Raw genomic sequence first — 104,869 nt, 5'->3', positions numbered from 1 at the left:
TTCTCCGGATGGCGGCGCTGGAACTTCGCGCTCGAAGGCATCACCAGCTTCAGCACCGTGCCGCTGCGCGTGTGGACCTACATCGGCCTCGCATTCGCCGCCCTCTCGTTCATCTACGGCACGTTCATCGTCATGCGCACGCTGCTGTTCGGCAACCCCGTGCACGGCTACGCGTCGCTGATCTCCGTGATGCTGTTCGTCGGCGGCATCCAGCTGATCGGCATCGGCGTGATCGGCGAATACCTCGGCCGCATCTATCACGAGTCGAAACAACGCCCGGTCTATCTCGTGCGGCGGCGCTATCACGCGCAGCGGGACGCCGCCGCGCATCCGGCATCGAAGCTGCTGCAGTTCCCGCTCAAGCGCACGCATGCGGCCCGCCGCCGGACGGCGCTGCCCGCGGCCGCCGGCCACGGTGCGCGGAAAGCGTCCGCCAAGTAACCACGCACACGACGCATGGATCTCCCCCGGCAATCGATACGATCGGCAGACCATCCCGTCCGCGCGTGGCTGACACCCCGGCGCGTCGTTGCGTACAGTGCGGTCGCGCTCGCATGCTACGCGCTGTTCCTCGCGATCTGGGTAGCCGTCGTCCGTCACGCGCCCGCCACCGCGCTGTCGCGCCCGGGCCCCGACTACGCGGTGTTCTGGTCGGCGTCGTACGTGATGCTGCACGGCTCGCCGTGGCAAGCGTACGATTTGCCGACCTTCTCGCGGCTGGCGGCGGAACTGTTCCCGCAGTTCCGCCGCGAAGACCTCGTCGCGTGGCTGTACCCGCCCACCAACCTGCTGCTCGTGACGCCGCTGGCGCTGCTGCCTTATGCAATCGGCTATCCGCTGTTCGTCGCGTTCGGCGTCGCCGTGTTCGGTTTTGCCGCCTCGCGCGTAGCGGGCCTCGGCGCGATCCCCGGTGCGTCGCGCGTCGGCGGGTTCGCGCTGGTCGCCGCCCCGTGCGTGTTCGTCACCGGGATGTTCGGGCAGAACGCGTTCCTGACCGCGTCGTGCGCGGCACTGGCCGTCTGCTGGGCGGACCGTCGGCCGATATGGGCCGGCCTCTGCATCGGCCTGCTGTCGGCCAAGCCGCAACTGGCGCTGCTGTTCCCGTTCGTGCTGGTCGCCACCCGCGCATGGCGCACGATCGCGTGGGCCGCGCTCGCCACCACCGCGTTCGTCGCGTTGAGCGTCCTGGTCTGCGGCGTCGAGTCGCTACGCCTGTTCGTCGCGGGCACCGCGCTCGCGCGGTCGCTCCTTCTCGAGCAAGGCGTGGTGTTCTGGCTCGCGTCGCCGGCGCCGTTCGCCGCGTTCCGCCTCGCGGGCCTGCCGCCTGGCCTCGCGTATGCCGCGCAAGCGTGCATCGCGGCGCTGGCGATCGCGGCCGCCTGCCTCGTGTGGACCCGCTCGCGCGACATTCGCTTGCGCGCGGCGGTGCTGGCGGTCGCGACGCTCGCGGCCAACCCGTACGTATGGCACTACGAGCTCGCCTGGCTCGGCATCGCGATCGCGTGCATGCTGGCGATCGGCTGGCAGGACGGCTGGCTGCGCGGCGAGCAGACCGCGATCGCGCTCATGTGGCTGCTGCCGATCGTCGAATACCTGAACCCGTGGCTGCAATGGCCGCAGATCGGCCCGGCCGTGACACTGTTCGCGCTGCTCGTGCTGCTGCGCCGGGCCGGCGCGGGACCCGGCGCTTACAACGCGAGCCGCGGCGGCACGTAGACGCCGTAGTACGGCCCGACGCCGGTCGCGACGCCCGTCATCTTCACGCCGGCGACGAAGTGGCCCTGGATGTACTTGTACGTCCCGCCCAGCGACACATCGATACGGAACGCAGCGAACGCGACGATCGGTACGGTGGTGCTGCTCGACGTCTGCGTGACGACCGGGAGCACCACCGTCGTGCCGACCGGCACCGACGTGTAGAGCGTCGCCTTCACACCGGTCGCGAGATTGATGCTGTCGCCAATGTTGAGCGTCGTCGGATTGCCGGTCACCATCAGGCCGCCCATCGTCGTCGTGTCGCTCGCAGTCGACTGGAACGACGTCCACTGGCCGCCCATGCACAGCAGGCCGTAGGTCTGGCCGTTCGTGATCGAGAATTCATACGGCTGCCCCGTCAGCGGATTGATCAGCGGCTGGTTGGTCGCCGCGTTCCAGTACTGGTTGTACACGCACTGGTCGATCGCGATCGGAAACAGCCCGCCGGCCGCGACCCCGCCCGGCGCTGCCAGCACCGCCACGGCGGTCGCGCTGCCGGATGCATCCGGTATCCCCAACAGCCCGCCGAGCAGCAGCGGAATCGAGCCGCCGTTCACGCCGGGCGCACGCGACACGGTCACCTGCACCGCCGGCACGTCGTACTGGCCGGGCGTGATGGTCGTCGGCTGCATCGATGCGGGGCTGCGCGTGACGTTCCAGTACCCGGTGGTCACCGTGCCGGTCGATAGCGCCGCACCGGCCGCCGAGTTCTGCGCGATCACGCCGTTCGCCGCCGGCGCGGCCTGCGACCAGTTCAACGCGCCGCCGCTCGGCGACATCATCGCGTCGGCCCCCGCGAGCGCCGCCGCATCGGCCGCGTTCTGCAACTGGTTCTTCACCGTGGCCACCCACGCGATGTCGATCGCCAGTGCGCCGAACGACAGCAGCGGAATCAGGAACAGCAGGAAGAACAGCGCAACCGAGCCGCGCTGCCGCGCGCGGCCGGCGGGTTGCGTTGCGGTCACTTCATTCATAGAGCATCACCGAGGTCGCCGAGACCGTCACCGGGCCGGTGAGCGCGCTGAACGCGGAACCCAGCACGAGCCCCGTGTATGTGTAGGTCACCGTCACCGTCAGCGCAGTGCCTGACGTCGTGCCGTTTGCCTGCGTCACGGTCACCGCCGGTGTCGTCGCGGTACCGCCGGTGATCAGGCTGTTCTGCATGTAGGTCTGCGCGACGTTGGCGATCTGCGTCGTGGTCAGCATCGGCACGCGCAGCACGACGCCGGCGCGCGCGGCCTCGCGGCTCGCGTTCGTGATGACGGCCTTGTCGCACAGGATCAGGCTCGTGTCGATGATACCGATCAGCACCATCAGCAGGAACGGCAGCATCAGCACGAACTCGAGGGACACGACGCCGCGCGCGTGGCGCACGCCCGTCGCCCCGCGTGTCATTTTGCGGCCCCCGCACCCGGCGGTGCGACGCCCGGCTCCAGCGCCGCGCCCGACAGCGGCGGCGCGCCACCGGCCACCCCGGCGCCCCCGCGCGACGCCAGCCGCGCGCGCACCGCCTGGTAGAAGCGCAGGTTGTCGGCCACCGCCGATGCCGGCAAGTCCGCGGAGAGCAGCTTCTTCGCCGAATCGGTGTTGCCGAGCACGCCGTACGCGAACGCGAGGTTCTGGCGTGCCTGCCACGGCGCGGACGGCAGCCCGGCGACGTCGAGCAGCACGTTCACGCCTTCGCGCGGCCGGTTGCTCAGTACGAGCGACAGCCCGAGGTCGACGCGCAGCCCCTGCGCGTCCGGGTGCGCGCGCAGCGCCTCGCGATATACGACCTGCGCATCCGCATGACGCCCCTGCAGGTCGAGCACGGTGCCGAGCCCTTCCGCCGCAAGCGGATGGTTCGGTTGCGCGGCCAGCAGGGCGCGATAGCGCTGCGCGGCTTCGTCGAGGCGGCGCTGCCGCAACGCGACGCGCGCAAGCCCGAGCTGCGGGCCGAGCTCCGCGGGTGCCTGCTGCTGCGCTGCGTCGTAGAGGATCCGCGCGCGCTCCAGGTCGCCCGCGCGGTAGTTGACGTCGCCGAGCCCCAGGCGTGCCGCAAGCGAATCCGGATGCTTCGCGAGCACCTTCTCGTACAGCGTCGACGCGAGTTCGACGTTGCCGCCGGCGAGCGCGCTGTCCGCAATGCGTAGCTCGGCCTGCGGGTCGTCGCTCTTGTGCGACAGCACCGGCCGCGTCTGGATGCCAGGCCCACCGCAGCCGCCGGCCAGCACCGGCAGCACGGCCGCGAGCGCGAGCGCGCGTACGACGGATCGTGTCATCTGAATACCTCGAGCAGGCGAATCGCCGCCGGGCCCGCCGCGATCAGGCAGACCGTCGGCAGGATGAACAGCATCATCGGCAGCGTGATCTTCGGCGCAAGCTTCGCTGCCCGTTCCTCGAGCGCGACGATCTGCTCGGTGCGCTCGGTGCGCGACAGGGTGCGCAGCGCCTGCGTGATCGGCGTGCCGAACCGCTGCGACTGCGTCAGCGTCGTCGCAAGCGAACGGGCCGACGTGAAATCGACGCGCGCCGCGAAATGCGCGAGCGTCGCGGACACGTCGCCGCTCAGCGTGAGCTCGTCCGCACACACGGTCAGCTCGTCGGCAAGCGGCGGGCAGATGCGCGACAGTTCGTGTGCGACGCGCCGGATGCCCGACGCGAGGCTATTGCCGGCCATCGTGCAGATCACCAGCAGGTCGAGCGCGTCCGGAAAGCACGCGGCGATGATCCGCCGCCGCCGCCGGATCATCACGCCGAGCACGTATTCCGGCACGATCACGCCGATCACGAACGCGGCAATCATCGCCAGCGCGCGGATCACGAAGTATTCGCCGAAGCGCGGAATCAGCGGGCTGAACACGATCGCGCCGCACGCGAACAGCACGCCGCAACTCAGCTTGGTCCCGATCATCGACGACACCGCGCGGCGCTCGCGAAAGCCCGCCCGCGCCAGCTGCAGGCCGAGCTTCACGCGCTGCATCGGGTCGAGCACCGGCAGCCGTTCGCCCAGCTGCGCGAGCCGGCGCGACAGGTCCAGGCGGACGCCGCCCGGCTGCAGCCACCCCGCCGCCAGTGCCGGCGGGTGCTGCCCGGCAGCCTGCCGTACGCGTGCGGCGATCCGCTGGCGGGTGCCGCCGCCGGGCGTGCCGAGCGCCACCGCGACACAGGCGAGCAACAACAGCAACTCGAGGCCGCGGGCGGCCAGTATCGACATCGTCATCGCGCGGTATCCAGTTTCGAGATCTTGCGGATCACCAGCAGGCCGACCGTCAGCAACCCGGCCGCGATCGTCAGCATCGTGTGCCCTGCGTGCGTCTTGAACAGCAGCATCACGTAGTCGCGGTTCACGAGGAACAGCGCACCGATCATCACGAACGGCACCGCCGAAATGATGTTCGTCGTGATACGCCCTTCGGCGGTCAGTGCGCGGGTCTTCAGGCGGATGTCGCGGCGCGTGCGGATAATGCTCGACAGCTCGTCGAGCGTTTCGCCGAGGCTGCCGCCGGTCTCGCGCTGCAGCAGCAGGTAGACGGTGAAGAACGAGAAGTCCGCGATCATCAGCCGGTCCGCCGCCTGCGTCAGCACGTCCTTGAGATCCGCGCCGACGCGCAGGCTGTCGCCCATCGAGCGGAACGTCGCGCGCACCGGCTCGGCCGCGCCGTCGCCGACCATGCTGATCGCCTGCGTGACCGGAATCCCCGCGCGCACGGCCCGCACGATCACGTCGATCGCGTCCGGGAACGCTTCGAGAAAACGGATCCGGAAGCGTTCCACCAGCGCACGGTAGCTGGTGCGCATCGCGACCAGCGGCAACCCGGCGTAGATCAGCGGGCGCAGGAAGCCCGGCGGCCCGATCAGCTTCACCGCGACGATCGCCGCGATCGCGCCGGCAATCGTGCTCACGACGACGATCCTCACGCCGCCCTTGCCGCCGACCGCGCGCACACGCGTCACGCGGCGCTGCAGCCACGCGCGCAGGCGGCCTTGCCGGCGCTCGAGGTTGAACAGCGCGACGCCGGGCATGGCGGACGCGTGGCGGTCGCGCCCGGCGAGCGACGGCGAGAGCCGGCGCATCCGCGCGCGGATGCGCTGGGCCGGCGTGTGGCTCGCGCGATCGAACAGCGACGACAGCACGAGCCCGATCGCGAGGATCATCACGAACGCGCCGGCCGCGAACAGGTCGGCGGCCCTCATTGCCGAAACACGTCGGAGAGTGCATCCTCCACACCGTAATACGCGGCGCGCGCCGCGAATCCCGGCCGCAACGGCGATGCATCGAATACGCCCTTCACCGCATCGCGCGTCGTGTCGCCTTCCTGGCGGAACGCGAACAGGTCCTGCGTGATGACCACCTCGCCTTCCATCCCGACGATCTCCGTGATCCGCGTGACGCGCCGCACGCCATCGCGCATCCGCTCGATCTGCACGAACAGGTGCACGGCGCTCGCGATCTGGCGCCGGATCGACAGCAGCTGCAGGTTCGCGTTCGCCATCATGACCATGCTCTCGAGCCGGCTGATCGCATCGCGCGGCGAATTCGCGTGGATCGTCGTCATCGAGCCGTCGTGCCCCGTGTTCATCGCCTGCAGCACGTCGAACGCCTCAGGGCCGCGAATCTCGCCGAGGATGATGCGGTCGGGCCGCATGCGCAGCGCGTTGCGCACGAGATCGCGCTGCGAGATCCCGCCGAGGCCCTCGGTGTTCTCCGGCCGCGTCTCGAGGCTCACGACGTGCGGCTGCAGCAACTGCAGCTCGGCCGCATCCTCGATCGTCACGATCCGTTCGTGCTGCTCGATGTGCTGCGACAGCGCATTGAGCAGCGTCGTCTTGCCCGAGCCGGTGCCGCCCGAGATCACGATGTTCAGCCGGCACGCGCACGCGACCTTCAGCACCTGCAGCATCGGATGCGAGATGTTGCCCTGCTGCGCCATCCGCGCGAGCGTGATGTCGCGCTTCGCGAACTTGCGGATCGAGATCGACGGGCCGCGCATCGCGATCGGCGGCAGCACGACGTTCACGCGGCTGCCGTCGGCGAGGCGCGCATCGACCATCGGGCTGCTCTCGTCGACGCGCCGCCCCACCGCCGCCGCGATCCGCTGCGCGACGCTCGCCACGTGCGCGTTGTCGCGGAACTTCAGCGACGTGAGTTCGAGCCGGCCTGCGCGCTCGACGTAGACCTGGTCGGGCCCGTTGACGAGGATGTCGGTGACCGTGTCGTCGGCGAGCAGCGGCTCGATCGGCCCGACGCCGAACATGTCGTTCAGGATCGCATCGACGATCAGCACCTGCTCGCCGGCCGTGATCTTCAGGCGCTCGCGATCGACCGTGTGCGCGGCCACCTGCTCGACGCCCGCGCGCACTTCGTCGCGCGTCTTCATCAGCGCCGCCGACATGTTCATCGACGCGAAGACCGCGCTGCGGATCGCGTCGAACTTGCTCGACCGGATCAGCGCCTCGTGAGTATCCGCCGCCACGGGCGCGCGGGTGGGCATCGGCGCGGGCGCGGGTGTGTCCACCGGAGCCGAAGCCGGGGCCGGGGCCGCTGCGGGTTCGCGCGTCACGGCGGGCGTCGCGGCCGGCACGGGGTCCGTGGCCGGCGGCCGGTTGCGGGTACCGAACGTCACGATCCTTTCCTCCACTTGACGAACCGCGCGTACCACGGCTCGGCGACGACCATCGGTTCGCCGGTGATGCCGCTCGCGAGCTGCCGGATCTGGTCCAGAAAGCCGTTTCGCTTCGTGCCTTCGATCGGCTCGCCCAGGTTCTCGGCGACAGCAAGCGCCTGCGGCTCGTGCGGCAGTTCGTGCAGCTTCGCGCCGCCGAACGCCACCTCGAAATCGACCGGCTCGACGCGGCCCGCGACCGGTGCGAGCGGGTTGTTCAGCACCATCGACAGCAGCCGCTCGCCGGGCAGCTCCCGCACGAAGCGCGCGAGCCGTGCGGCTTCGTACGCGGCATGCACCGAGCGGTCGACCACCACATGGACGAGGTCGGACGCCACGAGCGCGTCCTCGAGCAGCTTGCCGGCGCCGTTCCCGACGTCGAACAGCACGTAGTGGAAGCGATCCTTCAGCATGTCGACCAGGCGCGCGACGGCCTCGTCGCCCACCGGCACGTCGGCGCCGTAGGCCAGCTCCGCAGACAGGACGTGCAACCGGTCGCCCTTCGTCACGAACATGCGCTCGAACAACGCGTCGTCGGGGCGCTGCCCCATGTTCAGCAATTCGATCAGGCCGTTGTTGCTCGTCAGCCCGAACATCGAGTTCGCGCCGCCGCCATGCAGGTTCAGGTCGACGTAGGCCACGCGGCGGCGCTTCTCGCCCGCCAGGAAGCGCGCGAGGTTCACGGTGATCGTGGTCGCGCCGACGCCGCCGCGGGCGCCGACGAAACTGACGACCTTGCCGGTGCGTGCCTGGACGACCGATTCCGTCGCCGTCAGCGCACGCCGCATCAGCTCGACGGTCAGCGGCTTGACGATGTAGTCCTGCACGCCGATGCCGAGCAGGTTGCGAAACAGCCCGACGTCGTTCTGCGTACCGATCGCGATGACGCGCACCGACGGGTCGCACACGTCGGCGAGCCGCATCAGGTCAGACACCGGCAGCACCGAATCCGACACGTCGATGACGAGTTGCCGCGGCGAACGCTCGTACTGCTGCAGCAGCCGGATCGCATCGTCGCAGGTGCCCGCCTGCAGGTGAGTGCGCGTGATCGACAGCTCCTGCGTGACACGTCGAATCACGTCCTCGCTTCCCGAATCGGATACGACCGCGACGAGATCGGCCGCTCCCGCGGATGCGGTGCGCCGGGTGCTCTGGCGATCGAGGAGGTTCATGGGCGGCATCGTGATGGCATCCGGGTGCGGTCAATGGCCGGACGAGCCGGTCGTCTGCGTCCTGCCGGGCGTCGGCTGCTTCACGCGATCCTCGACGTAGCGGCGCACCGCGTCGGCCGCGGCCTGCGCGTCCGCGCCGCCGTACGGCACGGGCGCGACGAGATCCTCCGGCCGCGCGAGCATCGCCGCGAGGTTCGAGTAGGTCGCACAGCCGAACGGCACACCGGGCCGCGCGAACCCCGCGTCGACGAGATGCGACGGCTGCATCAGCGTCGCGCAGTCGGGCGGCACCGCGTGCGCGCCGTCGAAGCCGATCGCCCGTGCATCGGGCAGGTTGACCGGCGGCGGCGCCGACAGGCAGCCGGCGAACACCAGCGGCAGCAGTGCGGCAACGGTCGATCGGGTTCCCATGCGCGCTCCTCCGGTTCAGTACACGAAGCCCGCGGCGCCGACGAGGCGCGGCGTGTCGCCCGACAGCAAGTCGAGCCCCAGGTTGCGCTGCACCGCGAACTCCAGGTCGCTGCTCGGCCGCGCGACGGTATCGATTGCCTGCTCGAGCTGGCCGGGCCCGGCCGGCTGCACGATGTACGGCGTGACAATCACGACCACCTCGGTCTTGTTGTCCTGGAAGTTCTTCGACGAAAACAGCCGGCCGATAATCGGCAGCCGGCCGAGCCCCGGAACCTGCGATACGGTGTCGGCCGTCTGGCTCTGCAGCAGCCCGCCGATCGCAAAGCTCTGCCCGCTCGACAGCTCGACCGTCGTCTCGACGCGGCGCACCGTGAGTGCCGGCACCTTGATGCTGCCCGTCGTCACGCTATTGCTCGCATCGACCTCGCTGACTTCCGGCCGCACCTTGAGGCTGATGCGGTTGTCGGTGAGCACGGTCGGCGTGAAGTCGAGCGACACGCCGAACGGCTTGTACTCGACCGTGATCACTCCCGTGTTGCCGGTTTGCGCAACCGGGATCGGAATCTCGCCGCCCGCGAGAAAGCTCGCCGTCTCGCCCGACATCGCGGTGAGGTTCGGTTCGGCGAGCATCGTGATCAGGCCCTCCTGGTCGAGCGCATCGAGCACGACGTCGATCGACCAGCGCCCCGCGCGGAACCCGCCGAGCACCGAGAATGCGCCCGTCGGCGACAGGTTGAACAGGCCGTTCGTCGGATCGAACAGCGTGCGCCCGTTGAGCAGCCCGCCGACGAAGTTGCCGGCGCCGCCCAGCGAGCTCCAGTTGATGCCGAGCTGCTGCGTGACGTTGCGGCTCACCTCGGTCACCCGTACGCGCAGGTTCACCTGGATCGGGCGCGACAGCGTGAGCCGGTTGACGATCTTTTCCTTGTCGTGCAGGTACGGCGTGAGCGACTGCATCACCGCATCCGCGTCGGCCGCGCTCGGCACCTTGCCCGACACCATCAGCGAGCCCGGCGCACCGGACACCGACAGCTTCAGCTGCGGAAAGCGGCTGTCGAGCACGCCCTGCAGCGACGCCGTGTCGACCTGCACGATCACCGTCTTGCGCAGGATCGGGCGATGGTTCGCGCCGAGCGCGATCAGCGTGGTCGTGCCCGCCTTCTTGCCGAACACGAACACGGTGCGCGGCGACGGAACCTGGATGTCCGCGATGGCCGGATCGGCAACGAACATCGCGGCCGCGGGCTCGGGCAGCGACAGCAGTTCCCCCTTGCCGGTCGCGATCGTCAGCGCCGCGCCCGCGTCCGGCGCCCGCGCGACCTGCGCGTACGCAACGCCGCAGGCCAGGCCCAGGAAAGCGATCCAACGAACCATGCGCACCATGCGTGTTCCCGTCAAATGCCGGCCGCCGGGCGGCCGGCCCGAATCGTCAATCCATCACTGCGCCGCCGCTGCCGGCGGCGGCACGGCCGCCTCCGCCGCGACATTGGCGCCACCCGTTGTCGCGGGCGTCGCGGGTATCGCCGGCCAGGCCGGCAGCCCGGACGGCAGCGGCGGCAGTCCCGGCGTGCCGGTACCGCCGCCACGCGATCCGTCATCGACCGACGAACCGCGATAGATCACGACCGCGTTGCTCCGCCACGCCGGCCGCGCGCCCCGATCCGGCGCGGCGGACGGCTCGCGTGCCGCCTCGCGGGCCGCGCGCGACACGTCGCCCGCCCACACGGGCTGCGTATCGGGCTCCTGCTCGTCACTGCCTGCCGGCTGCCGCCGGTCGCTCGTCGCAAAACTGCGCAGCGCGAGCGACAGCGAGCCGAGGCGGGTCGCCACCAGCACGACCTGCGCGGTGCGCGGTGCGACCTCGAGCGTGACCGTGCGTGCGCGGGCCGTCGCGTCCGGTGCGCTCGCAGGCGCCTTCGCGCGCTGGAATTCGGAGCCGACCGCGAGCACGTGCGCACGCCGCACCACCGTCTCGGCTTCGAACGTGCCGGGCGACGTCGCCGAGCCGCCGATCTGCTGCGTCAGCAGCACGTCGACGAAGTCGCCCGGCTGGATCAGCCCCGCGTTGCCCGACACGTCGTCGACCGGCACCGAGATCGCGCGCATGCCGGGTTGCAGCGCAGCCGCGAGAAAATCCGGCGCGCCGGCCGGAATCACGTTCTCGACGCGAATCGGTGCGCCCGCGCCGACGTGGTTGCGCAGCAGCGCGCCTTTCAGGTCCGCGCCCGGCTGCGACTCGACGAACGCGCCAGCCGGCACCTGCGCACGCGGCATGCGTTTCCACGCAAGATCGTTGTCGCGCAGCAGCAGCCCTTCCGGCAGATCGGCGGCGGCAACCCGCACACGCGCCTGATCCGTTTCGGCGGGCACCGATGGCGTCGACGCGGCGACGTACAGTTCGCGCAGGATGAACGCACCGATGCCGGCGGCAACGACGAGCACGGCCATTCTCAGCGGTTTGGGCATGGCAGCGTGCGTCCCCCCGGCTAGGTGAGCGAAACCGTGTGTGGAAACGACGCCCAGACGGCCAGCGTGCCGCCGAGCGCGAGCGCAACGCCGTACGGCACGCCGCGAGCGGCGACGGCGCCGACCGGCGGGCCGCGCCGCGGCCGCGAAGCCAGCAACGCGAGGCCGCACACGACACCGCCCGCGCCGACGCCCGTCAGCACCGGAAACGCCAGTGCCGGGCCGGCCCACAGGAATACCGCCGCTGCCAACTTGACGTCGCCTCCGCCGATCCAGCCCGCGTGGCGCATGCCGCCGAACAGCAGCAGCATCGCCGCGCCGGTCGCGACATGGCCGGCCAGTGGCGCAAGCCCGTCGCGTGCGAGCCCCGCCGCGACGAAATACAGCGCCGCGAACGCCAGCACCGCGCGATTGGACAGGCGCCGGTCGCGCAGATCCTGCGCGGCAAGCGCAGCCAGCAAGACCGTGGCCACCGACTGCACGAGAGTGAGCATGGGAGAGCCGTCCGTCGACACGCCCCGGCCGGACACGTTCTACCGCTGCGGATCCCGGTGTTCGTCGGTGGCGCGCGGGTTCAGGGGATCAGATCAAGCTCGTCACCTTGTTGATCAGCGTCGTAAACACGCTCGGCAAGCCGCCGCTGGTGCTGCTGAGGATCACGCCGACCGCCGCCAGTGCGACCACGACGATACCGGCCAGCACTGCGTATTCGAGCGAGCTGACGCCGCGTTCGTCACGCAGCAGGGACTTGACGTATTGCAGCATGGCAACCTCCGTGTAACGGGGTCGGTGACCGACCGTTGAACGCAAAAGACGCTCCGTTGCTCCGGTGGTTGCGCAGGACCTTCGCCCGTTGCAATGCATGCGCGCGACCCTGGCACGAAGTCGCCCGCATCCCCCGGAATGCTCTCGATCACTGCAACGCGCGGCGTGCAACGACGACTTCGATCGTTGCGTACGTGCATCCGTGGCCCGCCAATCCGGCACGTGCCAACCGCGCTGATTCGTCTAGGGTATAGACAATTTTTCAGGCGAATTCAAATTATTTGGCGTCGGAGTGCATTTATGGATTACCTCGCGCAGGGATGAAAGGCATACCGCTCATTTGCGGTCATTTTTTCTCGCGGCATTTCAAATGGTTCACGTACTGGAGCAGAGATACCGACTGTTTCGGTGCATGAATTACCGACGGGAAACTGAACCGTTTCCATTCGATTTACCGGCGTGCCGGGGCGCTTCATATGCGCCCGTTGCGCCACGCCCGACCGGCCGTCCCGGCAAACACGACGGGCTCGCATCACATTCCCCCGATTGCCCGGCCCCGTTTTCCGCCCTGATTCCGCAAGCGATCCCCGCGCGAATCCGCACTCGTCGCCATCACGATTTCTCAATCGGCGATTGCCTGATTCGGCATCCGGATTCAATCGACATGATTGGAATCCTGAATAAATTTCCTATGCATGTGAATGCGGCTCTCGTCCATATGGAACGGTGCGCCCGGCACCGCAACCCGCAAAGCGGCGATAAGCATAGTTCAAATCGTTGCTTGTCCGGCCCCGGCGCGTCATCGAGAATGCGCCGACGGGCTGAGGCCCGGCCTCGTTCCCCAACGTTCCGGATCCATCGATTCATGCTTCCACTGCGCCTGCTTCGATCGCTGCTGATCGCGTCCCTCATTGCGTTGCCGGCCGCCGCCGCGCACGCCGACAAACCCGCCACCATCCGCATCGGCGTCGCCCAGCAAGGCACCGGCGATCCGCCGACGTTCGGCGGATCGAGCGCCGCCACCGCGCAATTGCAGCAACTGGTCGAAAAGGAGTTTGCGGCCGACGGCATCAAGGTGCAGTGGCTGTTCTTCAAGGGCGCCGGGCCGGCCGTCAACGAGGCGATCGCCAACAAGGCGCTCGACTTCGCATACCAGGGCGACCTGCCCGCCGTGCTCGCACGGGCGAACGGGATCAAGACGCGCCTGCTGCTCGCCGCGAGCGTGCGCTCGGGCGTCAAGATCGCGGTGCCGCCCGACTCCGCCATCCGCTCGATCAAGGACCTGAAGGACCGCCGCGTGTCGATCTTCCGCGGCACGAACCTGCAGCTCGTCGCCGACAACGCGCTCGCGAAAAACGGCCTCGGCGAACGCGACCTGCGCGTGATCAATCTCGACTCCGCAAGTTCGCTCGCCGCACTCGCGTCGAAAGGCATCGACGCGTCGGTGGGCGACTACCAGCTGTACAAGCTGCGCGACGCGGGGCTCGCGAAGATCATCTACGAATCGCAGAACGACGGCCCGCAGCTCACGCGCCAGACCCACCTGCTCGTGCTCGACGATTTCGAGCGCGCGCATCCGGACATCGTGCAGCGCGTCGTCAACGCACTCGTGAAGGGTGCGCAATGGTCGTCCGACGAAGCGAACCGCGATGCGCTGTTCAAGCTGTGGGCGAAGAGCGGCGTGCCGGTTTCGTCCTGGCAGGCCGACTATGCGAACCAGCGCCTGAAGGATCGCCTGTCGCCGCTGATCGACCCGTTCCTCGTCGCGCGCTACAAGTCCGTCGCGCAGGATGCGCTCGCGCTGAAGCTGATCCGCCAGCCGGTCGACGTCAACGGCTGGTTCGAACCGAAGTACCTCGACAATGCGCTGCGTACGCTGAAGCTCGAAAGCTACTGGCAACGATACGACGCGGCCGGCAAGCCCCTTTCCTGACCCGGACCCGCCCCGATGAGCGACACCGCGTTTTCCATCCCGTCGTCCGAGCCTCACGCGCTCGCCGTGCCGCCGCATCGTGCGGCCGGCGTGAAACGGTGGGCGTGGCGGCTCGCACCGTGGCTGCTGCCCGCGCTGCTGTTCGCGCTGTGGCGTATCGGCAGCGCGCGCGGCTGGATCGCGCCGCAGATCCTCCCGCCGCCCGAACAGGTGTTCGACGCGCTCGCGGATCTCGCGACGAGCGGCGATCTCGTGCGCCACACGCTGATCAGCCTCCAGCGCGTGCTGGTCGGGTTCGCCGCCGGCACGCTGCTCGGTTTCGCGACCGGCGTCGCGATCGGCCTGTCGCGCACGCTGGAAGCCTACGTGCTGCCGAGCTTCAACGCGCTCGTGCAGATTCCGGTGCTCGGCTGGCTGCCGTTCCTGCTGCTGCTCGTCGGCGTCGGCGAACCGCTCAAGTACCTGCTGATCGCGCATGCGGCGCTCGTCCCCGTCACGCTGAGCACGTTGCAGGGGTTTCGCCAGGCACCGCCTGCGCTCGACGAAGTCGCCCGCGTGTTCGGCTACACGCGCCGGCAACGCATCGTGCACGTCGTGCTGCCCGCTGCGATCCCGACGCTCGCGACCGGCGTGCGGCTCGCGTTCACGAAGTCGTGGCTCGCGCTCGTCGTCGTCGAGCTCGTCGCCTCGTCCGAAGGGCTCGGCTACCTGATCGTCTACGGGCGGCAACTGTTCCAGCTCGATCTCGTGATGGCGGCCGTGATCGTCGTCGGCGCGGTCGGCCTGCTGATCAGCCGGCTGCTCGACGCGCTCGAAGCTCGCCTGCGCCGCGGCGTGCCGTCCGCGTTCCGCGGCTGACCCGCCCTGCCCGCGCCACCGAAGGAGGCTCGCCCGTGACGCATTTCCCCTCGCCGGACGCTCCACCGCCGGCCGCCACGGCCGCCCGCCGGCTGCCTGTGCCCGACTGGCGCGGCTTCGTCCTGCCGCTCGTCGCGTTCGCGCTGTGGTGGGCGATCGCTTCCGCGCATCTCGTGAACAGCGGGCTGCTGGTCGGCCCGGCCGACGTGTTGCGCACCGCATGGGCGCAGGCTACGAGCGGTGCGCTCGGCCGCGCGCTGTCCGCGTCGCTCGCACGCGAAGCCTGCGGCTTCGCGATCGGCGCGACGGGCGGGCTGCTGCTCGGCGCCGCGCTCGGGCTGTCGCGCGTCGCGGCGCGCATGGTCGGCCCGAGCTTCGACACGTTCAAGCAGATCTCGCTGTTCGCGTGGATTCCGCTGATTTCCGTGTGGTTCGGCCTCGGCGACGTCGCCAAGGTCGTGTTCCTGTCGCTCGCCGCGCTGCTGCCCGTCGCCGCGCACACCTGCGACGGCATTCATGCAGTGCCGCGCGCGTATGTCGACGTCGCCCGCGCGCTGCGCTACTCGCGGCTCCAGCTCGTCCGCTACGTGATCCTGCCGGCCGCGCTGCCGTCGATCTTCACCGGGCTGTATCTCGGCCTGATCTATTCGTGGCTCGCGACGCTCGGCGCGGAATACCTGCTCGTCGCCGGCAGCGGGATCGGCAACACGCTGATCGACGGCAGCGAGCAGTTCCGGATGGATCTCGTGCTGTTCGGGATCATCGTCGTCGGCGTGACCGGCTGGGCCCTGAACGCGATCGCGCGTGCGATCGAGCGCAAGGTACTGGCCCGGCGCGGCGACCTGCCGCGCTGATCGGCCCTTCCTTCACCGTCACCCCCTTCCTCGCACCGCCATGACGACCCTCGCCTCCGATTCGCTCGACATCCTCCACGTGAGCAAGCACTACGCGCAACGCGGCGCCGCGCTCGCCGTACTCGACGACGTGTCGCTGCACGTGCGCGCCGGCGAATTCGTGACGATCGTCGGCGCGAGCGGTTGCGGCAAGTCGACGCTGCTGCGGCTGATCGCCGGGCTCGACACCGACTACGCAGGCGAGATCCGCGCCGGCGCCGAGCGCGTGCGCGACACGTCGCTGCAGCGCGGGATCGTGTTCCAGGATCACCGGCTGTTCCCGTGGCTGACCGTCGCGCAGAACATCGAGGCCGCGCTGCGCAACGCGCCGCTCGACGCGGCCGCGAAGCGGCGCGCGGTCGCGGATCACATCGCACTCGTCGGGCTGAACGGTTTCGAGCATGCGTATCCGAACCAGTTGTCGGGCGGGATGGCGCAGCGCGTCGCGATCGCGCGCGGCCTCGTGAATCGCCCGCGCGTGCTGCTGCTCGACGAACCGTTCGGCGCGCTCGATGCGCAGACGCGTGCGCGGATGCAGAACGAACTGCTGCGCATCTGGGAACAGGAGCGCATCACGATGATCCTCGTCACGCACGACGTCGACGAAGCCGTGTATCTCGGCGACCGCGTCGTGACGATGGCGCCGCGCCCGGGCCGCATCGAACGCATCGTCGATGTCGCGCTGCCGCGCCCGCGCCGGCGCGATTCGCCGGAATTCGCGCGGTTGCGCGACACCGTGCTCGCCGGTTTCGACGACAACGCCCCACCGGGCGACGATCGCCCGGGCGGCAAGCGGATCGACACGCCGCGCCCGCACCGGATCGGCGAATGGCGGCTTGCGTGGTAGCACGCATGCGGCGCCGACCGGCTCAGCACGACGACGCATATCGATCGTCGCCGCGCACACGCTAAGGTTGTGACGATTCATCGGTTCCGGTTCCGCCCGGTCCCTGCTTGAATGGAGACTCGACCGACCCGACTCCAGGAGACTCCCGATGTCCGAAGTCCAGCACGCCGCTCACCCGTCTTCGCATGCTTCGCACGCCGCGCCGCGCACGGCTGCCGCGCCGCTCCAGCTTCGCCAGGTTGCCGGCCGGATCGGCGCCGAGATCGCCGGCGTGCGGCTGTCGGGCACGCTCGACGACGCGACGTTCGACGCGATCCAGGCTGCGCTGCTGCGCCACAAGGTGCTGTTCTTCCGCGGCCAGCATCATCTCGACGACACCGCGCAGGAAGCGTTCGCACGCCGCTTCGGCAATACCGTCGCCCACCCGACCGTGCCGTCCGTCGACGGCAGCGCGCACCTGCTCGAGCTCGATTCCGCACACGGCGCCCGCGCCAATTCGTGGCACACCGACGTGACCTTCGTCGATGCGTACCCGAAGATCTCGATCCTGCGCGGGGTCGTGATTCCGCCGTTCGGCGGCGATACCGTGTGGGCCAACACGGCCGCCGCGTATGCGAACCTTCCCGACCCGCTGCGCGCGCTCGCCGACACGCTGTGGGCGCTGCATACGAACGCGTACGACTACGCGTCGACGCACGTGCATGCCGACGATACGCAACTGAAGCGCTACCGCGAAGTGTTCACGTCGACCGTCTATGAAACCGAGCACCCGGTCGTGCGCGTCCATCCGGAAACCGGCGAACGCACGCTCGTGCTCGGGCATTTCGTGCAGCGGCTCAAGGGGCTGTCGGCGCAGGATTCCGCGCACCTGCTGCAGGTGTTCCACGAACACGTGACGCGCCTCGAGAACACCGTGCGCTGGAACTGGCAGGAAGGCGACGTCGCGATCTGGGACAACCGTGCGACGCAGCACTACGCGATCAACGACTACGGCGATGCGCGCCGCGTCGTGCGCCGCGCGACCGTGCACGGCGACGTGCCGGTCGGCATCGACGGCCGCCAGAGCGTCGTGTTGAAGGGGCCGGGCGCGACGTTGCAATAACGCCTGCGTCCCGTGGCGGCGCCGCTCCGTGCGCGCCGCCGCGCCTGCCCCGCTTTCCGCTACCGGACACCGATCATGCACTTCCCGCCACCGGACCGACGCATGCGCACGCAACGATGTCGGCCCTCCGCCCCGTTCACTTCCACCAGGAGCGTCGCATGAGCGCCCTACCCGAACCCGCCGCCCAGCCGGTCGACGTGATCCCGCTGTCTGCCCATATCGGCGCGGAAATACGCGGCGTCGATCTCACGCAACCGTTGACCACGCCGCAGATCTCGGCGATCCGCACCGCGCTGCTGAAATGGCGCGTCATCTTCTTCCGCGAGCAGTTCCTCACGCACGAGCAGCACGTCGCGTTCTCCGCGCAGTTCGGCGAGCCGACGGTCGGCCACCCGGTGTTCGGGCATGTCGACGGGCATCCGGCCGTCTATTCGGTCGCGAAACATCGCAAGGCGACGCGCTTCGAAGGCGAACCGGTGCGCCGGCCGTGGACCGGCTGGCACACCGACGTGACAGCCGCCGTGAACCCGCCGTGGGCGTCGATCCTGCGCGGCGTGACGATCCCGCCGTACGGCGGCGATACGCACTGGACAAACCTCGTGCGGGCGTACGAGACGCTGTCCGCGCCGCTGCGCGGCTTCGTCGACGGCCTGCGCGGCATTCATCGCTTCACGCCGCCGGCCGGCGCGCGTGCGACCGGTGCGTTCGACGAGGCGGTCGAACGCCGCCCGCTCGTGACCGAGCATCCGCTCGTGCGCGTGCATCCCGAGACCGGTGAACGCGCGCTGTACGTGAGCCCGAGCTTCCTGAAATCGATCGTCGGGCTGACGCCGCGCGAGAGCCAGGCTCTGCTCGAGCTGCTGTGGGAACACGTGACGCGGCCGGAATTCACGATCCGCTTCAAGTGGGAACCGCGCAGCATCGCGTTCTGGGACAACCGCGCGACCGCCCACCTCGCGCCCGTCGACATCTTCGATCTCGACTTCGACCGCCAGCTCTATCGCACGACGCTCACCGGCGATGTGCCGGCCGGCCCCGACGGCCGGCCATCGGTCGCGCTCGAAGGCTCGCCGGTCGAAGCCGCGGCGGCGGCCGCGCTCAACTGAACCGACCTGACGGTAGCCGGCGCGCACTGCATCGCGCCGGCCTTTCCCGTCACGGCACGCGGACGAAAGCACACGCGCGCCCGTCCGCGCGGCCCGTCCGTCAATCCAGCCAGACTCCGTCGAAGCGGTGCCCGCCGAGCAGCGAGAACGTCAGCCCGTGCACCCGTTTGGACACGGGCAGCGACACGATCGACGTCGCGATCGGCGTGAACGGCACCTGGTCCTTGAACACGACCTGCGCCTGTTCGTACAAGGCCGTGCGTTTCGCGACGTCCGCATTGGAACGTGCCGCGTCCACCAGCTTCTCGAAATCCTGATTGCACCACTTCGCGAGATTGCTGCCGTGCACCGCGTCGCAACCGAGCAGCGTGCCGAGCCAGTTGTCGGGATCGCCGTTGTCGCCCGACCAGCCGTACAGGATCGCGTCGTGCTGCCCGTCGTGCTTCGCGCGGCGGTTGTATTCGCCCCATTCGTAGCTGACGATCTTCGCGCGCACGCCGATCTTCGCCCAGTCCTGCTGGATCAGCTGCGCCATCAGCTGCGCGTTCGGGTTGTACGGGCGCTGCACGGGCATCGCCCACAGCGTCAGGTCGAAGCCGTTCGGGAAACCGGCCTGCGCAAGCAGCGCCTTCGCGGCCGCCGGATCGCGTGGCGCATCCTTCAGGCGCGGGTTGTACGACCATTGCGCGGGCGGCATCGGGTTCGTCGCGATCTTCGCGTCGCCGTTGAACACGGTCCTCACGATCGCCGACTTGTCGATCGCGATGTCGAGCGCACGCCGCACGTCGACGCGATCGAGCGGCGCATGCTGCGTGTTGTACGCGACGAAGCCGACGTTGAAGCCCATCCCCGAGAACAACGCCAGCTTCGGGTCGCGCCGCACCGTGTCGAGGTCGGCCGGCCGCGGAAACACCGATACCTGGCATTCGCCGGCCACCAGCTTCTGCAGGCGCGCGGCCGGATCGGGCGTGATCGCGAACACGAGGCGCGCGAGTTTCACGTCGTCCGGCTTCCAGTAGTCGGGATTCGCGTCGTAGCGGATCAGCGCGTCCTTCTGGTACGTGCGCAGCAGGAACGGCCCGGTGCCGACCGGGAACTGGTTGATGTCGGCCTCGCGATGGCGCGCCGCGAGTTGCGACGCGTACTCGGCCGACAGGATCGACGCGAACGCCATCGCAAGATTGCGCACGAACACGACGTCGGGCGTCTTCAGCACGAAGCGCACCGTGTAGTCGTCGACCTTGTCGATGCGCTCGACGTTGCGGTCGAAACCGAGATCGCTGAAATATGGAAAGCTGACCGGGTAGGCCTTGCGGAACGGATCCTCGGGATCGAGCATCCGGCGGAACGTGAACACGACGTCGTCGGCCTGGAACGGCCGCGTCGGCGTGAACCATGCGGTGGTCTGGAATTTCACGCCGCGCCGCAGGTGGAACGTGATCGTGCGCTGGTCGGGCGACACGTCCCAGCTCGTCGCGAGCGACGGTTCGAGATCGAGCGTGCCGCGCTTGAACTGCACGAGCCCGTTGTAGACCGTGTACGTGCTCGCGTCGAAATCGGTGCTCGTCGTGTGCTGGCCCGGATCGAAGCCGGCCGGGCTGCCTTCGGAGCAATACACGAGCGTCTTGCCGGCCGGCGCGGCGAACGCCTGCGTGGCCGCACCGGCGAGCAGCAGCGACGCCGCGATGCCGCGCAGTGCGGCACCGGCATGGGGCAGGCCACGGGCAGCACGCGCGGCCGATGAAACGAAAGCGTTCTTCATGGTGATGGAGAGAGGAGATGGCTGTCATGCAACTGACGACGGCCGATCTTCGCGCGTCGCTCGCCGAGCGCTTACCAATTAATTTCGCGTTGCTTATCGTCGTGGATGCATCCCGCTGCCCGTGCATGAAAACGTCCACGCGAGCGCCGGGCGCGCTTCTCTCGCCGCCGTCTTCCGGCCCCCTGCAGACTCGCCCGAAATGGCGCATCGTATTGGCTGGCCAACGCCGGCACGGGCGCGCCGGGACCCGCCCGGCGCCGCCGCGCCGCCGATTCCAGGAGGACACACGATGCCTGTCAGCTCCGAAACGTCTGCTCGCCCGGTGAAGACGCCGGGCCCCGATCACCCGATCACGGTCGAACTGCACCCGCGGCGCGTCGTGGTCAAGGCGGCCGGCAGGGTCGTCGCGGATACGCGCCGCGCGCTGGCGCTGCGTGAAGCCGCCTACCCGGCGGTGCTCTACATCCCGCGCGAGGACACCGACCTGACACTGCTGCAACGCACCAATCACGCGACGTACTGTCCGTACAAGGGCGACGCCGCCTACTACTCGATTCCGGTCGGCGGCGAGCGCGCGGTCAATGCCGTCTGGACCTACGAGGCGCCCTATCCGGCCGTCGATGCGATCCGCGGGCATCTCGCGTTCTATCCGGATCGCGTCGATTCGATCGAGGAAAGCCCGGCCGGCTCCGATTGAGCATCGCGGCAGCCGTTCGTCCGACGCCGGGCGCACGCCCGTGCGAAGCTGCGATTTCGCCGACGCGGCCCGCCACGCCGGCGGGATCCTGCGGGTGCTTGTGCTGATCACCGGCTCGAACGACGCCACCGAGTCCGCCGCTGATTTGCATATGCGCATTCGTTGGTTGGCCGCCAGCGCTCGCGGACGTATCGTCACGAGTCCGGCGCGGGCCGGCCCGTGGCGTGCAGCGCCCGCACCTGGCCCCGCCCTGCGCCGACCGCGCGCCTTTCGCGCGCGGCCCGCTCCTTCGCACGCAGGACGCCTCGATGAACGACACACCGCACGCAGACGTTGAACCGACACCGGCGAACCCGCATCGCCGCCAATGGCTGCAAGGCGCGGCCGCCGGCCTGGCCGGGCTCGCGCTCGGCCCGCTCGCGGGCCTGCCTGCGCACGCGCAGGACAGCGGCACACGGCTGCGCATCGGCTTCCAGAAATACGGCAACTTCGTCGTGCTCAAGGCACGCGGCACGCTGGAGAAGCGGCTCGCGAGCCAGGGCGTCACGGTGCAATGGCTCGAATTTCCGGCCGGCCCGCAATTGCTCGAGGGCCTGAACGCCGGCGCGATCGACGTCGGCACGGTCGGCGAGACGCCGCCGATCTTCGCGCAGGCGGGCGGCGTCGATTTCGTCTACATCGGCAACGAGCCGCCCGCGCCGCAGGGCGAGGCGATCGTCGTGCTGCCCGATTCGCCGATCCGCAGCGTCGCGCAGCTGCGCGGCAAGAAGGTCGCGTTCAACAAGGGTTCGAATGTCCACTTCCTGCTCGTGAAGGCGCTCGAGCACGCGGGCCTCACGTATGCCGACATCCAGCCGATCTACCTGACGCCCGCCGACGCGCGCGCCGCGTTCGTGCAGCGCAGCGTCGATGCGTGGGTGATCTGGGATCCGTACCTGGCCGCCGCCGAGCGGCAGATCGGCGCGCGCGTGATCGCGAACGGCGAAGGGCTCGTGCGCAATACGCAGTACTACCTCGCCGCGCGCAAATACGCGGCCGCTCACCCGCAGGTGCTGCGCGCGCTGCTCGACGAAGTCGACGCGGTCGACCGCTGGGCACGCGACCATGTGCCGGAAGTTGCCACGCAACTGTCGCCGCTCGTCGGCCTCGACGCGCCGACGCTCGAAGTCGCGCTCAAGCGCGCCGGCTACGGTGTGCAGCCGATCAGCGACGCGACGCTCGCGTATCAGCAGAACATCGCCGACACGTTCAGCACGCTGAAGCTGATTCCGGGCAAATTGTCGGTGGCCAGCGCACGCTGACGCGCACCGCTGCCGCCGCGCGCGGTGCGGTACGCGTGAATCAGCGAACGTGTGCCGCGCCGATGCGCCGCCATTCGTCGTAGTCGGTGACTAGGCCCGCTTCGTCGATCGCGATATCGGCCGCATACGTGCCGCTTTCGTAGCGGTACACGTGCTCCGCCGTGCGTGTATACCGTTGCTCGCCACGCACGAATTCCAAATCCGGAAAGCGCAGCCACGCGGTACGGATCACGGCCGCCTCACCGACGGCAAGCCCGAGCCGACGGATCGGCAGCGTATTCGTCGACGGGCTGAAACCGAGATCGAGGTCGGTCGCGCCAGCGAGCGCCGGTACGTCGATGCCATCGATCGTCCATCGCCCCGCGTCGCACGCGATATCCCGCTGCCGCGGCGGCAGCGTGCCGCCCCACTGCGTGATGCGCGCCGAGCGCGTGAGCCAGTCGGCGCTGCATGCGATCGCGTAATCGATGCGAAACGGCGAACCGTCGATTGCCCCCGACACCACCCCCGACAGGTCGACTCCCGTTCGCGACTCGACGAGCCTGCACCATTCGGCCGCCTGCCACGTCCGCACGACCTGCCATGCGACGCAGTGCGTGCGCACCGCTTCATCCTGTTGCGTCATGTCGTCGTCTCCGGTCGATCGCACGGAAGCCGATTGTCGCCCATCGCACCGGCGAACACACGCGGCTTCGGCATCCGATGGTCAGTATCGGTTCATCACGCACCTTCGGGCGGCCCTGCTTTGGTACCATCCGTCGATCGGCATCAACCGGAACCGGACAAGGGGCGCGACTTCATGGATTTGCTGGCGACGATGCGCATCTACGTCAGGGTCGTCGAGCGCGGCACGATGTCCGGCGCGGCGCGGGATCTCGACATGGGCCAGCCGGCCGTCAGCGAGCGCATCGAGCGACTCGAGAAGCATCTCGGCACACGGCTCCTGTTGCGCAGTGCGCGCACCCTCACATGCACGGAAGAAGGCCGCATCTTCTACGAACGCAGCAAGGAACTGCTCGAAGCGGCCGACGATGCGGTCGCATCGGTCTCGAAGACGGAACATGCACTCGACGGCACGATCCGGCTCGCGGCGCCGCAATGCTTCGGCGAGGTCGTGCTGCCGGGCGTGCTGATGCATGTCCGCACCGCGTATCCGAACTTGCACATCGATCTGGTCTTGAACGACGACATCGTCGATCCGGTCACGGAAGGCGTCGACATCTCGATCCGCGTCGGGCAGCTCGGCGACGGCGGGTTCGTCGCGCACCCGGTCGGCGCGGTCGGCCGCCGGCTCGTCGCCGCGCCGTCGTATCTCGAGCGGCACGGCCCGATCGACACGGCGGCCGATCTCGCGAACCATCCGTTCATCCGCGTGAAGGGCGTCTTCGCCAGCGAACGGCTGCCGCTGCAGTGCGAAGGCGACGCGCTCGAATACGCGCGCATCCGCACGATCATGACGACGAGCCACTGGCGCCCGATGTTCGACACGATCGTGGCCGGCGGCGGCATCGGCGTGGTCCAGCAGCCGGCCTGCGCCGATGCGCTCGCGGCCGGCACGCTCGTCGAGCTCCTGCCGCGGCACGTGATTCCCGACTTCGCGCTCAACGTGCTCGTGCACGCGCAGCGGCCGCTGCCGCCGCGCGTACGGGCCGTCGTCGACGTGCTGAAGCAGGACATCCCGCCGCTGCTGGCCCGCCCTGCCCGATAACGGCGGCAACCGCCGCGCCGGTCACGCCTGCAGCGACTTCCCCGGCTCCTTCACATGGGCGTCGACTTCCATCTGGTAGAAGCGCGCGCTGACGAAGCCGAACAGCGTCCAGCCCAGGAACACGCACAGGCCGCCGAGCATCAGCGCCTGCTCGCCCGAGCTGAACAGTGCATAGAAGCTGTACGCGGTGGCCGCCATCGCGATCACGTTCGTCAGCAGCGCCTTCGCCGGCGGCACTTTCGCGACCTTCTGGATCGTGATCAGCGCGGCCATCGACATCACGTAGGGCACGAGGTTCGTGACGACCGCCAGATCGACGATCTTCTGGAACTGGCTGCTCAGCTCCGGGCTGATCGTCATCAGCGCCAGCGCGACCTGCGCGACCAGCAGGATCACCATCCCGACGATCGGCGTGCCGGTGCGCGTCGCACGTGCGAACACCGGCAGGAAGTAGCCGACGTCGGCCGAACTCTTGAACACCTGCGCGACCGTGAACTGCCAGCCGAGCAGCGAGCCGATGCACGCGATCACCATCAGCGCGGTGACGATCGTGCCGACCGTCGGCGTGAACATCGTCGCGAACGCGATGCCGAACGGCGCGTTCGACTTCGCGAGGATCGCGTTGGGCACGATCCCCGCGATCACGTTGGTCGACACGATGTAGAAGATCGCCGACGCGATCGTGCCGCCGAGCACGGCGATCGGCACGTTGCGCTCCGGATTCTCGACGGCGTCCGAGTTCGCGCACGCCGATTCGAGCCCGAGGAACGCCCACAGCGTCACCGCGATCGAGCTGCCGACGGCCGGCCCGAACGGCAGGTCGTTCGGGTTCCACGCGGCGCCCCAGGTCGCGCCGCTGAACCAGAACCAGCCGATCAGCGACACGACGACGACCGGAATGATCACGCCCCACACCGTCACCGCGCCGATCCGGCCGGTGATGCGCGAGCCGCCGAAGTTCGCGACGGTCGTCAGCACGAGCAGGAAGATCGTCCACAGGCCGGTTTGCAGCGGCGACAGCGTCGCGTCGAACAGCACGGTGCCGTAGCCGACCGCCGTGACGCCGATCGCGACGTTGGCGATCACGAGCGACAGCCCGTACGTGTAGTTCGCCATGTAGTTGCCGGCCTTGCCGAACGCATATTCCGCGTAGCCGCCCATCCCGCCCGGCTTGCGGCTCAGCATCCCGCAGCGCGCGAACGCATAGGCGAGCGCGAGCGAGCCGCCGGCCGTGACGATCCACGACAGCAGCGAGATCGTGCCGACCTGCGCGAGCTTCGACGGCAGCAGGATGATGCCGGAGCCCATCATGTTGACCGCCGTGAGGATGGTCAGCTGCCAGACGTTCATCCGGTTCTTCGGCGCGGCCGCGGTGGCCGCGCCGGACATGCGCGCTGCGTTTTCCATGATGTCGATCCTTCGATGTGAGGCCGCCGCACGGCCGGTCGCTCGTTCAGGCCGTCAGGCAGTACACGCGATACGTGCCGTCCTCGACTTCCACGCCGTGCGTGTCGTGCGCGAAGCCCGGGAAGCGCCGGTCGTACGCTTCGAGCGCCTTCAGGTAGCCGAGCACCGGGCCGCCGGCCGGCCCCGCGTTTTCGCCGGGCATCAGCAGCGGAATGCCCGGCGGATACGGCACGACGCCGGTGGCGACCGTGCGCCCGGCCAGCGCCTCGAGCGTGACCTGCTCGACACGGCCCCGCACCAGATGCTCGTACGCCCGCACCGGGCTCATCTCCGGCTTCGGCAGGATCGAGAATGCTTCCGACATCAGCCGCGTCGTGCCGAGTTGCTCCATCGCCGCGAACATCGTGTCGGCCAGGTCTTTCAGCCCCATGCCCGCATAGCGCGAACCATGCGCCTTCGCGAGCGACGGAATCGCCATGTCGAGCGGCAGGTTCGCGTCGTAGTCGCGCTTGAAGTCGCACAGCGCGCTGACGAGCGAGCCCCACTTGCCCTTCGTGATGCCGATCGAGAACAGGAACAGGATCGTGAAGTCGGTCGTCTTCTCGACGACGATCCCGCGTGCATCGAGATACGCGGTCACGACGCTCGCCGGAATGCCGACCGGCATCAGGCCGCCGGCCGGCGCGACGCCCGGCGTGACGATCGACACCTTGATCGGATCGAGCATGCAGTAGCCATCCTCGATATTGCCGAAGCCGTGCCATTGCGCGCCGGGGCGCAGCACCCAGCATGACGGGTCGCTCGCGAGCAGCTCGGGCGGCGCATCGTGGAACGGCAGCGTGCGGCCCGTGCGCGTCTCGAGCACGGTGTCGGGCTGCCAGCATTCGAAGAACCAGTCGCCCTTCGCGCCGAACTCGCTGTTCATCCGCGCGATCATCTGCCGGAACGCGACGGCCTCCTCGATCGACTCGTGCGTGAGCGCCGCGCCGCCGGGGCCGTCCATCATCGCGGCCGCGACGTCGTTCGACGCGATGATCGCGTAGTTCGGCGACGTCGACGCGTGCATCATGAACGTTTCGTTAAACTGACCATGCGGAATCGGGTTGCGGCCGTCGCGCACGTGGATGTACGACGCCTGCGACAGTGCGGTCAGCAGCTTGTGCGTCGACTGCGTCGCGAACACCGTCGGGCGGTCCGCACGATGATCGCGCGGGTCGCCGTGCATCGCATGGCGGTCGCGGTAGATCGGATTGAAACGCGCGTAGCCGTACCAGGCTTCGTCGAAATGCAGCCGGTCGACGCTTGCGCCGAGCAGTTCCTCGACGCGCGCGACGTTGTAGCACAGGCCGTCGTACGTCGAGTTGGTGACGATCGCATGCTTCGGCTGGCGGTCGGCGAGCCCGGCCGCGAGCGGGTTCGACGCGATCGCCTCGCGGATCGCCGCCTGCGTGAGACGCTCCGACGCGATCGGCCCGATGATCCCGTAGCGGTTGCGCGTCGGCACGAGGTAGGTCGGGATCGCGCCCGACATCGTCATCGCGTGTTCGGCCGACTTGTGGCAGTTGCGGTCGCACAGCGCGATCTGGTCGCGGCTCACGCTCGCCATCAGGATGATCCGGTTCGACGTCGACGAGCCGTTCGTCACGTGATACGTGCGATGCGCACCGAACACGCGTGCTGCGTAGCGCTCGCTTTCGCCGATCGGGCCCGAGTGGTCGAGCAGCGAGCCGAGCTCGCCGACCGAGATCGACAGGTCGGAGCGAAACAGCGCTTCGCCGAAGTATTCGAAGAATGCGCGGCCGACGGGCGATTTCAGGAAGCCCGTGCCGCCCGTATGGCCGGGCGTATGCCATGAGTATTCGTAGACGCGCGAGAATTTCGCGAGCGCGCCGAACATCGGCGGCAGCACGGTTGCGCGATAGCGTTCGATCGCCGCGTGGATGCGCCCGCCGATGAAGTCGGCCGTATCTTCGAGCAGCCACACGAAATCGTCGACCTGCCCCATCACCGCGGACGGCACCGTCGATGCGACGCTGCGGTCGGCCAGCAGGAAGATCGGCACGTTGCCGTTGCGATGCCGGATCGCGTCGACCACCGCCTCGGACGGGCCGTGGCCGTCCACGCCGAGATCCCAGTCGAGCAGCACGCACTGGATCGACGGATCGGAACGGATCAGCATGATCGCGTCGTCGGCCGAGGTTGCCGTGAGCACGTCGATGTCGCGCTGCGCGAGCTCCGCGCTCAGCGTGCGGACCGCGCGCCCGGTCGCGGTTTCCTGCGCGATCTCGTCGTCGACCAAAAGCGCGCGCATGCCGAGACGACGAATACCACCGACGGACGTATTCATGTTGTTGCCCTCGTTGTTCCGATGCTTCGTTCGGGTTATCCATCTCACGAGCACGCGGACAGCAGGCCACGGGCAGCGGCGTGAGACGCTCGCAAATCCGGTTTGATTCGCCATCCAATTCGGAGCCGACTATGCCATAGATGCCATTCGATGAAAAGCCGACGATTCGGAGAAACTGCCAATCGTTTTTAATTCCCATTTCACGATCGGTTCATTTTGATGTGCATTGCAGCACGCCATTCCCGATTATCCGATCGCTCCCATCCCGCACCGGGATCGTCGATTCCGTTCGATTGAATTCGCCCCGTTTTGTTGCTACGATCGGCAGCGCCGTGCCTTGACCGGCGGCGGTTTCGCTTTGCCACACAAGGCTTCTTCGTGCGGCGCGCCATTCGGCATTCAGCATTCGCGGGAGCGTTTCAATCGGCTGCGGCACGTGTCGGATTACGTGGATTACGCGCCCGTGCGAATGCGGCTCCCGTTTCCGCACATTGACGGGAGAGTTCGCGTGAGCCTGTTGAAAATCGCAGTCGAGCCGGCGCTGATTGGCGCCTTCCTCACCACGCACGAACAGGTCGACGTATTTCAGACCGACTTCACGAATATCGCGGCCATCGTCGTCGGCATCGATTCGGCACAACAGGTGCTGAAAACCGTCGCAAGAACCGGGTTCGCGATTCCGTTCTTCGTCGCGGTCGAACCCAACCAGGAAGTGCCGCCGTCGATCCTGCCGAGTGCGAGCGGCGTGATCCAGCTGCGGCACGGCGGGCGTCACTACTACGGCCGGCAGATCTCCGCCGCGGCCGACATCTACAGCGAAAACCTGCTGCCGCCGTTTTTCAAGGTGATGCGCGACTACGTGCAGCGCGGCTACGTCGAGTTCGACTGCCCCGGCCACCAAGGCGGCCAGTTCTTCTCGAATCATCCGCTCGGCCGGATGTTCTTCGACTTCTTCGGCGAGACGATCTTCCGCGCCGACCTCTGCAACGCCGACGTCCGGCTCGGCGACCTGCTGATCCACGAAGGCCCGGCGCTGGAAGCGCAGCGCAACGCCGCGCGGATCTATAACGCGGACAAGACCTGGTTCGTGCTGAACGGCACGTCGACGTCGAACAAGGTCGTCACGAGCGCGTTGCTCGCCCCTGACGATCTCGTGCTGTTCGACCGCAACAACCACAAGTCGGTACACCTCGGCGCGCTCGTGCTGTCGGGCGCGCGGCCGGTTTACCTCGAGACCGCGCGCAACGCGTGGGGCCTCATCGGCGGCGTCGACAGCGCGGCGCTCGACGAAGCGCGCATTCGCGACGCGATCCGCGACGTCGCGCCGGAGCGCGCCGACCGGCCGCGCCCGTTCCGGCTCGCGGTGATCCAGCTCGGCACCTACGACGGCACGATCTACAACGCGCGCGAGATCGTCGACCGGATCGGGCATCTGTGCGACTACATCCTGTTCGATTCGGCGTGGGTCGGCTACGAGCAGTTCATCCCGATGATGCAGGACTGCTCGCCGCTGATGCTCACGCTCGGCCCCGACGATCCTGGCATCTTCGTCACGCAGTCGGTGCACAAGCAGCAGGCCGGCTTCTCGCAGACGTCGCAGATCCACAAGAAGGACAGCCACATCGAAGGCCAGAAGCGCTTCTGCGATCACCGGCGCTTCAACAACGCGTACATGATCCATGCGTCGACGAGCCCGTTCTACCCGATGTTCGCGGCACTCGACGTCAACGCGCAGATGCATGCGGGCCCGGCCGGCAAGCGCCTGTGGCGCGACTGCGTCGCACACGGCGTCGATGCGCGCAAGCTGCTGCTGAAGACCTGCCGCCAGATTCGACCGTTCGTTCCGCAGAGCGTCGACGGCCGCCCGTGGGCCGACTACCCGACCGAGCAGATCGTCGACGACCTGCGTTTCTTCCGGTTCCACCCGTCCGACGCGTGGCACGGCTTCGAAGGCTATGCGGACGACCAGTACTTCGTCGACCCGTGCAAGCTGCTGCTGACGACACCCGGCATCGATCGCGACACGCATGAATATGCGCCGTTCGGCGCGCCGGCGCCGATCCTTGCGCGCTACCTGCGCGAGCACGGCGTCGTGCCCGAGAAGGCCGACCTGTACACGATCCTGTTCCTGCTCACGCCTTCGGAGAGCTTCGGCAAGCTGCAGCATCTGGTCGCGCACCTCGCGCAGTTCGAACGCCACCTCGACCAGGACACGCCGCTGCGCGAAGCGATTCCGTCGCTGTGCGAAGCGTATCCGGAGCTGTACGGCAACATGCGCCTGCGGCAACTGTGCCAGCGGATGCACGACTTCTACCGCAGCCACGACATGAAGCGTCTGCAGAAGCTGATGTTCCGGCGCGCGCAGTTCCCGAAGCAGGCGATGCTGCCGCAGGCCGCGAATGCCGAGCTGATCCGCAACAACGTCGAGCTCGTCACGCTCGATCGCATCGAAGGCCGGATCGCGACGGAAGGCGCGCTGCCCTATCCGCCCGGCATCTTCTGCGTGGTGCCCGGCGAGGCATGGGGCGGCCCGGCGCTCGACTACTTCCGCGCGCTCGAAGCCGGGATCAACGCGCTGCCGGGTTTCGAGCCGGAGATCCAGGGCGTGTATCTGCAAACGCTGCCGGACGGCACGAAGCAGGCATCGGCATACGTGGTGGCGGCGGCCGGCGCCGACGCATCACGCGCGTAAGCCGGCCGGTGGCGGCATGGCCCGTGCATCGTGAATGCGCCGATGCGCGCTCCTCGTCGAGCACGCAGCCGGCGTGTATCATCGCCGCCATCATGCCCATCCGTTCGCTCCGTCCGCTGCTGACCGCCGCCGCATTCTCCGTCTCCATTGCGTCATATGCGCAACAGGTCGGCGTCGTCGCGTTCGGTGTCTACTACACGCCGAATACGCACCTGGCGGCAGGCACATCGCTGCAGATCCTGCCGGACGACGACAAGGGCATCGCGCACTGCTGCGCCACGATCACCGGGCCTGCGAGCAAGCCGGCCAATCAGATCTTCGACAACCTGCACGACGACCGGCACGAGGGCCGTGCGATCGCCGCGTATGCACTGTCGCTGCCGAAGTCCGTGCCGGCGGACACGAGCGGCTTCGGCGTCGCCGGCGACGCCCGCTTCGTGCGTCAGGGGGCCCGCCCGGAAGCCGTACTCGACGGCGGCCTGCAACTCGCGTTCTCGACCTGCACGTCGGCGGAAGGCACGCACTATCTCGGACGCAAGGTCGCCAACGGCAAGTTGCTCGTGCACCTGTATCAATACTTCGACGGCGACCTCGAGCCGACCTGCAAGGATCGCGACCTGAAGTAACGCGGTGCGGCAGGCAAATGACAGCGCGCCGTCGCCTGCTTGCCGTCGAAGCGCCACCGCATCACCACGCCTGCCGATAGATCGCCAGCGCGTCGGCCTCCGTCACCTCGCGCGGATTGTTCACGAGCAGGCGCGTCTGCAGCATCGCATCCGACGCCATCCTCGGCAGGTCGCCCTCTCCGATGCCGACCTCGCGCAGCGTGCGCGGGATGCCCGTCGCGACGATCAGCCGGTCGATCTCGTCGATCAGCGCGTGCGTGCGCGCCTCGTCGCTGCCCGTCGCCGACGGCGCGACGATCGCCGCGAGTTCCGCATACAGCGGCGCGGCGGCCGGTGCGTTGAAACGCAGCACGTGCGGCAGCACGAGCGCATTCGACAGCCCGTGCGGCACATGGAAGATCCCGCCGACCGGATAGGCGAGCGCATGCACGGCCGCGACCGGCGCATTCGCGAACGCCTGCCCCGCGAACATCGCGCCGACCAGCATCGCCTCGCGCGCATCGCGGTTGCTACCGTCGTCGCATGCCGCGAGCAGGTTGCGCGACAGCAGCGTCAGCGCGTGCACCGCCAGCATGTCGGACACCGGGTTCTTCAGCCGCGCGGACGTATAGGCCTCGATCGCATGCACCATTGCGTCGATGCCCGTCGCGGCCGTCGCTGCGCGCGGCAGGCCGAGCGTCAGTTCGGCATCGAGGATCGCGACATCCGCGAACAGGTGCGGCGACACGACCCCCATCTTGCGGGCCTCGCCGACCGTAACGATCGACACGGCCGTCACTTCGGAACCCGTGCCGGCCGTCGTCGGCATCTGCACGAGCGGCAGCCGCGCGCTCGTGACCTTGTCGACGCCGTACATGTCGGCCAGCACCTGCTGCCCCGGCACGAGCACCGCGATCAGCTTCGCGACGTCCATCGACGATCCGCCGCCGAGGCCGAGCACGATCTCGGCATCGGCCGCGACGGCCCGTTCGGTCGCTTCCAGCACCACGTGCTCGGGCGGATCGGCGATCACGTCGTCGATCACGGTGACTTGCCAGCCGTGCGCGGCGAGGCTCTCCAGCGCGGGCGCGAGCACGCCGCTGCGATGCAGGAACGCATCGGTGACGACGCACAGCCGCACGCGCGCCGGAAAGCGTTCGCGCAACAACGCGCCGAGCCGGCGCGCGGCGCCGAATTCGACGATCTGGGTCGGAACGGTACGGAATTGGAACGGGTTCATCGGGTGCCTCCCGGTGGCGTCGCCGTGCCGGTGTCCGGCTGCACCATGTAGCGCGACACGTCGCGGCGATCGAGCAACGGAAATATCGCGCCGATCCCGATCCGCTGGAAATGCGGCGTTTCCCGATGCACGTCGAGGCCGTCCTCTTCGCGGTAGCGTTCGAGGATCACGATGTGATCCGGGTCTTCCGGCGACCGGAAATACGCGTAGTCGAGATTCTTCGGCTCGGTGCGTGTCGCGGGCGCGAGCTCGGCGAGCAATTCGATCACGCGATCGCCGTTGCCGGGTTTTGCGTAGAAATGCGCGATGACCTGCAGGTAGGGTTCGTTCATGTTGCGCTCCGTGTTCGACTGGGGGCAGTCATGACGGGGGCGCACGCAATGCGCGGCGAACCGGAAGGATTCGAACGCGACGGCGCAACGCCGTGTCGCTGGCTGGTCGTCGCATTGTATTGAATCGGCGCGGCCTTCGCAGCGCCGCCGCCGCGCTGCGAAAAACATCGTGGATCCCGCGCCCCGTTCACGGCACGGCGGATCGACATCGGCCGCTGCCCGCGCGATGCGCCGCTGCGCCGACTACCACGGCACCGTCCTTCCCAGATAGTCGAGATACTCGAGCCCCGGGCGCCCACGCTTGGCGAGCAACACGTCGACGAGGCTCGGTACGCTTTCCTCGATCGTCAGGCGCGCATCGGGCCCGCCCAGTTCCGTGCGGACCCAGCCGGGCGCCATCAGCACCATCGCCCGCCGCGTATCGGCCTGGCGTGCCGCGAAACTGCGCATGAACTGGTTCAGCGCGGCCTTGCTGCCGCGGTAGACCTCGCGCATTCCGCCGACGTTGTTCGCCACGCTGCCCTGCCCCGACGACATCGCGCCGATCAGGCCGTCCGCGGTCACGAGCGCCTGCAGCGTCTCGATCACGCGCATCGGCGCCAGCGCATTCGTGATCATCACGCGCACGAATTCGTCGGTCGTCACTTCGCCGATCGTTTCGGTTGGCTCGTTCGTCGTTCCCGCATTCACGAACAGCATGTCGAAGCGCCGGCCCGACAGCCGCTCGCGCAGCGCGGCCAGTTGCGCCGGCTCGCAGATGTCGAGCGTCTCGATGTCGAGCCGGCCGTCGAACCGGCCGGCGAGGTCGTGCAGCTTCGTGTGCCCCGATCCTTCACGCACGGTGCCCGTTACGCGCCACCCCTGGTCCAGGAATGCCTCCGCCATCGCGAGCCCGAGGCCGCGCGAGGCCGCGACGAGCAGGATCGCGGGTACGTTCTGGCTCGATTCAGTCGATTGCATGGTGTCCGCCTTTGCCGGTTTCGTCATGCGCCCACTATAGGCGGGCATCCAGACAGGCACCAGACGCACTGAACTCAATCGATAGTTGCATCGAACGCCATGCCAAACCGTGCGGAGGCGTATCCTGTCGCCATGGAAGACATCGACCTGAACCTCGTCACCGCGCTCGACGTGCTGCTGTCGGAAGGCAGCGTGACCGGCGCCGCGCGCCGGCTCGGCCTGAGCACCTCCGCGATGAGCCGCACGCTCACGCGGCTGCGGATCTCCACCGGCGATCAGTTGCTCGTGCGCGCCGGGCGCAAGCTCGTGCCGACGCCGCACGCAGCCGCACTGCGCGACCGCGTGCACGCGATCGCGAGCGATGCGCGCGCGGTGCTGCAGCCGGCAACGGCCGACGTGGACATGGCGACGCACACGTCCACGTTCACCCTCCGCGCAGCCGCATCGTTCATGGAAATGCTGTCCGGCCCGGTGGTCGCCGCCCTCGGCGAAATCGCGCCGCAGGTGCGCATCCGCTTCGTCCCGAAGCCCGACCGCGATCCGCAGGCGCTACGCGACGGCGCCGTCGACCTGGAAATCGGCAAACGCGGCGACGATGCACCCGAACTGCACACGCGCCTGCTGTTTCACGACTGGCACGTCGCGGTGGCACGCGCCGGGCATCCGCTGTTCGCATCGGGCAGGATCACGCCCGCGCGCTACGCGGCCTGCCGTCACGTGATCGCGTCGCAGCTCGGCGATTTCGGCGGGCCGGCCGACGACTCGCCCGACAGGCCCCGCTCGGGCCACACCGTGCACGTCGTCGTACCGGGCTACCCCGATGCGATGCGGGTCGCGGCCAGCACCGACCTGATCGCGCTCGTGCCGCGCTCGAGCCTCGGCAACGCGTTCTCGCCGGGGCTCACGGAGGCCCTCGGGCTGCGCCGCTTCGAGATTCCGGTGCGCCTGCCCGAGATCCTCGTTTCCGCGCTGTGGCATCCGCGCATGCACGGCGACCCCGTGCATCGCCGCCTGCGCGATGCGGTCATCGCCGTCTGCCAGCGCGCGTATCCGGATGCCCGCCCGGCGCGCCGAACCGGTACGCGCGCGTCAGGCTGACGCGCGGCTCAGACCAGCCGGCCGCCGCCGTCGATGTGCAGGATCTCGCCATTCATGAAGCCGTTGCCGAACAGGAATGCGATCGCTTCCCCCACTTCATCGGCACGCCCGACACGGCCGCCCGGCAGTGCCGACGCGGCGCCCGCGAGGATCGTGTCGCGTGCTTCCGGGCCGAACGCGTCGTACAGCGGCGTCTCGACGAAGCCGGGCGCGACGACGTTCACGCGAATCGGCTTCAGTTCCAGCGCGAGCGATTGCGCCAGCGCCTCGACGCCGCGCACGGCGGCGGCTATGACGGACGTGCCCTGCGCGGCCGGACGATCCGACAGTTGCCCGCCGGTCAGCACGATCGAGCCGGTCGCGGGCATCAGCGGCAACGCGGCCCGAATCGCGTAGACCGGCCCGGCAATACGCTCCTGCAACGCGGCGAGCAGATGATCGGGATCGGTTTCGTTCAGCTTGCCGGCAATGAACCGGCCGGCCGTGACGACCAGGTGATCGACGCGCGTGATCGTGTCGAATACGGCCTGCACCGCATGCCGGTCGGCGATGTCCGCCACGGCGACACGCGCGCCGCCGATCGCTTGCGCGGCAGACTCGAGCTTCGACCGGGTCCGGCCGACCAGCGTGACGCCGGCGCCTTTCGCCTTCGCGGCGGCCGCTGCCTCGAGGCCGATTCCGGAGCTCCCGCCGAATACCACGACGTGCGCACCGTCCAGTGCAGAAGATTGCGTTGCCTCGTTCATGTCGGTTCCTCATCAGGGATTGAAGGTTCGCGAACGTTAGGTCATTCTCCATTGCACAGGAACGTGGGAGACTTGAATAAGGTTCATGCCATAAAGGAATGAGATGGATTCACTGCGATCCATGCGCGTGTTCGTCCGCGCCATCGAGCTCGGCAATTTCACGGCGGTCGCGCGCGAGGAAGGCACCGGCCAGCCGACGATCAGCAAGATCGTCGCCGCGTTCGAAAAGGAACTGGGCGTTCGCCTGCTCGAACGCTCGACCACGAGCCTCGCGCCCACCGACGAAGGCCGCCGGTTCTACGATCGCTGCAAGCGCGTGATCGACGAATACGCGAGCGCGGTGGCGGAGGTGCGCGGGCAGACGGTGCGGCCGGTCGGCAAGCTGGTCGTCAATGCGCCGCTGGGGCTGGGCGAGCTGAGGCTGAACGCGCTCGTGCTTGAATTCCTCGCCGCGTGGCCGGAAATCGAGGTCGAGCTGCAATTGACCGACCGCGTGATCGACCTGGTCGAAGAAGGCGTCGATGTCGCCATTCGCCTCGGCCACCTGCTGCCGCCGGATGCGGTGGCGCGCCACATCGCGACGTCGCCGCGCCTGCTGGTCGCCACGCCGGAGTATGTGTCGCAGGCACCGAGGCTTCGCCGGCCGGAAGACCTGGCGAAGCACGAGTATGTCGGCTACGCACGCGCGGACATCGGCAACGAACTGACCTTCGCCCGCGGCGACGAGCAGGTCGTCGTTCCGGTGCATGGCCGGTATCGCGTGAACAGCTCGATGGCGCTGCGGGAATGCTTCCTGGCCGGGAACGCGGTGGGCAGCGGGCCCGCGTGGCTCGTTCAGGACCTGATCGACAACGGGCAGCTCGTCCGGTTGCTGCCGAAGTGGGACATGGTGCCGCCGCATGCACTGTACGTCGTGTACGCATCGCGCCGGTATCTGCCGCTCCGGACCCGCACGTTCCTGCAGTTCATGGAGCGGCAAATTCCCGAGCTGCCCGGGTTCCGTGCGACCGCCGCCGCGAGCACCACCCCGGCCGCGGCCGCATCGCGGCAGGCCCGCTGACCGACGGGCGCAGCGGTCACAGCCAGCCCGGACGCCGATCCGCCACCGTTTTCCCGATCCGTCGAATCCCCGCTATCGCAGCGCGCCCGGGCGGCGCCGGCGGGCCCTTCGGCTAAAATGCCGCACTTTCCACCTTGTCCGGCCCGCTCGCCATGCAACCCGCCTCCTCCGCCCAACCCGCCGCCCACGGCGCCGATGCCGCAGATTCGGCCCGCGACCTCGTCTACGGCCCGAACGACCGGCCGGCGCCGATGGTCGCCTTCGTCGCCGCGCTGCAGCACCTGCTGGCGATCATCGTGCCGATCGTCACGCCCGGCCTGCTGATCTGCCAGGCGCTCGGCGTGTCGAGCCGCGATACGACCCTTATCGTGTCGATGTCGCTGGTGATTTCCGGCATCGCCACCTTCGTCCAGTGCAAGCGCTTCGGCCCGCTTGGCGCCGGCCTGCTGATCGTCCAGGGTACGAGCTTCAACTTCGTCGGCCCGCTGATCGCCGGCGGCAGCCTGATGGTCAAGCAAGGCACGCCGGTCGAAACCGTGATGGCCGCGATCTTCGGTGTCGTGATCGCCGGGTCGTTCGTCGAGATGGCCGTGTCGCGCATCCTGCCGTTCGTGAAGCGCCTGATCACGCCGCTCGTCACCGGCATCGTCGTGCTGCTGATCGGCCTCACGCTGATCAAGGTCGGCCTCATCAGCATGGGCGGCGGCTTTGGCGCGATGGCCAAGGGCACGTTCGCGAGCGCGGAGAACCTGACGCTGTCGGGCCTCGTGCTCGGCACGATCATCCTGCTGAACCGCGTGCCGGTCGTGTGGGTGCGCAGCACCGCACTCGTCATCGCGCTCGTCATCGGCTATCTCGCGGCCGCGTTCCTCGGCCGCCTCGACTTCACCGGCATGCACCAGGCCGCGCTGTTCCAGGTGCCGACGCCGCTGCACTTCGGCATCGGCTTCTCGTGGTCGCTGTTCGTGCCGATGCTGATCATCTACCTCGTCACGTCGCTCGAAGCGATCGGCGACGTCACGGCCACCAGCAAGATCTCGAACGAGCCGGTCGAAGGCCCGGTATGGATGCAACGGATCAAGGGCGGCGTGCTCGTCAACGGCGCGAACTCGCTGCTGGCCGGCGTGTTCAACACGTTCCCGAGCTCGGTATTCGCGCAGAACAACGGCGTGATCCAGATCACCGGCGTCGCCAGCCGCTACGTCGGCATCTGGATCGCGGGGATGCTCGTGGTGCTCGGCCTGTTCCCGGTCGTCGCCGGCGTGCTGCAGGCCGTGCCGGAGCCCGTGCTCGGCGGCGCGGCGATGGTGATGTTCGGCGCGGTGGCCGCATCGGGCATCAACATCCTCGCGGGCGTCCATCTCGATCGTCGCGCGCTGCTGATCATCGCGGTGTCGCTCGCGCTCGGCCTCGGCGTGTCGCAGGTGCCGGACATCCTGAACAGCCTGCCGCACGCGCTGAAGAACGTGCTCGAATCGGGTGTGGCGACGGGCGGCATCTGCGCGCTCGTGATGAACTGGTTCCTGCCGGAAAAGAAGTAACCGGATGAACCGCACGACGCGCGGTGCGCCTGACGGGCCGCACCGCGCGTCGTACCAGTCGGCACCCGTGGCTCCCGGTGCAGGCAACATAATCGGCGCATCGCCAACCGACCGATTCCGGTCACGCGCCCCGTTTCCCCGACCGCGCGCAGCGCCGCGCCACACTCAAAACCGCTCGTCCGCTATCGCCGGCATCACCCGCTCCCGTACGAACGCGGCATCGGACACATGCAGCAGCGTACGCACGACAGCCACCACGTCGCGAATCGGCACCAGCCCGCCATCGCCGCGCGCCGCGGCCTCTTCGACCGGAACGGACAACGCATCGTCGGTGTTCAGGTTGCCGAGTTGCAGGCACGTGAAGGCCGTCGCCGCCCAGAAGCCCACGTTGCAGATCGGCACGTCGAACGCGGACGGCGCGGCTGGCGCAATCCGCGCGGCGGCTTCGGCAAGCGGCGCCATGTCGGCCTCGATCCACTGAAGCGCGACACCGGGCGGCAACCCGCGTGTCGACGGCAATCAAAAGTCAAACCCGGTCAGGCGGCCTTGGCCGATCGATTTGTGCTGGTTAGAATCCCACCATGCCCAAAGCGCCCGCCCCCAACATCGCCCCCGAAGCGAGCGCCGTTCCGGTCAAGGAACGCGCGACCGTCGTCTGCTACCGCGGCGAACAAGTACTGCTCGTCGCCCGTGCCGCGTCGCGCTGGGCCCTTCCCGGCGGCACGATCAAGCGCGGGGAAACACCGCTCGAAGCCGCACATCGCGAGTTATCCGAAGAAACCGGCATGACTGGCCAGAATCTCGTGTACTCGATGCAGTTCACCGGGCTCGCCAAGATACATCACGTGTTCTTCGCTGGAGTCGCCCCTGACCAGACGCCGCAAGCGAACAACGAGATCGAGAAATGCAAGTGGTTTCCGATCGACAGCGTCGACGGATTGCGTGCCAGCATTCCGACGAAGCGCATCGTCGAACTCGTTTATAAGCACGAAATCACCAAGACGTAGCGCGCTACGGACGCGCGCACCCATGAGCCGGCGGGCCGGCTCAAGTCGCCTTTCGTGGATCCGCGACGCGCGAACGCTCAGTGCGCGCGCTTTCTGCGTAATTCGCGTGTGGAATAGACGACCACGAAGATGCCCAGCATCGCAACGCCGGACGCCATGAAGTCGTTCGCGCTTCCCGAGCTGTGCAAGGACGCCGGGAAGATGCCGAGACTCAATCCTGCGGCAGCAAGAAGCAATCCTGCCGCCACGCCCCAGATCGGTCCGGCGGTCCTTTCGATTTTATTTTTCATACAGCACCCGTCTACAGTCATTACCTGAACGGTATCGGCAAGGAACGCCGCGCCTACCTTCAGTGATTCCACTATAGCCCGGAAAAAATTCGCAAACTTTTAGTGCTTTTCCCGATCAAGATTTTCCGATCCCGACCGCGAGGTACCGTTCGGATCGCGCAACATGATGCCGGCAGCACCCGATACGGGCGACGGCCCATCGCGAGCAACACATCGCTCGACTACCCGGCCGACGGAACCTCATTTGCCAGGTTCCCCCGCGACGGGCCACCTCTTCGTGTCCGGCTCGCTCCGATTCGGCGCCACATCCAGAGCTGTCCGCCAGCCGGCTCGCCGAAGTCGCCCGCCCGCACCGGAGCGGCTTCAGCGTTCAACCCCGTGCCGCCGATCGAGCGGTGTGTGCGGCCGTCGTCCTTGCCGCACATTCGAGCAAGCGCGTCGTTGGTTGCCGGCGAGCCAAAACACGGTGACGACGCCGGCAACTCGTCTCATTGAAGCGGCCGATTCGCCAGATCGCCCAGGCTGGCTTGTGCCTGTCCGACCCTCGCAAGCACGCCAGGATCGTTCGGTACGTCGAGCCGCGTTCCTCGCGCGTCGCCGGACGATGACGACTTGAACAGGTTTTCCTCCCAGTCGCAGATCGCATAAACGCTGTCGCGAATCGACGTGTCGAAATCGGCCGGGTCGGTCGGCAAGCCAAGCGCAGGTCGCCCTATCCGATGCAACAGACCGGACACGTTGGCAACGGCTTGCCTTCTCGTTACGCCAATGACGTAATTGTCGGCAATATTCTTCATGATCCAGTTGTACGGAACGTAGTGTTTCAGCGGGCCGCTGTTTTCTCCATCCGTCTTCGTGTAGGACGGGTTACTCACCGGACGGTCGAGCACGACGTTACCGATCGTCTCGTCAAGCCAGTCTCTCGCCTGATCGTCATGGCCGAGATGTTTCCGTGTTTGAGGCGTGAATGTCATGATATGTGATCCTAATGAATTATTGGCCCCTCGGAGGCAAATCTGGAATTGCGGGCGGCGCATATCGTCAACGCGACACCATGCTTCCGGAACGCAGGCATGCCTCCAGGGCAACCGGAATAAGGAAAGCGTATGGACGTTCCACTCTGGTTCACGTGTTCATGATATTGCCCTCCGTTGGTTGGTCAGTCTTCACTGCATGCCGCACGCTCACAGGCACATCACCTTCTTCGCGATCGCCCATCGGCGCATCCGGTCTTCGAGTCCGTTCACACCGCCGTTGATGCGTCGCGTCAGCAACGCAAAATCGCCCGAATCGGCGATCGCGTTGCAGCCGTGCCGCGCCCACCACCAGGCCGCCGAACGCGCGGCCAGCGGCTCGTGCTCGAGGCGCTCCGGCTCGCGCTCGAGATCGGCGCCGAGTGCGTTGCCGCATTCGCGATAGTTCGCACGCCCCGTGATCTGAATGAGCCCGCGCCCGAGGAAACGCCGGCCGTCGCCCGGCTGAACGTTGCCGAGCATCGCAGCCTTGCGCGACGGCGGTTCATAGGCGCGCTGCGCGGCCGTCGGCCCCCACAGCTCGCGCGTGAGCGTGAAGCCGAGCGTCTCGTGGCCCGTTTGCGCGACGAACGCCGCCATACGCGCGGGGGTCGAAATGCCGAACTCCGCCATCGCGGCGGCAAGCGCCGGATGCCACCGTTGCGCGAGCGCGCCGGATAGCGCGGCGGCAGCCTGGAATTCATCGAGCGTCATCGTGTTCTCCTTGCGGCGCATGGGTGGGCCGGACGGTCGCGAGTGCGCCCGGCGGTGATGAATCGGTCGGGACAGGCGCCGCAGCGCCACCGTCGATGCGCGTCCTCGGCGGATTGCGCGGCGACGCTGGCGTGTCGCGCGATGCAGCCGACTCGCGGCGCTGCGATTGCGCGTCCATCGCAGCGACAATCACGCGTAGCGGCTCCGGCTTGACGCTGACTTCGCCCGCGAACGGACGGTCGACGGCAAGCACGAAGAAGAACGCGAGGCCGAGCGTGAGCGCCCAGCTCGTGACGAGTGCGATGTTGAAGCGCGTGCCCGGGAGGATGTAGAGAAGCAGAAACGACACGACGCTCGCGAGCACCACCACACCCCACAGCGTGGCCGGCATCGCGACGTCGAGCGTCAGCAGGCGCTGTTCGCGATGCTTCGCCATCTCGTTCATCCGCGCGAGCACCTCGCCGAGCAGCACCCGCTGCCGCTCGCTGCGCGGCTCGATCCGGTTGGCCATGTCGAACAGGCGATCGAAGCGGGCCGCCGCCTGTGCATCGGCACTCGCGTGCTGCTGCATCTTCGGCCACTCGTAACGGACGACACCGTCGAGATAGGCACGCAGCGCCCCCGATGCGGCATCGGCAACCGGGTCGCCGAACGCAGCGAGATCGCGCGACAGCTCACCGGCCGCGGTCGCTTCTGCGTCGACCGTACGCTCCGCGCCGTTGTATGCGTCCCACACGCTGATCGCCGAAAACGCGACGAGCAACGAGTTGATCGTCGTGATGACCGACACCATCGTGATCGCCATCCCCCGCTGCTCCGGCAACAGGTCGACGGGCAGGATGCGACGGAACAGCGCGTAGCCGCCGAGCGCAGCCGCGACGGTCGCGATCACGACGAACGCCCCCATCAGCCACGATGGCCAGTTGTAGAGAAAGAGCATGGTCATTCCCCGATTGCGTTTGCGCCGTCGCGACGCCCTGCCTGCGGCACATCCGCCGACAGCATCGCGCGCGTGAATTCGGCGAGCCGCTGCTTGACCGCATCGGCCGGCATCCCCGCTTCAAGCGATTGCTGAAGCCGCAGCAGATCCGCCGCGAGTTCGCTTTGCCATTGCACACGCTCGGTCGCCGCATGGGCGCGATGCGCTTCGAACGTCGCCTGTGCGGCGGCTGCCGTATCGCCGCGCACGAGCGTCTCGAGCGTCTCGACGAGCCGGTGCAGCAGCCGATGCACGGCCGTCGCGGAAAACCCGCCAAGCATCGCAAGCGCCGGCTTGCCGAAGCTGCGCATGCTGCCGCCGTCGTACAGGTGAGGCGGCAGCAACTCGACGAGGATCAGGCCGGCGATCACGCCGAGAATCAGCCGCGCGCCGTACGACGCGTCGTACTTCGGGTCGTAGGTCGAATTCGCGACGTAGCGGTGAGCCTGGAACAGCGTGGCAAACGACGCGCCGAGCCCCGCGCAGAACAGCAGGAACAGCGCATTCCACAACAGCCGGGTGCCGTGCGAATCGAGAAACCCCTGATCGATGTTCGCAACCGACACTTCCGGCGACAGCGACGTCGCGATCACGGCGACCAGGAACGTCGCGGCGGAAAGCGTCAGCGCGCGAATCAGCGGCACGGGTCCGAGCCACGCGAAGCGCGAGCGGACGCGCAGTTCGCGGTCGAGCAGCGTGATGGCCTGCGGCGTCGCCGGCGCGATCGCGACTGCAAGCCGGCGATGAATCGCGGCAAGCGCGTACGATGCGCCGTGTACCGACGACGCGTCGTAGGCGGCGGTGTCGGCCACGGTATGCGACACCGCCGCCATCAGCATCGACAATTGCGCGATCAGGTCGGGGGCGACGGCAATCCCGTGCTGCAGCGCGTAGCGCGCCATCGCATTGCATTCGGTCTGCAACTGCCCGACCAGATCGCGCGTCGACGGGGCCGCGTCAGCGCCGTTCGCTTCGGGCGGTGCGTCCGGCGCTGCCCGGAACCACGATCGATGCGTTCGCATGGCGATTCTCCAACGTGTCAGCTGGCAACGTGCGCTACAGCCGCACTTCGTCGCCGCAATTGCCGTCCGGCGCCATGACGAGCATGCCGCCCTTGTCGCGATACACGAACACGTCGGACCAGTCGCGCAGCCGGTAGCGCACCTCCGCGAGGCGTCCTTCGGGCGTGCACAGGAACTGCACGGACTTGTCCGCACCGAGGAAGAAATCGTGCAATTGCGCGTTCTTCAGCTCGTCGAGCCGCACCACCTTGTTGTCGTGCTCCCCCAGGTAGCGGCCGAGATTCGTGAGGCCGACCGCGCGCGCCATTGCGGCGAGCTCGGCGGCATAACCGGCAGGCGCGTATCCCGTGCAGCTCCCGTAGCGATTCCAGTGCTGCTGGAAGGCGTCGGCGCTCGCCGGCGCGATATACGGCGCGGCTTCGTCGGACAGCGTGCCGGCCGGCACCGGCGTCGTGTCGCAGTCGCGCCGCGGCGTGTACAGGCCGGTCGCCGTGATCCGGATCGGCGCGCCGTCCGCGGCCTGGCGCGCGGACGGCGGCTGGCCCGCCGTGCACGTCTGGGCGCCATCGCCGCCGACGCACTCGCCGAGCTTCCAGGACAGCACCAGCGTCCAGTTCTGCGCGTGCGCGCCGACGCAGGTCAGAATCAGGCTGGCGGCACAGGCAGCCCGGGTAATGCGCAACAGGATCGACATGATGCGTTTCTCCTCGTGTGTGACGACTTGCGCCGGCCGACGGAATCGGCCGGCGGCCGGCGCGGCACGCGCGCCGTCAGCGGCCCGCTTGCTGCAACAGCTGGCGAAGGTTCTGGAAGCGCGGCAGGCCTGCGCCGAAGCGGTTCGTGACGTCGTACTGCATGATCGGCGTGCAGATCATCCGGATCAGCTGAAACAGCGCGGCGACGCGTTCCGGCCGGCGCGGCCCGAGATGGCCGGCGATCTGCGGATCGCTCACCAGCAGCGCCGCGAGCCCCGTGATGTGCGGCGCCGCCATCGACGTGCCGGATTCGGCATTGAACGCCGCACCCGGCACCGTCGATACGACGCCCACTCCCGGCCCGCACACGCCGATCTGCGGACCGTGGCACGAGAACGTCGGCGAGAAGAGGCCGTCAGCCGTCGCAGCCTGCGCGACAATTTGCGTTTGCTCCCACGTGTTGACGGGCAACTCGCGATGCAGACCCAGCGCCGATACCGCGAGCACGTACGGCGACGACGCCGGGTACTGGACCGGGCCGCCCGAATTGCCGGCCGCGACGATGCAAGCGACGCCGGATTGCACGGCCTCCATCAGCTTCTGCTCGACGGCGAGCGACGCCTGCGGTGCGCCGAGGCTCAGGTTCACGACGTCGATGTCGTGGTCGATGCAATAGTCGAGCGCCTGGATCAGCGTACTGAACTGGCCGCCGGGGAAGATCTTCAGCACATGGATCTCCGCATCGGGCGCGAAGCCACGCATCGCCATCTGCGCGTCGGCGGCCTGCGGACTGATGCGCGCGGCGATCACGCCCGCGCAATGCGATCCGTGGCCGATCACGTCGTTCTTCCAGGTATCCGGGTTCTGGTCGTTGGTCAGATCGGCGCCGCGCACGATATGGTTCAGCAGCGGATGCGACGCGTCCGCCCCCGAATCCACGATCGCGACGCGGACGCCCCGCCCTGTCGTCGTGGCGGGAAGCTCGTCGAGGCCCATCAGGCGCTGCCCCCACCCGAGCGGAGCACGCGGCGGAACGTTCGGGTTCGGCTGGGACAACGGCGTGAGCCGCACCACGTTCGCCTGGTCGCTCGACAGCAGCGGCGCCGACAGGTAGACATTCCAGTACGTGTGGGACGGCCGCACCGCCAGCGACTGGAGCGGACCGGGCGCCATCTGCGCGACAGCCAGGGTCGTTTCGCCTCGCGCGTCGGTGGTACCGCTCACCGGGAAGCCGTCGCCCGTGAGCGTCACCGGAACGCCGGGCTGGGGTTGATCGTCCGCACCCAGCACGCGGATCGTCACCGGGCGCAGGATCGTCGACGCGATTGCCGCCTGCGGACGAAGCTCGGCGCCGGATTCCTGTACCGGCTTTTTCCCGTAACCGAGCGGATGGTCCTCCTCGACGATCATTTCCGGCGGCGCCGTCGCCTGCAGCAGTTGCGCGTGTGCGGGGTCCATCTTGACGACGTACGTGTCGGTCGCTTCGTCCGGCCGCGCGGACATCATCTGCGCGTTCTTGTGGCTGTTGATCACGCGCACGACTTCGACGCCGGGCAGCCGGCCGACCGCATTGTCGAGGTCGTGCGCCGACATCGGCGTCACTGCGGCCTGGCGAGCGAGCGCGCCGCGCCGCGGCGCAATCAGATACTGGCGCTTGCCGCTCGTCACATGAACCGCATCGTCGGCCGAATCGGGCGGCATGACATCCGGTGCGGCGGCGACATCGTCCGCCGGCACGGCTGCCGCCTTCGCGGCGGTTGGCTTCTTGTCCTTGTCCATCGCAATCTCCTTCGCGGCGCGACACTCGAGGCACGCCATGGGTCAGTCGGTCGCAAGCGACGGACGCGCATCCCGAAACGACCGGATCGTTGCGCAACGGCGTCCGTCGAGTACGCCTCCCGCGGGGGCCGCAGGGTGGCGCAGGTCTATCGTTGCGACAGGTCAGTGGAATGCCGGCTGGGCGGGCATCACGGAGAACGGCAGCAGGCCGCCGAGCCGGCCGAGCAGTTCGCCCAGCACCGGCGCGGCGGTGCCGATGACGGTGCCGCCGATACCCTGCGGCGCGAATACCGCCTGGGGCTGGGCCGAGAACGGCAGCAGCCCGCCCAGTTGACCGGCGACCGTGCCGACCGTCGGCGCAACCGACTTCAGGAGGTCGCCGAACACGCCTTGCGGTGCGAACGCTGCTTGCGGTTGGGCCGAGAACGGCAGCAGCCCGCCGAGCCGGCCGAGCAGTTCGCCAAGCACCGGGGCGGCGGTGCCGATGACCGCACCGCCGATGCCTTGCGGTGCAAACGCGGCCTGCGGCTGGGCCGAGAACGGCAGCAGGCCACCCAGTTGGCCGGCGACCGTGCCGACCGTCGGCGCGACCGACTTCAGGAGGTCGCCGAACACGCCTTGCGGCGCGAACGCTGCTTGCGATGCGAACGCTGCTTGCGGTTGGGCCGAGAACGGAAGCAGCCCGCCGAGCCGGCCGAGCAATTCGCCGAGCACCGGCGCAGCGGTGCCGATGACCGCACCGCCAATGCCTTGCGGTGCGAACGCCGCTTGCGGTTGGACCGAGAACGGAAGCAGCCCGCCCAGTTGGCCGGCGACCGTACCGACGGTAGGTGCGACCGACTTCAGGATGTCGCCGAACACGCCTTGCGGTGCGAACGCTGCTTGCGGCTGGGCCGAGAACGGCAGCAGCCCGCCGAGCCGGCCGAGCAATTCGCCGAGCACCGGCGCAGCGGTGCCGATGACCGCACCGCCGATGCCCTGCGGTGCGAACGCCGCTTGCGGTTGGGCCGAGAACGGCAGCAGCCCGCCCAGTTGCCCTGCGACCGTACCGACGGTAGGTGCGACCGACTTCAGGATGTCGCCGAACACGCCTTGCGGTGCGAACGCCGCTTGCGGTTGCGCGGCGAACGGCAGCAGCCCGCCGAGCCGGCCGAGCAATTCGCCGAGCACCGGCGCGGCGGTGCCGATGACCGCGCCGCCGATGCCTTGCGGTGCAAACGCCGCTTGCGGTTGGGCCGAGAACGGCAGCAGCCCGCCCAATTGGCCGGCGACCGTTCCGACCGTCGGCGCGACCGACTTCAGGATGTCGCCGAACACGCCTTGCGGTGCGAACGCCGCTTGCGGTTGCGCGGCGAACGGCAGCAGCCCGCCGAGCCGGCCGAGCAATTCGCCGAGCACCGGCGCGGCGGTGCCGATAACCGCGCCGCCGATACCCTGCGGCGCGAACTCCCCTTGCGCAACCGTCGTCGCGTAAGCCGGAACGTGTCCCGAAACAGCGAGCGGTACCCCCGGCAATGCATGGTGTACATGAGTCATTTTCGAGTCCTTGATAAGAGGAAACAGTCGGAGCACGAGCCGCAGGCATTGCGTCGCGTGCGCCGTCGACATGCCGGCCGGCGACGCCCCATCGGCCCGGTACGCATGGGTCGAAGGAAACATCGGACGAATCGGCAGGTCGATTCTGCGAGTCGGGCCCTGCCGGTTCCATACGGCAAATGCGGTATGCGTGTCGCTAAGGCGAGCCGGGTTTCGCAACGGGAAATGGGACGTTGAGCCAGCCGGAAAGCACGGCCGTATGGAGGAGCGCGCAGAGGTTGGGCGAAGCGGTCTTGCCGAGAAGATGCGTGCGATGCTTGCGGGCGGTCTGGTCGCTGATGCCGAGCGCACGGGCGACCTGCTTGTCGCTCATGCCGGCCGCGAGCAGGTTCAGGATCTCGCGTTCGCGCGACGAGAACGGGTCAGGACCACGCTGAATACCGTTTTTTTGAGCACGTCAGGAAAAAGAATGAAATAGCGCATGGTCAGTTGCGCTGATTTCTTGAAGCCGAATTTATTGAGGAGATTTTCACGGTGCTTGCGCGCGGTATATACGGAAACGGCCAGTTCGACCGCGATTTCACGGTCGGTCAGGCCTTGCGCGATCAAGCCCAACACGACTATCTCACGTGCGGTGAGTTTCAAGATGGATCCCCGTCGACAATTGAAAGGGCATCCCCTTTTTTGTCACGGGAGCAGCGGTCTCCTTTGAATATTCACGACAACCTCACTGGCGACCGGACATCTCTCCTGGTGCACGCGACATGCCAAGGCGGATGCGCTTGAGACTGCTTTGTCATTTCCGGGTCGCCCGTTATAAAACGACTTTTTTGATTATTCTCGGCTGCGAGATGGTCGGGGCAGCCGTGTGCCGGCTATTTGAATTCAGGGCGATCGGAACGATGCATCATACGCCCGCCGCGCGATTTCGCATGATGATTGATATCACTGATTGAATCGGCCAACCGGGCATGCATTGAAATTCGATTTCGTTAGTGAACTCATATTTTTGTTTATTATTTTGCAAATTAAAAACAAAAGAGAAACTTTCGTTCACGGATTCAAGATGAGGCAATTGGCCATGCCGGTTCAAATCCCGGATCAAATGCGCAGCCTCAAATTGGCGGCAAGCCGGTTCTGCCGGCCAGGAACCACGTGCGGAACTCGCCCATGCCTTTCGCCGCGATCAAGCCACGCTCCTCGAAGACGAACGATTCACCCAGGATTGCACGCGTCGCCTCCGTCACCTGCATGCGCCCGGCAACGCCCTGCGATTCCATCCTGCTCGCGCGATTGATGGCCGCCCCCGCTGGTCGCAGATGAACTTGCACTTGCCGATCACGCCGACCACGACCTCGCCGCTGTTGGTGCCGATTCGCAATTTCAGGTTACAGCGTCTGACCTCGTTGAAACGGGCCAGCGCTCCCGCATTAACGCCGTCCGGGTGCCTGTGTAGTAGATCCGCCGCCTCTGTTTCATGGCAACACGCGTTGCTGCCATGCAACCTCGAGTGTGTTGCATCGACGGGTTGAATCCGCACGGGACACTTGCGCAACCCGCAGTGCGCCGAGTCGATGCAACTATCGTCCATCCATGTCGCCCCTACCCGCCAACCCACATTGCTGCCCATCCTTCGTGAGGACAATATGCAGGGCGTCAACGGTAGCCGCAAGCGCGCCGCCCCTATGAATCACGCTGCAATCAAGGAGATAAAGGGTGTCCGCGGAAGCTATCGGAATACCGGATAGCCTTGAGTGGCGGAAGGCAGCCGGAGTCGAACCGACCCGGGAGTGTCTGACACCCCCAACCGGGTTTGAAGCCCGGCCGTACCACCGGATACGAATGCCTTCCGTGGGGAAAAGAACCAAAAGAACAACGAGCGCCTACGCCTGAATACCCGCCCAACCGCTGTCAGGCCGCAGGAAGTGAAGATCGCGGTGGAAGCGAGTATACCCAACCCGATCGAAGAACTCGAGAATCTGGATCGCGCGCTTGCGGCCGAGCCCCGTCGCATCGCGGAACGTCGCGGCATCGAGCCCACCGCCGCGCGACGGCGCGAGATGCGCGACCAGTTCCGCGAGCTCCCGCACGACGTCCGCATGATAGAACAGGTCGCGCACGACCTGCTGCACGTCACCGCGCCGCGCGAGCTTGCGCAGCAAGGTGCGCACCGCGTCCTCGGCCGCGCCCGTGTCGCGCGCCAGGTCGCGCACCCACGGCGGATCGAAACGCCCCGCATGAATCAGCGGCAGCAGTTGCTGCGCCAGCGCTTCCTCGCGCGGCTCGAGGCTCACCGAGTGCGATGGCAGATGCAGCCACGGCCCGCTTCGCGCGACTTCGCCGCCGGCCACCAGCGCATCGACGAGCGCGCGCCACAACGCATCGCCGGCGAGCGGCGCGGCCATCCGCCGCAAGCGCGCGGCGTCGAGCCCCTGCTCGTCGGGCATGCGCTCGTGATACGTGCGCAGCGTCTCGATCGCCCGCGTCTGCAGCGCACGCCAGTGCGCATGTGAAATCACCGCGCCGTCGTTCGACGCGGCGTCGCGCTGCCCGATCGCCAGCGCGTCATCCGGCAACGCCAGCGCGTTCGGTGCGAAACCCGTCAGATGCGTGAGCATCGCGCGCGGGATGCCGAGCGGCGCCTGCGCGAGCAGCGCATCGAGGCGCCCTTCATCGAGCCATTCGGCCAGCGCGTCGAGCCACGCGCGGCGCTGGGGCGTACGACGCTTGCGCGCCGGCCCGAACGGGTCGAGCACGCGGCCGCCGCCGACCGTGCGCGTCGCTTGCGGATTACGGACGATGAACCGGTCGCCCGGCAGCGCAAACACAGGCTCGTCGAATACCAGTTGCACGCGCATCCGCTGGCCAGGCGCGAGCGTGTCGCCATCGAGCAGCGCGACATGCGCGACGCGATGCAGCGTACCGAGATGCACGTGAAGCGGCGCCCAGTGCGTCAGCGTGAGCCCCGCATCCGCGAGCAGCGTCAGTTCGACGTCCAGACGCGGCGACGTTGCGACGAGCCGCGCATCGGCGACGGTATCGCCGCGCTCGACATCGGCCTTGTCGACCCCGGCCAGATTCAGTGCGCACCGCTCGCCCGCGCGGCCGGCCTCGACCGGCCGGTTCTGCGCGTGGATGCTGCGCACGCGAGCCGCCCCGCCCGTGCGCACGATCGCGAGCGTGTCGCCGGTCGCGACGCGGCCCGCGAACGCGGTGCCGGTCACGACGGTGCCCTGCCCCGCGAGCGTAAACACGCGATCGACCGCGAGCCGGAACAGCCCGTCGTCGCGGCGGGCACGCCACGCGATCGCCGCCTCGGCCAGGTGGCGCTTCAACGCGGCGACGCCCGGATCGTCCGCGGCCGTCGCCCGCGTTTCGAAGATCGGCACGCCGGCCAGCGTCGCATCGTGCAGCCACGCGGCGATCTCGTCGCGCACCTCGGCCACGCGCGCGGCGTCGACGCGATCGCACTTCGTCAGCGCGACGGCGCCATGCGTGACGCCAAGCAGTTGCAGGATCGCGAGATGCTCGCGCGTCTGCGGCATTACGCCGTCGTCGGCGGCAATCACGAGCAGCGCGAAATCGATCCCGCATGCGCCGGCCGCCATCGTATGAATCAGCTTCTCGTGGCCGGGCACGTCGATCAGGCCGAGCACATCGCCGTTGTCGAGCGGCGTATACGCGTAACCGAGTTCGATCGAGATGCCGCGCGCCTTCTCTTCCTTCAGGCGATCGGTATCGACGCCCGTCAGCGCGCGCGCCAGCGTCGTCTTGCCGTGGTCGATGTGTCCAGCGGTACCGACGATCATGCAGCGGGCCCCGCGAGCGGCACGCATTGCGCGACGAACGCCGCCTCGTCGTCGGCTTCGAGGCAGCGCAGGTCGAGCCGCAGCGCATTGTCGGCCACGCGGCCGATCACCGGGCGCGGCCATTCGCGCAGCCGCTTCTCGAGCTGCGCAAGCGCACGGCCGCCGCGCTTGCCGTCCGCCGTGCGTACCACGAGCCCGGCACTCGGCAACTGGTCGACCGGCAGCGCGCCGCTGCCGATCTGGCTGAACATCGGCTCGACCGTCACGTCGAAACCGCTGCCGAGCGCGGCCTGCAGCACCGGACGCACGCGTTCGGCGGCCTCGGCGATCTCGCGCTGCGGACGCGTCAGCAGGCGCAGCGTCGTGAGCCGGTCGCGCAGGAACTCGGGCGACTGGTAGAGGCGCAGCACGGGTTCGAGCGCTGCGAGCGTCAGCTTGCCGACGCGCAGCGCACGCTTGAGCGGATGTTTCTTGATCTTCGCGATCAGCGCGCGATCGCCGACGATCAGGCCGGCCTGCGGCCCGCCGAGCAGCTTGTCGCCGCTGAACGTGACAACGTTTGCGCCGGCGGCGACGGTTTCCTGCACGGTCGTCTCGTGCGGCAGCCCCCATTGCGACAGGTCGGCGAGCGTGCCGCTGCCGAGATCGACGGCAACCGGCAGCCCGTGCTCGCGCGCGAGCGGCGCGAGTTCGGCGAGCGTCGCCTCCTTCGTGAAGCCGCTGATCGCGTAGTTGCTGCAGTGCACCTTCATCAGCAGCGCGGTGCGCGGGCCGATTGCTTCCGCGTAGTCGCGCAGATGGGTGCGGTTGGTCGTGCCGACTTCGCGCAGCTTCGCGCCCGCTCGGCTCATGATGTCGGGGATGCGAAATGCGCCGCCGATCTCGACCAGTTCGCCGCGCGACACGACGACTTCCCGCTTCGTCGCCAGCGCCGACAGCGCCAGCAGCACGGCCGCCGCGTTGTTGTTGACGACGGTCGCCGCTTCCGCGCCCGTCAGTTCGCACAGCAGATCGTCGATCAGGTCGTCGCGATCGCCGCGGCGGCCCGTGGCAAGGTCGAATTCGAGATTGACCGGCCGCGTGAGCACGTCGACCACCGCGCGCACCGCGTCGTCGGGCAACAGCGCGCGCCCGAGGTTCGTGTGCAGCACGGTGCCGGTCAGGTTGAACACGGCGCGCACCGCGCCCGCGCTCTGCGCGGCCAGCGTGCGCGCGACGGCCGCGGCGATGCGCGGCTCGTCGAGTGGTTCGGCCGCCGCCGGATCGTGCAGTGCGGCGGTACGCCAGCGTTCGAGCTCCGCGCGCACCGCGTTCAGCACGCGCGTTCGGCCGTAGTCGGCGAGCAGCGGTTGCAGCGGCGCCGACGACAGCACACGCTCGACCGACGGCACACGCGCCAGCACGGCATTCAGTTCATTCAAACCCGGTTCGGTCACGTCGTGGTGGCTCCAGTCTCATGCTTTGCAGTCGGCCGGCGCCGGCGCTCGCGCGCCGCCCCGGCCCCTGCCGTCAATCCGCTTCCCGCGAGACGTCCGGCCACAGCAGCGGGTTCGGCGAACTGCGCTGGTAGCCGGCCTCGTTCATCAGCAGGTCGAGCGTGAGACTCGCGAGATCGTCCGCCAGCGGCTCGAACTCGTAGTCCTTGTCCTGATAGCCGATCTTGCGATAGGTCTTGCACTCGTCGCACGATTCGGCCTTGACGGCTTCGCTGCCGCCCTCGATCCCGTGATACGCGATGCCCTTCGTCGAATCGCAGTGCGAGCACTTCGTGCGCACCAGGTGCCACTCGGTCGTACACAGCCCGCACTGCAGGAAACGGTAGCCCTGGTACTGGCCGCCGACCCGCACGACGCTCGCGACCGGATGCGTGCCGCACACGGGGCACAGCCCCGGCTGGTCGAGATACGGGACGTCAGCCGGTGAAACGCGGCTGGCGAGATCCGTCCAGACGACCTGCAGCGCGGCCATCAGGAACGGCGCGGTGGCCGGGTCGACTTCGGCGAAGCGCAGCGCGAGGATCGCGTCGGCTTGCGCGTCGAGTTCGGCGGGCGCCATCAGGCGCAGCCGGTCGAGCAGCTTTGCGAGCTGCGGGTTGACCAGCCCGGCGCCTTCGACGCGGTCGAGCAGTTCGTACAGCACGGCGCGCCAGCGCGGGTCGCGCTCGCCGTCGAGCGCCGGCACGAGCGGCATCGAATGCTGCTGCGCACGCGCGATCGCTTCCTTCGACGGCAGCGGCAGCTCCAGCGTCTGCAGCGTCGCGTGCTGCGCATCGGCGACGGTGGCCATCAGCCGCAGGTAGCCGCTGATCGGGTTCAGGTCGGCCAGCTTGCGCAGCCGCGCGGCGCGGGCCGAGAACGCGGTGGCGCGCTCCGGCAGGCGAAAGCGCGGGATGGCCGAATGATCGAGTGCCGAGATCTCGGTCGGTTCGAGAATGCGTTGTGTCACAAAAATATCTTCCAAATAAACAAGCGCCGACAGGTCGGCGCTTCGGGCGGTACCGTCGGTAGACGGAGCGGCTCGCCTCGATGGCGAACCGCTCCGCTCCGGTGCGTCACTTCACGCTTTCACGGAACCACTTCGGGTGATGCTTGCGGGCCCAGCCCAGCGTGACGGTGCCGCGCACCATCGCGCCAATCGAGCCCTTCACCCACAACGCCGCGTAAATATGCACGATGATGCTCGCGATCAGCACGAAGGCCGCCACGGCATGCACGACAGCGGCCGCGCGGATCACCCCGATCGGGAAGTAGAACGAGAAGTAGCGCCGCCAGATCACGACTCCCGACAGCAGCAGCAGCAGCAGGCACGCCACCAGCGTAAAGAATAGCAGCTTCTGCCCGGCGTTATAGCGCCCGACAGGCGGCAGCTTGTCTTCCTGGTTGGTCAGCACGTCGCCAATCTGCTTCAGCCACTGGCGATCGTCCGCGTCGAGCGCGTTGTGGTGCCAGAAGCGCACCACCAGGATCGCGAACGACACGAACATCACGAGGCCGACGAACGGATGCAGGATCCGCGTCCACTGGCCGCCGCCGAACAGCGCGGTCAGCCAGAACATCGACGGATGGAACAGCGCGAGCCCGGACAGCGCGAGCAGCACGAACGTGATCGCGGTGATCCAGTGGTTCGTGCGCTCGTTCGGCGTGTAGCGGACGATCAGGTTGGGGTCGTCGTGGTTCATTTCGCGTCCTCCTTGATGCGTCGCGCCTCGTCGCGCGCGGCCGATTCCTCTTCGTCGCTCACCTCGTTCGGACCGACCCGGATGTAGTGGAAGAACCCGGCGAGCGCCGTCAGCGCGATGCCGGCGACCGCGAGCGGCTTCGCGATCCCCTTCCACAGCTTCACCATCGGGCTGATCGACGGGTTGTCGGGCAGCCCGTGGTACAGCGACGGCTTGTCCGCGTGGTGCAGCACGTACATCACGTGCGTGCCGCCGACGCCCTGCGGGTCGTACAGCCCCGCATGCTCGAAGCCGCGCTCCTTCAGGTCCTCGATCCGCTCGGCCGCGTGCTGCTTCATGTCCTCCTTGGTGCCGAACACGATCGCGCCCGTCGGGCAGGTCTTCACGCAGGCCGGTTCCTGGCCGACCGCGACGCGGTCGGAACAGAGCGTGCACTTGTACGCGCGATGATCCTTCTTCGAGATCCGCGGAACGTTGAACGGGCAGCCGGTCACGCAATAGCCGCAACCGATGCAGTTCTCCTCGTGGAAATCGACGATCCCGTTGTTGTACTGCACGATCGCGCCCGGCGACGGGCACGCCTTCAGGCAGCCCGGATCCTCGCAGTGCATGCAGCCGTCCTTGCGGATCAGCCACTCGAGGTCGCCCGCCGGGTTCTCGTATTCGGAGAACCGCATCACCGTCCACGAATGCTCGGTCAGGTCGGCCGGGTTGTCGTACACGCCGACGTTGGTGCCGACTTCGTCGCGCAGGTCGTTCCACTCCATGCATGCCGTCTGGCATGCCTTGCAGCCGATGCACTTCGATACGTCGATCAGCTTCGCGACGCTCCCGGTCACCGGTTCGCGCACCGTGGGCGGTGGCGTCGTGGTGGCCGAGACGCGCTTGATATCCAGCGATTGCAATGCCATCTCTTCCCCCTTACGCCTTTTCGACCTTCACCAGGAACGACTTGAATTCCGGTGTGTAGGAGTTGCCGTCGCCCACGGACGGAGTCAGGGTGTTGGCGAGATAGCCGGGCTTCGTCAGGCCCTTGAAGCCCCAGTGCAACGGGACGCCGACCGTCTGGACCTTCTTGCCGTCGACCGTCAGCGGCTTGATCCGCTTCGTGACGAGGGCAACCGCGATGATGTAGCCGCGCTTGGACGACACCTTCACGCGCTCGCCGTGCGCGACGCCGACTTCCTTCGCGAGATCTTCGCCGATCTCGACGAATTGCTCGGGCTGGATGATCGAGTTCAGCCGCGCATGCTTGGTCCAGTAGTGGAAATGCTCGGTCAGCCGGTACGTCGTCGCCACGTGCGGGAAGTCCGCCACCTTGCCGAACGACGCGCGGTCGTCCGGGAACACGCGGGCAGCCGGGTTGTTCAGCGCCTGCGGGTTGTTCGGGTGCAGCGGGTTCGCATCGAGCGGCGTCTCGAACGGCTCGTAGTGCTCGGGGAACGGGCCTTCGTTCATCCCCGCGCGAGCGAAGAAGCGCGCGACGCCCTCCGGGTTCATGATGAACGGCCCCATCCCGTTTTCGGGTGGTTCGTCCGCCTTGAAGTCCGGAATGTCGGCCCCCTTCCATGCGCTGCCGTTCCAGCCGATCAGCTTGCGGGTCGGGTCGAACGGCTTGCCGTTCACGTCGCACGACGCGCGGTTGTACAGGATCCGCCGGTTCGCCGGCCAGGCCCACGCCCAGTTCAGCGTCTGGCCGATGCCGGTCGGATCGGCGTTGTCGCGCCGCCCCATCTGGTTGCCGGCCTGCGTCCAGGCACCGCAGAAGATCCAGCAGCCGCTCGCGGTCGTGCCGTCGTCCTTCAGCTGCGCGAACGCGGCCAGCTGCTCGCCCTTCTTCACGAGCGTCTTGGCCGGATCCTTCGGATCGGGCAGATCGGCGAGCGCACGGCCGTTGAACTCCATCGCGAGCTCTTCGGGCGTCGGGCTTTCCGGGTTCGCGTACGGCCAGGTCAGGTTGACGATCGGATCCGGATACTTGCCGCCGTCCGTCTGGTACATCTTGCGCATGCGCAGGAACAGCCCCGACATGATCTCGAGGTCGCTACGCGCCTCGCCCGGCGGCTCCGCGCCCTTCCAGTGCCATTGCAGCACGCGGCTCGAACTCACGAGCGAGCCGTTTTCCTCCGCAAAGCACGTGGTCGGCAGACGGAACACCTCGGTCTGGATCTTCGATGCATCGACGTCGTTGTAGTCGCCATGATGCTTCCAGAACTCGGACGTTTCGGTCGCGAGCGGATCCATGATCACGAGCCACTTCAGCTTCGCGAGGCCTGCCGCCGTCTTCACCTTCGACGGCGCCGCCGCGAGCGGGTTGAAGCCCTGGCAGATGTAGCCGTTCATCTTGCCGGCATTCATCAGCTCGATCGTCTGCAGCAGGTCGTACTGCTTGTCCAGCTTCGGCAGGTAGTCGTAGCCCCAGTTGTTCTCGGCGGTCGCCGCGTCGCCCCACCAGGACTTCATGAAGCTGACGTGGAAGGCCTTGTAGTTCTTCCAGTAGCTCAACTGGTTCGGCCGCAGCGGCTGCTGCACGCGCTTCTTGATGTAGCCGTCGAAATCCTGCTCGGCCTGCATCGGCAGCGTCATGTAGCCCGGCAGCAGGTTCGACATCAGCCCGAGGTCGGTCAACCCCTGGATGTTCGAGTGGCCGCGCAGCGCGTTCATCCCGCCGCCCGCGATGCCGATGTTGCCGAGCAGCAGCTGCACCATCGCGCCGGTGCGGATCATCTGTGCGCCGACCGAGTGGTGCGTCCAGCCGAGCGCGTACAGGATCGTGCCGGCGCGGCCGGGAACGGCGGTAGTCGCGAGCATCTCGCACACCTTCAGGAATTTCTCCTTCGGCGTGCCGCAGACCTGCTGGACCATGTCCGGCGTATAGCGCGCATAGTGCTGCTTCAGCAGGTTGTACACGCAACGCGGATGCTGCAGCGTCGGGTCGACCTTCGCGAAGCCGTCGTCGCCGCGCTCGTAGTCCCAGCTCGATTTGTCCGGGTACGCGTGCTTCTCCGCGTCGTAGCCGGAATAGATGCCGTCGTTGAACGCGAAATCCTCGCGCACGATGAACGAGAAGTCCGTGTAGTTCTTCACGTACTCATGCTGGATCTTGTCGTTCGTCAGCAGATAGTTGATGACGCCGCCCAGGAAGACGATGTCGGTGCCGGTGCGGATCGGCGCGTAGTAGTCGGCCACCGAGGCCGTACGCGTAAAGCGCGGGTCGACGACGATCAGCCGCGCCTTGCGGTGCGCCTTCGCCTCCGTCACCCACTTGAAACCGCACGGATGGGCCTCGGCTGCATTGCCGCCCATCACGAGAATCACGTCCGCGTTCTTGATGTCGACCCAATGGTTCGTCATCGCTCCACGGCCAAACGTCGGGGCAAGACCTGCCACCGTCGGGCCATGTCAGACACGCGCCTGATTGTCGAATGCGAGCATCCCGAGACTGCGGATAGTCTTGTGCGTCAGGTAGCCGACCTCGTTGCTGCCCGCCGACGCGGCCAGCATGCCGGTGGTCAGCCAGCGGTTGACCTTCGCACCGTCTTCCGCCGTCTCGACGAAGTTCGCGTCGCGATCGGCCTTCATCAGCTTCGCGATGCGGTCGAGCGCGTCATTCCACGAGATCGGTTCCCACTTGTCCGAGCCGGGCGCCCGATACTCGGGGTGCGTCAGGCGGCTCGGGCTGTGGATGAAGTCGATCAGGCTCGCGCCCTTCGGGCACAGCGTGCCGCGATTGACGGGATGGTCGGGATCGCCTTCGATGTGGATGATGCTCGGCCGGGCGTTTTTCGCGCCGTCTCCGAGGCTGTACATCAGGATGCCGCAACCCACTGAACAGTAAGGACAGGTGTTGCGCGTTTCGACTGTGCGCGCCAGTTTGTACTGTCGGACTTCGGCAAGCGCTTCGGACGGAGAGAAGCCCATCAGGGCTAGACTCGATCCGGCAAGCGACGTAGCCGTCACCTTCAGGAACTGGCGCCGGGACATTTGTAGCATGGCTGGTCTCGGCGTTATTGTGGGGGTGGGGAAACTGAAAGGAATTATAGACAGTTCGCGCAACTATGTTCGAATCCTCGGATCAATACCGAATTGTCTGATTACCCACGATGATCCGCGTTCCGCGCGCCACCGAACCGTCATGAAACGACCGATCACCTCCGAAGCCACCCGGCTCGCACAACAACAGGCCAACTGGGCCCTCACCGCGTTCAAGCGCTTCTCGGCCGACCGCTGCTCCGCGATGGCCGCGGGCATCGCATTTTTCTCCGCATTCTCGCTCGCGCCGATGCTCGTGATGGTGATCGCGGTGGCCGGCTGGTTCTACGGCGACGATGCCGCGCGCGGCCAGGTGTTCGAACAGGCGCACCAGCTGATCGGCGACGACGCGGCGGCCAGCATCCAGACGATCGTGCAGAACGCGCACCGCGCGGGCGAGCGCGGCGGCCTTGCAACCTTGATCTCGTTCGCCGCGCTCGCGATCGGCGCGTCGGCCACCTTCGCGTCGCTCAGCGCCGCGCTCAGCGTGATCTGGCCGGCCACCGAAAGCCGCTGGTCGAGCATGCTCGGGCTCGTGCGCGTGCGGCTGATCTCGTTCGGGCTCGTGCTCGGCGTCGCGTTCCTGCTGATCGTATCGCTCGTGCTCGACACCGCGATCACGTTCGTCGGCACCTGGCTGCTGGGCGATTCGCCATACGTGATCGTCACGAACCTCGTGCAGTTCTTCGTCGGCATCGCGGTGCTCGCGGGTGCGTTCGCATCGTTGATGAAGTTCCTGCCCGACGCGCGCGTTGCGTGGCGCGACGCCGCGGTCGGCGGCGTCGTGTCCGCGATCCTGTTCTCCGGCGGCAAGAAGCTGTTCGCGCTGTACCTCGCGCACGCGGGCACCGCAAGCGCATTCGGCGCGGCCGGATCGTTCGCGGTCCTGCTGATGTGGCTGTACTTCTCCGCGATCGTGCTGCTGCTCGGCGCGGAATTCGCGGCGGCCCGCGGCAACGCGCATCGGCTCGCCGGTGCCGCTCCGGCCGCGTCGGTTCAAGCCGATCGGCCGATCGATCGCATGCGCGACGACTGACTCGCCCTTTTCACAACGTCGCGGCACGCCCCCGCACACCCGTCCACCTCGTTGCAACACGCTGTCCGCCGTGCATTCGCATGGCGTTGACACGTTCTTTGCATGCCCCTGCATTCGTTGCGGCAACCGCAAACGTTTGCAAGCGCCCGTTTCCGCGCGCCAGCGGGCCGAAACAGGCTGTCTGCTGCAATGCGCACCAACTACTGAAACAATCGCACCGCAGCAATTGTCAACTATTTCAAAAACAGGAACAGTTGATGATGTGCTTGATATATATAGACTTTTTTGCGCTGTTACCTTTTCGAGACACTTTATTTTTTAAGCTTTCTTGCGCGTATGGCACTGAGCTATTCTCCAATCCGCAACAAATAACGATGAATCACTTGCGTGGAGATATTCAACGATGAAGAAACTTGCTCTCTCGACCCTCTCGCTCGCCCTGCTGGGCGCCGCCGGCGCTGCTCAGGCTCAGTCGAGCGTGACGCTGTACGGCGTGATCGATACGTCGATCACCTATGTTCACGGTAACGACGGTCAAGGTAACAATTCGTGGTCGATGGGTAGCGGCAACCTGCAAGGCAGCCGCTTCGGCCTGAAGGGTTCGGAAGACCTCGGTGGTGGCCTGAAGGCGATCTTCCAGTTGGAAAACGGCTTCAACTCGGCATCGGGCGCACTGGGCCAGGGTGGCCGCATGTTCGGCCGCCAGGCTTTCGTCGGCCTGCAAAGCGACCAGTACGGTACGCTGACGCTGGGTCGCCAGTACGACCCGCTCGTCGACCTGGTTCAGGCAGTCACGGCTGACAATTACTTCGGCAGCGTGTTTGCCACGCCGGGCGACGTCGACAACAACGACAACAGCCTGCGCGTCAGCAACGCGATCAAGTACACGTCGCCGGTCTGGGCAGGCCTCCAGGTCGAAGCCATGTACGCACTCGGCGGTGTCGCCGGCTCAACCGGCAAGGGTCAGACGTGGGCCGCAGCTGCAGCCTACAACAACGGCCCGCTCGGCCTGGCTGCCGGCTACTTCCACGCAAACAACTCGGCTCCGCTGAGCGCCGCAGGCGTGCGCACCGGCTGGGCCGGCACGTCGGACGCGATCTTCGACGGTTCGGGCGCGTTCATCAACAACGCATACACGTCGTCGTCGTCGATCGGTATCGCTCAAGTCGCTGGCCAGTATGCATTTGGCCCGGTGACGTTCGGCCTCGGCTACAGCAACGCGCAGTACAAGGCGGACGCGAACTCGGCATTCGGCACGAACCAGAAGTACAACACGGGTCGCGCATTCGTCACGTACCAGGCATCGGCACCGCTGCTGCTCGGCCTCGGCTACATCTACACGAAGGGTAGCGGCCAGACCGACGCCAAGTACCATCAGGTTTCGCTCGGCGCCGACTACTCGCTGTCGAAGCGTACCGACGTCTATCTGGTTGGCGCATATCAGCACGCAAGCGGCAAGAACGCCGATGGCAGCGATGCTCAAGCATCGGTCGGCTCGTACGGCATCGCCGGCAAGAGCTCGCAGGAAATCGTCGCTCTCGGCCTGCGCCACAAGTTCTAAAAACGACGTACCCGGCGTGCATGGCGTCTCCGACGCCTTGCCGCCGAACTGGAAAGCCAGTCATCGGTTTCGGCCGTGGCTGGCTTTTTTTTCGTCCGTCGCCAACGGGCCTGCACGGCCGCACCGGGCGACGGCCGATGCCCGGGCACCGATGCGCGCCAGCCGGCCGGCAGCGGCACCTGGAGGCTGCAATGCGCCGGAAACGCGGTTTCCGGATGCCAGGCTCTCTCGCCGTGTGCGCGCCGGACGACTACCATCCGCACTGCCGGTGCCGTGGATCCGGTGCGACGGCCGTTCGCCCCGCCGTGTCGATTTCGGCGGCCTTCATCCGTCGTATCGAGGTCGGCACGCAATGTGCGCCCCGGCCAATACAGACAGGAGATACGCCATGACGATTCAGAAGATCACGCCTTTCCTCTGGTACGCGGCGGAAGCCGAAGAAGCCGCCGCCTTCTATGCGGGCATCTTTCCGGATTCGCGCATCGTGCGCGTCACCGCGGTGCCCGGCACCGAAGGTACGCGGATGGTCGAGTTCGAGCTGTTCGGGCAGCCGTTCTTCGCGATGAGCCACGCGCGCACCGAGACGTTCAACCACGCGATCTCGCTGCTGGTCAGTTGCGCCGACCAGGCGGAACTCGACCGCTACTGGAACGCCCTGCTCGACAACGGCGGCACGGCCGACGCCTGCGGCTGGCTGAGAGACCGCTACGGCGTCTCGTGGCAGATCGTCCCGGAAACGCTGATCCCGATGGTGGCCGACCGCGACACGGTCAAGGCCACGCGCGTGGCCGCCGCGATGATGCAGATGATCAAGCTCGACGACGCCGCGCTGAAGGCCGCCTACGCCGGTACGGCGGGCTGACGAAGCAGCACGCCGCACAGCGTTGTGCCCGATGACGCGCCGGGTCGCCGACAGGCATCCGGCTCGGCCGCATGCGCGTGCGGCTGCCGCGCCGATGCCGCGCCGATGCCGATGCCGATGCCGATGCCGATGCCGATGCCGATGCCGATGCCGATCATCGGTGCCGCCCGCCAGCCGATCACGTGCGCGGCATCTGCCGCTACGCCGACAGCATCGATTCGACCGTTCGCCGCGCGTAGCCGATGAATGCAGCGAGCGGTTCGCCCGACAGGATCGCAGCGTCTTCCTCGGCGCCGAGATAGGCGGCGCGCGCCGCCGCGACAACCGGCCGGTATGTATCCGGCAGGCGCTCCAGCACCCATGTCGCGGCGACGTCCTTGGGTGCGATCCTGCCGGTCGCGGCGCTGTACCAGATGCGCGCGAGTGCGAGCACCACGTTGCACTCGTCGCCGCGCCAGTTCGGTTCGGCATTCCACTGCGCAACCGTCGCCAATAGCGCAGCGACAAAATCCCGTGCGGGCACTTGCTCGAAAAGCGCGGCTGCCGGCGGGCCAACCAGCACGACACTGTGCTGTCGCACCTTCGTCAACAGGATCGCCAGATCGTGATCGACGAGCGCCGGTTCGACGATACCGGCTTCGAGGTCGCGACGCAGCCACTCGCCGAACTGCAGTTCGCGCCGCGCAGGATGACGCCATGGCACGACTTCATCGTGCGCAACGACGGTCACTTCCAGTGCACGCATGTCGCCGGCGCGACCGGGCGGCGCCGACACGGCGAGCAGGTCGCGCATCAACGCGCGCCGCGTCGGCTCGTCGGCCCGGGCCGACACCGTCACCAGCAGGTCGACGTCGCTGCGCGGTTTCAGTCCGCCGTCGAGCGCCGATCCGAACAGGTGGATCGCCTTCAGCGTCGCACCGAGATGCCGCTCGATCGTGGCGCACGCGGCAGCGACCTGGGCTGCGATTTCGTCGGGAATGCATTCAGTCACGATGCGTATGTCCCGCCATGCGCACGCAACAGGCGCAGCGAGCGCGACGCGCAGCGAGCGCGACGCGCCGCGGCGGATCGATCGCGAGGTGGGTGAGGATTGCCGTGCGACATCGCGCGTGCGCGGCACGTCATCCATGGCGCGTCACGCATCGAACCGGACCTTCCGCCATTGCGATGCTTCGCTGCCGCGCGATTTGCGCAGCGCAATAAAAATCCCCGTACGCTTTCGCGTACGGGGATCGTCGGACATCGCTGCGGCTGCCGACATGCATTCGGCAGCCGCAGCGCGGCATTACGCTGCCGCGTCCTTCAGCTTCTTCAGCGCACGTGCCTTCACGCGCACGCTGGCCGGCTTCGCCGGGAACCAGCGCTCTTCGCCCGTGAACGGATCCTTGCCGAAGCGCTTCTTCTTCGCCGGCACGACTTGTGCCGTGATCTTCAGCAGGCCCGGCAGCGTGAACTCGCCCGCGCCCTTCTTGTGGACCGAGCCGAGCACGACGTTCTCGAGTGCGACGAGCACTGCCTTGACCGCCTTCACTTCGACAGCTGCGCGCTCAGCGATGTGCGTTGCGAGCGATGCCTTCGTGAACTTGTCCTTCAGCGGCGTCGGAGCGGCCGGTGCCGCCTTCGCGACAACCTTCTTGGCCACTACTTTCTTCGCGGGCGCAGCCTTTTTGGCAGCCACTTTCTTGGTGGCGGGTGCGGCAGCCTTCTTGGCCACCTTTTTTGCGGAAGTCGCCATGTTTCTCCTACCAGGTGTGGTCGTTGGATACACGAAGCGTGCAACGCGCGCGCTTCAACGCCGGATTCTACAAGCGCCTTGACGCTTCGTGCAGTACTTTTATGCGTTTTCGCGGGGTTTCCCGCAGGTTTTTTTGCGTGTGACCGATTTCAACGACGCTCCAGCATCAAAAAACGCCTTTACGTAGGCACCCGAATGCGAATTACGTTCGATATTTGCGCACCTATACTGGGCTCGCTCAATGCCCGGATGCCTCCATGCGCGAAGCCAGATACGTCAAAGGACTCGACGGCCTGCGAGCCCTCGCCGTCATTCTCGTTTTCCTGTCCCACAAGGGCCACGTCCTTGCCGTCGACGTCGGCAAGCTTGGCGTGTGGACGTTTTTCCTCATCAGCGGATTCCTGATCGTCGGCGAGCTGCATCGCAACCGCCAGGCGGTCGAGCGCGGCACCATGACGCGCCGCCATGCGCTCGCGCTGTTCCTCGCGAAGCGCGCACTGCGGATCTTTCCCGTGTATTACCTGCTGCTCGCCGCGCTCGCGATCGCGCATGCACTGTTCTACCAGCGCGACGTCAATCTCGGGCTCGCGTGGCACGCGGTGTTCCTGTCGAATTACTGGATCGGCGTCGTCAAGGACGGCTGGCCGGGCTCCACGTCGCACTTCTGGAGCCTCGCAGTTGAACAGCAGTTCTATCTGATCGCACCGCTCGCGCTGCTCGCGGTGCCCGCCGCGCGACATGTCGCGCTCGGCATCGCAGCCGTCGTGCTGTGTGCGCTCGCGCATCTCGCGCTCTCCCTGTCCGACGCGTCGCCGGTGCTGATCTATGCATTTTCGCCGTGGAATTTCGCGCTGATCGCACTCGGCGGCGTCGGCGCGATGGCGCTCGCCGATCGCGGCACGGCCGCCGTGCGCCGCGTTCCGCCCGGCTGGCTCGGCGCGGCAGGTGTCGTGTTCTTCCTCGTGCTGCCCGCGTGCACGGCGTTGCCCGACGCGATCGCGGGGCTCGTGGATCTCGGCCTGTCCGCGTCGCTCGGCGCACTGCTGCTGTGGATCGTCAGCGAACCCGAGCATCCCGTCGTGGCGCTGCTCGACTGGGCGCCGCTCGTCTATCTCGGCACGATCAGCTACGGCTTCTACCTGTTCCACAACCTGATTCCGGCACGCTTCGGCGTGCTGCCCGCGCACGTCGCGCACGTGGCCATACCGGCAATCGTCCGCGAAACGCTACCCGAGATGCTGCAATTCGCGCTCGCCGTGCTGCTCGCGCACCTGTCCTGGCGCTATCTCGAAAAGCGGCTGCTCGACTTCAAGAAGCCGGTCGCCGCGATGCTGGCCCGGTATTTCGTCGCGCGGCAGAGCACGTCGGCACGTTGAACGCCGCACGGACGCGGCAGCGATCGAACGGGGAAACCGCGATTCAGACCACTTCGGGAAGCTGACGCTCGGCGAACGGGGCGTCGCGTCGCGCCATCGACCGGCGCCGGCAGAACCGGTTCGGTCACGACCGTCCATACGCATCACGCAACCGCGCCGCCGGTCCGCTCATCCTGCCGCCGGCTGCGGCACCGGTTTCAGGCGTGACGCCCTTTCTCGCCAGCGCGCCCAGCGCCGCACGCGGCACCGCGCTCGAAGCAAACCCGCCACGGCACACATGCCGCCAGCGCGCACCACGATCGCGCATCCACGCACCTGCACACGCAAAAAAGCCCCGGCGCGCGAGCGGCCGGGGCCAACGGAACAACCACCACCTGAAACAACGGAGCGCGCAGCTGCTTAGGCGACAGCAGCCAGCGCGGGCAAGCAGGTACGCAGGTATGCCTCGAACTCGCGGGCCACTTCCGGATGCTGGAGCGCGAGCTCGACGGTTGCCTTGAGATAGCCGATCTTGCTGCCGCAATCGAAGCGCGTGCCGAAGTAGCGATACGCGAGCACCTGCTCATTCGCGAGCAGCGACTGGACCGCATCGGTCAGCTGCAGCTCGCCGCCGGCGCCCGGCTTGAGCTTGCGCAGATGATCGAAGATCGTCGGCATGAACACGTAGCGGCCGACCACGCCGAGATTCGACGGCGCATCCTCGGGCGCCGGCTTCTCGATGATGCCCGACAGCTTGATGACGTCCTCTTCCCATTCGCGGCCTTCGACGACGCCGTACGAGCGGCTGTCCTCACGCGCGATCGTCTCGACGCCGATCACCGAGCTGTGATAGTGGTCGAACACGTCGACGAGCTGCTTGAGCACCGGCTGTTCGCCGTGCAACAGGTCGTCGGCGAGGATCACCGCGAACGGCTCGCCGTGCACGAGCTTCTCCGCGCACAGCACCGCATGGCCGAGGCCGAGCGCTTCCGGCTGGCGCACGTAGAAGCAGTTGACGTTGCTCGGCTTGATGCCGCGCACGAGTTCCAGCAGCTTTTCCTTGCCGCGCGCCTCGAGTTCGGCCTCGATCTCGTACGACTTGTCGAAGTGATCCTCGATCGCGCGCTTGCTGCGCCCGGTGACGAAGATCATCTCGGTGATACCGGCGTTGATCGCTTCCTCGACCGCGTACTGAATCAGCGGCTTGTCGACGACGGGCAACATCTCCTTCGGGCTCGCCTTCGTTGCCGGGAGGAACCGCGTGCCGAGTCCGGCAACGGGGAACACGGCCTTGGTGACTTTCAACATGTTCGCATCCTGATTGCGTTGACTGCGCCGCGTCGACCAGCGACCCGGCGCGATTGTGTTCCGAACGGCATATCGAGAATCGACGGTACTGCCAATTCGACTCCGCTCATTATCGATATGGACGATTGCTCAATTATTCCGAAAAAAATATAATCCCTTCCATTCGGTCGATATTGCCGGATCGAGTGCCGAGGCAGAAACAAATTACCGATTTTCCGGATACAAATTCTTACGATTCGAATTCCTCGATATAGGGCACGCCGCCCCGTTCGAGACCCGGGCGAATCGGTTCGTTCTTCAGCGCCTCGCGGTACGCCGACAGCACGGCCATGACCAGCAGTACTGCCGCGCTCGCGATCCAATGCATGTCCATCTTGCCGCTCCTTGCATCAATCAACTGGAGCTTCAAACTATCAGAAAAAAATCGGTAAATAATTGACCTGCCTCGCGGAACCGCTTTCGGAACGCGATAAAACCATGATGTGGAATTCCGATATTTCCCGGTAAGATTTTTTTATTCATTGATCGAATTCTTGCGCATTACGATTGGATGAAACTTCCCGTCCATCCGTCGCAAGGAATCGAATCGCATGCAAGCTTTCAGCGGATCGTCTCTGACCGCGCCGCCCGTCGCCGATCACAAGGAACACGTGATCGACGCGATGCGCGGCTTCGCGGCGCTGCTCGTCGCCTATTTCCACTGCCGCCAGGTCGTCTGGGTCGGCATGCAGAGCTTCCATCATGCTTACGGTCATGCGCTCACCCCGAGCGCGATCGCCGGCTACCTGACCTTCCCGTTCGCGTGGGGCTCCGCCGGCGTACCGATCTTCTTCGTGATCAGCGGCTACTGCATCCACCGCAACGCGGCGCTCAAGCTCGCGGCCGATCCCGCGTACCGGCTCGACGCGCCGAACTTCTGGGTGCGCCGGTTCGCGCGCATCTACCCGGTGCTGCTCGCCGCGCTGCTGTTCACGCTCGCACTCGACTCGGTCAGCCTGCAGATCGAGCCCGTCAGCCACAAGATCCGCGACGTCGGCCTCGTCGCGTTCCTCGTGAACCTGTTCTCGCTGCAGGGCGTCGCCGGCTACACGTACGGGTCGAACGGCGCGCTGTGGACGCTGTCGCTCGAAGTGCAGTTCTACGCGATCTACCCGCTGCTGTTCGCGGTACGCCGGCGCATCGGCATGCCGGCGGTCGTGGCCGCGGTCGCGCTCGTCAACGTCGCGTCGGCGTGGCTGCTCGAACGGCACGACCTGCAGTTCTTCTCGTCGTACTGGCTGTCCTGGACGATCGGCGCGTGGATCGCCGACGTGCGTGCAGGGCAGGCGCGCGGCGCGGCCACCGTGCCGTCGCGCGTGTGGTACGGCGCGGCCGCGGTGCTGCTGGCGGCCGGCTGCGCCGCGTTCCATTTCGGCCAGTACGGCGCGTTCCAGCTTTGGTCGGCCGGGTTCGCGTGCTTCCTGTACCGTGCGCTCGCCCGCCCGCCGCGCCCGACGCCGCCGCTGCGCGTGCTGAGCTGGTTCGGCGACTTCAGCTACTCGCTGTACCTGATCCACCTGCCGCTGTTCGTCTGCCTCGGCTCGGTGCTGTTCCATTCCGAGCTGCAGTTGTCGATCTGGCCGTCGTTCGCGTTCATGGCCGCCGCGATCCCGGTCGCGTACCTGTTCTACCGGATGTTCGAACGCCCGGCGATGACGTGGTCGGCCAGCTTCAAGCCGGCCCGCCCCGCCCGCGTCGTCGCGCCGGCGCCCGAACGGGCCGTCTGACGCGGCCGACCCGCGCTCCCGAGCCCCCGCGTGGCGTCCTGCTGCGCGGGGGCTTTTTCATGGCCTGAGCGCGCCGGCACGCCGGGGTGACGCGGATGGGTAGCCCTCCGGTGTCCGGCCGCGCTACGGCCCGCATGGGCCGTCTCCGACCGGCTTTCACCACGCGGACTGCCTGGGCGTCAGCTTCTCGCACCACCTTCTCGCACCACCTTCTCGCACCACCTTCTCGCACCACCTTCTCGCACCACCTTCTCGCACCGCCCGCCGCACGCTCCCAATCGACGACCGGTCAAGCACGCACGCCGCACGGCGCTCAACAACCTGCCCGCCACTCCCCCGGCCAAGCCTCCGAGCCGAAAAACAAAGCCCTCACGCGGCGCGCCGCCGCGTGAGGGCTCGTTTCCAGGCGGCTCGCGCCGGCTACCGCTTCTTCGCTTTCGCAGCCTTCGCCGTGTCCGCGAGGATCTTCTCGACCCGCTCCACGTAGGTTTCGCTACCGAACCGGCGCACCGCCGTCGCACGCCCGCTTGCGACCAGCCGCTCGCGCAGCGCGCCGTCGCGCTTCAGCGTTTCCAGCGCATCGGCCAGCGCGGTCGCATCGCCCGGCGCACAGAGCAGCCCGTTGTCGCCATCCTCGATGATTTCGACGACACCGCCCGCGCGTGCCGCGACGACCGGCCGGCGCGCGAGCATCCCCTCGACGATCACCCGCCCGAACGGCTCGGGCGTGATCGACGTGTGCGCGACCACGTCGACCGCCGTCATGCACGCGGCCACGTCGCGCTGGAACCCGAGGAAATGCACGCGCCCGTCCATCCCGTGCCGCGCGACGTATTCGTGCAACTGCGCGGCGTATTCGTCCTCGCCGAACAGCGGCGCGCCGACCAGCACCACGTGCATGTCGGGATGCCGCGCAGCGGCCTCCAGCAGCACGTGCTGCCCCTTCCAGTGCGCAAGGCGGCTGAACGAACCGACGAGCCATGCGTGCTCGGGCAACCCCAGCCGCGCGCGCAGCGCGGCCTGGCTGACGCCTTCCAGCGCATCGAACGGCTCGGCCGAAATGCCGTTGAACACGACGTCGACGTGCTGCGGCGTGAAGCCCGTCAGCGCGCGGAACGCCTGCGCGGACGCGTCGGAGTTCGCGATCACGCGCGTGACGCCGAGCCGCGAGCAATACTTGATCGCCAGCAACTGCTTGCTGCCGAAATGGTCGGTGCTGACGATGTCGCGCAGGTGCCAGACCACCGGCTTGCGCGCGAGCCGCCCGGCCAGCGCGGCGACCACCATCGCGCGCTGCGTGTTCGCGTAGATCACTTCGGCCCGGCGTGCGCGGCGCGCGACATCGCGCACCAGCCGCACGAGCTGCTTCACCGCGCCGAGCGACACGCCGCCCTGCTTGCGCACGCCCGCGAGCGCACCCTGGTCGACCACGTCGACGCGCGCGCCGATCTCCTCGAGCGCCGCGCGGAACGGACCGTCGTCGAACAGCAGCACGTCGGCGTTCGCGCGCATGTGTTTCATGATCTCGAGCAGCGACAGCTCGGCGCCGCCGAGCACGCCGCTCTGGTCGAGCACGAGCGTGGCCGGGCCACGCGCGGCCGGCATCGGTGCGATCGCCGTGCCGCGCTGCGCCGTCGAGCCGGGCAGCGCGGCTTCCACATAGTCGAGAAAGCGCCGCCGGAACGTATCGGCGGAAAACCGCTCCGCGTTCGCGCGGCAGGCGTCCGGCGTGAAGCGCTGCGGCGCGCGCTCGAAATCGTCGACGGCCGCGACGATCGCGTGCGGCGTCTGTTCGTCGAAAAAGAGCCCGGTCGGATTCAGGTTCGATTGCGGGTCGAGCACGGTTTCGAGTGCGCCGCCCTTGCCGTACGCGATCACCGGCGTGCCGCACGCCTGCGCCTCGACCACCGAGATCCCGAAATCCTCCTCCGCCGCGAACACGAACGCCTTCGCACGGCGCATCCGGTCGTGCAGCACCGCGAACGGCTGGTAGCCCATGATCTCGACGTTCGGGCCGGCCTTCGCACGGATCTTCTGCATCTCGGGGCCGTCGCCGATTACGACGAGCTTGCGTTCGGGCGTACGCGAGAACGCGTCGACGATCAGGTCGATCTTCTTGTACGGCACCATCCGCGACGCGGTCAGGTAGAAATCCTCCTTCTCCGCGTTCAGCGAAAACGCGTCGACGTCGACCGGCGGGAAGATCACCGCCGCGTCGCGGTGGTAGACCTTCTTGATACGCCGCGCGATGAACGCGGAGTTCGCGACAAAGCCGTCCACCGCGTTCGCGGTGCGCGTGTCCCAGTTGCGGATGTAATGCAGGATCATCCGCGCGAGCAGCGATTTCGGCCCATGCGTGAGGTTCGACTGTTCCAGGTACTGGTGCTGCAGGTCCCACGCGTAGCGGATCGGCGAATGCACGTAGCTGATGTGCACCTGGTCCGGCCCCGTCAGCACGCCCTTCGCGACCGCGTGGCTGCTCGAGATCACGAGGTCGTATTCCGACACGTCGAGCTGCTCGATCGCGAGCGGCATCAGCGGCAGGTAGCTGCGGTACTTGGTGCGCGCGAACGGCAGCTTCTGGATGAAGGACGTCGTCACCGGCTTGCCGCGCACGAACGCGCGATCGTCGAGGAAGTCGACGAGGCTGAACAGGTCGGCGTCCGGAAAGCACGCGACGATCTGTTCGAGCACGCGCTCGGCACCTGCATAGGTGACGAGCCAGTCGTGGACGATCGCCACGCGCAGCGTGCGCGCCGGATGGCGCGCGCTGGCCCGTTCGGCCGGCAGCGCCCGGCGCAGTGCGGCGGCATCGCCGGCTTCGGCCACAGCGGCATCGGCCGTGGCGAGATTCAATACGGCGTGTTCCGCCAGATCGCGATTCATGCAGTTTTCCTCGCATTGAGACGGACAAACAGATCGCGCACGAGTGCACGCAGCCCAGGCGTCATCGTGAGCGACCACGCAACATTCAACAGCACCACCACCGCGCACATGCCGATCGACTCGACGAGCCCCGGCCACGCCTGCGCCAGAAACAGGCTCGCGAGCAGGAAGGCCAGGTGCGCGAGCATGTCGAGCACGATCGCGCGCATGCGGATCGCAGACAGGTACAGCAGCACGCCGTAGTCGACGAGCGCGCGCGCCGCGACGACCACCGCCGCGCCGATCAGCCCGAAGTGATGAATGCCGAACCACAGGCCGCCGACGAAGAACGGCATCTCGACGAGCCCGGCGAACGCCGCGCGGGCCGGGTTGACCTGCGACTGGATCAGGATCCGCGTGACGCTCGCCTGGCCGACGAGCCACACGCTGATCACCAGCACGCGGCCGACCGGCGCCGAATGCGCGGCGAGATCCGCGCCCACCCACAACGTGAGGAACGGCGCGAGCGCGAAGATCGCGACGATGCCGACCGGCGTGAACACGCCGTTCAGGAATTCGAGCGACTGGCGCGCGAGCGTGTCCGCATGGTCGCGGCCGACCGCCGACAGGCGCGGAAACAGCGTGCGCACGAGTGCGTTCGGCAGCATGTTCAGGCGCGTGACGAGGTTCTGCGGCACCGTGTAGTAAGTGACGAACTTCGCGCCCATCCCGGCGCCGAGCATCACGCGGTCGAGCGTGTCGGCGATCATGCTTGTCGTGCTCGCGATCAGCATCCAGCCGCCGAAGTTGAACAGCCCCTTCGCGGTGCCCCACTGCGGCGGGTCGATACGCCGGATCCCGAGCACCTTGATGCTGGCGTGGCCGAGCATCACCGCCGCGACCAGGCGCGCGACGACCGCCGCGGCGAGCACCGTCTGCAGGTTCGGCGCGATCCACCACGCGGCGCCGAGCGGCAGCAGCTGGAACAGGAACGTGCCGATCGTCTGGTTCGTGTTGAACACGCCGAAGCGTTCGGCGCCGTTGATCGCGCCGGCGAATACCCACGACACGTTCGCCAGCGGAATCGCGAGCGCGAGCCACGGCAGCGCGAGATACACCTCGTGCTGCATCGCCGCCGACACCTTCGTGAAGTACGCGGTGTAGATGAACGCGCCGAAATAGATCAGCAGCCCGCCCACGATGCCGGTGCCGAGGTTCAGCCAGAACGCGCTCCAGAACACGCGCGCGCTTTCGTCGGCGTTGCCGCTCGCGAGCGCCTTCGAGATGTGGTTCTGCGCGGCCATGCTCATCCCGAGATCGAGGATCCCGAAATAGCCGATCAGCGTCCACACGAGGCTGACAACGCCGTAGCGTTCGACACCCAGCGCGTGGATATAGGCGGGCACCGTCACCAGCGACACGAAGGTCGGCAGGATCAGCCCGATGAAGTTGATCGAAACGTTCTTGAGTATGCCTTTGTCCATGCTTCTGCCTTGTGTGACATCGTCCGTCACGGTTTCCAGCGATACATCAGCACCTTGCCGCGCGCGTCTTCCTCGACGAACACGAGGTACTCGCCGTTCTCGCGCCGGAACGCGCTGATGCCGAATGGCACGTCGACCCAGCCGGATGCCTTGCCGACCTCGGCGCCCGGGCTCATCACGCCCACTTCCTTGCCGGTTTCCTTGTCGTACACGTGGATCTTGCCGACCGGCTCCACCCCGAACAGGTAGCGGCCCTCGGCCGTGATCCCGATCAGGTCGAAGATCGGTTTCGCGTCGAGCTGCCACGGCAGCGCCACCTGGTAGCGCACGACCGGCGAGCCCGTCGACCACTTGTCGAAGCGCACCAGCACGCGGCCCACTTCCTTGTTGATGCCCGGCTGCGGCGGCGCGTCGGCGGTGTAACCGGTCACGTAAAGCGTGTCCGTCTGCGCGTCGTAGATCGAGCGACGCAGCTGCGTGAACGGCTGCGGCATCGGATAGGTCGTGACCTTGTCGTACGAGTAGATCGGGTTGCCGGCCTTGTCGACGCCGCCGTAGCCGAAGCGATGGATGCCGCGCACGTCGCTCGTGCGCCAGATATCGCCCTTCGTGTCGACCCACCAGCCCCAGCCGCCCGCCTTCGCCTTGGCCGTCGTGTTGATCTCGAACTCGTCGGCATCCAGCCGGCCGTTGCCGTTCGCGTCGCGCCACAGCCAGTCGCCGCCCGGCGGCTTGTTCGGCACCTTGTCGACCGGCCGCGCGCGGCCCGCGATCAGGCCCGACGGAATCGCGACCTCGCCGTCGCGCTTCGCGTCGAAGCGGTAGATCTTCAGGTGGTCGGCGTACATGTCGGTCAGGTACAGGAACGTGCGACCGTCGACGCGCCGCGCGAACGGCATGCCGGGATACTGGTCCGTGTGGAACACGGGATCGTCCGGATACTTGAAGCGGTTCGACAGGAAGCCGACGTATTTCCAGTCCTGGCCCGGCGGTTTCGACAGGTCGAGCTCGAAGCGCTTGTTGCCCGTGTACACACTGTTCGGCCGCGCCGGGTCGAGCCACGCGCCGTCGACGAACAGCAGCCCCTGCACCTGCCAGCGCTGCTTGCCGTCCGGCGTGTAGCTTTCCAGCACCGCGCCGAGCCCTGCGCCAATCGTGTCGTGACGCGGCCCGATGCCGTTCATCGACACATAGATGTTGCCCGCACGATCGACGCCGACGCCCGTCAGCCCGTTGAAACGCTGCGGCCCCGGCCGGCCGGGCACCGGGCCCGCGAAGATGCCGCCGCGCTCGCCGAGCGTGCCCGACTGCGCATAGCCCTTGCCGCCTTTCGTGAAGATCAGGATCTGCTGCCGCAGCCCGTTGTCCGCGACGAGCACGCGCCCTTTCGCGTCGACTGCCACGTCCACCGCGTCGGTGCCTTCCGGCAGCGCGGGTGCGTCGTCGAGCTTGCGGCCGTCCGCGCGCACATGCACCAGGTGCGCGGGCCCGTTGATCGTGTCCGTGAGCAGCCACAGCGTGCCGTCGCCCGCGAGCGCAATGCGGCCCGGCTCGTGCGCGCTCCACGTGCCCTTCTGCTGCATCGTCTCCGCGTCGTACACGTCCACCGCGTCGCGCGACGGATTGGTCGCGAACAGCGTCTTGTCGTCGGCCGCGAGGCCGCCGACTTCCGCCTTCTGCTCGCCCACTTCCGACCGCGCAGGCGCCGGCACCTCGTTCATCATCATGAAGCTCGCGGCCATCCGCGCGCGGCCGGTGTCCGCGCGGCCGCCCGGCGCGACCTGCGGCGCCGCGCGGAACGGCGCGGGCTGCTTCATGTCGCCGATCGTGCGGCGCGAGATGCCGAACCACTGCTTGCCCTTGTCCGGCCAGATGCCGGGCGACTGCAGGTGGCCACGCTCGTTGCCGACACCGATCGCCACGTACGCGTACTTGCTGTTCACGGCGATCGCGCTGCCGCCGAGGTTGCCCCAGCCGTGCGTGCCGCCGGCGAAGCCGAGCATCTTCCCGTCCTGGTAGACGCTCGCCTCGGCCCCGCTCTCGTCCCACGGCGCATTCGTATACACCTTGCCTTCAGGCGTCACCGCGATCGCGCGGATGTCGATCTGCGTCCAGCTGCCGTCGCCATAGCCGAACGTATTGCCGATCCACGACGTCGTCGCGGGCAACACCGTTTCGGCCGGTGCGGCGCTCGTCAGCAGCGTCGCGCATACCGTCATGCCTACCAGAATCAGACGTCGCAATGCGCTTCTCCAGACTCGATGCAACAGCGACCGGCCGCCGCGGGCTGCCGCCGGCGCACCCTGTCGCTAAATGGGTTTCAAACGTCGCGATGCAGGTTACAAGCAAAAATAATCACAAGAAATTTGGAAATATTTGGGGATGTTTCTGCGTGAAATATCGAACCGGAACAGGCACGCAAAGGCACCCAAAAACGGCAATAACGACCGTCTTTCGCCGTTGAATCCGTAGAAAATTCCGCCTCGCGCCGCCTGACGGGGCCGCCCGGGCCGCAACCTTTCATTCGACGACCGGAATAATCGGCATTTGAATGTTTGTCGTCAGATAAATACCGTGCGTTTTTTTGCCGATTTCTTTTCCCTAGAATCGATTTCGATTCGATATTTCATTTAATGGCATGCATTACGTTCACGTTTACGCATCGGATGTGCGACACGCCCCGGCTCACGCCGCGCGTCGCGAAGGAGCGGCGCGATGACGGGCATCTCGCGACCCGCGGACCTCGCCCCGCCGCAACACGGCCGCATCGTGCAGCTCGACGGGCTGCGCGCGATCGCGGTGGGCGCCGTGTTCCTGCAGCACGCGCTGAAGGCGCCGCTCTGGATGGGCGTCGACCTGTTCTTCGTGCTGAGCGGCCTGCTGATCACCGGCATCCTGCTCGATCGCAAGGCGCGCGGGCAGTCGTACTTCAGCCACTTCTACGCACGCCGCGTGCGTCGCATCCTGCCGCCGTACGTGCTGCTGCTGGTGGTGTCGACGCTCCTGTTCGGTGCGAGTTGGCTGCCGCACTGGCCGTGGTTCGCGTTCTTCTCGACCAATATCGGGCTGTCGCTCGGCAGCATCGGCCACGACAGCCTGAACGTGCTGTGGTCGCTCGCGGTCGAGGAGCAGTTCTATATCTTCTGGCCGTTCGTCGTGCTGTGGTGCTCGGAGCGCGCGCTGCTGTGGGTCGCCGCCGCGTTGATCGTCGCAGCACCCGTGCTGCGCGCGATCGCGACGCCGTGGTTCGACTCGTTCTGGCCGATCTACTACCTGACGCCGTTCCGGATGGACCTGCTCGCCGCGGGCGCGCTGCTCGCGATCGTGCTGCGCCGCGACCGGCGCGCGCTCGAGCCGTTCTATCCGCTCGCGATCGTCGGCGCGCTCGTGTCGCTCGCGATCCTCGGCTGGCTGCACCTGTCGTTCCCGCGCTTTCGCGCCGCGAACACGCCGCTGTCGAATGCGGCGCTCTACAGCATCTCGCTGCTGCTGTGCACGTCGATCGTCGTGATCGCACTGCGCGGCCGCGGCATCGTGCAGCGCGTACTGACGAACCCGATGCTCGTCTACGTGGGCACCGTCAGCTACACCGTGTACCTGATCCACCTCAGCGTGCTGTATGCGCTGTGGCCGCTGCACCTGAACCGCTTCGTCACGGCCGCGCTGGCGCTCGCGATCACGCTCGCGTACGCAACCCTGAGCTGGTACGGCTTCGAACGGCGCCTGACGCGCGGCCCCGCACGCCGCGCACTGCCGGCCGCCGCCGGCACGACCGCCTGACTTTCACCATCCATCGTTTCTACCAGGACAACGTCATGAGCCAAACTCGCAAGAAGGCCATCATTACCGGGATCTCGGGGCAAGACGGCGCCTACCTGACCAAGCTGCTGCTCGACAAGGGCTACGAGGTCACCGGCACCTACCGTCGCACCAGCTCGGTGAATTTCTGGCGCATCGCCGAGCTCGGCGTCGACACGCACCCGAACCTCACGCTCGTCGAACACGACCTGACCGATGCCGGCTCGAGCCTGCGCCTGCTCGAACGCACGCAGCCCGACGAGCTGTACAACCTCGCCGCGCAAAGCTTCGTCGGCGTGTCGTTCGACCAGCCGACGACGACCGCCGAAGTGACGGGCCTGGGTCCGCTGAACCTGCTCGAGGCGATCCGCGTCGTGAGCCCGAAGACACGCTTCTACCAGGCCTCGACGTCCGAGATGTTCGGCAAGGTGCAGTCGATTCCGCAGACGGAAGCGACCTCGTTCTATCCGCGCAGCCCGTATGGTGTCGCGAAGCTGTACGCGCACTGGATGACGGTGAACTACCGCGAGTCGTACGGCCTGTTCGGCAGCAGCGGTATCCTGTTCAATCACGAATCGCCGCTGCGCGGCCGCGAGTTCGTCACGCGCAAGATCACCGACACCATCGCGAAGATCAAGCTCGGCAAGGCGACCCGCCTCGAGCTCGGCAACCTCGACGCGAAGCGCGACTGGGGCTTCGCGCTCGAGTACGTCGAAGGCATGTGGCGCATGCTGCAGGCCGACGAACCCGACACCTACGTGCTCGCGACCAACCGCACCGAGACCGTGCGCGATTTCGTGCGGATGGCGTTCGCGGCGGCCGGCTACCAGATCGAATGGACCGGCAAGGGCGAGCAGGAACGCGGCCTCGACGCGTCGACCGGCAACGTGCTCGTGGAAGTGAATCCGAAGTTCTACCGCCCGGCCGAGGTCGACCTGCTGATCGGCTGCGCCGACAAGGCAAAAGCCAAGCTCGGCTGGGAACCGAAGACGACGCTCGAACAACTTTGCCAGATGATGGTCGAAGCGGATTTGACGCGGAATCAACACCATGACACGTTCTGAAGCCGGACGCCCGTCGCGCCGTGCGTTCGTCACGGGCCTGACGGGCTTCACGGGCCGCTACATGGCCGAACGCCTGCAGGCGGCCGGTTATGAGGTCTGGGGCACGGTCGCACCTGGCGCGGCGCGGCCCGACGATCCGGCCTTCGCGCACTGCACGCTGCTGCCCGTCGACCTGCTCGACGCGGACGTGATGCGCGCGGCCGCCGCCGACGCCCGGCCCGATGCGGTCGTGCATCTCGCTGCGCGCGCACATGTCGCGCAGGACGAGCCGTCGCAAACTTACGCGGTCAACATCGTCGGCACGCGCAACCTGCTGGCTGCGCTTGCGGGCCTCGACCGCCGCCCGTCGGCCGTGCTGCTGGCCAGCAGCGCGAACATCTACGGCAATTCGACGGCCGGCGTGCTCGACGAAACCGTCGCACCCGCCCCGGCGAACGACTACGCGGTCAGCAAGCTCGCGATGGAATACGCGGCGAAGCTGTGGGCCGACCGGCTGCCGATCGTGATCGCGCGGCCGTTCAACTACACGGGTGTCGGCCAGAGCGATGCGTACCTGCTGCCGAAGCTCGTCGCACACTACGCGCGCAACGCACCGCGGATCTCGCTCGGCAATCTCGACGTGAGCCGCGATTTCTCCGACGTGCGCGACGTGACGGCCGCATACCTGAAACTGGTCGAAGCCGCGCCGGCCGGCGAGACGTTCAACGTCTGCTCGGAGCGCGCGTATTCGCTGAAGGAAGTCTTGGCGATGCTGGCGCGCATCGCCGGTTACGTGATCGACGTGACGATCGATCCGCGTTTCGTGCGGCACAACGAGGTGAAGAGCCTGAGCGGGTCGCGCGACAAGCTGCGGCGCGCGGTGGGCGACCTGCCCGTCACGCCGCTCGACGAAACGCTGCGATGGATGATGGACGCGATGCGCGACACGCCGCACGGGCACGCCGGCTGAGTCCGGCGACGCACGGTCCTCGCCAGCCTGAAAAGACAACGGGCCGCTCTGTCGAGCGGCCCGTTGTCATGTCGGCCTTGAAACCGGTCGCCCCGCTCAGCCTTCGAGGCCGCGCGCGAGATCGCGGCGCAGGTCGCCCACGTCTTCCAGGCCGACCGACAACCGGATCAGCCCTTCGCTGATCCCCGCTGCCGCGCGCGCTTCCGGCGTGATGCGGCCGTGCGTGGTCGTTGCCGGGTGCGTAATGGTCGTACGCGTATCGCCGAGATTGCCGGTGATCGAGATCAGCTTCGTGTTGTCGATCACGCGCCACGCATTCGCACGCTGCTGTTCGGGCGTGTCGCCCTTCAGCTCGAACGACAGGATCGACCCGCCCGCCTTCTGCTGACGCTTCGCGAGTTCATGTTGCGGGTGCGATTCGAGGCCCGGATGGAACACGCGCGCGACGGCCGGATGCGAATCGAGCCAGCGTGCGATCTCCAGCGCGTTCGCCGATTGCTTCTCGACGCGCAGCGACAGCGTCTCCATCCCCTTCAGCAGCACCCACGCGTTGAACGCCGACAGCGTCGGGCCCGCGCTGCGCACGAACGGGAACACCTTGCCCATGATGAATTCCTTCGAGCCGACCAGCGCGCCGCCGAGCACGCGGCCCTGGCCGTCGAGGAATTTCGTGGCCGAGTGCATCACGACATCCGCGCCGAGCTTCAGCGGCTGCTGCAGCACCGGGCTGCAGAAGCAGTTGTCGACGACGAACAGTGCGTTCGATGCCTTCGCGATCTTGCCGATCGCCTCGATGTCGGCGAGTTCGGTCAGCGGGTTCGACGGCGTCTCGAGGAAGAACATCTTCGTTTCCGGCCGCACGGCTTCCTTCCAGGCGTTCAGGTCGGTCGGGTCGACGAAAGTCGTCGTGATGCCGAACTTGCTGAAGATCTGCGAGAACATCCCGAGCGTCGAACCGAACAGGCTGCGCGAGCTGACGAGGTGGTCGCCGGCCTGCAGCGCGGCCATCACGACCGACATAATCGCGGCCATCCCCGACGCCGTCGCGATGCATGCCTCGCCGCCCTCGAGCGCCGCGAGACGTTCCTGGAACATGGTGACGGTCGGGTTCGTGAAGCGCGAATAGGTGAAGTAGTCTTCCGAATTCGCGAAGCGTTCGGCCGCGTCGGCCGCGCTCTGGAAGCAAAAGCTCGACGTAAGGAACAGCGCTTCCGAGTGCTCGTTGAAGTCGCTGCGCAGCGTGCCCGCGCGCACGGCAAGCGTGTCGAAGTTGAGGGAGTCGTCCATGTTCCGTTTTCCGTATTCGATGGCCGCGCAGGTGGCGCGAACCCAGTCAAAACCAGGGCAAAACAAAAAGCCCGCTATGCGTCGGCATCAGCGGGCTTCGGTGCGGTACGACAGCGATCGACTCGGGCCGGTTGCCACCGGCCTTCGCTTTAGCTGTTTTGGGAAGTCGCCCCGCGTCCGCAAGCTGATATCAAATCGACGCAAGGCCACATCCTATCACGCCTCGTCAAAAGCGTGCGCCGGTGTCACTCAACCGACAATTGCAGGTTCATCTGCGAGCGCTCGGTGTCGCCAGCCGTATCGCGATCGGCCTGCGATGCCGGCGTGAGGCGCGCGCGCTCGATCGCATCGAGATACTCGGGCGTCACGTCGCCGGTGATGTAGTTGCCGTCGAAGCACGACGCCTCGAAGCGCTCGAGCTTCGGGTTGATGTCGCGCACCGCGCGGCGCAGGTCGTCGACGTCCTGGTAGATCAGGTGGTCGGCGCCGATCATCTTCGCGACTTCTTCATCGGTGCGGCCATGCGCGACGAGTTCGCCGCGCGTCGGCATGTCGATGCCGTACACGTTCGGGAACTTCACGGGCGGCGCGGCCGACGCGAAGATCACCGATTTCGCGCCCGCATCGCGCGCCATCTGCACGATTTCATGCGAGGTCGTGCCGCGCACGATCGAATCGTCGACGATCAGCACGTGCTTGTCCTTGAACTCGATGCTCATCGCATTGAGCTTCTGGCGCACCGACTTCTTGCGCACGGCCTGCCCCGGCATGATGAACGTACGGCCGACGTAGCGGTTCTTGAAGAAGCCTTCGCGATACTCGACGCCGAGCTTCGCGGCGACCTGCATCGCAGCCGGGCGCGACGAATCGGGAATCGGCATCACGACGTCGATCGGCACGTTCGGCAGCTCGCGCTTGATCTTCTCGGCGAGATAATCGCCCATCCGCAGGCGCACGTTGTAGACGGGCACGCCGTCGAGGCACGAATCCGGACGCGCGAGGTACACGTATTCGAACATGCACGGATTCAGCGTCGGCTGCTCCGCGCACTGCTGGCTGTGGAAGTTGCCGGCCGGGTCGATGAAGATCGCTTCGCCCGGCTGCACGTCGCGCACAAATTCGAAACCGATGCCTTCGACGGCCACCGACTCCGACGCGACCATCCACTCGGTGCCGTGCTCGGTCTCGAGCTTGCCGATGCAGAGCGGGCGGATGCCGAACGGGTCGCGGAACGCGAGCAGGCCGTAGCCTGCGATCAGCGACACGATCGCATACGAACCCTGCAGGCGGCGATGCACGCCCGAAACCGCCTTGAACACCGATGCCGGATCGAGCTCGAGGCCCGTGGTCGACAGTTGCAGCTCGTGTGCGAACACGTTGAGCAGCACTTCGCTGTCGGAATTGGTGTTGATGTGCCGGCGGTCGATCCGGAACATCTCGTCCTTCAGTTGCTGCCAGTTCGTCAGGTTGCCGTTGTGCGCGAGGATGATCCCGAACGGCGCGTTCACGTAGAACGGTTGCGCCTCGGCTTCGCTCGACGCCGAGCCGGCCGTCGGGTAACGCACCTGGCCGATGCCGTAGGTGCCGGGCAGGCTGCGCATGTTGCGCGTGCGGAACACGTCGCGCACCATGCCGTTCGCCTTGTACATGTGGAAATTGCTGCCGTCCGCCGTCGCGATACCCGCCGCGTCCTGACCGCGATGCTGCAGCAGCAGCAGGCTGTCATAGATCAGCTGATTGACCGGGGATTGGGAGATAACACCTACGATGCCGCACATGGCATGTCCTTCAGAATGACAAAATCGGTTCCGTCCTGCCCGGCCGCGTCGTCACACGCGTACGTACTGGGCCATGCCGTCGGGCAGGAGCTGCTTCAGCTCGTGCACGCCCTGTTCGGCGAAAGGACGCAATAGCGCATTGCGCCAGAAATCCTGTTTGGGCAGTTCGGTCAGCCCGGCCGCCGCGACCAGCAGCACCACCAGCACGCAGCCGCGGACGAGCCCGAACATCATGCCCAGCGAGCGGTCGACGCCGCCCAGGCCGCTCGCCTGCGCGATCCGCGACAGCAGCGCGTTCGCAACACCGGCGACCAGCACCACGCCGATCACGACCAACGCGAAGGCGATCACCCACTGCGTCAGCGCGCCCCCCGGCCAGTTCGCCGGGATATACGGCACGACCAATCCGACGTAGCGGCCCGCGATCACGATCGCCGCGATCCAGCCGATCAGCCCGAAAATCTCGGACACGAAGCCGCGCCACGCACCGCGCAGCGCCGACAACACGATCACCGCCAATACAGCGTAGTCGAAAGCCGTCAGCATCGTGCGTTACTGCGTCAGACCGGCTTCGCGCACCTTCGCGATCGCGGCGGAAGCCGCCGCGCGATCCGCGAACGGGCCCGCACGCAACAGTGTAGCCGTGCTGCCGTCCGCCTGCTTGCGATGCTCGACATATGCGGGCACGCCCGCCGATTTCAACTTCGTGGCCCACGAACGGGCCGTTGCATCGTCCTTGAACGAACCGAGCTGCACCGCGAAGCGCGCACCGGCCGGCGACGATGGCGACGAAGCGTCGCCGCTGTCCGGGCTCGCGGCGTCGGCATTCGCGACGGCCGCGGGCGCGGGCTTCGGCGCGGCCGGCTTCGCCACCGGGGCAGCCGGTTTCGGCGCGGGCTTCGGCGGCGCCACGCTCGCCGTGGTCGTGGTATCGGGTTTCGCGGCCGGCTTGCCGGCGTCCTTCGGTGCGGGCGCCGGTGCAGCCGCAACGGCCCCATCGGAAGCCGGCGGTTCGTCGTGCGCGACGCCTGCCTGCACATCCGATGCGTCATCGTCACGCGGCGCGACCGCCTGGTGCGCGGGCCGGTTCGGGATGTCGATCGCGATATCGTCCGTCACCGGCTTCGGATGCGAATCGAGCACCATCGGCAGCACGATCACGGCGGCGACGACGAGCGCGATCGCGCCGACGAGACGACGGCGCGCGCGTTGCTTTTCTGGAAGGGTCGGATCGAGGAGCAGTGCGTCCGATTCCGGACGCTCGGTGCGGCGCGAGCGGCGCTCGACGCGTTCAGTGCGCTCCGTGCGCACGTTCCGGGAGGTCCCGGTGCGACCGCCGCGCCGCGGGGGCGCGTCGTCGTCTTTTTTGCCGAACGAGAAAATTCCCATGAATGGCTGAGTCCGAAACTGCCCGTCAGTCAGTGTTGCTGCGATTTACGGTAGGCCAGCACGCCGGCAACCGTATGGAAACTGCCGAAAACCACGATTCTATCATTCTCGGATGCTCTTTTTAGTGCATCGCGAAACGCTTCGGCGGGCGACGTGTAACGCGTGACGCTCGAATCGGGGCCCTCCTCCACGCCGGCCTTACGCAGCGCGGCTTCGAGCTGCTCCGCAGAAGCCGCGCGCGGCAGCGGCAGGTCGGTCACGCACCAGTGGTCGATCTCGCCCTTCAGGTGCTGCAGCACGCCGTCGATGTCCTTGTCGTGCATCGCGCCGAACACCGCGTACGTGTACGGGAAGAAGCCCATGTTGCCGAGGTTCTGCTCGAGCACGGCCGATGCATGCGGGTTGTGCGCGACGTCGAGCACGATCGCCGGCTTGCCGGGCAGCACCTGGAAACGCCCCGGCAGCTCGACGTTCGCGAGGCCGAGCCGGATGTCCTGCGCCGACACCGGCAGCAGCGGGCGCAGCGCTTCGAGCGCGGCGAGCGCAGCCGATGCATTGATCAGCTGATTCGCCCCGCGCAGCGCCGGATACGCGAGTGCCGGATAGCGCTTCTCGCGACCGAGGTAGCTCCACTGCTGGCGCTCCGCGCCTGCCTGCGCCTCGTAGCGGAAATCGCGGCCGACGAGCCACAGGTCGGCGCCGATCGCTTCGGCGTGATCGATCAGCGTTTGCGGCGCGGCCGGATCGCCGCAGATCGCCGGCTTGCCGGCACGGAAAATCCCGGCCTTCTCGAAGGCGATCTTCTCGCGCGTGTCGCCGAGATATTCGGTGTGGTCGATGTCGATGCTCGTGACGATCGCGCAATCGGTATCGATGATGTTCACCGCGTCGAGCCGGCCGCCGAGGCCGACTTCGAGAATCACCGCATCGAGCCCGCGCGACGCGAACAGGTGCAGGATCGCGAGCGTCGTGAATTCGAAGTACGTGAGCGACACGGGCTCGGGCAGCGACATGCGTGCGGCTTCGACGGCCTCGAAGTGCGGCAGCAGTTCGTCATCGGTGACGTTCTGCCCGTTCACGCGCGCGCGTTCGTTGAATTCGAGCAGGTGCGGAGACGTGTGGCAGCCGACCTTGTAGCCCGCCCGCACGAGGATCGTCTCGAGGAATGCGCAGGTCGAGCCCTTGCCGTTCGTGCCGCCGACGGTAATGACGGGGCACGCGAATTCGAGCTGCAGCGCGGCCTTGACCTGCCCGATGCGGGTCAGGCCCATGTCGATGCCGACCGGGTGCGCGCGTTCGAGATGCGAAAGCCACGCGTCGAGAGTGGGAAAAGTGCTCATCGGTTCAAATCTGGATCGGGATCGCCACTACGCCAAAAAACGAAGCGCGCCGCCTGACGCTGAAGCCAGGCGACGCGCAGTGTTCACAACCTCGCGCCGGTCAGGCCAGCGCGTCGGCCGGTTGCCGCTGCAGCAGCGCGAGCAGCTGCGCGATCTCGTCACGCATCTTGCGGCGGTCGACGATCATGTCGATCGCGCCCGTCGTCAGCAGGAATTCGGCGCGCTGGAAGCCTTCCGGCAGCTTCTCGCGAACCGTCTGCTCGATGACGCGCGGGCCGGCGAAGCCGATCAGCGCCTTCGGTTCGGCGATCACGACGTCGCCGAGGAAGGCGAAGCTCGCCGACACGCCACCCATCGTCGGGTCGGTCAGCACCGAGATGAACGGCAGCTTCGCTTCGGCCAGCTTGGTCAGCATCGCGGTGGTTTTCGCCATTTGCATCAGCGACAGCAGGCTTTCCTGCATCCGTGCACCGCCCGAAGCGGTGAAGCAGATGAACGGCACCTGTTGTTCGAGCGCGTTCTGCGCGCCGCGGGCAAAGCGCTCGCCGACCACCGAACCCATCGAGCCGCCCATGAACGAGAACTCGAAGCAGGCCGCAACCACCGGCAGCGTGTGGATCGCACCGCCCATCACAACCATCGCGTCGGTTTCGCCGGTGTCGTCCATCGCTTCCTTCAGACGATCGGGGTACTTGCGGCTGTCCTTGAACTTCAGCGAGTCGACCGGCACGATTTCCTGGCCGATCTCGTAGCGGCCTTCCGGATCGAGCAGCCCGTCGAGGCGCTCGCGCGCGCCGATGCGCATGTGGTGATCGCACTTCGGGCACACGTGCAGGTTCGCGTCCACGTCGTTGCGGTACAGCACGGCCTCGCAGGACGGGCACTTGACCCACAGGCCTTCCGGAATGCCCTTGCGGCTTTTCGGGTCGGTCTGCTTGATCTTCGGCGGCAACAGTTTGTCGAGCCAGCTCATCGTATGGTTTCCTGTTCCGTGGCGGGACGGGCCGTGCGGCCCGTTCCCGCTTCCTGTGTTGTGTTTATCGCGCCGTCTTGCCCGCGCCGTCCAGGGCGGCGCGCAGCTCGGCGATGAAAGTCTTCAGCGCGGCGGCGGCGCCCTCCGGTGCGGCGCTTTCGAGCAGCTGCACGAGGCGGCTGCCGATCACGACGGCGTCCGACACCTCGGCCACCGCGCGCGCCGTTTCGGCGTCGCGGATGCCGAAGCCGACGCCTACCGGAACCGGCACGCGCGACTTGATGGCCGGGATTTTACCCGCAATGCTCGAAACATCCAGATTTCCTGCGCCGGTCACGCCCTTGAGCGACACGTAATACACGTAACCGCTCGCGATCTTGCCGACGTCGGCAATGCGTTCGTCGGTCGACGTGGGTGCGAGCAGGAAGATCGGATCGATCTGCGCGGCGCGCATTTTCTCGGCGAACACGCCCGCCTCTTCCGGCGGATAGTCGACGACGAGCACGCCGTCGACACCGGCCGCATGCGCTTCGGCCGCGAATGCGTCGACGCCCATCCGCTCGATCGGGTTCGCATAGCCCATCAGCACGACGGGCGTTTTGGGGTCGGTTTCGCGAAAGCGCTTCACGTCGGCGAGCACGCTCTTGAGCGTGACGCCGCGCGCGAGCGCGCGTTCAGACGAGCGCTGGATCACGGGGCCGTCGGCCATCGGGTCCGAGAACGGCACGCCGAGCTCGATCACGTCCGCGCCGCCTTCGGCGAGCGCGTGCATGAATTCGACGGTCTTGGCGGGATCGGGATCGCCGGCCGTGATGAACGGGATCAGGCCCTTACGGCCTTGTTCGGCGAGCGCGGCGAAGGTCTGCTGAATTCGATTCATGGCAATTTTTCCTGTGTCGATCCGGAGTGGGCGCTTTAGCGCTTACTCCGGTCCATACAAAGTAGCGTTCGGCGATGCGGCGGCGCAATTCACGCGCACGCCGGCGCAGCGAGCGCGTTCACGCGCTCGTGCGCGATCGCGCAATAGCTTTCGTTGATCTCGTAGCCGACGAAGTCGCGCCCCTGCCGTGCGCAGGCCACCGCGGTCGTGCCGCTGCCCATGAACGGATCGAGCACGCGGCCGCCCGGCGGGCAGCTTGCGAGCACCATCCGCTCGATGATTTCCAGCGGCTTCTGGGTCGGATGATCGACGCGCTCCGCGTGCTGCCGGTGCAGGCGCGAGACCGACCAGACGTCCTTCGGGTTGTAGCCCATCTCCAGCCACTTGCTGCCTTCGAACAGCTTGCGCGAGCGGGCCTTCTTCGTATCGGCGTCGTACGGGATGCGGACCGGATCGAGATCGAAGTAATACGCCCTGGAAACCGCGAAAAAGCCGATGTTGTCGTGCACCGACGTGAAACGGCGCGTCGTGCCGCCCATGCTCGGCACGCGCCGGTCCCAGATGATCTCGTTGACCATCGTGAGTTGCGTCTTCAGGAAACTGAAGATTTCCGGCGCGTACTGCCACGTGCAGAAGATGTACATCGACCCGCTCGGCTTCAGCTTCGGAATCGCGAGCTCGAGCCACTCGCGCGTCCACGCGAGAAAGTCGTCGCCCGAACGCTTGTCCGAGTCGTTGCCGTAGTCCTTGCCGAGCCCGTACGGCGGATCGGCGACGATCAGGTCGATCGACGCATCCGGCAGGTGCGCGGCATGAGTCAGGAAATCGCGGTTATGCAGTTCGATACCGGACGGCAGCGCGCGCGGCACGGCAGCGGCGGACTGAGCCGCCTCCGCCTCGCTCGCGGCACCGCCGCCCGGTTCTTCGATCAGGTCACGCATCGGTCGGGTCAGAGCTCGATGCCCGATCGCTCGGCGACCGTGTGCATGTCCTTGTCGCCGCGGCCCGACAGGTTGACGAGCAGGATCTTGTCCTTCGGCAACGTCGGCGCGAGCTTCACGCCATACGCGATCGCGTGGCTCGACTCGAGCGCAGGAATGATCCCCTCGATCCGGCAGCAGTCGTGGAACGCCTTCAGCGCTTCCTCGTCGGTGATGCCGACGTACTGCGCACGGCCGCTGTCCTTCAGCCACGCGTGCTCGGGGCCGACGCCCGGATAGTCGAGGCCCGCCGACACCGAATGCGTCTCGATGATCTGGCCGTTGTCGTCCTGCAGCAGGTAAGTCCGGTTGCCGTGCAGCACGCCCGGGCTGCCGGCGATCAGCGACGCCGCGTGATGGCCCGTGTCGAGGCCGTCGCCGGCCGCTTCGACGCCGATCAGCTGCACCGACGTGTCGTCGATGTACGGATAGAAGATGCCCATCGCGTTCGAGCCGCCGCCGACGCAGGCGATCACCGCGTCGGGCTGCCGGCCGGTCATTTCCGGCATCTGCACCTTGCACTCGTCGCCGATCACGCGCTGGAAGTCGCGCACCATCATCGGGTACGGGTGCGGGCCCGCGACCGTGCCGATGATGTAGAACGTGTTCTCGATGTTCGTGACCCAGTCGCGCATCGCTTCGTTCAGCGCATCCTTCAGCGTGCGCGAACCCGATTCGACCGGCACGACCGTCGCGCCGAGCAGCTTCATCCGGTAGACGTTCGCGGCCTGACGGCGCACGTCTTCCGAACCCATGTAGACGACGCACTCCATCCCGAAGCGCGCGCAGATCGTCGCGGTCGCGACGCCGTGCTGGCCGGCGCCCGTCTCGGCGATCACGCGCTTCTTGCCCATGCGCTTCGCGAGCAGCGCCTGGCCGATCACGTTGTTGATCTTGTGCGCGCCCGTGTGGTTCAGGTCTTCGCGCTTCAGGTAGATCTGAGCACCGCCGAGCGTCTCGCTCCAGCGCTGCGCGTGGTAGATCGGCGACGGGCGGCCGACGAAGTGCTTCAGCTCGCGCTCGAATTCGGCGACGAAATCGGGATCGTTCTGGAATTTTGCGTACGCCGCGCGCAGCTCGTCCAGCGCGTGAATCAGCGTCTCGGCGACGAACACGCCGCCATACGGGCCGAAGTGGCCGCGATCATCAGGAAGGTTGTACATGGTGTCTCTCTCGATCGGTCGGTGCACCCCGCTTTCGGGGCCGCACCGGCTTGCATCACCCGGCGTCCGCTTCGCGCACCGCGCGTACGAACGCCGCCATCCGGGCGTGATCCTTCACGCCCTTCGCGCCCTCCACTTCGATGCCACTCGAGACATCGACAGCAAACGGGCGCAACTGGCGAATCGCATCACCGACGTTTTGCGCGCTCAAGCCACCACTCAAAACGGCCCGATGCGCGAGCTCTGCGGGAATAAGAGACCAATCGAAGACCTTGCCGCTACCGCCGTAGTCCGGCACCAGGGTGTCGAACAGGAGGCCGCGCGCTTTCGAATAATGAAGGCTCGATTCTACCAAATCGGCCGATTGCGTCGAGGGGCCGACGCGCACCGCCCGCAGCCACGGCAGACGCGCCGCGCGGCCGAGCGCGTCGCACTGTTCGGGCGTCTCGTCGCCATGGAACTGCAGCAGCGTGAGCGGCACGTCGCGCACGACGGCCTCGATCTCGGCTTCGGTCGCATTCACGAACAGCCCGACCACCGACACGAACGGCGGCGCGAGGCGCGCCAGCTCGGCCGCCTTTGCGATCGACACCGCGCGCGGGCTCTTCGGATAGAACACGAGACCGATCGCATCGGCGCCCAGCGCCGCCGCGTGCAGCACGTCATCGGGGCGCGACAGCCCGCACAGCTTGATGCGCGTGCGCGGCGGCAGGCCGGCCGGGGCGGGAATCGAGGGAGACACGGCGTGATCCGTCATGATTGAGGGTCCAGATCGGCCCAGACGCTGCTCCACGGCACGCTGCCGAGCTGCGCGGGCGGGACGGCGAATTCCGCCGGATAGCCGACGTGGGCGAGGTACAGCCCGTCGGCCATGAACGTGGGCGCCGCAAGGTTGCGGTCGCGCCCGGCCAGCACGTCGGCCAGCCAGTCGGCCGGATAGCGGCCGCGACCCACCGCGACGAGGCAGCCCATCAGGTTGCGCACCATGTGATGCAGGAACGCGTTGGCGCGGAACCGGAAATGAATGAAATGGCCCACGCGCCGCACGTCGATCTGGTACAGGTGTTTGACCGGCGTCTTCGACTGGCATTCCGACGAACGGAACGACGAGAAGTCGTGCTCGCCGATCAGGTGTGCGGCGGCGGCGCGCATCGCATCGTCATCGAGCGGCGTATGGATCCAGCCCGTGCGCCCCGCCAGCATCGGCGAGCGCACGGGATGCACGTACAGCGCGTAGTAATAGGTGCGCTCGAACGCCGAGAAACGCGCGTGGAACGTCTCCGGCATCGGCTTCGCCCATTGCACCGCCACGGTCGGCGGCAGGAACGCGTTGGTGCCGCGCACCCACGAGAAAACCTCGCGATCGAGGTCGGTATCGAAGTGCACGACCTGCCCGAGCCCGTGCACGCCCGTGTCGGTCCGCCCGGCCACCGTCGTATGCAACGGCACGCGGGCAAACTCGGCCAGCGCGTGCTCGAGCCGATCCTGCACGGTCTTGCCGTGCGGCTGCGCCTGCCAGCCGCAAAACGCCGCGCCGTCGTACTGAATGCCGAGCGCGATCCGCATCACGCCTCGTCCGCCAGTTTCGCGAGCAGCGCGCGCGCATCGTCGTAGGTCGCGGCGTCGTTCGCGTCGACCACTTCGTGCAGCAGCGTCCGCGCACCGGACAGGTCGCCCAGTTCGACGTATTCGGCCGCGAGGTCGAGTTTGTTGCGCGCGATGCGGGCGAGCTCGTCCGCCGTCAGCGCCGGCAACGCGGCGCCGGGCGCGGACGGCAGGTCGAGATCGAAATCGAGCTTCAGCGCGCCGAATTGCGCGCCGCCGAGCGGCGGCAGCGACGATGTCGAATACGGGCTGCCCGACTGGCCGGCAGGCGTCGCTGCGTCCGGGTCCCAATCGAACTCGTCGTCCTGGTCGGCCGGATGTTCCGGGGCCTGATCGGTCGAGCCAATTGGCCGGTGCTGAGCGACTTGACCGTTAGTTGCGATTTTATCGGCGTCGGACTGCCCTGCTTGCGCGGCCGGCTCATCCGTTGTCAGCGTCGACTCGTCCGACGCGCGCGGCGGCAGCGGCATGTCGAGGCTGTTGAGCGCGCTGATCGCGTTCTGCATCAGCGCCGCATGCTGCGCTTCGGTGGGCGCGGGTGCAATCGGCGTCTCGACCGGCATCGCTGCGCGTGTTTCTGCCGACGTTTCGGCCTGCGTTTCAGCCGCGACCTTTTCGATCGGCTCGGTACCGAGCGAAACCGGAGCCGCCTCGCTCACGGGCGGCACTGCGGCGTGCGCGGTCGGCAATTCAGGCTGCTCGTCATGCGGCTTCGCCACTTCCGTCGCCGGCGATACATCCGTATCCGGCATCTTGACCGTTTCCGCCGCTGCGGCAGTCGCCGCGGCAAGGCTCATGTCGGAAGCCGCGTCACGCGCGACGGGCATCTCGGGCCGGATCGGCAGTTCAGGTTCGACAGACGGCACGGCTTCCGCTTCTGCAGCCGCGGCACCGCCCGCTACGGTCGCGGCAGCCGCCGCACCCGTGCCCACATCCGCTCCCGCACCCGTATCGTCCGTGCGCCGGCCTTTCCGGCGCTTGCGCCACGCGAAACCTGCCGCGAGGACGATCACGGCCGCACCGGCCACCGCGGCCGGACGCCAGTCCATCTGCTCGGCACTGCGCGCAGGCGCCGCGGCCGGCGCCACCGGCGCGGCCGATTGCGCGGGCGCCGATACCGATGCCGGCTGCACCGCGCTGGCGGCAACGCCGGACGCGGCTTCGCCTGCCGTCGGTGCGGCAGCGGACGCGCCCGCATCGTTCGCGGCCGGACGCGGCGCGACGGGTGCCGGCGCCTGCGTGACCTCGTTCGTCGCAGCCGGCTTGCCGATGCCGTGCTTCTGCAATTCCATCAGCACGCGGTTCTTCAGTGCCAGCAGTTGCTGCAGGCTCGATGGCCGCGGCTGCGACGCGCCGGTAACAGGCGCCGCGCCGGCCGGTTCGTTCGTACCGGAAACCTGGCTCCCCGTCACCGGCGGGATCGCGGTGCCGCTCGCGGACGACGGCACCGACTGGATCGTGCCGCTCCACACATGCGGACCGCTTGCCCCTGCAACGGGTGCCGCGGGCTGCATGCCTTCGACAGCCGAAGCGCCGATCGGTGCCGACGCGCCGGCGGCCATTGCCACGCTCGCACCGCTCACCGGTGCCGCATGCACGGCCGGCGCCACCGGCGCGGATTGCACGGTGGACACCGGATGCGGTGCGGACGCACCGTGCTGCGCGACCGCCGTGCCGCCCGATGCCGCGGCGGGCGCGGATGCCGCCGCCGCACCGGATGCTGCAGATGCTGCGGATGCGCCGGATGCTGCGGATGCGGCGGCTGGCACGAGTGCCGCGCCTGTCGCGTCGAGCGCCGGCACGGTCAGCGTCGCGCCGACTTTCAGGCGGCTCGCGTCGCGCTTCATGAACGCCTGCGGATTGGCGTCGAACAGCGCGCGGCCGGCGCGCGCGAGCACACCCGGATCGCGCGACTGCGTGGCCGCCTTCGCGATGTCGTTCAGCGACTGGCCGGGCTGGACCGTCACGGTAAGCGGCACTGCACCGTCGGCAGCGGACGCCGGCAGTTCGCCGGTGCCGGCCGCCCAGGCCGATGCGGTTGCGCCGAGCGCCAGGATCGCCAGCGCGCCACGCACGGCGCGCGACAGACGGGACTGACGCGGAAACAAGGAAATTCGGGACATCGTTGGCTCTATCGCCGCGCGCGGGCGCGGCTCGGATTCGCGGTTGAAAGCGTCAATAAAGTTGCCGCAGAAATGCAAAAGCGCCGCGCGGAACGCGACGCTTTCGGCGGGTCTGTGCGTCGTAACCGCGTAGTTTACTTCACGCGATCAGGTTCGGGCCGAATTCGTCGCCGTTGGGTGCAACCGGTCGCGTTCGCACGTCGGCGCGCCCGGCGATCGGGCCATGCCGATGCCCGGGTGCGCACGTTGCAACCAGCGCGCCCGGTCGATCGGAAGCACGCCAGCCGCAGCTGAAAAGCCGCCCGACCGCATCGCATCGTGAACGAATGCCGCGGCCTCTGTGCGCTGGCCGGGCGGCTTGCCCCACCCGGTGCTCGACGCTGCGCCACAACCGGGAAATCGGCACGTTTGCTCAATAATTCACGCTACCTGTCGTTAATGGATTAACACCCGAAAATCAAAATAAATCCCGCCGGTCACCAACGCCATTCAAATCAATTTCAATTGATCGATAAGAGGCCAATTCCCCTCTCTTATCGTCGAATTGCACATCGCCACGGCAAAACCCCCGTCTTACAAGGCTCTCCGACCTCATCCGCGTTCCATTGCTCATACGAAATCAATCATTTCGTCAGCAATTCAATTACATTACACAAAATTACACAGATCAAATAATTGCCGTCGCTACGATCGTCTTCAAACAAGAATCGGCGCAATTCGACCATCGCGCTCGCACCTGCCGGAAAGGCGGACGCGCGGTCGGCCGGGTTGACGCCGTGAGGTGCCAGGGAGGCATCGCGCAGTCGAACGACTGCATTTACTTACCAGCTCGTTACGGGGATCGAACATGGGCTATCAACAGGGTTTGAGCGGGTTGGCCGGCGCGGCGAACCATCTCGACGTGATCGGCAACAACATCGCGAACGCAAACACGGTTGGCTTCAAGCAGGGTCGCGCGAACTTTGCCGACATGTACGCAAATTCGGTCGCGACGTCGACCAACACGCAGATCGGCATCGGCACGCGGCTCACGTCGGTGCAGCAACAATTCGGCCAGGGAACGATCAACACGACGAAGTCGTCGCTCGACATCGCGATCAACGGCAACGGCTTTTTTCAGATGTCGAACAACGGCGTGACGACGTACTCGCGTGACGGCGTATTCCACCGCGACAAGAGCGGCGCCATCGTCGACGCGCAAAACCGCAACCTGATGGGCTATGCGGCCGGCCCGGGCGGCGCAATCAACACCGCGGCGACCGTGCCGCTGCAGGCGCCGACCAACAACATCGCGCCGCAGGCGACGTCGAAGATCACCGGCCAGTTCAACCTGAACTCGCAGGACAAGGTGCCGGCCAAGACGCCGTTCAACGCGGGCGACAACACCACGTACAACTACAATTCGTCGATCCAGGTGTACGACACGCTCGGCGGCGCGCAACAGGTCTCGATGTATTTCACGAAGAACGCGGCCGGCACCTGGCAGGCCTACGCGGGCGTGCAAGGCCAGACGCCGACGAATCTCGGCACGGTCACGTTCGACGCCTCGGGCCGGATCAGCTCGACGACGTCGGCCGCCACCGGCCAGCCGACGCCGAGCCTCGGCCAGTTCGCGTTCTCGATCCCCAACGCGTCGGGCGGCGCCAATCCGCAAAACCTGACGCTCGACTTGAGCGGCACGACGCAGTTCGGCGGAAAAAGCGGCGTGAACAATCTCGCACAGGACGGCTTCGCGAGCGGCACGCTGACGACGTTCTCGATCGGCACCGACGGCAAGCTGACCGGCAATTACTCGAACGGCCAGAGCGCGGTGCTCGGCCTGATCGCGCTTGCGAACTTCAACAACCCGAACGGGCTCGAGAACATCGGCGGCAATCAGTATGTGGAAACCGCCGCGTCGGGCGTGCCGCAGATCTCCGCGCCGGGCAGCACGAACCACGGCACGCTGCAGGGGAGCGCGCTGGAAAACTCGAACGTCGACCTGACGACCGAGCTCGTGAACCTGATCAAGGCGCAGCGCGATTACCAGGCCAATGCGCAGACGATCAAGACCCAGCAGGCCGTCGACCAGACGCTGCTGAACATGCGCTGACCCGCGCATGAAAAACGCGCCGCGCCAGCCTTGATGTGTTCAAGGCCGACGCGGCGCGCAATCTTGTGCAACGCGGCCCGCGTATCGCGGGCCGGACATGCAGGCTTACTTGTCGAGCAGGATGCGCAACATGCGGCGCAGCGGCTCGGCCGCGCCCCACAGCAGCTGGTCGCCGACCGTGAACGCCGACAGGTATTCGCCACCCATCGCGAGCTTGCGCAGGCGGCCGACCGGCACCGTCAGCGTGCCCGTGACGTTCGCCGGCGACAGGTCGCGCATCGACGCTTCACGCTCGTTCGGCACCACCTTCACCCAGTCGTTCGCCGAAGCGAGGATGCCGTTGATCTCGTCGAGCGGCACGTCCTTGTTCAGCTTGATCGTCAGCGCCTGCGAGTGGCAGCGCATTGCACCGATCCGCACGCACAGGCCGTCGACCGGGATCGAACCCGGCTCGCCCATGGCCGGCTTGCCGAGGATCTTGTTGGTTTCCGCGCCGCCCTTCCACTCTTCCTTCGACATCCCGTTGCCGAGATCCTTGTCGATCCACGGAATCAGCGAGCCGGCGAGCGGCACGCCGAAGTTGCTCGTCGGCATCGCGTCGCTGTTCATCGCGGCCAGCACGCGGCGGTCGATGTCGAGGATCGCGGACGCCGGATCGGCGAGCTGTTCCTTCACCGCGCCGTTCAGCGTGCCCATCTGCGACAGCAGTTCGCGCATGTTCTGCGCGCCCGCGCCCGATGCGGCCTGGTAGGTCATCGCCGTCATCCAGTCGACGAGGTTCTCGCGGAACAGGCCGCCGAGCGCCATCAGCATCAGGCTGACCGTGCAGTTACCGCCGATGAAGTTCTTCGTGCCCTTGACGAGCGCGTCCTTGATCACGTCGAGGTTGACCGGATCGAGGATGATGACCGCGTCGTCCTTCATCCGCAGCGACGATGCCGCGTCGATCCAGTAGCCGTTCCAGCCGGCCGCGCGCAGCTTCGGGAACACGTCGTTCGTGTAATCGCCGCCCTGGCACGTGATGATCACGTCGCACTTCTTCAGCTCGTCGACGTTGGTCGCGTCCTTGAGCGTGGTCTCGTTTTTTGCGAACGACGGCGCTTTGCCGCCCGTGTTGCTGGTGCTGAAAAACACCGGTTCGATCAGGTCGAAATCGCCCTCTTCCTGCATGCGCTGCATCAGGACGCTGCCGACCATGCCGCGCCAACCTACGAGACCTACGTTCATGACTAACCCTTTGATGGAGCTTCCCCGCCATTTCCGTCCCCGCTGTGACCGCGCGGGGAAAAAGGCGGGCACGACGGACGATCAGCGTTTAATGATCGTTTTCGTGGTAACGGTTTTCGTGATGACGATGGCGCGCGCACCCGCACGGGCAATGTTGCCGTGGAGTTTCAAGACCGGGGAGATCAGGGAAATAAGCGCCATCGTTCGAGTCTACACAAAGCCGGTGGCCCGCACAACGGCCAACCGCATGCGAACCGGCCGATTTCGCGGCCCGTTCGCACCCTTTCTACATGATTGCGTTACAGCGCCGCGACCACCGCGTCGCCCATCGCCGTCGTGCCGACCTGCTGGCAGCCCGGCGTCGCGATGTCGCCCGTCCGGTAACCCTGTTCGAGCACCGTTTTCACCGCGCGCTCGATGCGATCGGCCTGCTCGGCGCGATTCAGCGAGTAGCGCAGCATCATCGCGGCCGACAGGATCGTCGCGAGCGGGTTCGCAATGCCCTTGCCCGCGATGTCCGGTGCCGAACCGTGCGACGGTTCGTACAGGCCCTTGTTGTTCTTGTCGAGCGACGCCGACGGCAGCATGCCGATCGAGCCCGTCAGCATCGACGCCTCATCCGACAGGATGTCGCCGAACATGTTGCCCGTGACGATCACGTCGAACTGCTTCGGTGCCTTCGCGAGCTGCATCGCCGCGTTGTCGACGTACATGTGCGACAGCTCGACGTCCGCGTATTCCTTCGACACGTCGATCATGACGTCGCGCCAGAACTGCGACGTTTCGAGCACGTTCGCCTTGTCGACCGACAGCAGCTTCTTCGCGCGCTTGCGGGCCGCCTGGAACGCGACGTGCGCGATGCGGCGCACTTCGGGTTCCGAATAGCGCATCGTGTCGAAGCCTTCGCGTTCGCCCGCGAACAGGCCGTCCGGTGCAGCGCGCACGCCGCGCGGCTGGCCGAAGTAGATGTCGCCGTTCAGTTCGCGCACGATCAGGATGTCGAGGCCCGCGACCAGCTCGGGCTTCAGCGGCGATGCATCGACGAGTTGCGGATAGCAGATCGCCGGGCGGAAGTTCGCGAACAGTTCGAGATGCTTGCGCAACCCGAGGATTGCCTGCTCGGGGCGCAGCGCGCGCTCGAGCGAATCGTACTTCCAGTCGCCCACGGCGCCGAACAGGATCGCGTCGGCTTCCTTCGCGAGCTTCAGCGTCGCGTCCGGCAGCGGATGGCCGCTCGCCTCGTAGCCCGCGCCACCGACCGGTGCCTGTTCGAGTTCGAACTTCTCGTCGAGTGCGTTCAGCACCTTCACGGCTTCATTGACGATTTCCGGACCGATGCCGTCGCCGGGCAGCACTGCAATCTTCATGCGAAATTCCTGACTGGGTAGGTTTTTATGGAGGCAGGCCGGCGAACGCGCCGCCGGCGCGTCCGCCCGAGAGGCGCTATCAGCCGACCAGCTTGGTGTTGAGCCACGGCTGCTTCACGAGGCGCTCGGCTTCGAACTGGCGAATCTTGTCCGCATGGCGCAGCGTGAGGCCGATGTCGTCGAAGCCATTCAACAGGCAGTACTTGCGGAACGCGGCGATCTCGAACGGATACGCGCGGCCGTCGCCCGTGCGCACGACCTGCGTGTCGAGATCGATCGTCACCTCGAAGCCATTGAACGCGACCGTCTCGTTGAACAGGTGATCGACCTGCTGCTCGGTCAGCACGATCGGCAGCAGCCCGTTCTTGTAGCAGTTGTTGAAGAAAATATCAGCGAAGCTCGGCGCGATGATCGCGCGGAAGCCGTACTGCTGGAGCGCCCACGGTGCGTGCTCGCGCGAGCTGCCGCAGCCGAAGTTCTTGCGCGCGAGCAGCACGGATGCGCCCTGGTAGCGCGGCTGGTTCAGCACGAAGTCGGGATTCAGCGGACGCTTCGAGTTGTCCTGGCCCGGCTCGCCGTGATCGAGGTAACGCCATTCGTCGAACGCGTTCGGACCGAAGCCCGTGCGCTTGATCGACTTCAGGAACTGCTTCGGGATGATCGCGTCGGTGTCGACGTTCTCGCGATCGAGCGGCGCCACGACGCCGGTATGCACAGTGAATTTTTCCATGATCCGTCTATCCGGTTGAAGGGCCGGCATCCAGCCGGCGCCCATCGCAAATTCTCGGTCGGTGGCGTCAGTCCGCGGCGCGCTGAAGCGCGTTGCCGGCGGCGTTGACGTCCTGGCCGAAGCCTCGGACGGTATTGCAGCCCGCGAGGCCGAAACCCAGCCCCGCCAGCGCCAGCGCGGCAACCAGCCGCGCAATGACCTTCGATGCCGTCACGCGTTACCCCAGCTGGCGAATGTCGACGAAGTGACCTTCGATCGCCGCGGCCGCCGCCATCGCGGGGCTCACGAGGTGCGTGCGACCGCCCGCGCCCTGCCGGCCTTCGAAGTTGCGGTTCGACGTCGACGCGCAGCGCTCGCCCGGATCGAGCCGGTCGGCGTTCATCGCGAGGCACATCGAGCAGCCCGGCTCGCGCCATTCGAAGCCGGCGTCCGTGAACACCTTGTCGAGCCCTTCGCGCTCGGCCTGCGCCTTCACGAGGCCCGAGCCCGGCACGACCATTGCGAGCCGCACGTTCGACGCGACGCGACGGTTCAGCTTCTTCACGACATACGCGGCGGCGCGGATGTCTTCGATTCGCGCGTTCGTGCACGAGCCAATGAAGATCTTGTCGACCTTGATCGATTCGATCGGCGTGTTCGGCTCGAGCGCCATGTAGGCCAGCGCGCGCTCCATCGCGTCGCGCTTGACCGGATCCTTCTCGCGCTCGGGATCGGGCACGCGACCGTCGATCGACGTGACCATTTCCGGCGACGTGCCCCACGTGACCTGCGGGACGATCTCCGCTGCGTTCAGCTCGACCACGCGATCGAACTGCGCGCCTTCGTCCGACTTGAACTGGCGCCAGTATTCGACGGCCTGCTCCCATTCCGCGCCGGTCGGCACGAACGGACGGCCCTTCAGGTAGTCGATCGTCGTGTCGTCCACCGCGACCATGCCCGCGCGCGCGCCGGCTTCGATCGCCATGTTGCAGACGGTCATGCGGCCTTCCATCGTCAGCGCGCGGATCGTCGAGCCGCCGAATTCGATCGCGTAGCCCGTGCCGCCGGCCGTGCCGATCTTGCCGATGATCGCGAGCACGATGTCCTTCGCGGTACAGCCGCGCGGCAGCGTGCCCTCGACTTTCACGAGCATGTTCTTGCTCTTCTTCTGCAGCAGGGTTTGCGTGGCGAGCACGTGCTCGACTTCCGACGTGCCGATGCCGTGCGCGAGCGCGCCGAACGCGCCGTGCGTCGACGTGTGCGAATCGCCGCACACGATCGTCATGCCCGGCAGCGTCGCGCCCTGCTCCGGCCCGATGATGTGGACGATGCCCTGGCGCACGTCGTTCATCTTGAACTGCGTGATGCCGAACGCATCGCAGTTCGCGTCGAGCGTGTCGACCTGCAGCTTCGAGACGGGATCGGCGATGCCGTGGCTGCGATCGGTGGTCGGCACGTTGTGGTCCGACACGGCCAGGTTCGCGCTGATGCGCCACACCGGGCGCTGCGCGATCTTCAGCCCTTCGAACGCCTGCGGGCTCGTGACTTCATGCAGCAGCTGACGGTCGATGTAGAGCAGAGTCGTGCCGTCTTCCTCGGTGTGGACCACGTGGGTGTTCCACAGTTTGTCGTAGAGAGTCTGTGCCATGGGTATGCGGGGTCGTTGTGACTACAAGCCTTGCGGATGCGGTCGATTATGCCACGCAGAACGCGTCACGGCGCAGGCCGGATGCGAAAAAACCCATTAAAAACAGTGGTTTGGCTGGTAGTGCCAATACCTGTATCGGCATTACCCGGCAAACGGGGCAGCTTTCGATTAGACGCGGATAGTCGCCCATCCCAACGGTGGGGCAAAGGAGCAGGCCGCTGGACTGCATGTCCTGCGCCTGGCCGAGCATGGCTACATCGCGATCGCGATGGATGCCGCGTATCCGGGCGGCAGTGGCGATGAGCCACGCGGCACGGACAAGCCCCAGTTCCGCACCGAGGACATCCACGACGCGGCGGACTTCATCACCCGCTATCCGGGTGTCGATGTCACGCGCCTGGGGTTGCTCGGGATCTGCGGTGGCCGCGGGTATTCTTTGAATGCTGCCAAATCCGACAAGCGTTTCAAGGCAGTGGCGACGCTGAGCATGTTGAATTCTGGACGGATTCGCCGCAACGGCTTCGCGGATCCGCAGTTGAATACGATCCAGCAACGCCTGAAGGAGGCCTTGGACGCATGCGCCCAAGAAGACTTCGCGCCAAAGGCGCTCGAGTTCCTTGGACGATAAGTTTAATAGCGCCCACGAGGGCACTCGATCAACGCAGACAGGCTTGCGTAGTGCGAAGCAAGGCACGTATGAGGAAGCAGACGTCTCGTTTTCCAATTCGCGCCGAGCATCGGCTGTCGTTTTCGAAATTCGATAATCATAAGGATTCCAATATGACTGACGACTTCTCGTCGTCACATATCTGCCGAGATGCAGGCCGACATATTAGAAAATGAGTTCAATATTTCGGCGCCCCCCCCCCAATGACCTCGATCTCGGAACGTCAATGGCTCTCCACGCTTGGGGCATGGACGGTTTGGAGCCGAATGATAAATGAGGAGAACGATAGTTGGCCTCACAGGGAACATCAGTCGTCGGAGCCCTTGTATTCCATGAACTCCAACACCTTCAAGGCGACCATCGGCGCCCGGTGTCAATTTGACTTAGCGGGGCTGTCGTTACCATGATTGCGGCCCGGTTCGCGCGCTGTCGCCGATGGGCCCAGTGTCGCGAGAATCTTGTCGCGGCATACCGTCAGGATTTCGTCGGCCAGTGGAGAATCGTCCGGGCACGCGCGCGACAACACAATGGCGCCGACCGCATGCGCCATGATGTCGAGGCAGTTGGCTCGCGCCTCCGCCGAGTCTGCACCGTCAGACGAACCACGTTCTTGGCTTAGCGCCGCCAGCAGCCTTTCGATACCGTCCGCGAACGTGGCCCGGACCGCTTCGGGTTGACGCGCGGCATCCCCACCCAGCGCGGCCATCGTGCAGCCGGTTGCGCGCGAGTCGCGGTGCTCGCGCGCGAGATACAGCCGCACGAACTCCGATGCGTCCACCCCGGCCGACAGCGCAACGGTCTGCGCCATGCCGCAGGCCGCCGATTCCGCCATCAGATCGGCCTTTGAGCTGAAGTGTTTGTAGAAGCCGCCGTGGGTGAACCCAGCTGCGCCCATCAGATCCGCTACTCCGACCCCATCAAAACCGCGCTCCCTGAATAGCGTCGACGCTGTTTCAACGACGCGAGCCCGGTTGGCCTGTGCCTGTGCCTTGGTGACTTTCACTTTTCCTCTCCGTGGGCGCGTTCCTGTCTGATGGCTTGACTATACATTGATGTTGATCGTCATCAAAGCCTTGACACGTTAGATTATGGTCGTCATCATTAAACCATTCCCACCACCAGACGACGGAACAACATGTCAGAGAAAACGCTTTTCGAGCCGTACGCCCTCGGTGGCCTGCCGCTCGCCAATCGCATCGTCATGGCACCGCTGACCCGCAACCGTGCCGGCGCGGGGCTGGTGCCCAGCGAGCTGGCCGCGACCTACTACGCCCAGCGCGCGTCGGCCGGCCTGATCATCACCGAGGCCACCCAGGTTTCGGCCCAGGCCCAGGGCTATCAGGACACGCCCGGCCTGTACACGCCCGAGCAAATCGCTGGCTGGCGGAAGGTCACGGACGCCGTACATGCCAAGGGTGGACGCATCTTCGTGCAGCTCTGGCATGTGGGCCGCGTCTCGCACACTGACCTGCAACCTGGCGGAACGGCGCCGGTCGCGCCTTCCGCCATCCGCGCCGAGACGAAAACCTTCGTCAACAACGGATTTGCCGACGTGTCCGAGCCACGCGCCCTGGAACTCGCCGAACTGCCTGGCATCGTGAACGATTTCCGACAGGCTGCGGCCAACGCTATTGCCGCCGGTTTCGACGGCGTGGAAATTCATGGCGCCAACGGATATCTACTGGAGCAGTTCATCAAGGACGGGGCCAACCATCGCACCGACGACTACGGCGGCTCGATCGAAAACCGTGCGCGCCTGCTGCTCGAGGTGGTCGCCGCAGTGGTCAAGGAAATCGGCGCCGAACGCACTGGCGTGCGCATCTCGCCCGTTTCGCCGGCCAACGGCATTTCCTGCAGCGATCCGCAAGCGCAATACGACTACATCGCCGAACAGCTCAGCGCCCAGGGCGTCGTCTATCTGCACGTGGTCGAAGGCGCAACTGGCGGCCCACGCGATGTGGCGGCGTTCGACTATGACGCGCTGCGCCGCCGTTTCAAGCAGACCTATCTGGCCAACAACGGCTACGACGTGGAATTCGCCACCACTCAACTCAATGAGGGCAGAGCCGACTTGTTCGCGTTCGGCCGTCCGTTTATCAGCAACCCGGACCTGGTCGAACGCCTGAAGCACGGTGCACCCCTGACGCAACTCAACCCGGCGACGCTCTATGGCGGCGGCGCGGTGGGCTACATCGATTACCCGACGATTTCCGGCTAAGACTCCCTCCCTTGATTGAGCCTCCGCCAGAAGAACCCTTGCAAAGGAAAGTACCCATGACCACGCTTCCGACAGTCCTTATCACCGGCGCCTCCAGCGGCATCGGTGCCACCTACGCCGAGCGCTTCGCTCGGCGCGGCCATGACCTCGTCCTTGTCGCCCGTGACAAGGCGCGACTCGATGCGTTGGCAGCGCGCCTGCGTGAGGAAAGCGGCGTGGCTGTAGAAGTGCTGCAGTCCGACCTGACCCAGCCCACCGATCTGTCCGCGCTCGAGGCGCGTCTGCGCGATGACAATCGAATAGGAATTCTGATTAACAATGCCGGCGTGGCTCAGTCGGGCGGCCTCCTGCAGCAAACCCCTGAAAGCATCGAACGCCTGATCACGCTCAACACGACGGCGCTGACGAGGCTTGCAGCCGCGGTCGCGCCACGCTTTGTGCAGTCCGGTAACGGCTCGATCGTCAACATTGGCTCGGTGGTAGGTTTCGCGCCCGAGTTCGGCATGTCGATCTACGGCGCGACCAAGGCATTCGTGCTGTTCCTGTCGCAGGGCCTGAACCTCGAGTTGTCGCCCAAGGGCGTTTACGTGCAAGCCGTCCTGCCGGCGGCGACGCGCACGGAGATCTGGGAGCGCGCCGGGATCGACGTGAACACGCTGCCCGAGGTGATGGAAGTGGGAGAGCTGGTCGACGCGGCACTGATTGGGTTCGACCGTCGCGAACTGGTCACGATCCCGCCGCTGCACGTAGCTGGGCGGTGGGACGCGCTGGATGGCGCTCGCCAGGGACTGATATCGGACATTCGACAAGCACACGCGGCCGAGCGCTATCAGCTCAACACCTGACTATTGCCGTTTCTGCCTTTGGCGAGAGTCAGGTCGTGCCTGATCTGCAAAAAACCGCTTCTTGCATCCCGACACTGCACCTATGGTTGTTTCAGGGTTCACCGTGGTCAGTAAAGCAATTGCAGCAAACGGCGGAGCGACCAATACCACGAGGACATTGCGCCACAAGTGTCTGGCATTTCTGGCGCATTGAAGCTGCGAAGCTGCGGCGACGAGACCGACATCTCGACACATGTTCTCAATAGGTGAAAACATGACTGACAACCATATCACTACACCCACGCGCTTCGTGGATGTCGAAGGTACCCGCTTCGCCTACCGCCGCTGGGGTAACGCAGATTCTTCGCAGCCGCCGTTACTGTTCCTGCAGCACTTCCGCGGTGGCATGGACAACTGGGATCCACTGATGACGGACGGTCTTGCCCAAAGCCGCGAAGTCATTCTCTACAACGGTCGAGGCGTCGCTTCCTCCGGCGGGCAACCACGAACTCGCATTGAGGACATGGCCGATGACGCAGCGGCCTTCGTTCGCGCACTCGGCTTGCAGCAAATCGACGTGCTGGGCTTTTCGTTGGGAGGGTTTCAGGCGCTGGACCTGGCCTGGCGCCATCCCGAGCTCGTGCGCAAGCTGATGCTGCTCGGCACCGGGCCGCGCGGGGGTAATCCGGAAATGGAGCCGCGCGTATTGACCACCGCGGTCAATCCTGTCCCGGTGTTCGAAGACTTCCTCTACCTGTTCTTCGGACGATCAGCAGAAGCCGAGCAGGCGGCAAGGGCGTTCTGGGAGCGGCGTCATATGCGAGCCGACCAAGATCCGCCATCGTCGCCCGAGGTCTCGATCGCACAGATCGAGGCCAACCTGCTGTACATGCCGAGGCTCTCGGAAGACGATCCTTTCGCGTATCTGCGCGGCATCCGGCAGCCTACGTTCATCCTCAATGGCGTGAACGACGTGATGGTCCCGACGGTTAACTCCTTCTACATGGCGCGCGACCTGCCAAATGCGCAGTTGTTCATTTACCCGGATGCCGGCCACGCCGCGCAGTTTCAGTACCCGCAACGCTTCCTGGGTCACGCAGTTCAGTTCCTGAGCGAGTGACGCGGCGGTCGCCATGGTCCGAACGCACTTTTCTCAGGTCAAAAGGATGCCCGAAATGCTCAAGTTCAAGTTCCTGTTGTGGGCATTCGCCCAGATGCTGAGACGCAAGATCAGGAGCGACGCCAACGCCGCGCGCTACGTTGCGTCCAAGAGCCTGGTATTCCAGATTCGTACGGTTTCGGGTGCCGGGCGCTACTTTGTTATCAACGACGGCACCGTCCGATCGTTTGCGGGACTGGCAGCGACTCCTCGATTCACGCTCACCTTTACGAGTGCCGCCAAAGGCTTCGAGATTCTGTCGGCCAAGGATGCCCAGGCGGCTTTCCTCAGAGGGGTGGGCAGTAAAGACCTGACCGTCAGTGGCGACTTCCGGGAAGTGTTGTGGTTCCAGGGCCTTACGGCGTTCCTGCAGCCTCCGAAAGTCGTCTTGCCTTACGACCGCACCGTCTTCTGAGTTGCCATGAAAACAGATCTGCTGAACCAGCCACTGCACCTGCCCAATGGCAGCGCGCTGCGTAACCGGCTCGCCAAGGCCGCCATGAGCGAAACCCTCGGCACCTACGATAATCGCCCAACACCGGACCTGGTGCAGTTGTACCGACGCTGGGCTGCGTCGGGGCTCGGACTGATCATGACAGGGAACGTGATGATCGACCGCCGCGCGTTGGGCGAGCCCGGGAATGTCGTGATCGAAGACGAGGCGGACTTGCCCGTGCTACGCCAGTGGGCGGAGGCCGCCACCGCGCAGGGGGCGTCGATCTGGGTGCAGCTTAACCATCCCGGAAAGCAATCGACCAAGGGTTTGAACGCCTTCAACCTGGCGCCCTCCGCGGTTCCTTTCCGCGAGGACATGGCGGCATTCTTCGAGACACCGCGCGAAGCGACCCCGTCCGAGATTCAAGGCATCATCGAACGCTTCGGGCGCAGCGCGGCCATTTGCAAGAAGGCCGGGTTCAGTGGCGTAGAGATCCATGGAGCACATGGTTATCTGATCAGCCAATTTCTTTCTCCGCACCACAACCGCCGCAGCGACGAATGGGGCGGCAGCCCCGAGAAGCGGCGCCGCTTCGTATTGGCCGTCTATGCGGAAATCCGCCGGCAGGTCGGCCCGGACTTCCCGGTGGGAATCAAGCTCAATTCGGCCGACTTCCAGCGCGGTGGTTTTACGGAAGAAGAATCGATCGAGACAATCC

General features: G+C 66.8%; 95 protein-coding genes, 1 tRNA gene and 2 pseudogenes (1 of these 98 running past the window's edge). 32 read left to right on the top strand and 66 right to left on the bottom strand.

Translation table 11 applies throughout. The features are described 5' to 3' along the window. Positions 1 to 441: pseudogene (locus B7G54_RS25455) on the top strand (glycosyltransferase); the annotation flags it as partial. Between the two features lie 15 nt (positions 442 to 456). After that, a complete protein-coding gene (locus B7G54_RS25450; RefSeq protein ID WP_085041568.1) occupies positions 457 to 1,716 on the top strand; it encodes a glycosyltransferase family 87 protein in 1,260 nt (419 codons plus the stop codon). Here B7G54_RS25450 and B7G54_RS25445 read toward each other — a convergent pair. The 12 genes from B7G54_RS25445 to B7G54_RS25390 all read right to left on the bottom strand — a co-directional run bounded on the left by B7G54_RS25445 (position 1,689) and on the right by B7G54_RS25390 (position 12,214). Next, positions 1,689 to 2,729, bottom strand: coding sequence for a TadG family pilus assembly protein (locus B7G54_RS25445; protein ID WP_085041567.1), 1,041 nt, complete (start codon positions 2,727 to 2,729; stop codon positions 1,689 to 1,691). The genes B7G54_RS25450 and B7G54_RS25445 overlap by 28 nt on opposite strands. Beyond that, positions 2,722 to 3,150, bottom strand: a complete 429-nt coding sequence (locus tag B7G54_RS25440; RefSeq protein ID WP_085041566.1) for a TadE/TadG family type IV pilus assembly protein — start codon at positions 3,148 to 3,150, stop codon at positions 2,722 to 2,724. The genes B7G54_RS25445 and B7G54_RS25440 overlap by 8 nt, the downstream gene beginning before the upstream one ends. Beyond that, entirely contained in the window at positions 3,147 to 4,016 is an 870-nt protein-coding gene (locus B7G54_RS25435; protein ID WP_085041565.1) for a tetratricopeptide repeat protein, read from the bottom strand. The genes B7G54_RS25440 and B7G54_RS25435 overlap by 4 nt, the downstream gene beginning before the upstream one ends. After that, the gene (locus B7G54_RS25430) at positions 4,013 to 4,957 is read right to left on the bottom strand and encodes a type II secretion system F family protein (protein WP_085041564.1); all 945 of its coding nucleotides are present in this window, start codon (positions 4,955 to 4,957) and stop codon (positions 4,013 to 4,015) included. The genes B7G54_RS25435 and B7G54_RS25430 overlap by 4 nt, the downstream gene beginning before the upstream one ends. Beyond that, the gene (locus B7G54_RS25425; protein ID WP_085041563.1) at positions 4,954 to 5,931 is read right to left on the bottom strand and encodes a type II secretion system F family protein; all 978 of its coding nucleotides are present in this window, start codon (positions 5,929 to 5,931) and stop codon (positions 4,954 to 4,956) included. Before B7G54_RS25425 ends, B7G54_RS25430 begins: the two co-directional genes overlap by 4 nt. Then, positions 5,928 to 7,361, bottom strand: a complete 1,434-nt coding sequence (locus tag B7G54_RS25420; protein WP_085041562.1) for a TadA family conjugal transfer-associated ATPase — start codon at positions 7,359 to 7,361, stop codon at positions 5,928 to 5,930. Before B7G54_RS25420 ends, B7G54_RS25425 begins: the two co-directional genes overlap by 4 nt. Continuing rightward, a complete protein-coding gene (locus B7G54_RS25415; RefSeq protein WP_085041561.1) occupies positions 7,358 to 8,581 on the bottom strand; it encodes a CpaE/TadZ family protein in 1,224 nt (407 codons plus the stop codon). The genes B7G54_RS25420 and B7G54_RS25415 overlap by 4 nt, the downstream gene beginning before the upstream one ends. 21 nt (positions 8,582 to 8,602) lie before the next feature. Continuing rightward, entirely contained in the window at positions 8,603 to 8,983 is a 381-nt protein-coding gene (locus tag B7G54_RS25410) for a CpaD family pilus assembly lipoprotein (RefSeq protein ID WP_085041560.1), read from the bottom strand. Positions 8,984 to 8,998: 15 nt separating this feature from the next. Beyond that, positions 8,999 to 10,366 carry a type II and III secretion system protein family protein gene (locus B7G54_RS25405; RefSeq protein ID WP_085041559.1) on the bottom strand — a complete coding sequence of 456 codons (1,368 nt, stop codon included), beginning with the start codon at positions 10,364 to 10,366 and terminating at the stop codon, positions 8,999 to 9,001. Positions 10,367 to 10,420: 54 nt separating this feature from the next. Continuing rightward, the gene (cpaB, locus tag B7G54_RS25400) at positions 10,421 to 11,449 is read right to left on the bottom strand and encodes a Flp pilus assembly protein CpaB (RefSeq protein WP_085041558.1); all 1,029 of its coding nucleotides are present in this window, start codon (positions 11,447 to 11,449) and stop codon (positions 10,421 to 10,423) included. A gap of 20 nt (positions 11,450 to 11,469) precedes the next feature. Continuing rightward, positions 11,470 to 11,943 (bottom strand): A24 family peptidase, encoded by a 474-nt coding sequence (locus B7G54_RS25395; RefSeq protein WP_085041557.1) that lies wholly within the window; start codon positions 11,941 to 11,943, stop codon positions 11,470 to 11,472. A gap of 88 nt (positions 11,944 to 12,031) precedes the next feature. Then, positions 12,032 to 12,214 carry a Flp family type IVb pilin gene (locus B7G54_RS25390; RefSeq protein WP_041493341.1) on the bottom strand — a complete coding sequence of 61 codons (183 nt, stop codon included), beginning with the start codon at positions 12,212 to 12,214 and terminating at the stop codon, positions 12,032 to 12,034. Between the two features lie 865 nt (positions 12,215 to 13,079). On the opposite strand from B7G54_RS25390, the gene B7G54_RS25385 reads away from it, so the two are divergent. The 6 genes from B7G54_RS25385 (at position 13,080) to B7G54_RS25360 (ending at position 18,953) form a co-directional block, all read left to right on the top strand. After that, a complete protein-coding gene (locus B7G54_RS25385; RefSeq protein WP_085041556.1) occupies positions 13,080 to 14,147 on the top strand; it encodes an ABC transporter substrate-binding protein in 1,068 nt (355 codons plus the stop codon). Between the two features lie 15 nt (positions 14,148 to 14,162). Continuing rightward, a complete protein-coding gene (locus B7G54_RS25380) occupies positions 14,163 to 15,005 on the top strand; it encodes an ABC transporter permease (RefSeq protein WP_085041555.1) in 843 nt (280 codons plus the stop codon). A 35-nt stretch (positions 15,006 to 15,040) separates the two neighbouring features. After that, positions 15,041 to 15,859, top strand: coding sequence for an ABC transporter permease (locus B7G54_RS25375; protein ID WP_085041554.1), 819 nt, complete (start codon positions 15,041 to 15,043; stop codon positions 15,857 to 15,859). Positions 15,860 to 15,899: 40 nt separating this feature from the next. After that, positions 15,900 to 16,745, top strand: coding sequence for an ABC transporter ATP-binding protein (locus B7G54_RS25370; RefSeq protein WP_085041553.1), 846 nt, complete (start codon positions 15,900 to 15,902; stop codon positions 16,743 to 16,745). A gap of 148 nt (positions 16,746 to 16,893) precedes the next feature. After that, positions 16,894 to 17,847: a TauD/TfdA dioxygenase family protein gene (locus B7G54_RS25365; RefSeq protein ID WP_085041552.1), complete on the top strand. Its 954-nt coding sequence runs from the start codon at positions 16,894 to 16,896 to the stop codon at positions 17,845 to 17,847. 158 nt (positions 17,848 to 18,005) lie between these two features. Continuing rightward, a complete protein-coding gene (locus tag B7G54_RS25360; RefSeq protein ID WP_085041551.1) occupies positions 18,006 to 18,953 on the top strand; it encodes a TauD/TfdA dioxygenase family protein in 948 nt (315 codons plus the stop codon). Positions 18,954 to 19,053: 100 nt separating this feature from the next. Here B7G54_RS25360 and B7G54_RS25355 read toward each other — a convergent pair whose 3' ends face one another. After that, complete coding sequence (locus tag B7G54_RS25355) at positions 19,054 to 20,715, bottom strand: ABC transporter substrate-binding protein (RefSeq protein ID WP_085041550.1); 1,662 nt, start codon at positions 20,713 to 20,715, stop codon at positions 19,054 to 19,056. A 289-nt stretch (positions 20,716 to 21,004) separates the two neighbouring features. Between B7G54_RS25355 and B7G54_RS25350 the strand changes: the two genes are divergently transcribed. Together B7G54_RS25350 and B7G54_RS25345 are read left to right on the top strand one after the other, a co-directional pair. Then, entirely contained in the window at positions 21,005 to 21,412 is a 408-nt protein-coding gene (locus tag B7G54_RS25350; RefSeq protein WP_085041549.1) for a DUF427 domain-containing protein, read from the top strand. A 308-nt stretch (positions 21,413 to 21,720) separates the two neighbouring features. Then, entirely contained in the window at positions 21,721 to 22,713 is a 993-nt protein-coding gene (locus tag B7G54_RS25345) for a sulfonate ABC transporter substrate-binding protein (RefSeq protein ID WP_085041587.1), read from the top strand. Between the two features lie 40 nt (positions 22,714 to 22,753). Here B7G54_RS25345 and B7G54_RS25340 read toward each other — a convergent pair whose 3' ends face one another. After that, positions 22,754 to 23,338 (bottom strand): putative glycolipid-binding domain-containing protein, encoded by a 585-nt coding sequence (locus B7G54_RS25340; RefSeq protein ID WP_085041548.1) that lies wholly within the window; start codon positions 23,336 to 23,338, stop codon positions 22,754 to 22,756. Between the two features lie 174 nt (positions 23,339 to 23,512). Here B7G54_RS25340 and B7G54_RS25335 point away from each other — a divergent pair, with 174 nt between their 5' ends. After that, entirely contained in the window at positions 23,513 to 24,421 is a 909-nt protein-coding gene (locus tag B7G54_RS25335; RefSeq protein ID WP_085041547.1) for a LysR family transcriptional regulator, read from the top strand. Between the two features lie 21 nt (positions 24,422 to 24,442). Here the strand turns inward: B7G54_RS25335 and potE are convergent, their stop codons facing one another. The 3 genes from potE to B7G54_RS38755 all read right to left on the bottom strand — a co-directional run bounded on the left by potE (position 24,443) and on the right by B7G54_RS38755 (position 28,581). Beyond that, a complete protein-coding gene (gene potE, locus B7G54_RS25330) occupies positions 24,443 to 25,828 on the bottom strand; it encodes a putrescine-ornithine antiporter (RefSeq protein WP_085041546.1) in 1,386 nt (461 codons plus the stop codon). Between the two features lie 46 nt (positions 25,829 to 25,874). Continuing rightward, entirely contained in the window at positions 25,875 to 28,175 is a 2,301-nt protein-coding gene (locus tag B7G54_RS25325) for an Orn/Lys/Arg family decarboxylase (protein WP_085041545.1), read from the bottom strand. A gap of 211 nt (positions 28,176 to 28,386) precedes the next feature. After that, positions 28,387 to 28,581, bottom strand: a complete 195-nt coding sequence (locus B7G54_RS38755) for a hypothetical protein (protein ID WP_133059215.1) — start codon at positions 28,579 to 28,581, stop codon at positions 28,387 to 28,389. A gap of 102 nt (positions 28,582 to 28,683) precedes the next feature. Here B7G54_RS38755 and B7G54_RS25315 point away from each other — a divergent pair, with 102 nt between their 5' ends. Together B7G54_RS25315 and B7G54_RS25310 are read left to right on the top strand one after the other, a co-directional pair. After that, positions 28,684 to 30,867 (top strand): ornithine decarboxylase, encoded by a 2,184-nt coding sequence (locus B7G54_RS25315; protein WP_165765619.1) that lies wholly within the window; start codon positions 28,684 to 28,686, stop codon positions 30,865 to 30,867. Between the two features lie 92 nt (positions 30,868 to 30,959). After that, positions 30,960 to 31,493 carry a hypothetical protein gene (locus tag B7G54_RS25310; RefSeq protein ID WP_085041585.1) on the top strand — a complete coding sequence of 178 codons (534 nt, stop codon included), beginning with the start codon at positions 30,960 to 30,962 and terminating at the stop codon, positions 31,491 to 31,493. A gap of 61 nt (positions 31,494 to 31,554) precedes the next feature. Here the strand turns inward: B7G54_RS25310 and B7G54_RS25305 are convergent, their stop codons facing one another. The 3 genes from B7G54_RS25305 to B7G54_RS25295 form a co-directional block, all read right to left on the bottom strand. Beyond that, positions 31,555 to 32,712: an iron-containing alcohol dehydrogenase gene (locus B7G54_RS25305; protein ID WP_085041544.1), complete on the bottom strand. Its 1,158-nt coding sequence runs from the start codon at positions 32,710 to 32,712 to the stop codon at positions 31,555 to 31,557. Further along, complete coding sequence (locus B7G54_RS25300; protein WP_085041543.1) at positions 32,709 to 33,044, bottom strand: putative quinol monooxygenase; 336 nt, start codon at positions 33,042 to 33,044, stop codon at positions 32,709 to 32,711. Before B7G54_RS25300 ends, B7G54_RS25305 begins: the two co-directional genes overlap by 4 nt. Positions 33,045 to 33,287: 243 nt before the next feature. Beyond that, positions 33,288 to 34,004, bottom strand: a complete 717-nt coding sequence (locus B7G54_RS25295; protein WP_085041584.1) for an SDR family oxidoreductase — start codon at positions 34,002 to 34,004, stop codon at positions 33,288 to 33,290. Between the two features lie 132 nt (positions 34,005 to 34,136). Here B7G54_RS25295 and B7G54_RS25290 point away from each other — a divergent pair, with 132 nt between their 5' ends. Next, entirely contained in the window at positions 34,137 to 35,102 is a 966-nt protein-coding gene (locus B7G54_RS25290; RefSeq protein WP_085041542.1) for a LysR family transcriptional regulator, read from the top strand. Positions 35,103 to 35,110: 8 nt separating this feature from the next. On the opposite strand, the gene B7G54_RS25285 is transcribed toward B7G54_RS25290, so the two are convergent. Beyond that, positions 35,111 to 35,848 (bottom strand): SDR family oxidoreductase, encoded by a 738-nt coding sequence (locus B7G54_RS25285; RefSeq protein ID WP_085041541.1) that lies wholly within the window; start codon positions 35,846 to 35,848, stop codon positions 35,111 to 35,113. 103 nt (positions 35,849 to 35,951) lie between these two features. On the opposite strand from B7G54_RS25285, the gene B7G54_RS25280 reads away from it, so the two are divergent. Together B7G54_RS25280 and B7G54_RS25275 are read left to right on the top strand one after the other, a co-directional pair. Next, positions 35,952 to 36,908, top strand: a complete 957-nt coding sequence (locus B7G54_RS25280) for a LysR family transcriptional regulator (protein WP_085041540.1) — start codon at positions 35,952 to 35,954, stop codon at positions 36,906 to 36,908. 152 nt (positions 36,909 to 37,060) lie between these two features. Next, a complete protein-coding gene (locus B7G54_RS25275) occupies positions 37,061 to 38,449 on the top strand; it encodes a nucleobase:cation symporter-2 family protein (protein WP_085041539.1) in 1,389 nt (462 codons plus the stop codon). Positions 38,450 to 38,614: 165 nt separating this feature from the next. On the opposite strand, the gene B7G54_RS39375 is transcribed toward B7G54_RS25275, so the two are convergent. Then, on the bottom strand, positions 38,615 to 38,968 hold the full coding sequence (locus B7G54_RS39375) for a hypothetical protein (RefSeq protein WP_244289419.1): 354 nt from the start codon (positions 38,966 to 38,968) through the stop codon (positions 38,615 to 38,617). Positions 38,969 to 39,030: 62 nt separating this feature from the next. On the opposite strand from B7G54_RS39375, the gene B7G54_RS25265 reads away from it, so the two are divergent. Continuing rightward, a complete protein-coding gene (locus B7G54_RS25265; protein ID WP_085041538.1) occupies positions 39,031 to 39,456 on the top strand; it encodes an NUDIX hydrolase in 426 nt (141 codons plus the stop codon). Between the two features lie 77 nt (positions 39,457 to 39,533). On the opposite strand, the gene B7G54_RS25260 is transcribed toward B7G54_RS25265, so the two are convergent. The 18 genes from B7G54_RS25260 to fdnG form a co-directional block, all read right to left on the bottom strand. After that, positions 39,534 to 39,746: a hypothetical protein gene (locus B7G54_RS25260; RefSeq protein WP_085041583.1), complete on the bottom strand. Its 213-nt coding sequence runs from the start codon at positions 39,744 to 39,746 to the stop codon at positions 39,534 to 39,536. A 488-nt stretch (positions 39,747 to 40,234) separates the two neighbouring features. Next, a complete protein-coding gene (locus B7G54_RS38750; RefSeq protein WP_133059214.1) occupies positions 40,235 to 40,720 on the bottom strand; it encodes a hypothetical protein in 486 nt (161 codons plus the stop codon). Between the two features lie 210 nt (positions 40,721 to 40,930). Beyond that, on the bottom strand, positions 40,931 to 41,473 hold the full coding sequence (locus B7G54_RS25250) for a glycoside hydrolase family 19 protein (RefSeq protein WP_085041536.1): 543 nt from the start codon (positions 41,471 to 41,473) through the stop codon (positions 40,931 to 40,933). Further along, positions 41,460 to 42,419 (bottom strand): bestrophin-like domain, encoded by a 960-nt coding sequence (locus tag B7G54_RS25245; RefSeq protein WP_244289418.1) that lies wholly within the window; start codon positions 42,417 to 42,419, stop codon positions 41,460 to 41,462. The genes B7G54_RS25250 and B7G54_RS25245 overlap by 14 nt, the downstream gene beginning before the upstream one ends. Continuing rightward, complete coding sequence (locus tag B7G54_RS25240; RefSeq protein ID WP_244289417.1) at positions 42,416 to 43,474, bottom strand: hypothetical protein; 1,059 nt, start codon at positions 43,472 to 43,474, stop codon at positions 42,416 to 42,418. Before B7G54_RS25240 ends, B7G54_RS25245 begins: the two co-directional genes overlap by 4 nt. Before the next feature lie 34 nt (positions 43,475 to 43,508). Beyond that, complete coding sequence (locus B7G54_RS25235) at positions 43,509 to 44,168, bottom strand: hypothetical protein (RefSeq protein WP_085041534.1); 660 nt, start codon at positions 44,166 to 44,168, stop codon at positions 43,509 to 43,511. Positions 44,169 to 44,244: 76 nt separating this feature from the next. After that, positions 44,245 to 45,948, bottom strand: coding sequence for a S8 family serine peptidase (locus B7G54_RS25230; protein ID WP_165765618.1), 1,704 nt, complete (start codon positions 45,946 to 45,948; stop codon positions 44,245 to 44,247). Positions 45,949 to 46,110: 162 nt separating this feature from the next. Next, the gene (locus tag B7G54_RS39370; protein ID WP_208864970.1) at positions 46,111 to 47,484 is read right to left on the bottom strand and encodes a hypothetical protein; all 1,374 of its coding nucleotides are present in this window, start codon (positions 47,482 to 47,484) and stop codon (positions 46,111 to 46,113) included. Positions 47,485 to 47,680: 196 nt separating this feature from the next. Then, complete coding sequence (locus B7G54_RS25215) at positions 47,681 to 47,857, bottom strand: helix-turn-helix domain-containing protein (RefSeq protein ID WP_244289416.1); 177 nt, start codon at positions 47,855 to 47,857, stop codon at positions 47,681 to 47,683. 17 nt (positions 47,858 to 47,874) lie between these two features. Then, a complete protein-coding gene (locus B7G54_RS25210) occupies positions 47,875 to 48,129 on the bottom strand; it encodes a response regulator transcription factor (protein ID WP_165765617.1) in 255 nt (84 codons plus the stop codon). Positions 48,130 to 48,599: 470 nt separating this feature from the next. After that, positions 48,600 to 48,764, bottom strand: a complete 165-nt coding sequence (locus B7G54_RS40250) for an adenylate/guanylate cyclase domain-containing protein (protein WP_425266520.1) — start codon at positions 48,762 to 48,764, stop codon at positions 48,600 to 48,602. A 475-nt stretch (positions 48,765 to 49,239) separates the two neighbouring features. Further along, positions 49,240 to 49,335, bottom strand: a tRNA-Sec gene (locus B7G54_RS25200). 32 nt (positions 49,336 to 49,367) lie between these two features. Next, positions 49,368 to 51,293, bottom strand: a complete 1,926-nt coding sequence (gene selB, locus B7G54_RS25195) for a selenocysteine-specific translation elongation factor (RefSeq protein WP_085041530.1) — start codon at positions 51,291 to 51,293, stop codon at positions 49,368 to 49,370. Beyond that, positions 51,290 to 52,729: an L-seryl-tRNA(Sec) selenium transferase gene (gene selA / locus B7G54_RS25190; RefSeq protein WP_085041529.1), complete on the bottom strand. Its 1,440-nt coding sequence runs from the start codon at positions 52,727 to 52,729 to the stop codon at positions 51,290 to 51,292. Before selA ends, selB begins: the two co-directional genes overlap by 4 nt. Before the next feature lie 73 nt (positions 52,730 to 52,802). Continuing rightward, entirely contained in the window at positions 52,803 to 53,738 is a 936-nt protein-coding gene (gene fdhE, locus B7G54_RS25185) for a formate dehydrogenase accessory protein FdhE (protein ID WP_175130415.1), read from the bottom strand. Between the two features lie 106 nt (positions 53,739 to 53,844). Continuing rightward, the gene (locus B7G54_RS25180) at positions 53,845 to 54,471 is read right to left on the bottom strand and encodes a formate dehydrogenase subunit gamma (RefSeq protein WP_021162866.1); all 627 of its coding nucleotides are present in this window, start codon (positions 54,469 to 54,471) and stop codon (positions 53,845 to 53,847) included. Beyond that, positions 54,468 to 55,382, bottom strand: coding sequence for a formate dehydrogenase subunit beta (gene fdxH, locus B7G54_RS25175; RefSeq protein WP_085041527.1), 915 nt, complete (start codon positions 55,380 to 55,382; stop codon positions 54,468 to 54,470). The genes B7G54_RS25180 and fdxH overlap by 4 nt, the downstream gene beginning before the upstream one ends. Before the next feature lie 10 nt (positions 55,383 to 55,392). After that, positions 55,393 to 58,464, bottom strand: a complete 3,072-nt coding sequence (gene fdnG, locus B7G54_RS25170) for a formate dehydrogenase-N subunit alpha (protein WP_165765616.1) — start codon at positions 58,462 to 58,464, stop codon at positions 55,393 to 55,395. Positions 58,465 to 58,606: 142 nt separating this feature from the next. Here fdnG and B7G54_RS25160 point away from each other — a divergent pair, with 142 nt between their 5' ends. From B7G54_RS25160 to B7G54_RS25150, 3 genes are all read left to right on the top strand, one after another. Next, on the top strand, positions 58,607 to 59,539 hold the full coding sequence (locus tag B7G54_RS25160) for a YihY/virulence factor BrkB family protein (RefSeq protein WP_085041525.1): 933 nt from the start codon (positions 58,607 to 58,609) through the stop codon (positions 59,537 to 59,539). 403 nt (positions 59,540 to 59,942) lie between these two features. After that, complete coding sequence (locus tag B7G54_RS25155) at positions 59,943 to 61,100, top strand: porin (protein WP_085041524.1); 1,158 nt, start codon at positions 59,943 to 59,945, stop codon at positions 61,098 to 61,100. A gap of 388 nt (positions 61,101 to 61,488) precedes the next feature. Beyond that, complete coding sequence (locus tag B7G54_RS25150; protein WP_085041523.1) at positions 61,489 to 61,962, top strand: VOC family protein; 474 nt, start codon at positions 61,489 to 61,491, stop codon at positions 61,960 to 61,962. Here B7G54_RS25150 and B7G54_RS39165 read toward each other — a convergent pair. From B7G54_RS39165 to B7G54_RS25135, 3 genes are all read right to left on the bottom strand, one after another. Next, positions 61,941 to 62,120: a hypothetical protein gene (locus B7G54_RS39165; RefSeq protein ID WP_165765615.1), complete on the bottom strand. Its 180-nt coding sequence runs from the start codon at positions 62,118 to 62,120 to the stop codon at positions 61,941 to 61,943. The genes B7G54_RS25150 and B7G54_RS39165 overlap by 22 nt on opposite strands. 41 nt (positions 62,121 to 62,161) lie before the next feature. Beyond that, a complete protein-coding gene (locus B7G54_RS25140; protein WP_085041580.1) occupies positions 62,162 to 62,953 on the bottom strand; it encodes an AadA family aminoglycoside 3''-O-nucleotidyltransferase in 792 nt (263 codons plus the stop codon). Between the two features lie 294 nt (positions 62,954 to 63,247). Next, positions 63,248 to 63,697, bottom strand: coding sequence for an HU family DNA-binding protein (locus B7G54_RS25135; RefSeq protein ID WP_011355701.1), 450 nt, complete (start codon positions 63,695 to 63,697; stop codon positions 63,248 to 63,250). Between the two features lie 257 nt (positions 63,698 to 63,954). Between B7G54_RS25135 and B7G54_RS25125 the strand changes: the two genes are divergently transcribed. Continuing rightward, on the top strand, positions 63,955 to 65,073 hold the full coding sequence (locus B7G54_RS25125) for an acyltransferase family protein (protein WP_085041521.1): 1,119 nt from the start codon (positions 63,955 to 63,957) through the stop codon (positions 65,071 to 65,073). 399 nt (positions 65,074 to 65,472) lie between these two features. On the opposite strand, the gene galU is transcribed toward B7G54_RS25125, so the two are convergent. Together galU and B7G54_RS39160 are read right to left on the bottom strand one after the other, a co-directional pair. Further along, entirely contained in the window at positions 65,473 to 66,360 is an 888-nt protein-coding gene (galU, locus tag B7G54_RS25120; RefSeq protein WP_085041520.1) for a UTP--glucose-1-phosphate uridylyltransferase GalU, read from the bottom strand. 229 nt (positions 66,361 to 66,589) lie between these two features. Further along, positions 66,590 to 66,733 carry a hypothetical protein gene (locus tag B7G54_RS39160; protein WP_006479318.1) on the bottom strand — a complete coding sequence of 48 codons (144 nt, stop codon included), beginning with the start codon at positions 66,731 to 66,733 and terminating at the stop codon, positions 66,590 to 66,592. A 217-nt stretch (positions 66,734 to 66,950) separates the two neighbouring features. Here B7G54_RS39160 and B7G54_RS25115 point away from each other — a divergent pair, with 217 nt between their 5' ends. Beyond that, on the top strand, positions 66,951 to 68,126 hold the full coding sequence (locus tag B7G54_RS25115) for an acyltransferase family protein (protein ID WP_085041519.1): 1,176 nt from the start codon (positions 66,951 to 66,953) through the stop codon (positions 68,124 to 68,126). A gap of 420 nt (positions 68,127 to 68,546) precedes the next feature. Here B7G54_RS25115 and B7G54_RS25110 read toward each other — a convergent pair whose 3' ends face one another. The 3 genes from B7G54_RS25110 to B7G54_RS25100 are packed head-to-tail and all read right to left on the bottom strand — an operon-like array spanning position 68,547 to position 74,694. Continuing rightward, a complete protein-coding gene (locus tag B7G54_RS25110; protein ID WP_085041518.1) occupies positions 68,547 to 71,012 on the bottom strand; it encodes a glycosyltransferase family 4 protein in 2,466 nt (821 codons plus the stop codon). Further along, positions 71,009 to 72,475, bottom strand: coding sequence for an oligosaccharide flippase family protein (locus B7G54_RS25105; RefSeq protein ID WP_085041517.1), 1,467 nt, complete (start codon positions 72,473 to 72,475; stop codon positions 71,009 to 71,011). Before B7G54_RS25105 ends, B7G54_RS25110 begins: the two co-directional genes overlap by 4 nt. Before the next feature lie 26 nt (positions 72,476 to 72,501). Then, positions 72,502 to 74,694, bottom strand: a complete 2,193-nt coding sequence (locus B7G54_RS25100) for an NHL repeat-containing protein (protein ID WP_085041516.1) — start codon at positions 74,692 to 74,694, stop codon at positions 72,502 to 72,504. A 496-nt stretch (positions 74,695 to 75,190) separates the two neighbouring features. Here B7G54_RS25100 and B7G54_RS25095 point away from each other — a divergent pair, with 496 nt between their 5' ends. Genes B7G54_RS25095 through B7G54_RS25085 form a run of 3 tightly spaced genes read left to right on the top strand, consistent with a single transcriptional unit; the run spans position 75,191 to position 78,286 of the window. Continuing rightward, positions 75,191 to 76,255, top strand: a complete 1,065-nt coding sequence (locus B7G54_RS25095; protein ID WP_085041515.1) for an acyltransferase family protein — start codon at positions 75,191 to 75,193, stop codon at positions 76,253 to 76,255. A 35-nt stretch (positions 76,256 to 76,290) separates the two neighbouring features. Next, entirely contained in the window at positions 76,291 to 77,337 is a 1,047-nt protein-coding gene (gmd, locus tag B7G54_RS25090; protein ID WP_085041514.1) for a GDP-mannose 4,6-dehydratase, read from the top strand. After that, positions 77,324 to 78,286, top strand: a complete 963-nt coding sequence (locus B7G54_RS25085) for an NAD-dependent epimerase/dehydratase family protein (RefSeq protein WP_085041513.1) — start codon at positions 77,324 to 77,326, stop codon at positions 78,284 to 78,286. Before gmd ends, B7G54_RS25085 begins: the two co-directional genes overlap by 14 nt. Positions 78,287 to 78,382: 96 nt before the next feature. Here the strand turns inward: B7G54_RS25085 and B7G54_RS25080 are convergent, their stop codons facing one another. From B7G54_RS25080 to B7G54_RS25025, 12 genes are all read right to left on the bottom strand, one after another. After that, positions 78,383 to 79,573, bottom strand: a complete 1,191-nt coding sequence (locus B7G54_RS25080) for an O-succinylhomoserine sulfhydrylase (protein WP_085041512.1) — start codon at positions 79,571 to 79,573, stop codon at positions 78,383 to 78,385. A 245-nt stretch (positions 79,574 to 79,818) separates the two neighbouring features. Next, positions 79,819 to 81,351, bottom strand: coding sequence for an amidophosphoribosyltransferase (purF, locus tag B7G54_RS25075; RefSeq protein WP_085041511.1), 1,533 nt, complete (start codon positions 81,349 to 81,351; stop codon positions 79,819 to 79,821). 51 nt (positions 81,352 to 81,402) lie between these two features. Beyond that, positions 81,403 to 81,897: a CvpA family protein gene (locus tag B7G54_RS25070; protein ID WP_006491262.1), complete on the bottom strand. Its 495-nt coding sequence runs from the start codon at positions 81,895 to 81,897 to the stop codon at positions 81,403 to 81,405. Positions 81,898 to 81,903: 6 nt separating this feature from the next. Next, positions 81,904 to 82,740 (bottom strand): SPOR domain-containing protein, encoded by an 837-nt coding sequence (locus B7G54_RS25065; protein ID WP_085041510.1) that lies wholly within the window; start codon positions 82,738 to 82,740, stop codon positions 81,904 to 81,906. 29 nt (positions 82,741 to 82,769) lie between these two features. Beyond that, entirely contained in the window at positions 82,770 to 84,080 is a 1,311-nt protein-coding gene (gene folC, locus B7G54_RS25060; protein ID WP_085041509.1) for a bifunctional tetrahydrofolate synthase/dihydrofolate synthase, read from the bottom strand. A 100-nt stretch (positions 84,081 to 84,180) separates the two neighbouring features. Next, positions 84,181 to 85,053 (bottom strand): acetyl-CoA carboxylase, carboxyltransferase subunit beta, encoded by an 873-nt coding sequence (gene accD / locus B7G54_RS25055; RefSeq protein ID WP_085041508.1) that lies wholly within the window; start codon positions 85,051 to 85,053, stop codon positions 84,181 to 84,183. A 64-nt stretch (positions 85,054 to 85,117) separates the two neighbouring features. Next, a complete protein-coding gene (trpA, locus tag B7G54_RS25050; protein WP_085041507.1) occupies positions 85,118 to 85,933 on the bottom strand; it encodes a tryptophan synthase subunit alpha in 816 nt (271 codons plus the stop codon). Positions 85,934 to 86,022: 89 nt separating this feature from the next. Beyond that, positions 86,023 to 86,874, bottom strand: a complete 852-nt coding sequence (locus B7G54_RS25045; protein WP_085041506.1) for a DNA-methyltransferase — start codon at positions 86,872 to 86,874, stop codon at positions 86,023 to 86,025. Positions 86,875 to 86,882: 8 nt separating this feature from the next. Beyond that, a complete protein-coding gene (gene trpB / locus B7G54_RS25040) occupies positions 86,883 to 88,076 on the bottom strand; it encodes a tryptophan synthase subunit beta (RefSeq protein ID WP_085041505.1) in 1,194 nt (397 codons plus the stop codon). A 55-nt stretch (positions 88,077 to 88,131) separates the two neighbouring features. Continuing rightward, positions 88,132 to 88,833, bottom strand: coding sequence for a phosphoribosylanthranilate isomerase (locus tag B7G54_RS25035; protein ID WP_085041504.1), 702 nt, complete (start codon positions 88,831 to 88,833; stop codon positions 88,132 to 88,134). Beyond that, positions 88,830 to 89,642: a tRNA pseudouridine(38-40) synthase TruA gene (gene truA / locus B7G54_RS25030; RefSeq protein WP_085041503.1), complete on the bottom strand. Its 813-nt coding sequence runs from the start codon at positions 89,640 to 89,642 to the stop codon at positions 88,830 to 88,832. Before truA ends, B7G54_RS25035 begins: the two co-directional genes overlap by 4 nt. After that, positions 89,642 to 91,804, bottom strand: coding sequence for a motility hub landmark protein FimV (locus tag B7G54_RS25025; protein WP_085041502.1), 2,163 nt, complete (start codon positions 91,802 to 91,804; stop codon positions 89,642 to 89,644). The genes truA and B7G54_RS25025 overlap by 1 nt, the downstream gene beginning before the upstream one ends. 847 nt (positions 91,805 to 92,651) lie before the next feature. Between B7G54_RS25025 and flgE the strand changes: the two genes are divergently transcribed. Beyond that, a complete protein-coding gene (gene flgE / locus B7G54_RS25020; protein WP_085041501.1) occupies positions 92,652 to 93,896 on the top strand; it encodes a flagellar hook protein FlgE in 1,245 nt (414 codons plus the stop codon). Positions 93,897 to 94,001: 105 nt separating this feature from the next. Here the strand turns inward: flgE and asd are convergent, their stop codons facing one another. From asd to leuC, 5 genes are all read right to left on the bottom strand, one after another. After that, positions 94,002 to 95,123 carry an aspartate-semialdehyde dehydrogenase gene (asd, locus tag B7G54_RS25015; protein ID WP_027791140.1) on the bottom strand — a complete coding sequence of 374 codons (1,122 nt, stop codon included), beginning with the start codon at positions 95,121 to 95,123 and terminating at the stop codon, positions 94,002 to 94,004. A 299-nt stretch (positions 95,124 to 95,422) separates the two neighbouring features. Continuing rightward, positions 95,423 to 96,490 (bottom strand): 3-isopropylmalate dehydrogenase, encoded by a 1,068-nt coding sequence (gene leuB, locus B7G54_RS25005; RefSeq protein ID WP_085041499.1) that lies wholly within the window; start codon positions 96,488 to 96,490, stop codon positions 95,423 to 95,425. 79 nt (positions 96,491 to 96,569) lie between these two features. Beyond that, a complete protein-coding gene (gene leuD, locus B7G54_RS25000) occupies positions 96,570 to 97,220 on the bottom strand; it encodes a 3-isopropylmalate dehydratase small subunit (protein WP_085041498.1) in 651 nt (216 codons plus the stop codon). Positions 97,221 to 97,287: 67 nt separating this feature from the next. Further along, positions 97,288 to 97,434 carry an entericidin A/B family lipoprotein gene (locus tag B7G54_RS24995; protein ID WP_085041497.1) on the bottom strand — a complete coding sequence of 49 codons (147 nt, stop codon included), beginning with the start codon at positions 97,432 to 97,434 and terminating at the stop codon, positions 97,288 to 97,290. A gap of 3 nt (positions 97,435 to 97,437) precedes the next feature. Continuing rightward, the gene (leuC, locus tag B7G54_RS24990) at positions 97,438 to 98,847 is read right to left on the bottom strand and encodes a 3-isopropylmalate dehydratase large subunit (RefSeq protein WP_085041496.1); all 1,410 of its coding nucleotides are present in this window, start codon (positions 98,845 to 98,847) and stop codon (positions 97,438 to 97,440) included. Between the two features lie 178 nt (positions 98,848 to 99,025). Between leuC and B7G54_RS24985 the strand changes: the two are divergent. Next, positions 99,026 to 99,457, top strand: a pseudogene (locus B7G54_RS24985) (alpha/beta hydrolase); the annotation flags it as partial. A 430-nt stretch (positions 99,458 to 99,887) separates the two neighbouring features. Here the strand turns inward: B7G54_RS24985 and B7G54_RS24980 are convergent. Continuing rightward, complete coding sequence (locus B7G54_RS24980) at positions 99,888 to 100,517, bottom strand: TetR/AcrR family transcriptional regulator (protein ID WP_085041495.1); 630 nt, start codon at positions 100,515 to 100,517, stop codon at positions 99,888 to 99,890. Positions 100,518 to 100,649: 132 nt separating this feature from the next. On the opposite strand from B7G54_RS24980, the gene B7G54_RS24975 reads away from it, so the two are divergent. The 5 genes from B7G54_RS24975 to B7G54_RS24955 all read left to right on the top strand — a co-directional run. Beyond that, positions 100,650 to 101,732, top strand: coding sequence for an alkene reductase (locus tag B7G54_RS24975; protein ID WP_085041494.1), 1,083 nt, complete (start codon positions 100,650 to 100,652; stop codon positions 101,730 to 101,732). Between the two features lie 56 nt (positions 101,733 to 101,788). Next, positions 101,789 to 102,577, top strand: coding sequence for an SDR family NAD(P)-dependent oxidoreductase (locus tag B7G54_RS24970; RefSeq protein WP_085041493.1), 789 nt, complete (start codon positions 101,789 to 101,791; stop codon positions 102,575 to 102,577). A 253-nt stretch (positions 102,578 to 102,830) separates the two neighbouring features. After that, positions 102,831 to 103,676: an alpha/beta fold hydrolase gene (locus B7G54_RS24965; protein WP_085041492.1), complete on the top strand. Its 846-nt coding sequence runs from the start codon at positions 102,831 to 102,833 to the stop codon at positions 103,674 to 103,676. 55 nt (positions 103,677 to 103,731) lie between these two features. Then, complete coding sequence (locus B7G54_RS24960; RefSeq protein ID WP_085041579.1) at positions 103,732 to 104,130, top strand: helicase; 399 nt, start codon at positions 103,732 to 103,734, stop codon at positions 104,128 to 104,130. Positions 104,131 to 104,136: 6 nt separating this feature from the next. Beyond that, positions 104,137 to 104,869 carry the 5' portion of an NADH:flavin oxidoreductase/NADH oxidase family protein gene (locus B7G54_RS24955; RefSeq protein ID WP_085041491.1) on the top strand. The gene runs 518 nt beyond the window's last position, so only the first 733 of its 1,251 coding nucleotides appear in the window; it begins with the start codon at positions 104,137 to 104,139; its stop codon lies beyond the right edge, outside the window.

Origin of the sequence: Burkholderia puraquae, from assembly GCF_002099195.1 — a bacterium.
Lineage (GTDB): Bacteria > Pseudomonadota > Gammaproteobacteria > Burkholderiales > Burkholderiaceae > Burkholderia > Burkholderia puraquae.
Note: the sequence above shows the minus strand (reverse complement) of the source record. Positions and strands in the feature narration are given on the sequence as shown.

Bases quoted from the DNA above. Each gene is read 5' to 3' on its own strand.
- gmd (WP_085041514.1), top strand. From the start codon at position 76,291: ATGAGCCAAACTCGCAAGAAGGCCATCATTACCGGGATCTCGGGGCAA.
- B7G54_RS25125 (WP_085041521.1), top strand. From the start codon at position 63,955: ATGCGCGAAGCCAGATACGTCAAAGGACTCGACGGCCTGCGAGCCCTC.
- B7G54_RS25180 (WP_021162866.1), bottom strand. From the start codon at position 54,471: ATGAACCACGACGACCCCAACCTGATCGTCCGCTACACGCCGAACGAG.
- B7G54_RS25275 (WP_085041539.1), top strand. From the start codon at position 37,061: ATGCAACCCGCCTCCTCCGCCCAACCCGCCGCCCACGGCGCCGATGCC.
- B7G54_RS25360 (WP_085041551.1), top strand. From the start codon at position 18,006: ATGAGCGCCCTACCCGAACCCGCCGCCCAGCCGGTCGACGTGATCCCG.
- B7G54_RS24965 (WP_085041492.1), top strand. From the start codon at position 102,831: ATGACTGACAACCATATCACTACACCCACGCGCTTCGTGGATGTCGAA.
- cpaB (WP_085041558.1), bottom strand. From the start codon at position 11,449: ATGCCCAAACCGCTGAGAATGGCCGTGCTCGTCGTTGCCGCCGGCATC.
- B7G54_RS25450 (WP_085041568.1), top strand. From the start codon at position 457: ATGGATCTCCCCCGGCAATCGATACGATCGGCAGACCATCCCGTCCGC.
- B7G54_RS25430 (WP_085041564.1), bottom strand. From the start codon at position 4,957: ATGACGATGTCGATACTGGCCGCCCGCGGCCTCGAGTTGCTGTTGTTG.
- B7G54_RS25135 (WP_011355701.1), bottom strand. From the start codon at position 63,697: ATGGCGACTTCCGCAAAAAAGGTGGCCAAGAAGGCTGCCGCACCCGCC.
- B7G54_RS25290 (WP_085041542.1), top strand. From the start codon at position 34,137: ATGGAAGACATCGACCTGAACCTCGTCACCGCGCTCGACGTGCTGCTG.
- B7G54_RS24970 (WP_085041493.1), top strand. From the start codon at position 101,789: ATGACCACGCTTCCGACAGTCCTTATCACCGGCGCCTCCAGCGGCATC.
- B7G54_RS25070 (WP_006491262.1), bottom strand. From the start codon at position 81,897: ATGCTGACGGCTTTCGACTACGCTGTATTGGCGGTGATCGTGTTGTCG.
- B7G54_RS25440 (WP_085041566.1), bottom strand. From the start codon at position 3,150: ATGACACGCGGGGCGACGGGCGTGCGCCACGCGCGCGGCGTCGTGTCC.
- B7G54_RS25310 (WP_085041585.1), top strand. From the start codon at position 30,960: ATGCCCATCCGTTCGCTCCGTCCGCTGCTGACCGCCGCCGCATTCTCC.
- B7G54_RS25115 (WP_085041519.1), top strand. From the start codon at position 66,951: ATGCAAGCTTTCAGCGGATCGTCTCTGACCGCGCCGCCCGTCGCCGAT.
- B7G54_RS25305 (WP_085041544.1), bottom strand. From the start codon at position 32,712: ATGAACCCGTTCCAATTCCGTACCGTTCCGACCCAGATCGTCGAATTC.
- B7G54_RS25370 (WP_085041553.1), top strand. From the start codon at position 15,900: ATGACGACCCTCGCCTCCGATTCGCTCGACATCCTCCACGTGAGCAAG.
- fdxH (WP_085041527.1), bottom strand. From the start codon at position 55,382: ATGGCATTGCAATCGCTGGATATCAAGCGCGTCTCGGCCACCACGACG.
- B7G54_RS25150 (WP_085041523.1), top strand. From the start codon at position 61,489: ATGACGATTCAGAAGATCACGCCTTTCCTCTGGTACGCGGCGGAAGCC.
- B7G54_RS25265 (WP_085041538.1), top strand. From the start codon at position 39,031: ATGCCCAAAGCGCCCGCCCCCAACATCGCCCCCGAAGCGAGCGCCGTT.
- B7G54_RS25235 (WP_085041534.1), bottom strand. From the start codon at position 44,168: ATGTCGATCCTGTTGCGCATTACCCGGGCTGCCTGTGCCGCCAGCCTG.
- B7G54_RS25380 (WP_085041555.1), top strand. From the start codon at position 14,163: ATGAGCGACACCGCGTTTTCCATCCCGTCGTCCGAGCCTCACGCGCTC.
- truA (WP_085041503.1), bottom strand. From the start codon at position 89,642: ATGCGGATCGCGCTCGGCATTCAGTACGACGGCGCGGCGTTTTGCGGC.
- B7G54_RS39165 (WP_165765615.1), bottom strand. From the start codon at position 62,120: ATGATCGGCATCGGCATCGGCATCGGCATCGGCATCGGCATCGGCATC.
- B7G54_RS25065 (WP_085041510.1), bottom strand. From the start codon at position 82,740: ATGGGAATTTTCTCGTTCGGCAAAAAAGACGACGACGCGCCCCCGCGG.
- B7G54_RS25415 (WP_085041561.1), bottom strand. From the start codon at position 8,581: ATGCCGCCCATGAACCTCCTCGATCGCCAGAGCACCCGGCGCACCGCA.
- flgE (WP_085041501.1), top strand. From the start codon at position 92,652: ATGGGCTATCAACAGGGTTTGAGCGGGTTGGCCGGCGCGGCGAACCAT.
- B7G54_RS25250 (WP_085041536.1), bottom strand. From the start codon at position 41,473: ATGACGCTCGATGAATTCCAGGCTGCCGCCGCGCTATCCGGCGCGCTC.
- B7G54_RS25100 (WP_085041516.1), bottom strand. From the start codon at position 74,694: ATGACGGTATGCGCGACGCTGCTGACGAGCGCCGCACCGGCCGAAACG.
- B7G54_RS25295 (WP_085041584.1), bottom strand. From the start codon at position 34,004: ATGCAATCGACTGAATCGAGCCAGAACGTACCCGCGATCCTGCTCGTC.
- B7G54_RS25395 (WP_085041557.1), bottom strand. From the start codon at position 11,943: ATGCTCACTCTCGTGCAGTCGGTGGCCACGGTCTTGCTGGCTGCGCTT.
- B7G54_RS25215 (WP_244289416.1), bottom strand. From the start codon at position 47,857: ATGAGCGACAAGCAGGTCGCCCGTGCGCTCGGCATCAGCGACCAGACC.
- trpB (WP_085041505.1), bottom strand. From the start codon at position 88,076: ATGTACAACCTTCCTGATGATCGCGGCCACTTCGGCCCGTATGGCGGC.
- B7G54_RS38750 (WP_133059214.1), bottom strand. From the start codon at position 40,720: ATGACATTCACGCCTCAAACACGGAAACATCTCGGCCATGACGATCAG.
- B7G54_RS25045 (WP_085041506.1), bottom strand. From the start codon at position 86,874: ATGCGTGACCTGATCGAAGAACCGGGCGGCGGTGCCGCGAGCGAGGCG.
- B7G54_RS25095 (WP_085041515.1), top strand. From the start codon at position 75,191: ATGACGGGCATCTCGCGACCCGCGGACCTCGCCCCGCCGCAACACGGC.
- B7G54_RS25105 (WP_085041517.1), bottom strand. From the start codon at position 72,475: ATGGACAAAGGCATACTCAAGAACGTTTCGATCAACTTCATCGGGCTG.
- leuC (WP_085041496.1), bottom strand. From the start codon at position 98,847: ATGGCACAGACTCTCTACGACAAACTGTGGAACACCCACGTGGTCCAC.
- purF (WP_085041511.1), bottom strand. From the start codon at position 81,351: ATGTGCGGCATCGTAGGTGTTATCTCCCAATCCCCGGTCAATCAGCTG.
- B7G54_RS25260 (WP_085041583.1), bottom strand. From the start codon at position 39,746: ATGAAAAATAAAATCGAAAGGACCGCCGGACCGATCTGGGGCGTGGCG.
- B7G54_RS38755 (WP_133059215.1), bottom strand. From the start codon at position 28,581: ATGCTGAATGCCGAATGGCGCGCCGCACGAAGAAGCCTTGTGTGGCAA.
- B7G54_RS25035 (WP_085041504.1), bottom strand. From the start codon at position 88,833: ATGACGGATCACGCCGTGTCTCCCTCGATTCCCGCCCCGGCCGGCCTG.
- folC (WP_085041509.1), bottom strand. From the start codon at position 84,080: ATGAGCACTTTTCCCACTCTCGACGCGTGGCTTTCGCATCTCGAACGC.
- B7G54_RS25355 (WP_085041550.1), bottom strand. From the start codon at position 20,715: ATGAAGAACGCTTTCGTTTCATCGGCCGCGCGTGCTGCCCGTGGCCTG.
- B7G54_RS25080 (WP_085041512.1), bottom strand. From the start codon at position 79,573: ATGGACGACTCCCTCAACTTCGACACGCTTGCCGTGCGCGCGGGCACG.
- trpA (WP_085041507.1), bottom strand. From the start codon at position 85,933: ATGAATCGAATTCAGCAGACCTTCGCCGCGCTCGCCGAACAAGGCCGT.
- B7G54_RS25230 (WP_165765618.1), bottom strand. From the start codon at position 45,948: ATGGACAAGGACAAGAAGCCAACCGCCGCGAAGGCGGCAGCCGTGCCG.
- B7G54_RS25300 (WP_085041543.1), bottom strand. From the start codon at position 33,044: ATGAACGAACCCTACCTGCAGGTCATCGCGCATTTCTACGCAAAACCC.
- B7G54_RS25340 (WP_085041548.1), bottom strand. From the start codon at position 23,338: ATGACGCAACAGGATGAAGCGGTGCGCACGCACTGCGTCGCATGGCAG.
- B7G54_RS25350 (WP_085041549.1), top strand. From the start codon at position 21,005: ATGCCTGTCAGCTCCGAAACGTCTGCTCGCCCGGTGAAGACGCCGGGC.
- B7G54_RS39160 (WP_006479318.1), bottom strand. From the start codon at position 66,733: ATGGACATGCATTGGATCGCGAGCGCGGCAGTACTGCTGGTCATGGCC.
- B7G54_RS25445 (WP_085041567.1), bottom strand. From the start codon at position 2,729: ATGAATGAAGTGACCGCAACGCAACCCGCCGGCCGCGCGCGGCAGCGC.
- B7G54_RS25435 (WP_085041565.1), bottom strand. From the start codon at position 4,016: ATGACACGATCCGTCGTACGCGCGCTCGCGCTCGCGGCCGTGCTGCCG.
- B7G54_RS40250 (WP_425266520.1), bottom strand. From the start codon at position 48,764: ATGGAATCGCAGGGCGTTGCCGGGCGCATGCAGGTGACGGAGGCGACG.
- asd (WP_027791140.1), bottom strand. From the start codon at position 95,123: ATGAACGTAGGTCTCGTAGGTTGGCGCGGCATGGTCGGCAGCGTCCTG.
- leuB (WP_085041499.1), bottom strand. From the start codon at position 96,490: ATGAAGATTGCAGTGCTGCCCGGCGACGGCATCGGTCCGGAAATCGTC.
- B7G54_RS25155 (WP_085041524.1), top strand. From the start codon at position 59,943: ATGAAGAAACTTGCTCTCTCGACCCTCTCGCTCGCCCTGCTGGGCGCC.
- selB (WP_085041530.1), bottom strand. From the start codon at position 51,293: ATGATCGTCGGTACCGCTGGACACATCGACCACGGCAAGACGACGCTG.
- B7G54_RS25160 (WP_085041525.1), top strand. From the start codon at position 58,607: ATGAAACGACCGATCACCTCCGAAGCCACCCGGCTCGCACAACAACAG.
- leuD (WP_085041498.1), bottom strand. From the start codon at position 97,220: ATGGAAAAATTCACTGTGCATACCGGCGTCGTGGCGCCGCTCGATCGC.
- B7G54_RS25365 (WP_085041552.1), top strand. From the start codon at position 16,894: ATGTCCGAAGTCCAGCACGCCGCTCACCCGTCTTCGCATGCTTCGCAC.
- B7G54_RS25325 (WP_085041545.1), bottom strand. From the start codon at position 28,175: ATGAATACGTCCGTCGGTGGTATTCGTCGTCTCGGCATGCGCGCGCTT.
- B7G54_RS25025 (WP_085041502.1), bottom strand. From the start codon at position 91,804: ATGTCCCGAATTTCCTTGTTTCCGCGTCAGTCCCGTCTGTCGCGCGCC.
- B7G54_RS25285 (WP_085041541.1), bottom strand. From the start codon at position 35,848: ATGAACGAGGCAACGCAATCTTCTGCACTGGACGGTGCGCACGTCGTG.
- B7G54_RS24975 (WP_085041494.1), top strand. From the start codon at position 100,650: ATGTCAGAGAAAACGCTTTTCGAGCCGTACGCCCTCGGTGGCCTGCCG.
- galU (WP_085041520.1), bottom strand. From the start codon at position 66,360: ATGTTGAAAGTCACCAAGGCCGTGTTCCCCGTTGCCGGACTCGGCACG.
- B7G54_RS25110 (WP_085041518.1), bottom strand. From the start codon at position 71,012: ATGAATCGCGATCTGGCGGAACACGCCGTATTGAATCTCGCCACGGCC.
- B7G54_RS25410 (WP_085041560.1), bottom strand. From the start codon at position 8,983: ATGGGAACCCGATCGACCGTTGCCGCACTGCTGCCGCTGGTGTTCGCC.
- B7G54_RS25240 (WP_244289417.1), bottom strand. From the start codon at position 43,474: ATGCGAACGCATCGATCGTGGTTCCGGGCAGCGCCGGACGCACCGCCC.
- B7G54_RS25390 (WP_041493341.1), bottom strand. From the start codon at position 12,214: ATGCTGCAATACGTCAAGTCCCTGCTGCGTGACGAACGCGGCGTCAGC.
- B7G54_RS24960 (WP_085041579.1), top strand. From the start codon at position 103,732: ATGCTCAAGTTCAAGTTCCTGTTGTGGGCATTCGCCCAGATGCTGAGA.
- B7G54_RS39370 (WP_208864970.1), bottom strand. From the start codon at position 47,484: ATGACTCATGTACACCATGCATTGCCGGGGGTACCGCTCGCTGTTTCG.
- B7G54_RS25245 (WP_244289418.1), bottom strand. From the start codon at position 42,419: ATGACCATGCTCTTTCTCTACAACTGGCCATCGTGGCTGATGGGGGCG.
- B7G54_RS25280 (WP_085041540.1), top strand. From the start codon at position 35,952: ATGGATTCACTGCGATCCATGCGCGTGTTCGTCCGCGCCATCGAGCTC.
- B7G54_RS25425 (WP_085041563.1), bottom strand. From the start codon at position 5,931: ATGAGGGCCGCCGACCTGTTCGCGGCCGGCGCGTTCGTGATGATCCTC.
- B7G54_RS25085 (WP_085041513.1), top strand. From the start codon at position 77,324: ATGACACGTTCTGAAGCCGGACGCCCGTCGCGCCGTGCGTTCGTCACG.
- B7G54_RS25405 (WP_085041559.1), bottom strand. From the start codon at position 10,366: ATGGTGCGCATGGTTCGTTGGATCGCTTTCCTGGGCCTGGCCTGCGGC.
- B7G54_RS25345 (WP_085041587.1), top strand. From the start codon at position 21,721: ATGAACGACACACCGCACGCAGACGTTGAACCGACACCGGCGAACCCG.
- B7G54_RS25385 (WP_085041556.1), top strand. From the start codon at position 13,080: ATGCTTCCACTGCGCCTGCTTCGATCGCTGCTGATCGCGTCCCTCATT.
- potE (WP_085041546.1), bottom strand. From the start codon at position 25,828: ATGGAAAACGCAGCGCGCATGTCCGGCGCGGCCACCGCGGCCGCGCCG.
- B7G54_RS25335 (WP_085041547.1), top strand. From the start codon at position 23,513: ATGGATTTGCTGGCGACGATGCGCATCTACGTCAGGGTCGTCGAGCGC.
- accD (WP_085041508.1), bottom strand. From the start codon at position 85,053: ATGAGCTGGCTCGACAAACTGTTGCCGCCGAAGATCAAGCAGACCGAC.